This window comes from Limnohabitans sp. Hippo3, assembly GCF_003063665.1.
GTDB lineage: Bacteria > Pseudomonadota > Gammaproteobacteria > Burkholderiales > Burkholderiaceae_C > Limnohabitans_A.
Window position 1 is genome coordinate 1 of sequence record NZ_NESF01000012.1, and the last position, 106047, is coordinate 106047.

The 106047-nt window shown below is 61.0% G+C and carries 97 protein-coding genes; 39 read left to right on the forward strand and 58 right to left on the reverse strand.

Annotated elements, in window-relative coordinates:
• Positions 1 to 259 precede the first annotated feature (259 nt).
• Complete coding sequence (locus B9Z34_RS12110) at positions 260 to 1576, reverse strand: hypothetical protein (RefSeq protein ID WP_233249584.1); 1317 nt, start codon at positions 1574 to 1576, stop codon at positions 260 to 262.
• An 84-nt stretch (positions 1577 to 1660) separates the two neighbouring features.
• On the opposite strand from B9Z34_RS12110, the gene B9Z34_RS12115 reads away from it, so the two are divergent.
• Positions 1661 to 2698: a porin gene (locus tag B9Z34_RS12115; RefSeq protein ID WP_158268728.1), complete on the forward strand. Its 1038-nt coding sequence runs from the start codon at positions 1661 to 1663 to the stop codon at positions 2696 to 2698.
• A gap of 470 nt (positions 2699 to 3168) precedes the next feature.
• Here the strand turns inward: B9Z34_RS12115 and B9Z34_RS12120 are convergent, their stop codons facing one another.
• The 12 genes from B9Z34_RS12120 to B9Z34_RS12175 all read right to left on the reverse strand — a co-directional run bounded on the left by B9Z34_RS12120 (position 3169) and on the right by B9Z34_RS12175 (position 16204).
• Positions 3169 to 4587, reverse strand: coding sequence for a porin (locus tag B9Z34_RS12120; protein ID WP_108428381.1), 1419 nt, complete (start codon positions 4585 to 4587; stop codon positions 3169 to 3171).
• On the reverse strand, positions 4545 to 5252 hold the full coding sequence (locus B9Z34_RS12125; protein WP_108428382.1) for a type II toxin-antitoxin system HipA family toxin: 708 nt from the start codon (positions 5250 to 5252) through the stop codon (positions 4545 to 4547). Before B9Z34_RS12125 ends, B9Z34_RS12120 begins: the two co-directional genes overlap by 43 nt.
• 135 nt (positions 5253 to 5387) lie before the next feature.
• Positions 5388 to 5723 carry a helix-turn-helix transcriptional regulator gene (locus B9Z34_RS12130; RefSeq protein WP_108428383.1) on the reverse strand — a complete coding sequence of 112 codons (336 nt, stop codon included), beginning with the start codon at positions 5721 to 5723 and terminating at the stop codon, positions 5388 to 5390.
• Between the two features lie 57 nt (positions 5724 to 5780).
• Positions 5781 to 6770 carry an ABC transporter ATP-binding protein gene (locus tag B9Z34_RS12135; RefSeq protein WP_108428384.1) on the reverse strand — a complete coding sequence of 330 codons (990 nt, stop codon included), beginning with the start codon at positions 6768 to 6770 and terminating at the stop codon, positions 5781 to 5783.
• Positions 6767 to 7735, reverse strand: a complete 969-nt coding sequence (locus B9Z34_RS12140) for an ABC transporter ATP-binding protein (protein ID WP_108428385.1) — start codon at positions 7733 to 7735, stop codon at positions 6767 to 6769. The genes B9Z34_RS12135 and B9Z34_RS12140 overlap by 4 nt, the downstream gene beginning before the upstream one ends.
• A complete protein-coding gene (locus tag B9Z34_RS12145; RefSeq protein ID WP_108428386.1) occupies positions 7732 to 8640 on the reverse strand; it encodes an ABC transporter permease in 909 nt (302 codons plus the stop codon). Before B9Z34_RS12145 ends, B9Z34_RS12140 begins: the two co-directional genes overlap by 4 nt.
• Before the next feature lie 3 nt (positions 8641 to 8643).
• The gene (locus B9Z34_RS12150; RefSeq protein ID WP_108428387.1) at positions 8644 to 10227 is read right to left on the reverse strand and encodes an ABC transporter substrate-binding protein; all 1584 of its coding nucleotides are present in this window, start codon (positions 10225 to 10227) and stop codon (positions 8644 to 8646) included.
• Between the two features lie 32 nt (positions 10228 to 10259).
• On the reverse strand, positions 10260 to 11507 hold the full coding sequence (locus B9Z34_RS12155) for a M20 aminoacylase family protein (protein ID WP_108428388.1): 1248 nt from the start codon (positions 11505 to 11507) through the stop codon (positions 10260 to 10262).
• Positions 11508 to 11509: 2 nt separating this feature from the next.
• Complete coding sequence (locus B9Z34_RS12160) at positions 11510 to 12490, reverse strand: ABC transporter permease (protein WP_108428389.1); 981 nt, start codon at positions 12488 to 12490, stop codon at positions 11510 to 11512.
• Positions 12490 to 14097 (reverse strand): ABC transporter substrate-binding protein, encoded by a 1608-nt coding sequence (locus B9Z34_RS12165; protein ID WP_108428390.1) that lies wholly within the window; start codon positions 14095 to 14097, stop codon positions 12490 to 12492. Before B9Z34_RS12165 ends, B9Z34_RS12160 begins: the two co-directional genes overlap by 1 nt.
• Positions 14098 to 14238: 141 nt before the next feature.
• A complete protein-coding gene (locus B9Z34_RS12170; protein ID WP_233249589.1) occupies positions 14239 to 14886 on the reverse strand; it encodes a DUF3047 domain-containing protein in 648 nt (215 codons plus the stop codon).
• 196 nt (positions 14887 to 15082) lie between these two features.
• Positions 15083 to 16204, reverse strand: coding sequence for a porin (locus B9Z34_RS12175; protein ID WP_108428392.1), 1122 nt, complete (start codon positions 16202 to 16204; stop codon positions 15083 to 15085).
• A gap of 353 nt (positions 16205 to 16557) precedes the next feature.
• Between B9Z34_RS12175 and coq7 the strand changes: the two genes are divergently transcribed.
• Entirely contained in the window at positions 16558 to 17184 is a 627-nt protein-coding gene (coq7, locus tag B9Z34_RS12180; RefSeq protein WP_108428393.1) for a 2-polyprenyl-3-methyl-6-methoxy-1,4-benzoquinone monooxygenase, read from the forward strand.
• Positions 17185 to 17206: 22 nt separating this feature from the next.
• Here the strand turns inward: coq7 and B9Z34_RS12185 are convergent, their stop codons facing one another.
• Complete coding sequence (locus tag B9Z34_RS12185) at positions 17207 to 18427, reverse strand: ATP-binding protein (protein ID WP_108428394.1); 1221 nt, start codon at positions 18425 to 18427, stop codon at positions 17207 to 17209.
• Between the two features lie 43 nt (positions 18428 to 18470).
• On the reverse strand, positions 18471 to 18923 hold the full coding sequence (locus B9Z34_RS12190) for an OsmC family protein (RefSeq protein ID WP_108428395.1): 453 nt from the start codon (positions 18921 to 18923) through the stop codon (positions 18471 to 18473).
• A gap of 464 nt (positions 18924 to 19387) precedes the next feature.
• Between B9Z34_RS12190 and B9Z34_RS12195 the strand changes: the two genes are divergently transcribed.
• From B9Z34_RS12195 to B9Z34_RS12205, 3 genes are all read left to right on the forward strand, one after another.
• Complete coding sequence (locus B9Z34_RS12195) at positions 19388 to 21979, forward strand: TonB-dependent siderophore receptor (RefSeq protein ID WP_158268729.1); 2592 nt, start codon at positions 19388 to 19390, stop codon at positions 21977 to 21979.
• A 74-nt stretch (positions 21980 to 22053) separates the two neighbouring features.
• Positions 22054 to 23601 (forward strand): threonine ammonia-lyase, biosynthetic, encoded by a 1548-nt coding sequence (gene ilvA / locus B9Z34_RS12200; RefSeq protein WP_108428397.1) that lies wholly within the window; start codon positions 22054 to 22056, stop codon positions 23599 to 23601.
• Positions 23602 to 23617: 16 nt separating this feature from the next.
• Positions 23618 to 24517 (forward strand): 5'-nucleotidase, encoded by a 900-nt coding sequence (locus tag B9Z34_RS12205; protein WP_108428398.1) that lies wholly within the window; start codon positions 23618 to 23620, stop codon positions 24515 to 24517.
• 155 nt (positions 24518 to 24672) lie between these two features.
• Here B9Z34_RS12205 and B9Z34_RS12210 read toward each other — a convergent pair whose 3' ends face one another.
• The 7 genes from B9Z34_RS12210 to pyrC form a co-directional block, all read right to left on the reverse strand.
• Complete coding sequence (locus tag B9Z34_RS12210; RefSeq protein ID WP_233249591.1) at positions 24673 to 25296, reverse strand: DUF3299 domain-containing protein; 624 nt, start codon at positions 25294 to 25296, stop codon at positions 24673 to 24675.
• Between the two features lie 16 nt (positions 25297 to 25312).
• Positions 25313 to 26608: an ABC transporter permease gene (locus B9Z34_RS12215; RefSeq protein ID WP_108428399.1), complete on the reverse strand. Its 1296-nt coding sequence runs from the start codon at positions 26606 to 26608 to the stop codon at positions 25313 to 25315.
• Positions 26605 to 27294, reverse strand: coding sequence for an ATP-binding cassette domain-containing protein (locus tag B9Z34_RS12220; protein WP_108428400.1), 690 nt, complete (start codon positions 27292 to 27294; stop codon positions 26605 to 26607). The genes B9Z34_RS12215 and B9Z34_RS12220 overlap by 4 nt, the downstream gene beginning before the upstream one ends.
• A gap of 36 nt (positions 27295 to 27330) precedes the next feature.
• Positions 27331 to 28281, reverse strand: coding sequence for a DMT family transporter (locus B9Z34_RS12225; protein ID WP_108428401.1), 951 nt, complete (start codon positions 28279 to 28281; stop codon positions 27331 to 27333).
• 166 nt (positions 28282 to 28447) lie between these two features.
• Positions 28448 to 29323, reverse strand: coding sequence for a protease HtpX (gene htpX / locus B9Z34_RS12230; RefSeq protein WP_108428402.1), 876 nt, complete (start codon positions 29321 to 29323; stop codon positions 28448 to 28450).
• 68 nt (positions 29324 to 29391) lie between these two features.
• Complete coding sequence (locus tag B9Z34_RS12235; protein WP_108428468.1) at positions 29392 to 30168, reverse strand: DUF3025 domain-containing protein; 777 nt, start codon at positions 30166 to 30168, stop codon at positions 29392 to 29394.
• Between the two features lie 47 nt (positions 30169 to 30215).
• The gene (gene pyrC, locus B9Z34_RS12240) at positions 30216 to 31253 is read right to left on the reverse strand and encodes a dihydroorotase (RefSeq protein WP_108428403.1); all 1038 of its coding nucleotides are present in this window, start codon (positions 31251 to 31253) and stop codon (positions 30216 to 30218) included.
• 131 nt (positions 31254 to 31384) lie between these two features.
• Between pyrC and B9Z34_RS12245 the strand changes: the two genes are divergently transcribed.
• The 5 genes from B9Z34_RS12245 (at position 31385) to B9Z34_RS12265 (ending at position 36124) form a co-directional block, all read left to right on the forward strand.
• The gene (locus B9Z34_RS12245; RefSeq protein ID WP_369907674.1) at positions 31385 to 32428 is read left to right on the forward strand and encodes an amino acid ABC transporter substrate-binding protein; all 1044 of its coding nucleotides are present in this window, start codon (positions 31385 to 31387) and stop codon (positions 32426 to 32428) included.
• A gap of 82 nt (positions 32429 to 32510) precedes the next feature.
• Positions 32511 to 33707, forward strand: coding sequence for an amino acid ABC transporter permease (locus B9Z34_RS12250; RefSeq protein WP_369907675.1), 1197 nt, complete (start codon positions 32511 to 32513; stop codon positions 33705 to 33707).
• Positions 33707 to 34813, forward strand: a complete 1107-nt coding sequence (locus B9Z34_RS12255) for an amino acid ABC transporter permease (protein ID WP_108428404.1) — start codon at positions 33707 to 33709, stop codon at positions 34811 to 34813. The genes B9Z34_RS12250 and B9Z34_RS12255 overlap by 1 nt, the downstream gene beginning before the upstream one ends.
• Position 34814: 1 nt before the next feature.
• Complete coding sequence (locus B9Z34_RS12260) at positions 34815 to 35555, forward strand: amino acid ABC transporter ATP-binding protein (RefSeq protein WP_108428405.1); 741 nt, start codon at positions 34815 to 34817, stop codon at positions 35553 to 35555.
• 20 nt (positions 35556 to 35575) lie between these two features.
• A complete protein-coding gene (locus tag B9Z34_RS12265; RefSeq protein ID WP_146179659.1) occupies positions 35576 to 36124 on the forward strand; it encodes a dual specificity protein phosphatase family protein in 549 nt (182 codons plus the stop codon).
• 561 nt (positions 36125 to 36685) lie between these two features.
• On the opposite strand, the gene B9Z34_RS12270 is transcribed toward B9Z34_RS12265, so the two are convergent.
• The 6 genes from B9Z34_RS12270 to B9Z34_RS12295 form a co-directional block, all read right to left on the reverse strand.
• Positions 36686 to 37423, reverse strand: a complete 738-nt coding sequence (locus tag B9Z34_RS12270; protein WP_108428471.1) for an amino acid ABC transporter ATP-binding protein — start codon at positions 37421 to 37423, stop codon at positions 36686 to 36688.
• A 27-nt stretch (positions 37424 to 37450) separates the two neighbouring features.
• On the reverse strand, positions 37451 to 38119 hold the full coding sequence (locus B9Z34_RS12275; RefSeq protein WP_108428407.1) for an amino acid ABC transporter permease: 669 nt from the start codon (positions 38117 to 38119) through the stop codon (positions 37451 to 37453).
• A 1-nt stretch (position 38120) separates the two neighbouring features.
• Entirely contained in the window at positions 38121 to 38840 is a 720-nt protein-coding gene (locus tag B9Z34_RS12280; RefSeq protein WP_108428408.1) for an amino acid ABC transporter permease, read from the reverse strand.
• 94 nt (positions 38841 to 38934) lie between these two features.
• Positions 38935 to 39825 (reverse strand): amino acid ABC transporter substrate-binding protein, encoded by an 891-nt coding sequence (locus B9Z34_RS12285; RefSeq protein WP_108428409.1) that lies wholly within the window; start codon positions 39823 to 39825, stop codon positions 38935 to 38937.
• Positions 39826 to 40043: 218 nt separating this feature from the next.
• On the reverse strand, positions 40044 to 40985 hold the full coding sequence (locus B9Z34_RS12290) for a LysR substrate-binding domain-containing protein (protein WP_108428410.1): 942 nt from the start codon (positions 40983 to 40985) through the stop codon (positions 40044 to 40046).
• 16 nt (positions 40986 to 41001) lie between these two features.
• Positions 41002 to 42837 (reverse strand): ABC transporter ATP-binding protein/permease, encoded by a 1836-nt coding sequence (locus tag B9Z34_RS12295; protein ID WP_108428411.1) that lies wholly within the window; start codon positions 42835 to 42837, stop codon positions 41002 to 41004.
• 41 nt (positions 42838 to 42878) lie between these two features.
• On the opposite strand from B9Z34_RS12295, the gene B9Z34_RS12300 reads away from it, so the two are divergent.
• The gene (locus tag B9Z34_RS12300) at positions 42879 to 43289 is read left to right on the forward strand and encodes an acyl-CoA thioesterase (RefSeq protein ID WP_108428412.1); all 411 of its coding nucleotides are present in this window, start codon (positions 42879 to 42881) and stop codon (positions 43287 to 43289) included.
• Positions 43290 to 43304: 15 nt separating this feature from the next.
• On the opposite strand, the gene B9Z34_RS12305 is transcribed toward B9Z34_RS12300, so the two are convergent.
• The 9 genes from B9Z34_RS12305 to B9Z34_RS12345 form a co-directional block, all read right to left on the reverse strand.
• Entirely contained in the window at positions 43305 to 43787 is a 483-nt protein-coding gene (locus B9Z34_RS12305) for a thioesterase family protein (protein WP_108428413.1), read from the reverse strand.
• A gap of 189 nt (positions 43788 to 43976) precedes the next feature.
• Entirely contained in the window at positions 43977 to 44741 is a 765-nt protein-coding gene (locus tag B9Z34_RS12310; RefSeq protein WP_108428414.1) for an enoyl-CoA hydratase, read from the reverse strand.
• A 61-nt stretch (positions 44742 to 44802) separates the two neighbouring features.
• A complete protein-coding gene (locus B9Z34_RS12315) occupies positions 44803 to 45243 on the reverse strand; it encodes a DUF2147 domain-containing protein (protein ID WP_108428415.1) in 441 nt (146 codons plus the stop codon).
• 23 nt (positions 45244 to 45266) lie between these two features.
• Positions 45267 to 47078 carry an acyl-CoA dehydrogenase C-terminal domain-containing protein gene (locus B9Z34_RS12320; RefSeq protein ID WP_108428416.1) on the reverse strand — a complete coding sequence of 604 codons (1812 nt, stop codon included), beginning with the start codon at positions 47076 to 47078 and terminating at the stop codon, positions 45267 to 45269.
• 46 nt (positions 47079 to 47124) lie between these two features.
• Positions 47125 to 47871, reverse strand: a complete 747-nt coding sequence (locus B9Z34_RS12325) for a TetR/AcrR family transcriptional regulator (RefSeq protein ID WP_108428417.1) — start codon at positions 47869 to 47871, stop codon at positions 47125 to 47127.
• 341 nt (positions 47872 to 48212) lie between these two features.
• Positions 48213 to 49076, reverse strand: coding sequence for a fumarylacetoacetate hydrolase family protein (locus B9Z34_RS12330; protein ID WP_108428418.1), 864 nt, complete (start codon positions 49074 to 49076; stop codon positions 48213 to 48215).
• A gap of 25 nt (positions 49077 to 49101) precedes the next feature.
• Positions 49102 to 49860 (reverse strand): SDR family NAD(P)-dependent oxidoreductase, encoded by a 759-nt coding sequence (locus B9Z34_RS12335; protein WP_108428419.1) that lies wholly within the window; start codon positions 49858 to 49860, stop codon positions 49102 to 49104.
• Positions 49861 to 49879: 19 nt separating this feature from the next.
• Positions 49880 to 50629: an SDR family oxidoreductase gene (locus B9Z34_RS12340; RefSeq protein WP_108428420.1), complete on the reverse strand. Its 750-nt coding sequence runs from the start codon at positions 50627 to 50629 to the stop codon at positions 49880 to 49882.
• Complete coding sequence (locus tag B9Z34_RS12345; RefSeq protein WP_108428421.1) at positions 50626 to 51741, reverse strand: mandelate racemase/muconate lactonizing enzyme family protein; 1116 nt, start codon at positions 51739 to 51741, stop codon at positions 50626 to 50628. Before B9Z34_RS12345 ends, B9Z34_RS12340 begins: the two co-directional genes overlap by 4 nt.
• 224 nt (positions 51742 to 51965) lie before the next feature.
• Between B9Z34_RS12345 and B9Z34_RS12350 the strand changes: the two genes are divergently transcribed.
• The 8 genes from B9Z34_RS12350 (at position 51966) to manD (ending at position 61453) form a co-directional block, all read left to right on the forward strand.
• A complete protein-coding gene (locus B9Z34_RS12350) occupies positions 51966 to 52694 on the forward strand; it encodes a FadR/GntR family transcriptional regulator (protein ID WP_108428422.1) in 729 nt (242 codons plus the stop codon).
• Between the two features lie 56 nt (positions 52695 to 52750).
• Positions 52751 to 53740 carry a sialic acid TRAP transporter substrate-binding protein SiaP gene (locus B9Z34_RS12355; protein ID WP_108428423.1) on the forward strand — a complete coding sequence of 330 codons (990 nt, stop codon included), beginning with the start codon at positions 52751 to 52753 and terminating at the stop codon, positions 53738 to 53740.
• An 89-nt stretch (positions 53741 to 53829) separates the two neighbouring features.
• Positions 53830 to 54405: a TRAP transporter small permease gene (locus tag B9Z34_RS12360; protein WP_108428424.1), complete on the forward strand. Its 576-nt coding sequence runs from the start codon at positions 53830 to 53832 to the stop codon at positions 54403 to 54405.
• A 30-nt stretch (positions 54406 to 54435) separates the two neighbouring features.
• Entirely contained in the window at positions 54436 to 55830 is a 1395-nt protein-coding gene (locus tag B9Z34_RS12365) for a TRAP transporter large permease (RefSeq protein ID WP_108428425.1), read from the forward strand.
• 45 nt (positions 55831 to 55875) lie between these two features.
• Positions 55876 to 57405: a UxaA family hydrolase gene (locus tag B9Z34_RS12370; protein ID WP_108428426.1), complete on the forward strand. Its 1530-nt coding sequence runs from the start codon at positions 55876 to 55878 to the stop codon at positions 57403 to 57405.
• Between the two features lie 147 nt (positions 57406 to 57552).
• Positions 57553 to 58617, forward strand: coding sequence for a malate/lactate/ureidoglycolate dehydrogenase (locus B9Z34_RS12375; protein ID WP_108428427.1), 1065 nt, complete (start codon positions 57553 to 57555; stop codon positions 58615 to 58617).
• 139 nt (positions 58618 to 58756) lie between these two features.
• Positions 58757 to 60160 carry a mannitol dehydrogenase family protein gene (locus B9Z34_RS12380; RefSeq protein ID WP_108428428.1) on the forward strand — a complete coding sequence of 468 codons (1404 nt, stop codon included), beginning with the start codon at positions 58757 to 58759 and terminating at the stop codon, positions 60158 to 60160.
• A gap of 81 nt (positions 60161 to 60241) precedes the next feature.
• Positions 60242 to 61453, forward strand: a complete 1212-nt coding sequence (manD, locus tag B9Z34_RS12385) for a D-mannonate dehydratase ManD (protein ID WP_108428472.1) — start codon at positions 60242 to 60244, stop codon at positions 61451 to 61453.
• Positions 61454 to 61736: 283 nt separating this feature from the next.
• Here manD and vapC read toward each other — a convergent pair whose 3' ends face one another.
• Both vapC and vapB read right to left on the reverse strand, forming a co-directional pair.
• A complete protein-coding gene (gene vapC, locus B9Z34_RS12390) occupies positions 61737 to 62147 on the reverse strand; it encodes a tRNA(fMet)-specific endonuclease VapC (RefSeq protein WP_108428429.1) in 411 nt (136 codons plus the stop codon).
• A complete protein-coding gene (gene vapB / locus B9Z34_RS12395) occupies positions 62147 to 62380 on the reverse strand; it encodes a type II toxin-antitoxin system VapB family antitoxin (protein WP_108428430.1) in 234 nt (77 codons plus the stop codon). Before vapB ends, vapC begins: the two co-directional genes overlap by 1 nt.
• Positions 62381 to 62588: 208 nt before the next feature.
• On the opposite strand from vapB, the gene B9Z34_RS12400 reads away from it, so the two are divergent.
• Positions 62589 to 63848, forward strand: a complete 1260-nt coding sequence (locus B9Z34_RS12400; RefSeq protein ID WP_108428431.1) for a D-alanyl-D-alanine carboxypeptidase family protein — start codon at positions 62589 to 62591, stop codon at positions 63846 to 63848.
• 48 nt (positions 63849 to 63896) lie between these two features.
• Here B9Z34_RS12400 and slmA read toward each other — a convergent pair whose 3' ends face one another.
• The 4 genes from slmA to rfbB all read right to left on the reverse strand — a co-directional run bounded on the left by slmA (position 63897) and on the right by rfbB (position 67771).
• Entirely contained in the window at positions 63897 to 64520 is a 624-nt protein-coding gene (slmA, locus tag B9Z34_RS12405) for a nucleoid occlusion factor SlmA (RefSeq protein WP_108428432.1), read from the reverse strand.
• Between the two features lie 52 nt (positions 64521 to 64572).
• Positions 64573 to 65472 carry an acetylglutamate kinase gene (gene argB, locus B9Z34_RS12410; RefSeq protein WP_108428433.1) on the reverse strand — a complete coding sequence of 300 codons (900 nt, stop codon included), beginning with the start codon at positions 65470 to 65472 and terminating at the stop codon, positions 64573 to 64575.
• 66 nt (positions 65473 to 65538) lie between these two features.
• Complete coding sequence (gene rfbD, locus B9Z34_RS12415) at positions 65539 to 66486, reverse strand: dTDP-4-dehydrorhamnose reductase (protein WP_108428434.1); 948 nt, start codon at positions 66484 to 66486, stop codon at positions 65539 to 65541.
• 163 nt (positions 66487 to 66649) lie between these two features.
• Positions 66650 to 67771, reverse strand: a complete 1122-nt coding sequence (rfbB, locus tag B9Z34_RS12420) for a dTDP-glucose 4,6-dehydratase (RefSeq protein WP_108428435.1) — start codon at positions 67769 to 67771, stop codon at positions 66650 to 66652.
• Positions 67772 to 67879: 108 nt separating this feature from the next.
• Between rfbB and B9Z34_RS12425 the strand changes: the two genes are divergently transcribed.
• Complete coding sequence (locus B9Z34_RS12425; protein ID WP_108428436.1) at positions 67880 to 68383, forward strand: phasin family protein; 504 nt, start codon at positions 67880 to 67882, stop codon at positions 68381 to 68383.
• 22 nt (positions 68384 to 68405) lie between these two features.
• Entirely contained in the window at positions 68406 to 69065 is a 660-nt protein-coding gene (locus B9Z34_RS12430) for a TetR/AcrR family transcriptional regulator (RefSeq protein ID WP_108428437.1), read from the forward strand.
• A gap of 259 nt (positions 69066 to 69324) precedes the next feature.
• Here the strand turns inward: B9Z34_RS12430 and B9Z34_RS12435 are convergent, their stop codons facing one another.
• The 7 genes from B9Z34_RS12435 to B9Z34_RS12465 are packed head-to-tail and all read right to left on the reverse strand — an operon-like array spanning position 69325 to position 78195.
• The gene (locus tag B9Z34_RS12435; RefSeq protein WP_108428438.1) at positions 69325 to 70089 is read right to left on the reverse strand and encodes a type III pantothenate kinase; all 765 of its coding nucleotides are present in this window, start codon (positions 70087 to 70089) and stop codon (positions 69325 to 69327) included.
• A gap of 49 nt (positions 70090 to 70138) precedes the next feature.
• The gene (locus B9Z34_RS12440; RefSeq protein ID WP_108428439.1) at positions 70139 to 71566 is read right to left on the reverse strand and encodes an amidase; all 1428 of its coding nucleotides are present in this window, start codon (positions 71564 to 71566) and stop codon (positions 70139 to 70141) included.
• A 54-nt stretch (positions 71567 to 71620) separates the two neighbouring features.
• Positions 71621 to 73120 carry a M81 family metallopeptidase gene (locus tag B9Z34_RS12445; RefSeq protein WP_108428440.1) on the reverse strand — a complete coding sequence of 500 codons (1500 nt, stop codon included), beginning with the start codon at positions 73118 to 73120 and terminating at the stop codon, positions 71621 to 71623.
• A gap of 6 nt (positions 73121 to 73126) precedes the next feature.
• Positions 73127 to 74755: an ABC transporter ATP-binding protein gene (locus tag B9Z34_RS12450; protein WP_108428441.1), complete on the reverse strand. Its 1629-nt coding sequence runs from the start codon at positions 74753 to 74755 to the stop codon at positions 73127 to 73129.
• Complete coding sequence (locus B9Z34_RS12455; RefSeq protein ID WP_108428442.1) at positions 74752 to 75633, reverse strand: ABC transporter permease; 882 nt, start codon at positions 75631 to 75633, stop codon at positions 74752 to 74754. Before B9Z34_RS12455 ends, B9Z34_RS12450 begins: the two co-directional genes overlap by 4 nt.
• Positions 75633 to 76586, reverse strand: a complete 954-nt coding sequence (locus B9Z34_RS12460) for an ABC transporter permease (RefSeq protein ID WP_108428443.1) — start codon at positions 76584 to 76586, stop codon at positions 75633 to 75635. Before B9Z34_RS12460 ends, B9Z34_RS12455 begins: the two co-directional genes overlap by 1 nt.
• A 34-nt stretch (positions 76587 to 76620) precedes the next feature.
• On the reverse strand, positions 76621 to 78195 hold the full coding sequence (locus tag B9Z34_RS12465) for an ABC transporter substrate-binding protein (RefSeq protein WP_108428444.1): 1575 nt from the start codon (positions 78193 to 78195) through the stop codon (positions 76621 to 76623).
• A gap of 66 nt (positions 78196 to 78261) precedes the next feature.
• Between B9Z34_RS12465 and B9Z34_RS12470 the strand changes: the two genes are divergently transcribed.
• The gene (locus B9Z34_RS12470; protein ID WP_369907676.1) at positions 78262 to 79701 is read left to right on the forward strand and encodes an amidase; all 1440 of its coding nucleotides are present in this window, start codon (positions 78262 to 78264) and stop codon (positions 79699 to 79701) included.
• Positions 79702 to 79704: 3 nt separating this feature from the next.
• On the opposite strand, the gene B9Z34_RS12475 is transcribed toward B9Z34_RS12470, so the two are convergent.
• Together B9Z34_RS12475 and B9Z34_RS12480 are read right to left on the reverse strand one after the other, a co-directional pair.
• Entirely contained in the window at positions 79705 to 81024 is a 1320-nt protein-coding gene (locus B9Z34_RS12475) for an acetylornithine deacetylase/succinyl-diaminopimelate desuccinylase family protein (protein WP_108428446.1), read from the reverse strand.
• A 61-nt stretch (positions 81025 to 81085) separates the two neighbouring features.
• A complete protein-coding gene (locus B9Z34_RS12480; RefSeq protein WP_108428447.1) occupies positions 81086 to 81517 on the reverse strand; it encodes a rhodanese-like domain-containing protein in 432 nt (143 codons plus the stop codon).
• 186 nt (positions 81518 to 81703) lie between these two features.
• Here B9Z34_RS12480 and icmF point away from each other — a divergent pair, with 186 nt between their 5' ends.
• Positions 81704 to 84994, forward strand: coding sequence for a fused isobutyryl-CoA mutase/GTPase IcmF (gene icmF / locus B9Z34_RS12485; RefSeq protein ID WP_108428448.1), 3291 nt, complete (start codon positions 81704 to 81706; stop codon positions 84992 to 84994).
• Between the two features lie 3 nt (positions 84995 to 84997).
• Here the strand turns inward: icmF and B9Z34_RS12490 are convergent, their stop codons facing one another.
• Positions 84998 to 85930 carry a 3-keto-5-aminohexanoate cleavage protein gene (locus tag B9Z34_RS12490; RefSeq protein WP_108428449.1) on the reverse strand — a complete coding sequence of 311 codons (933 nt, stop codon included), beginning with the start codon at positions 85928 to 85930 and terminating at the stop codon, positions 84998 to 85000.
• A 208-nt stretch (positions 85931 to 86138) separates the two neighbouring features.
• Here B9Z34_RS12490 and B9Z34_RS12495 point away from each other — a divergent pair, with 208 nt between their 5' ends.
• Together B9Z34_RS12495 and gshB are read left to right on the forward strand one after the other, a co-directional pair.
• Entirely contained in the window at positions 86139 to 87647 is a 1509-nt protein-coding gene (locus B9Z34_RS12495) for an AMP nucleosidase (protein WP_108428450.1), read from the forward strand.
• Between the two features lie 121 nt (positions 87648 to 87768).
• Positions 87769 to 88710, forward strand: a complete 942-nt coding sequence (gshB, locus tag B9Z34_RS12500) for a glutathione synthase (RefSeq protein ID WP_108428473.1) — start codon at positions 87769 to 87771, stop codon at positions 88708 to 88710.
• A 45-nt stretch (positions 88711 to 88755) separates the two neighbouring features.
• Here the strand turns inward: gshB and B9Z34_RS12505 are convergent, their stop codons facing one another.
• From B9Z34_RS12505 to B9Z34_RS12525, 5 genes are all read right to left on the reverse strand, one after another.
• Complete coding sequence (locus tag B9Z34_RS12505) at positions 88756 to 89520, reverse strand: class II glutamine amidotransferase (protein WP_108428451.1); 765 nt, start codon at positions 89518 to 89520, stop codon at positions 88756 to 88758.
• A gap of 3 nt (positions 89521 to 89523) precedes the next feature.
• Positions 89524 to 91041 (reverse strand): MFS transporter, encoded by a 1518-nt coding sequence (locus B9Z34_RS12510; RefSeq protein WP_108428452.1) that lies wholly within the window; start codon positions 91039 to 91041, stop codon positions 89524 to 89526.
• Positions 91038 to 91295 (reverse strand): cysteine-rich CWC family protein, encoded by a 258-nt coding sequence (locus B9Z34_RS12515; RefSeq protein ID WP_108428453.1) that lies wholly within the window; start codon positions 91293 to 91295, stop codon positions 91038 to 91040. Before B9Z34_RS12515 ends, B9Z34_RS12510 begins: the two co-directional genes overlap by 4 nt.
• A gap of 12 nt (positions 91296 to 91307) precedes the next feature.
• Positions 91308 to 91541, reverse strand: a complete 234-nt coding sequence (locus B9Z34_RS12520; RefSeq protein ID WP_108428454.1) for a hypothetical protein — start codon at positions 91539 to 91541, stop codon at positions 91308 to 91310.
• Positions 91542 to 91653: 112 nt separating this feature from the next.
• A complete protein-coding gene (locus B9Z34_RS12525) occupies positions 91654 to 93885 on the reverse strand; it encodes a malate synthase G (protein ID WP_108428455.1) in 2232 nt (743 codons plus the stop codon).
• Positions 93886 to 94059: 174 nt separating this feature from the next.
• Between B9Z34_RS12525 and B9Z34_RS12530 the strand changes: the two genes are divergently transcribed.
• The 13 genes from B9Z34_RS12530 (at position 94060) to B9Z34_RS12585 (ending at position 105855) form a co-directional block, all read left to right on the forward strand.
• A complete protein-coding gene (locus B9Z34_RS12530; RefSeq protein ID WP_108428456.1) occupies positions 94060 to 94983 on the forward strand; it encodes a hydroxymethylglutaryl-CoA lyase in 924 nt (307 codons plus the stop codon).
• Between the two features lie 74 nt (positions 94984 to 95057).
• Entirely contained in the window at positions 95058 to 95984 is a 927-nt protein-coding gene (locus B9Z34_RS12535) for a LysR family transcriptional regulator (RefSeq protein ID WP_108428457.1), read from the forward strand.
• A gap of 68 nt (positions 95985 to 96052) precedes the next feature.
• Positions 96053 to 97726 (forward strand): arginine--tRNA ligase, encoded by a 1674-nt coding sequence (argS, locus tag B9Z34_RS12540; RefSeq protein ID WP_108428458.1) that lies wholly within the window; start codon positions 96053 to 96055, stop codon positions 97724 to 97726.
• An 11-nt stretch (positions 97727 to 97737) separates the two neighbouring features.
• On the forward strand, positions 97738 to 98388 hold the full coding sequence (locus B9Z34_RS12545; RefSeq protein ID WP_108428474.1) for an SPOR domain-containing protein: 651 nt from the start codon (positions 97738 to 97740) through the stop codon (positions 98386 to 98388).
• Between the two features lie 27 nt (positions 98389 to 98415).
• Positions 98416 to 99084, forward strand: a complete 669-nt coding sequence (locus B9Z34_RS12550; RefSeq protein ID WP_108428459.1) for a thiol:disulfide interchange protein DsbA/DsbL — start codon at positions 98416 to 98418, stop codon at positions 99082 to 99084.
• Positions 99085 to 99243: 159 nt separating this feature from the next.
• Positions 99244 to 99873: a lipopolysaccharide transport periplasmic protein LptA gene (gene lptA, locus B9Z34_RS12555; RefSeq protein ID WP_108428460.1), complete on the forward strand. Its 630-nt coding sequence runs from the start codon at positions 99244 to 99246 to the stop codon at positions 99871 to 99873.
• A complete protein-coding gene (lptB, locus tag B9Z34_RS12560) occupies positions 99870 to 100628 on the forward strand; it encodes an LPS export ABC transporter ATP-binding protein (RefSeq protein WP_108428461.1) in 759 nt (252 codons plus the stop codon). Before lptA ends, lptB begins: the two co-directional genes overlap by 4 nt.
• Positions 100629 to 100665: 37 nt before the next feature.
• A complete protein-coding gene (locus tag B9Z34_RS12565; RefSeq protein WP_108428462.1) occupies positions 100666 to 102207 on the forward strand; it encodes an RNA polymerase factor sigma-54 in 1542 nt (513 codons plus the stop codon).
• 10 nt (positions 102208 to 102217) lie between these two features.
• The gene (locus B9Z34_RS12570; RefSeq protein WP_199220121.1) at positions 102218 to 103534 is read left to right on the forward strand and encodes a class I SAM-dependent RNA methyltransferase; all 1317 of its coding nucleotides are present in this window, start codon (positions 102218 to 102220) and stop codon (positions 103532 to 103534) included.
• Complete coding sequence (locus tag B9Z34_RS12575) at positions 103531 to 103953, forward strand: putative toxin-antitoxin system toxin component, PIN family (RefSeq protein WP_108428464.1); 423 nt, start codon at positions 103531 to 103533, stop codon at positions 103951 to 103953. The genes B9Z34_RS12570 and B9Z34_RS12575 overlap by 4 nt, the downstream gene beginning before the upstream one ends.
• A 160-nt stretch (positions 103954 to 104113) precedes the next feature.
• Entirely contained in the window at positions 104114 to 104587 is a 474-nt protein-coding gene (locus tag B9Z34_RS14650; protein ID WP_199220122.1) for an AAA family ATPase, read from the forward strand.
• Positions 104533 to 104946, forward strand: coding sequence for a DUF4143 domain-containing protein (locus B9Z34_RS14655; protein WP_233249596.1), 414 nt, complete (start codon positions 104533 to 104535; stop codon positions 104944 to 104946). Before B9Z34_RS14650 ends, B9Z34_RS14655 begins: the two co-directional genes overlap by 55 nt.
• A gap of 132 nt (positions 104947 to 105078) precedes the next feature.
• A complete protein-coding gene (locus B9Z34_RS12585; protein WP_108428465.1) occupies positions 105079 to 105855 on the forward strand; it encodes a YecA family protein in 777 nt (258 codons plus the stop codon).
• Positions 105856 to 106047 lie beyond the last annotated feature (192 nt).

Genomic DNA, 106047 nt, shown 5'->3' on the forward strand with positions numbered 1-106047 from the left:
AGCTGCCAGTCCTCATCGAGGCGAACAAATTCCGACGGCTGCACCGAGCACTCCATGGCCTTCTCCTTCCATACGCAATGGAGAAGAGCATATCTCAAATTGATATTTTAAGTTAGCGCATATGCGCGCATGCGGGTATCCACGGCCGGCGAAGGCATGGACCCCCGATCGAGTCGGGGGTGACTAGAACAGGGTGACACGAGTCTGTCATACCCGCGAATGCGGGTATCCATCTCAAACGAAGGCACAGCCTCAGCCATCACACCTTCTTCTTAGACGTCCGTCGACTTTGCAGCATGGCCACATTCATTTCGCCATCGAGCGAAGAAGCGTAAAAGCGCTCGACCATCTGGACCGAAGTTCGGGCATTTCGTGCCAAGGTCAACATGTCGATGCCTTGCCCGTACAACAACCTGAACATGATCGATGTATGCCGCAGGCAATACAAGGTTCGAGGTCTGTTCATGCTGTCGGTGAGTGGCAGCCCAGCTTCTCGCATGACCCATTTGAACCAAAAGCCCAAAACAGCCAAGGCATAACTCCTGTCCTTTTCGGCAGGCAAAAATACATAGTCATCCGGCCCGCCATAACCCTCAGCTGTGGTGTGCCTGAGCAGCGATTCGTACACATGAACAGCCGGTTGTAGCGTGACCATGGGTTTGTCATGTTTTTTGGTCTCCGGCAAATTCAAGCGCAAATACACCGCATCACCCCGAACCACCGTCACATGTTTGTGCTTGAGCTGCCTCAAGTCTCCCGGACGAACAAAACTGTTGACCATGAACCGAATTACCCAAAACATGTCCGGTGCCAACAACATGTTTTTAGGCGATACCCAAAACCGATCACGATGGCCGTCCGTTGACTTCAGGGGCGGTGCTATCACGCCATTGCGAGACATCTTCAGCGCAGTGCGAGCCAACTTGGCATACTCACTCACGGTCAACATGGACCGGGGCTGGGTAGACACCTTGACGCGAGGGAATTCGGGCACCTCTTTCAGCAAGCCCTTGCGCACAGCCAGTTTCAACAGTTTTCGAACCAGCACCAGGTACTGAGAAATCGTGGTCGTCGTCAATTGATGCTGCGTCAATCGCGACACAAAGCCTTCTAAGTCCACATGGGTGACTTGCGTCGGCGGTATGTATCGAAAGAACGGCAAGACATGCGCTTCCAGTCGATTTTTCTGAATCCCTACTGAAGCCGAGCTCAACTCCTTGCGGGAAACGCGCTCCCACTCGGCATCCAGCAACTCATCGGCCAAACGCGTGAATTTGTTCTGTTTTTCAAAACTCTTCTGATCGTCTGCCAACTCTCGCCTGGTCAGTCGTGCTTCAACCTCAGCCGCCTGATCCCACTCTGCAGGTCGTGCGCTTTGGACTGTTCTGGAAGCCGGGGAACCCTGACCCGTGCAGATCAAGTCCCAACCTTCTGGCGGAAGAACATAAAAAACGGGCTTGTTATCGTTGAGCACAACCAGTGGCGAGACACCACTTTTTTGAACGCGGTTCAGAGCATCCTCCAGGAAGTCCTGGAAGCTGACAATCTGATTTGAATTTATGTATTGAATGACCATGAATCTACGATATGACAGACTGACAAAAATGTCTGTTCAATAAACTGCTCATAGTCTCATTTCATTCTAGCTTCTCTGGCTACATTGGCAGCCACAACAGGCGCTTTCGCTCAGTCCACCGTGACTTTGTATGGCGTGTTTGACACTGGCTTCCAGTCCAACAAACTGACTGCTGGAGACACCACAGTGAAGCAAACTGCTGGCGTGCAAGGCGGCATGTCTGGCAACCGTATTGGTTTCAAGGGCACTGAAGACTTGGGCGGCGGCTTGAAAGCCAACTTCGTGGTCGAGTTGGGCCTTGACCCAACAGAAGCCAACAGCGCATTTGGCGACAATAACCGTCAATCCTACGTTGGCGTTGAAGGTGCATTCGGTACTTTCAACATGGGTCGTCAGTACTCCCTGCATCACAACAACCAAGCCGCTGGCGACATGTTGGGTAACCTGAATGGCCAAACAGGCTACTTGGGTGCCTTGGACAGCTTGGTTCGCGTGAGCAATTCCTTTATTTACACATCGCCTTCTTTCAGCGGTTTCACTGTTGCTGCTGAAATGGCTCTGGGTGAAACATGGAAAAATGCAGATGCAGCTGAGGGCACAAACAACCCAACTACAGTTGCTGCGAGCAACGAGAAGAAAAACGAAACAACTGGCGTTCGTTTGAACTATGCTAACGGTCCATTGGCTGTTGGTTACGCTTACGAGCAAACAAAGAACGGCACTTTCGCAGCTATCAAACTGCTGGGTGTCACAGCTTCTGACATCCCAGTCAGTGGGCTTGATTACAACAAGCGTAAAGCTAACAACTTGTCTGCCTCCTATGACTTCGGCGTTGCCAAAGTTGGTTTCGTGAACAACAGCACTAAGTACGACACTGTCAAGTGGACCAGCAACACACTATCTGCTGCTGTGCCAATGGGTGCCGCAACCTTGTTCGGTAGCACCAGCGCTGGCAAGATCAAAGAAGATGGCGAGTCTGTGAAAGTCTCCGCTTATCAACTGGGCGCTTCTTACGCTCTGAGCAAGCGCACCAACGTGTATGCTTTCACAGGTCAGCAAAAGTTTAAAGATGTTGAAATCAAGTACACATCCACAACTTTGGGCCTGCGTCACACTTTCTAATTCCCCGCCGGCGCAAGCCAGCTGAGAGTTAAAAGCCTAAAAACCCACCGTGGCAACGCGGTGGGTTTTTTTACGACTGCACGCTGGCGCTGCAGTCAGCAAAAAAGATCATCGTCTCGTTGCTGGATGTTCACCGTTTGGTTTGATTCAAACAGTGGCTGCCACTGCCCAGCAGCCACAGCCTCTGCCATCCTCTGCTGTTGAACTGAACGCCAGACGATGGGCTCAGTCATGGGCTGAACAATTGGGAATGTACCTACTGCTGTATTCTGGGTAAGGTGAGTTGCCTGTACCAACATTCGTGACACTCCACCCTTCATGCCATACCATTCACACGCTTGGCAGTGCGCCTGGCGTTGTATATGACCGAGAGCCTGTGTGTTGCTGGGAAAACCAATAAAAAACCCACCGTGTTGCCACGGTGGGTTTTCTATTCTTCGAAATCTTAACTGGCTTGCGCCAGCGGGGAATTAGAAGGAGTGGGACAGACCGATGTCGTAGCCCGAAGACTTCTTGCTTTGGGTTGTGCTGGAAGCGTTAGACACAGTGGCCAACGCTGCTGTTGCACCGTTCTTAGCTGTCAAGGTCGAGTAAGTTGCATAAAGTTGAGTGCGCTTGCTCAAAGCATAGTTTGCACCCACGGCCAACTGGTTGGCTTTCAAGTCCGCAGCGCCTGCTGTGGTGCTGTTACGGCTACCCCAGTTGTAAGACGCCTTGAGTGTGGTGGCACCCATGGGAACAGCCACGCCCAAGCCTGTGTGCTTGAGCGTTTGTGCCACAACTGCGGTGTCAACAATAGCGCCTGCTGCGTCGTAACCTGTGTTGGTGTAAGCAGCACGCTTTTGTGTACCGTACTGGAACATGGCTTTGGCAACGCCGAAGTCGTAGCTGGCACCAATGTTCATGGCTGTGTAATCACCCATGAAAGGAACGTTGCCGATTTGGGCAGGACCGTTGTTGATACCAACTTCTTGCACCATAATGGCGCGTGCTTCAGCTGTCAACTTGTTGGCATACTTGGTTTTACCAGTGGCAGCAGACAAGCTCAGAGGGCCTTGGTTGTACATCAAGCGGATGCCCATGTACTCGCCGTCGCCTTTTTGTGCATCGCAACCGTTGGCAACAGAGTCAGTAGCGCCGACGGTGTTCACGCCCAAGCAGTTGGTGCGCTGCTCAGAGAAACCGTACATGGCGTTGGCTTGGAAGCCATTCATTGTGGGTGTGAAGTAGTTGATGGCGTTGGAAGAACGCACGCCAGGAGCAGCAGATCCTGGAGGGGCGATGAAAGCGCCCACTGGGTGCATGGTGCCCAGGGAAATGTTGTGCGACTGGCCAACACCGTTGGTGCCAAACGGATCGTAAACGCTCAGGTTCCAGAATGTGGGTGCATAGTCACGGCCCAGACGCACTTCACCGAAACCACCTTCCAAGCCCACAAAGGCTTGACGGCCAAAGGTCAGGCCTTGCAAGCCACCCAAACCAGAAGAACTTGGAGTATTGCCTTGGGTGCGATATGTAGAAGCGTCAACCGTTTGACCAGCTTTCCAGGATCCAGAACCCACGCTCAGGTTCTGACCCATGTTGGTGTTGTTGGCGGTGGTGTTTTGACCAGCGCCAGTGTCATTGTTCATGCCCATTTCCAGCACAAACTTGGCTTTCAAGCCGCCGCCTAGGTCTTCAGTACCGCGGAAACCCAGACGCGAGCTGGCAGCGCCAGAGTTGTCCAAGCGTGTCAACGTGCCGTTGTTGTCGGTCTTGATGGAGTTGATACGGGCATCAACCACACCATAAATTTGAACAGAAGATTGGGCGTAAACGCCGGTGGCTGCCAATGTAGCCAGAGCAATCAGGCTGTACCGGAAGAGCGTACTCTGGCAACTGGTCCGGATTTCCCTAGTGCTTCGCGTTGTCGGATGACGACCTGGTGCATTTTCTGGCGTGTCGCTCGTCGGATATCAAAGGTCTCGACAAGCGTGGACCACTGATCCACCACTTCGAGCATGGCATCCAGTCTTTGAGCTGCCCACCTTGCATCGAGCCCACCTTGCTGTGCCAATTTCGTCAAATGGCTGCGGGTGATGTTCAGCCCTTCTCCGCAAACGTCCATTTGATGCTCCCCGCCGGGACCTTCGCTGTACGTGAGGTCAAAACACGGGGCCAGTTTCCAGTGCCGTTGCGCATCCATGCGGTAGGCCAGGTTTTTGGCATGGTCATCCCGGTTGTGAAACAACACATTGAAGACCGCACGCTCGAACGCTTTTTGCACCTCACGCTCATCGCGCGTGATCATGCGTGTGGCACGCAAGAAAGTGGTGTAGTCCACCGCCGACGGGATTCTGAAGTCAGCGTGCAAAAAACCGGCCAGTGAATGGATCGGAACACGCAAGCCCTGCGCCAGATCGAACCGTTCAATGCCCAGTGCCGCGTGTTGAGGGCTCAAATCGAACACGCGTGTGGTGGGCACATCCAGACCACATGCGCTGGCCAGTTGCGCATAAAACGCTTCGACGGCACACACTTCTTTGTGCTCACCCAGGGCCTGAAATTTGACCAATCAGCCTGAACCTGATGACATGGGTGTCGTGCTGATGCGAGACGTGACCGGATCATAGAACACCAAAACTTTGGGCCTGGCCTCCTGCGAGGTGCCAGTTTTCGCCCCATCCCTCGTAGCGGACTTGGACCTTTTTCATGGCTTGTTCTTCGGAAGGTGGCGCGTGCGAGAGACACGCTGCCGAGCCGGTTTTTGTTGCTGCGCCATGTCCGCAATGGACGCGACAACGGGTTTGAACAAGGGCTGCAATTGTCCCTCTTGACCGAGGCACTGGACCAGTTTGATCCAGGCGATCACCGAAGCTTTGCCCGTGTTTTCGAGCGTGTTGAGTGTGCTGCGAGACACGCCCATGCGCTCAGCCATGTCGGCTTGAGCAATCTCTTTTTGAATCCGCAGGCGTTTTAATCGCTGCGCCAAGGCCAGTGAAATCTCCTCGGCCGAAGAGAAGTTAAAGTCTAAAAATTCGGTCATTATTTGATTTTATTCGAACAATGACGGAAATTTCAATCTTTAAATCACCTTATGAAATCACACCACCGCATGACAAGCGATCTTGATGCCTTTGAAGTCGCGCAAAGCGGGACGTTCGGCGCGGCAGACATCGGTCGCCTGCGGGCAGCGGGGGTGAAAGGTGCAGCCGCTCGGTGGGTTGAGCGGGTTGGGCACTTCGCCTTGTACGGGGGTACGGGCGCGGCCGGTGTCGTGCATCTTGGGAATCGCGTCCAGCAGCATCTTGGTATAGGGGTGCTGCGGGTTGGAGAACAAGGTCTGTTTGTCGGCCAGCTCCACCAGACGCCCCAGATACATCACGCCCACCTGGTCGCTCACATGGCGTACCACGGCGAGGTTGTGGCTGATGAACAGGTAGGTCAGGCCCCGCTCGCGCTGCAGGTCTTTCATGATGTTGAGCACCTGCGCCTGCACGCTCACGTCGAGCGCCGAGGTCGGCTCGTCGCACACCAGAAACTCCGGCGCGGTGGCCAGCGCACGAGCAATCGAGATGCGCTGGCGTTGCCCGCCTGAGAACTGGTGCGGGTACTTGACCATGTCGAGCGGCGACAGACCGACCGATTTGAGCAATTCGGCCACGCGGGCTTTGAGCTCTTCGGCGTCGCTGATCAAGCCATGCTCCTTGAGTGGCTCGCCAATGATGTTGTCCACCGTCCAGCGTGGGTTCAGGCTGGCATAGGGGTCCTGAAAAATCATCTGGATGCGTTGACGCATTTGCCGGGCATCGGACGATTTGAAAGCGGCGTGGGCATCCTGCCCATCAAAGGTCAGGCCGCCGCGTGTGGGCTCATACAAACCCACCAGCAGGCGGGCCACGGTGCTTTTGCCGCAGCCGGACTCGCCCACCAAGGCCAGGGTTTTGCCACGTTCGATCTCAAAGCTCACGCCATCGACGGCATTGAGCATCTGGCGCGGTTTGCGCTCGATCACGCGGTTGAGCCACGGGGCCGAGACATCAAAGGTTTTGGCCAGGTCGTGCGCGACGACCAAAGGCTTTTTATCGCTCATGCCGCGCTCCCATCGTGCAGCCAGCAGGCAGCCTGGTTGGCCCCAGCCTGGACCAATTCGGGTCGGTCTTGGCGGCAGCGGTCAAAGGCTTTGGGGCAGCGCGGGTTGAAGGCGCAGCCTTGCGGGATGGCGTTCAGGCGCGGCATGGCGCCGTCGATCTGGTTCAAACGTTCGCGGTCACTGTCCATGTCGGGGATCGAGGCCATCAGGCCTGCGGTGTAAGGGTGGGCCGGGTGGTTGATGACCTGGTGCACCGGACCGATTTCGGCCACGCGCCCGGCGTAGAGCACGGCCACGCGGTCACAGGTCTCGGCGATCACACCCATGTCGTGGGTGATCAGCATGACGGCAGCGCCCCGGTCCTTGCAGACCTTTTTGAGCAGGCTGATGATCTGCGCCTGGATCGACACATCGAGCGCGGTGGTTGGCTCGTCGGCCACGATGAGTTGCGGCTCGGCAGCCAAGGCCAAGGCGATCACCACGCGCTGGCGCATGCCACCGGAAAACTGGTGCGGGTAGTGGTCGATGCGTTCTTCGGCAGCCGAGATGCCCGTGTCCTTGAGCAACTGGATGGCGCGCTGGCGTGCCTCCTGTGGCGTCACCGGCAGGTGCGCCAGAATGGTTTCGGTCAGCTGCCTGCCGATGGAATACAGCGGGTTGAGCGAGGTCAGCGGGTCCTGAAAAATCGCACCAATTTTGCGGCCCCGAATGTGGCGCATTTGATCGGCATTCAAGTGATCGATGCGCTGACCTTCGAGCAAAATTTGCCCCCCGGCCACGCGGCCAGGCGGCTCCAGCAGGCCAATGATGGCCGCGCCCGTGAGCGACTTGCCTGCGCCCGACTCGCCCACCACGCCCAGAATTTCACCGGGGGCGATGTCGAAAGAAATATCGTCCAGCGCACGCAGCGTGCCGTGGCGGCTGGGGAATTCCACCACCAGGTTTTTGACTTGTAAAAGACTCATCGCAATCTCGGATTCAGCGCGTCGCGCAACCAGTCACCCAACAAGTTGACGGACAAGGCGATCAGCACCAGCATCAGGCCCGGGAAAATCGTGATCCACCATTCGCCCGAGAACAAATAGTCGTTGCCCACACGAATGAGCGTGCCCAGCGAGGGCGAGGTGGGCGGTGCGCCCACACCCAAAAATGACAGTGTGGCTTCGGTGATGATGGCCGTGGCCACCTGGATGGTGGCCAGCACCATGACCGGGCCCATGACATTGGGCAGCACATGCTTGGCCATGATGCGCAAGGGTGCCACACCCGTCACGCGGGCGGCCTGCACATATTCTTTGTTGCGCTCGACCAAAGTGGTGCCACGCACCGTGCGGGCGTATTGCACCCACCCGGTGAGCGAGATCGACAGGATCAACACACCAAAAGCCAGGGACTCGTGCGCATTGGGGAACAGAGCACGCCCCACGCCCGCGATCAACAGCGCCACCAAAATGGCGGGGAAAGACAGCATCACATCGCACAAGCGCATGAGCAAGGCATCAATCCAGCCGCCTTTGAAACCCGCCAGCAAACCCAGGCCTACGCCCACGACCACCGACAAGACCACCGAGGCCAAGCCCACCACCAAAGAGATGCGCGAGCCGTAGATCAGGGCCGACAAAATGTCACGCCCTTGATCGTCAGTGCCCAGCAAAAACTTGGTGCTGCCGCCCTCCATCCAGGCCGGAGGCAAGCGGGCGTCGCTCAGCTCCAGCGTGGCCAGGTCAAACGGGTTGGTCGGTGAGACCCAGCCAGCAAAAATTGAACAAAAAAGACAAACGAAGGCGATGCCAGCCGCCACCATCGCCGTGGGCGATTGGCGGAAGCTGTAACCGACATCGCTGTTCAGCCAGCGTTTCAATGCGTTCATGGATTACTTGATGGTGATGGACTTGAACGGCATGTAGTTGTCGCCACGCTGCACCAGCGTGACTTTTTTGCTGGTGCCCCAGGCCAATGCCTGCTGGTGCAAAGGCAGGTGGCCGATGTCGGCACTGTGCAATTCGAAGACCTCCTTGATCATCGCGTTGCGCTTGGCCTGATCGGTCTCGCTCTGGATCTTGACCGTCAACTCGTCCACCTTGGGGTTGCAGTAAGCGCCCAGGTTGAACTGGCCTGTACCCTTGTCGTCCACGCAGCGCATCAAGGCATTGAGTGCGTTGTGCGCGTCGTAGGTGCTGGGGGTCCAGCCCAGCAGATAGAAGCTGGTGTCGCGGCGCAGAATTTTGGGGAAATAGGTGCCCTTGGTCTCGGCCTTGAGGTTAACCTTGATGTTTACGCGTGCCAGGTTGGCGGCCACGGCTTCGCAAATCTGACCGTCATTCACATAGCGGTCGTTGGGGCAGTTCATGTCCACCGAGAAGCCTGTGGGGTAACCCGCTTCGGCCAGCAACTTCTTGGAGGCCTCAGGGTCAAAAGGCAGGCGCTTGTTCAGGTCGGCGCTGTAGCCGTTGATGCCGGGGCCCACCATCAAGGCGCTGGGGTTGGAGGCGCCACGCATCACGGTGCGCTTGATGCCTTCGATGTCGATGGCCTGGTAGAAGGCCTGGCGCACGCGCTTGTCCTTGAAGGGGTTCTTGCCCTTCACGCTGGAGTACAGCAGTTCGTCACGCTTTTGGTCCATGCCCAAAAAGATGGTGCGCAGCTCGGGGGCCACCAGAGCGCGTGTGTTGGCGCCCGCATTGATGCGCGGCACGTCCTGCACAGGCACTGGTTCCATGATATCGATCTCGCCCGAGAGCAAAGCCGCCACGCGGGTGGGGTCGTTGGCAATCACGGAGAAGATCACCTCGTCCACGTTGCCCTCGATCTTGCCCCAGTAGCTGCCGTTGCGCACAAAGGTGGTGCGCACATTGGGCTGGCGCTCGCGCAAGCGGTAAGGGCCTGTGCCGTTGGCACGGAAAGAGGCTGCGTTTTCAATGCCTTTGCGGCGGTCCACCGGGCGCGTGGCCTGGTTGTCCTCACACCACTTCTTGCTCATGATGTACACGGTCGACAAGACGTTGGGCAAGATGGGGAAAGGGGACTTGGTTTCGATCTCGATGGTGTGGCTGTTGATCTTGCGCACTTCCTTGATGTCGTTGGTGTTGCTGCGCATGTCCGAGCCTTCGCCTGCAGCGCGGTTCAGTGAAAACACCACGTCATCGGCGGTGAATGGCGTGTCGTCATGGAAGCGCACGTTCTTGCGCAGCTCAAAACGCCACACGGTGGGCGATGTCTGCTTCCATGAAGAGGCCAAGCCGGGTTCAAACTTCAGGTCTTTGCTCACGGCCACCAGCGATTCGTAGACGTTGTTGGTCACGCTCAGTTGCAGTGACTCGTTGAGCGAATGCGGGTCCATCGACAAGGCGTCGCCCTGGTTGGCGATGCGCACCGTGGCCGCGTGTGCAGCGCCCAAGGACAAGGTCGAAACGATGGCCGCAGCCACCAGCGAGCGGGAGAGTTTGGAAGTGCGCATGAGAAAACTCCTGAGGTTGAAAGTGAAAACGGTCAAGGTTTGACCGTGGTGCCCAAGGGCAAGGCCTGCTCCACCAAACTGGCGTGCAAGGCCGCGCCCAAAGGCAGGATCTCGTCGTTGAAATCGTAACGGCTGTTGTGCAGCGGATGGGGGCCGGGGCCATGGGGCAGGCCTTGGCCGATGCGGATGTACGCACCGGGTTTGGCCTGCAGCATGAAGGAAAAATCTTCGCCGCCCATGCTGGGCAGCATATTGCGCCAGACCTTGTCTTCGCCCACCAAGCTGGCCGCCACATCGCAGGCAAACTGAGCTTCGGGCACGGTGTTCACCGTGGCGGGGTAGACGCGCTCGTAAGTCAATTCGGCCGATGCACCAAAGCCCTGGGCAATGCCGGTGCACAAAGAACGCAGACGGTCTTCGATCTGGTCTTGCACACCCTCGCTGTAGGTGCGCACAGTGCCCACCAAAGTCACCTCACCCGGGATGACGCTCATCGCACCCGGATGGCCGCCCTGCATCGAGCAAATGCTGACGACTGCTTGGTCAAAGGCCGACAGGTTGCGTGCCACCACGCTTTGCGCGGCGGTGATGATGTGGCCTGCCACCAGCACGGGGTCAACCGCCTGGTGTGGGCGGGCACCGTGGCCGCCTTTGCCGCGAATGTGGATCTCGATCCGGTCCACCGCCGCCTGCATGGGGCCAGGGGTGATGCCGATCACGCCCAAAGGCGTTTCGGGGGAGTTGTGTTGGGCGTAGACCTGCTCGCAAGGAAAGCGCTCGAACAAGCCGTCTTCCATCATGGCGCGGGCACCCGCATAGCCTTCTTCGCCGGGCTGAAAAATCAGCACGGCCGTGCCGTCAAAGCGCCGGGTTTCGGCCAAATAGCGCGCAGCGCCCATCAGCATGGCGGTGTGGCCGTCGTGGCCGCAGCCATGCATGAGACCAGGCTTGGACGATTTCCAGGTGCATTCGTTGAACTCGGTCAGGGGCAACGCATCCATATCGGCCCGCAGGCCAATCATGCGGCCGGGGTTGCTGGCCGAGCGACCTTGGCCGTGCACCAAGGCCACCACGCCGGTTTTGCCAATGCCCGTGTGGATGCTGTCTACACCGCAAACCTTGAGCATCTCGGCCACGCGGGCTGAGGTGTAGACCTCTTCAAAGCCCAGCTCGGGGTTGGCGTGCAGGTCGCGCCTGAAAGCTGTCAACTCCGGGTGGAATTGGGCGATGCGTGCAAACGCCGCGCCTCGCCCCAAGACCGACTGCAAAGAAGCGCCCATGCTCAGTGCCCCCCGGGCTTGCCCACGCGCAGGCGCGGATCGACCACAAAGTAAAGCAAGTCCACGATCAGGTTGATGACCACAAAGATCAAAGCGATCAGGCACAAATAAGCCGCCATGACCGGGATGTCGGCAAACGTGACAGCTTGAATGAACAGCAAGCCCATGCCCGGCCACTGGAACACCGTCTCGGTGATGATGGCAAACGCGATCAAACCGCCCAGCTGCAAACCGGTGATGGTGAGCACGGGTACCAGCGTGTTTTTGAGTGCGTGGCCAAAGTGGATGGCGCGGTTGGACAAGCCACGTGCACGCGCGAACTTGATGTAGTCGGTGCGCAGCACCTCCAGCATCTCGGCCCGCACCAGACGCATGATCAAGGTGAGCTGAAAAATGGCCAATGTGACGGCGGGCAGCGTGATGTGGTGCCAGCCCTTGGCCGTCATCAAACCGCTCGTCCACCAGCCCATTTGCACCACCTCGCCCCGGCCAAAGCTCGGGAACCAGCCCAGCATCACGGCGAACACCAGGATCAACAGAATACCGATGAGGAAGGTGGGCAGCGAGACACCCAGCAACGAGATGGTCATGATGAGCTGGCTGGCCCAGGTGCCCCGGCGCAGAGCGGCGTACACCCCCATGGGGATGCCAATGACCAGCGCCAAAGTGGCGGCCACCAGCGCCAGCTCCAGGGTGGCGGGCAGGCGCTCGGCGATGAGGCGCGAGACCTTGGCCCCCTGACGCAGGCTCAAGCCAAACTCGCCTTGCACCGCATTGGACAAAAAGTGCCAGAACTGCACAAAAAACGGCTGGTCCAGACCCAGATCGGCACGCAACATGTCGATCTGCTCTTTGGTGGCGTCTTGCCCCAACAAGAACACCACCGGATCGCCCACATACTGGAACAACAAAAACGCGATGAAAGCGACCGTGACCATGACGACCACGGCCTGGATCAACCGCTGCAGGATGAAAGCGAGCATCAGTTGACCTTGATCAGCGACCAGTCGAGGCGGTTGTCAGGGCGGTGCACCACTTCCACATTTTTCTTCATGGCCCAAGGGATGACCTGGTTGTGCAGCGGGATGTGCGACACCGTGTCGTTGGACAACTGCAAACCTTCGGTCAGCAGGCGGTTGCGCACAGGCAAGTCGGTCTCGGTCTTCACGCGGTCCACGATGTAGTCCATGCGCGGGTTGCTGTAACGGCCCACGTTGTAATTGCCGTCACCCCCTGTGCCCACGCTGCGAGTGAGCGATTGCAGGCTGTACAGCGCATCAAACGTCGGCACGCCCCAGCCCAGCATGTAAATGCTGGCTTCGTAGCGCTGGATCATGGGGAAATACGTCACCAAAGGCATGGTGCGCAGCTTGGCCTTCACACCCACTTTGGCCCACATGGCCGTGATGGCCTGGCAGATTTCTTCGTCGTTGATGTAGCGGTTGTTGGGGCAGGCAAAGTCCACCTCAAAGCCGTTGGGATAACCGGCCTCGGCCAGCAGCTTCTTTGAGGCGTCTTGCGAATAAGGGAAGCGCGTGTCCACCGCTTGGGTCCAGCCATTGACTTGCGGGGCCACCAGGGCGCCCGTGTTTTGCGACAGGCCGCGCATGGTCACGCGGTGGATGGTATCGATGTCAATGGCCTGGTACAGCGCCTTGCGCACTTTTACATCCTTGAGCGGATTTTTGCCCTTGACGCTGGAGCCAGGCAGCTCATCGCGGTGCTGGTCCATCCCCAGGAAAATGGTGCGGTTTTCAATGCCGTCCACCACCTTCAGGTTGGCGTTGTTGCGCATGCGGCCCAGGTCTTGGGGGCTGGGGTCCAGCACGAAATCGATCTCGCCCGACAACAAGGCGGCCGCACGTGTAGCTTCGTTCTTGATGGGGGTGTAGACGATTTCGGTCACATTGGTGGGCACTTCTGACCAACCCCACCAGTTGGGGTTTTTCACCAGCACCAGCTTTTGGTCGGGCTGCCACTCTTTGACCATGTAGGCGCCGCTGCCCATGGCATTGCGGTGGGCAAAGTTTTCGTCCTTGGTTTTGGCGTCTTTGGGCTCCACTGACTTGTTCTTCTCGGCCCAGGCCTTGCTCATGATGCGCAGCTCGGTCAGCTGGTTCAACAACACCGGGTTGGGGCCGCTCAAAATAATGTCCACGGTGTTGGCGTCGACCTTGACGATGCGGCTGAAACCCTGGGTGTAGACGTTGAAGTTGGAGGTCTTGGCGCGTGCGCGGTCCAGAGAAAACACCACATCGTCAGCGGTCAGTGCGCTGCCATCGCTGAACTTGACGCCTTTGCGCAAGTTAAAACGGTACTGCGTGGCTGACATCTCTTTCCACGAGGTGGCCAGCTTGGGTTCGATTTTGAAGGTTTTGCTGTTGTAGTAGACCAGCGAGTCAAAAATGGCGGCATGCACGCCATTGCCGAGGGCATTGTTTTGTGAATGGATGTCGAGCGTGGGGATGTCGCTAGCGCTGGACCATTTGAAGGGCTTGGCCTGCACGGTAGCAGCGCCCATGAGGCCCGCCAACCCCAATGACAACACCAGCGTGGTCGCGCGGACAGACAAATTGGGAACGTTTTTCATCAAATCACCTCGTTCATGGATTGCGATGTACAGAACTGCATACTATGCAACATTCAGGCCCGAGTCAGGGAGAGGGAATTCCCCCAAATAGCCTGTCGCGCACAGGACTGGTGCACGCATGGGTTCCTTAAGGAAACGACTTTAGTCCAGCCGAATGTCGCCGTACCAGGCCCGGACATGGCCACGGGTGTTGTCCGAGTCGGTCATGATGGCCATGCCCACCAAGGCGCCGGGGGCTTCACCAAATGCCTTTTCAAAATCAGCCCGCACATCGCGTTCGTACTGGCGCCACTGCCGAATGTGGGCAGGTCCAGTCTCCACGACCAGCTTGCGCACACGGTCGGTGCGCGGGTTGACGATGACCGTGTCGACTGGGCGGCGGTTGCACCACACATACATCAAGGTGGCGTAAGGCAAAGGCTCGCCCGTGAGCGCCTCGGTCAGGTCGCTGAGCATCGCGTTTTTGGCTGAAAACCGGCTACGGTCGCCCTCGAACGCCAGAATCAGCCGCACAGGCGCGTCCTCGCTGTCACGCTCGCCCATGTCAGCCTCAGCCAGCAAGTTGTCAATTTGCCAGGCAAATTGCAAGCGGCCCAATTGGTCCGCCGGCACATTCAGCCGCTGGCGCAGCATGCTGGCAGAGGCTTGCGCGTGGGCGCTCAAGGCATCCCGGCGGTCGTGTTTTTCCAGCCTGAAAGCCGTACGCAATTTGCCGGGCAAGGTCACAGCTTCCCATTGCGCTTTGTCTTGTGGGCTGAAATGCAATCCACCAACGGGCTTGGTCAACACAGATGTTTGGGGCGCATTCTCTTGGCGCGTTGCACAAGCATTCAGCCCCAAAACTAAACACAGAGCCCACCCCATTCGGATGCAACTGTTCCAATTATTCATCATCTGCATCTTACGACAAGGCAAGAAAAAACCCACCGTGTTGCCACAGTGGGTTTTATGTTTTAACTCTCAACTGGCTTGCGCCAGCCGGGAATTAGAAGTTGTGCTTCACGCCGATTTCGAAGCCTTTGGAACGCAAGCCAGTGAAATCGCTAGCTGCAGCGGAACCGACGCTCTTGCCAGAGCCTTCTTCGTTCTTCAGTGTCGAGTAAGTTGCGTAGGCAGAAGTGCGCTTGCTCAGGTCATACACTGCACCCAAGGCGAACTGATTTGCCATTTTATCCCCGTCAGCCTTAGCAGTGACGTAAGAAGCCTTCAAAGTCACAGCACCCATAGGGGCAGCAACACCGTAGATCATGGATTTCACGCTTGCGTTGTCAGCAAATGACAGCTTGTCAGTTTTGTAACCTAAGCTCAGCTTAGCAACGCCCAGATCATATGCACCAGCGAGAAAGTTAGTTGTCCACTTTTCAGTATCAGCAGCAGTAGTAGTTGCAACGCCACCTTTGGTAACTTGATTACCGTAAGCAACAGACACAGGGCCGTTAGCGTAAGCCAGTTTTACACTGGTCATGGTACCAGCAGAGCGAGCCTGATATGTGTTTTCGCCACCGAAGCTGTACATCAGACTAGCAGTGAAACCGTTGAATGCTGGTGAGTAGTAAGTCACGCTGTTGTTTGCGCGAACAGCGTTAGGGTCAGCATACACTACACCAGCAGCAACTTTGCTACCGGGAGCTGTAGCAACTGCTTGTGCAGTAGCGAATGAACCTGCTGCAGCGATAACTGTATCAACTGTGAGACCGTTAGCAACGTTGTAGGAGGAACCGACACCGTTGGTGCCGAAGGGGTCAGCGATACCTGCGATCGTGAACAATGGGGTGTAGTCACGGCCGAAGCGCACTTCACCAAAACCGCCCGACAAACCGATGGTGGACTTGCGTGTGAAGTTAAAGCCAGCAGAAGTGCCCACATCAGGAGCCATGCCGCCTTCGAAGTGGAAGCCAGCCTTCAAGCCACCACCCAGATCTTCAGTGCCCATCACACCCAAACGGCTGGAATAGATGCCGTCTTGCGACATGCCGCTGAATTTGTTGTCACCACTGGTGACATTACGGTAACCGAGGTCAGCGCCACCGAACAATGTCACGGTGGATTGTGCGAAAGCAGCGCCTGTGGCAGCAACAGCAGCCAGAGCAATCAGAGTTTTTTTCATTGCAAATTTCTCCAAAGTTTAAAAAAGAGCTTCGAATCCACCAAGTGAAGATCACCTGTCTGAACACTTAGCCAACCTCCAAATTCGGAAGGTTGCACGTATTGCACCAGAGCAAAGCGGCTTTTCCAAGACTTTCAAAGAATAAAGGTCTTTTCCGTTGCATCTCTGCAACAAGCCTGCAAAGGTTGTTTTCAATTGAATCAATTTAACTCTATTTTTATCAATGAATTCAACAACTTCCATGGATTGTCAAAAGCATCAAATCAACAGCTGCACTTTCCCAGCTTCTATAAATGACCCATCAGTCTCCCTTTGCACCCAAGATTTCAACGCTGTTTGATAAGCTACCCTCCATGAACACCGATGCTTTGATCCTGGCTGCTGACAGCGCATTGCGCACCCTGTGGGCCGAGCCCCGTGCCAGCCGCCCCACGCCCTTGGCCCCTGCTGCTGAGCTGGAATTGACCGACGCCGAGCGGCGCGAGGCCGCTGCGCTGATGCGGGTGAACCATGTGGGCGAGGTCTGCGCCCAGGCGCTTTACACAGGGCAGGCATTGGCCAGCCAAGACCCAGCCCTGCGCGCCCAACTGGCCGAGGCCAGCCGTGAAGAGACCGACCACCTGGCCTGGACGCAGCAGCGCCTCAACGATCTGAAAGACCGCCCCTCGCTCTTGAACCCGCTTTGGTACGCGGGGGCCTTTGCCATTGGGTATGCCGCAGGCAAGCTGGGCGGCGACAAGGTGAGCCTGGGCTTTGTGGTCGAGACCGAGCGGCAGGTGGAAGCGCACCTGCAAAGCCACATGGACCGCTTGCCCGCCGCAGACAGCGCCTCTCGCGCCATCGTGGCGCAAATGAAAGCCGATGAAATCGCCCACGCCCAAATGGCCATGAAGGCCGGGGCAGTGGAGCTGCCCGGACCGGTCAAGGCGCTGATGCAGGCTGCCGCCAAGGTGATGACGACGGTGGCGCACCGGGTTTGACGCCACCGGGGGCACGAGCCGCTTACAGATACCCCATGGGAATGGCCGTGACACTGGTTGACAAGGGCACGTCACGCGGTGTGAGGCAGAGCACCGCGCCATGCCCCACGGTTTTGCCCAAGTTCGCTGCGACTGAAAACGCTTTGCTGGCTTGTGTGGAAGGTGTGGCGGTTTTCTTGATTTCAATCGGGTAAATCACATCGTCCGATTCGATGAGCAGGTCAATCTCTTTTTGATCGGTGTCGCGGTAAAAGAACAGGGGTGCTTCTTTGCCGTTGTGCCAGTAGCTCTTGAGGATTTCTGCCACCGCCCAAGTCTCCAGGATGGCCCCAGACATGCTGCCAGCTTCCAGCGACTCGGGTGAACTCCATTTGGTCAAGTAAGCGGCCAAGCCCGTGTCCAGAAAGTACAGCTTGGGCGACTTGATCATGCGCTTGGTCAGGTTGCGGTGATAAGGCTGCAGCAAATAAACCAGGCCCGAAGCTTCCAGCACAGACAACCAGGCCTTGGCGGTTTTGGTGTCAATGTCAACCTCGTTGGCCAGATGGGTGTAGTTGAGCAGCTGTCCCGTTCTGGCTGCCACCACCCCCAGAAAACGGTGAAAACTCAAGGGGTCCGAGACTTTGAGCAGCTCGCGCACATCGCGTTGAACATAGGTTTGCACGTAAGAACGGTAGAACACATCGCGGCTTTGCGCACCTTGCGTTTGCAAGCGAGGGTAAGCGCCCAGCCAGATTTGTGCATACAAACTTTGCAGTGATTGAGGCTGAGCGGTGTTACGAGCCTGCGCGATCCAGTCGGTCGTGGGTAAAAAAGGCCGGGATTGCTGGGCGCGACCTTGTTGCTCGGCCTGGGACAGGCCCAACAAATCGACAATGGCCACACGACCCGCCAGGCTTTCGGTCAGACCCTGCATGAGCTGGAACTTTTGCGAACCTGTGAGCCAGAACTGCCCATTGCGCGGGTCTTTGTCCACGGCCATTTTGATGGCGCTGAACAGTTGGGGCGCGTATTGCACTTCGTCGATCGTGACGGGTGCAGGCCAGGTCTGTAAAAACAGCGCGGGGTCTTGCTGGGCCAGTTGGCGCATGTCCATGTCGTCCAGCGTGACGTAGGCCCTGGCGCCTTCACTGCACATGGCCAGCAAAGTGGTTTTGCCCACTTGGCGGGGCCCTGTGACCATCAAGACCGGGAAGTTCTGGCTGATGTGGTGAATGGCTTGTGCAAGGGTTCGATCCAGCATGGTTTTCCGAATTTATGGAAAGCAATTCCATTTTTTCGGAATTTTACGCCACTTCAAGCACCTCAAAACTGGTCGTGATTTCGGCCGTTTTGCCCAGCATGATGCTGGCCGAGCAGTATTTGTCGTGGCTCATGGCAATGGCCCGCTCGACCGCACTGTCTGGCACACCCTTGGCCGTGACGGCGAAGTGCATATTGATCTTGGTGAAGACTTTGGGGTCCACCTCGGCGCGTTCGCTGCTGATCTTGACGCTGCAGCCGCGCACATCGTGCCGACCGCGCTTGAGGATGAGCACCACGTCATAGGCCGTGCAGCCACCGGTGCCAGCCAAAAGCAGCTCCATGGGGCGGGGCGCGAGGTTCTGGCCGCCGTTTTCTGGCTTGGCGGCGTCGGGTGCACCGTCCATGTTGACAATGTGGCCCGAACCGGTTTCGGCCACAAAGCCCATGCCCGAGCGGGTACCGGCAGCGCCGGTCCAGGTGACTGTGCATTCCATTTTGATGTCCTTGTTGAGTGGCCAGCCTTACGCCAGCAAATGGGTTGTGCGTATGTTACCCAAGCGCACTTGGCTCTTGGTCATACCGGCTTTGTCTTGGGCATACCAACGATGTTCTTTGTCATACCCGCACAGGCGGGTATTCACCATAGACGAAGGCATGGCCCCCCGATCAGGTCGGGGGTGACAAGTATTTGTCATACCCGCGCAGGCGGGTATCCATTGCACGACATATATTTTTTGCATTTTGAGACACCCAACTTGCTGCAACGCAGCAAAAATACCCGTACAATAACGAACAGGCGTGCTTTTTTGCATGCACCCTTTGTCTCCTCCACCCTCTGAAAAGGTGGATTTGCCCCGATTCGCAAGGATCGGGGCATTTTTTTCGCCCAACGAAAAATGAACTATTTAATACTAAAAATGGTTTAATCTGTTGTTGGGACAAAAGGGGAGATATGCACATGGCCCACTTACTCGAAATAAGTCCAACAACGTGCGAATGGATTCATGGGGGCATCGCAAAGCGGGCAGTCCTCATCGCGTTAGGTCTTGAATTGACCAGTTTGACAGCGATGGCCCAATATCAAGTCACGATCTTGGACCAAGCTCCAGAATACCGCCAATTTGGAAGGATAGAGATCACTGGGTCGAGCGTGATCAATCCACGTAGCCGCGAGGCAATGCCTGTACGCGTCATTGACCGCAAGGAAATCGAACGCATGGGCGTTCAGTCGGTACCCGAGTTGATCCAGGGCCTGTCCTCAATGCATTCATACACCGAGTCAGGTGGAACCAACATTTCGGGCTTGGGCGGCTATCGGTCGGCAGCGATTCATGGCTATGAAGCAGGGACATTGGTTTTGATCAACGGCCGCAGAGCTCCTTCTTTTGCCAAACAGCGCCCACAAGTCGACCGTTCAGCTGTTGATTTGTCAATGGTTCCCTTGCGTGCCATCGAACGCGTTGAAATCCTGACCGACGGTGCATCATCTATCTATGGCAGTGACGCCATTGCCGGTGTTGTGAACCTGATCACACGACAGCAAGCCCCTGGCATCAGCATAAGTGCCGAAAAGCTTTCCACCCAGGGAACAGGCGATGGGCACAGCGCAGGCATCAGCCTGGGCAAAGGCAAATTGGATGTGGATGGTTATGCCTTTTCAATGCATCTGGAAATGCTAAAGCGTGACCCAGTGCGCATGCGTGACCGCAGCTACACAGACCTCCGCACACGACCTTATGGACAAGATGCGCAAGGCAATCCTTTGTATTTTGTCCCGCAAAACATGTTTCCACATAACGCGCCTGCACAGCTGCTCAATCAAAGTACAAACCCAACTTTATGCCCTTCGGGTTACGACTACAGTGTGACCCGCAGAGGGTCAACTTGGCCAACGCCTTACCAATGCCAAACAAGCCAACTGCGCGACACATACCTTTATCCGGGCTACGAAAACTCCACCTTGTGGCTCGCATTTGAAAAGCAAATTGATAGCACATTGGCTGTGTTCTCCGAGATCGGTTATCAGCAACAATTCAGCGACTATCGTCGCATCGTCAACGGCCGCGCTACCAATGGCAACATTCTTTATGATGCAGAAGACTTCAACCCGGGGTTTGCCAAAGAAAAACAAAACAACCACAGGGTCGTGATCGGTGTTCGCGGTGAATGGAATAACTGGCATTACACCGCCAGCCACACCCGTGCCGAAAATCACTTTGAAACCGTCAACCGAGGCGGATTCATCAATGCGACCAACTGGGGAACGATCCTGAATTCCGCAGAGCGTCAGCAAGACCCTAGCACTTACTCCGAGGCCACATGGGCCAAGATCAGAGCCAGGTTTGCCGATCCCATCACGGCACAAGAATACCGAACGCGCTTGCAAGACACGCAATTGCAAGCTTCACGTACTGTGGGTGAAACCGCTTGGGGAGACATCAAACTCGGGACGGTGCTGTTTCACACCCAATCACAATTGATCAATGAATTGGCCGCGAACCGCGAGGACTACCCTTTCACGCGAAACAACAACGGAGCAGGTCTGGAATTGCAAATACCTGTGTACGACCGGCTGGAGTTTGTATCGAGCTTACGCGCCGAGCGGTACAGCGACTTTGGGAAAGTCCTGACTGGCAAGCTGGGGGCCAAACTGGAAGTGGCCAACAACACCCATCTGCGCATGAGTACAGGCACAGGCTTTCGCGCGCCGACCTTGGCACAAACCAACGCGCGCAATTACAGCCGCTTCGCTGTTGCAGGCACAACCGACAGTTACTCTGTGGGAAACCCCGACCTGGAACCCGAAAAATCCAAGCAATGGAGTTTGGGCGTGCTTTCTCAGCCGATGCCTCAATTGAATCTAGGTCTGGACTATTGGGCAGTGGATGTGCGCGACGTTTTTGGTACATGGACAGCCGAACAAATATTGAATGACCCAGCGCTCAAAGCGATTTATTACACAAGCAACTACAACAACACAGGCAGAGCCCGCTACACATTCAAGCCGCTGAATCAAGGCGTGATGACCAAATCCGGCATTGACTACCAAATACGTTACCGCTGGCCCATCAGTCTCGGACGAATTTGGGCGGGAGTAGAGGGCACTTACAACCTGAAATCCAAACGCAGCAATTACCCTGGGCAAGAACCTATTTCCAATCTGGCCAAATACGACACCTCTACGGACACTGTGACGCCTCGCCATATCTTGCGGTTAACGACGGCTCTCGAATCTCGGAATTTCAGTGTTACTGCTCACGTCAATTACCACTCTGGCAATGATGAAACCCTTCCGGCACTGATCGATTCGCAGGGCTACTTCGTGGGTGACCAATTCACGCACCGCGTACCGGACCATTGGACACTCGATGTTTCGGGGGTATACAAGTTCACGCCAAACTTTAGCGTTCGGATGCATGTTGCCAATTTAACCAACCGCACCCCTCCGGTTCGTTACAACAGCCCCTACCTGGGATCGACCCTCTCCGACACACGTTATGACAACTACTACGGTCGTACGATACGGATAGCCATGGACATCAAGTTCTGAAACGCTGGCAATGTCAGGGACGCTATGATTAAACGATTGCCCTATTTTTATCCGGGCAAGTGACAGATGCAGACATGACCACCTCCAAACTCCACCCCGCCGACTACCTGATCAAAATCCTGAACGCCAAGGTCTATGACGTGGCCACCGAATCGGCGCTGGAGCCTGCCAAAAACCTGTCGCGCCGTCTGGGCAATCAGGTGCTGCTCAAGCGCGAAGACCAGCAGCCCGTGCACAGCTTCAAGTTGCGCGGGGCCTACAACAAGATGGCGCACCTGAGCCCTGAGCAGCTCAAAAAGGGCGTGATCTGCGCCTCGGCTGGCAACCACGCGCAAGGCGTTGCTCTCAGCGCCAGCCGCCTGGGCACCCGCGCCGTGATCGTCATGCCCACCACCACACCGCAAGTCAAGATCGATGCGGTCAAAGGCCTGGGTGGCGAAGTGGTGTTGTTTGGCGACAGCTATTCCGACGCGTACAACCACTCGGTGGCGCTGGAGAAAAAACAGGGCCTGACCTTTGTGCACCCGTTTGACGACCCGGACGTGATCGCGGGCCAAGGCACGATCGCCATGGAAATGCTGCGCCAGCACCAAGGGCCGCTGGATGCGGTGTTTGTGGCCATTGGCGGCGGCGGCCTCATCAGCGGCGTGGCCAACTACATCAAGGCGGTGCGCCCCGGCGTCAAAGTCATTGGCGTGCAGATGAACGACTCGGACGCCATGATCCAGTCGGTGAACGCCAAACAGCGCGTGACGCTGCCCGATGTGGGCCTGTTCTCGGACGGCACAGCCGTGAAGCTGGTGGGCGAAGAGACCTTCCGCGTGGCCAGCAACTTGGTGGACGACTACATGACGGTGGACACCGACGCCGTATGCGCGGCCATCAAGGACATTTTTGTGGACACGCGCTCGATCGTGGAGCCCGCTGGCGCATTGGCGGTGGCCGCCATCAAGCAGTATGTGGCCGCGTACAAATGCAAGGGCCAGACCTTTGCGGCCATCTTGTGTGGCGCGAACATGAACTTTGACCGCCTGCGCTTTGTGGCCGAACGCGCCGACGTGGGCGAAGAAAAGGAAGCCCTGTTTGCGGTGACCATTCCCGAAGAGCGCGGCAGCTTCAAACGTTTTCTGGAGCTGATCGGCAGCTTGCCGGGTGGCCCGCGCAATGTGACCGAATTTAACTACCGCATGAGCGACTCGGACAAAGCCCATGTGTTTTTGGGTTTGAGCACCCACGGCAAGGGAGAAAGCGCCAAGATCGCGGCCAAATTCAACAAGCAGCAGTTCAAGGCGATTGACCTGACACACGACGAGCTGGCCAAAGAACACATCCGCCACATGGTGGGCGGGCATTCGGCGCTGTCCCAAGACGAGCGCCTGCTGCGCTTTGAGTTCCCCGAACGACCCGGTGCCTTGCTCAAATTCTTGAGCCTGATGCGCCCAGGCTGGAACATCAGCCTCTTCCATTACCGCAACCAGGGCGCGGACTATGGTCGCATTTTGGTGGGCATCCAAGTACCGCCCAAGGACGGCAAGGCGTTTGACAAGTTTTTGCAGGCGCTGGGGTATCCGTATGCGGAAGAGACGGACAACCCGGTGTATCGTCTGTTTCTTCGCAGCTAAATTTCATACGCTGAATATGCCCGCATCCCTGGAAGGCCAACTCGTCGTCGCGATCTCGTCGCGTGCCTTGTTCGACTTCGAAGAAGAAAACCAGGTCTTCGAGCAAGGCGACGACCGGGCTTATATGCAGCTGCAGCTGGGGCGGCTGGAAGAGCCTGCCAAGCCGGGCGTGGCGTTTTCTTTGGTGCGTAAGCTTCTGGCGTTCAACGATGCCGATGCACAGCGGGTTGAAGTCGTCATCCTGTCGCGCAACGACCCGGTCTCGGGCATGCGGGTGTTCCGCTCGGCGCAGCATTACGGCCTGCCGATCCAGCGCGGCAGCTTCACACGGGGCCAGCCGCCATGGCGCTACCTCAAACCGCTGAACGCCAACCTGTTTTTGTCGGCCCATTTGTCCGATGTGCGAGCAGCCTTGGATGCGGGTGTGCCTGCCGCACAGGTGTACCCGCATTCGGCGCTGGCCTCTGAGGCAAACCCGCACGAAGTGCGCATCGCTTTTGACGGCGATGCGGTGCTGTTCTCTGACGAGGCCGAGCGGGTGTTTCAGGCCGAGGGCCTGTCAGCCTTTCAGGCCCACGAACGAGACAAGGCCGGGCAGCCTTTGTTGGCTGGCCCGTTCAAACCCCTGTTGGCCGCCTTGCACCGCTTGCAGCAAGAGGGCACGCCCGCCATGCGGATTCGCACCGCACTCGTCACAGCCCGCAGCGCCCCGGCGCACGAACGCGCCATCCGCACACTGATGGACTGGAACATCGAGGTGGACGAAGCCATGTTTCTGGGCGGCTTGCCCAAGGGTGAGTTTTTGCGCGAGTTCGAGCCGGACTTTTTCTTTGACGACCAGACCGGTCACATCGAATCGGCTGCGCGGCATGTGCCATCGGGGCATGTGGCTTCCGGGATATCGAACTCGGATTGAAACGCGTTGCACACATTCGCGATTTGAAGCCATTCGCGAGCGGGGGCTCGCTCCCACACAGCAGTCCTCTGAATAAGAAACCAGGTGCTGCTCCCTGTGGGAGGCTGCCCCTGTGGGAGGCTGCCCCTGCGGCCGAATGCCCGCAAGAACCCCTCTCACTTTTTCTCTGCGAACGGGGTCACTTGCTTGGCGTCGATGCGGTAACTGGACACGCCCATGTGCGAGTCGGTTTTGGTGGCGCTCAAGGGGCCGGTGACCCACAGGGTATCCATGAGTCGAAAGCGTTTGGTGGGTTTGTCCAGCACCACATGCACGATCTGGTTGGCGGGCGGTGGCGGCGAATGCACGCAAGCGCCAAAGTAAGGCACCAGCAAAAACTCCTTGGTACCTTCAGGCAAATCCTCCAGCGGCACCATGTAGCCCGGCAAACGTACACTCTGCCCCAGGATCAGCGGGTTGATGGGGGCGTTGTCCCACATCTTGCGCATCTTCTTCAACGCCTCTTCGGCCTTGGGATCGTTGTCTTTCAGGCCATCGAGGTTCAGCGCCTTGAGGTCTTTGTACGGATCCCAGCCCGCTGGGATCAGTTGCTCCCAGCCAATGGTGCGTGTGGGGCCGGGCACACTGGCACCGGGCGGCGGGGCCTCGCCAGACAAAGCCGGTTGGACCTGCGGCACGGTCTCGCGCACCGTGTCACGCACGCTTTGCGCCACGGCCTGGCCCGTGAGCCAAAGCGCCCAAGCACACAGCCCTGCCTTCATCATGGTGTTGCGGTTCATCCCTGGTCCTTTGTATTCATACGCGCGGCGACAAGCCGTCGGCCAAGGATAAACGGTAAGCCCGCCAAGCTGGCCCTAAACTGGCCAGCAAACCAGCCAGAAAGACCGCGCCCGCCAAAGCCAGTTGTGTCGGCAAAGGCACGGCCATTTGCAAACGAATGCCCAGCGACTGCTGCAGCCAAGGCGTGGCCAGCGCCATGCCCGCCTGGGCCAGCAGCACGCCCAACACGACTCCGGCGCAGGTGACCCACACGCCTTCGAGCGTGAGCAGGCCCAGCACATGGCGCGGCCCGGCACCCACAGCCCGCAGCACCGCCAGTTCACGGCGGCGCTCATTCAGACCCGCGAGCACCACCGCCATCAGCGAAACCACGCTCACCAAAGCGACCAGGGCCGAAACGGCCAGCAAAGCGTTCTCGCCCACACCCAACACCGACCACAGCTCACCCAGCGCCACGCCGGGCATCACGCCCATCAAAGCCTCGGCCTCGTAATGGTTGACAAAGCGCTGCACATTGAACACCGCCGCCCGGCTTTTCAGACCCACCAAGGCGGCCGTAACTTCTTCGGGCTCCAGGTTGAATTTGCGTGCCTGGTCGGCCGGGATCTGCCCACCCGGCATGGGGGTGCCGGCCACCCAGTCCAGATGCAAGGCTTGCAGGGCCTGCAGGCTCACATGCACCGTGCGGTCGACCGGGGTGCCCGTGGGCGCCAGAATGCCAACGACTTTGAAAGGCTTGTCGGCATGCTCGTCTGCTTCCTCGACTTCGTGGTCATGGTCATGGTCGTGCATCCCATGGCCCAGCGTGATGCGTTGGCCCAGGCCGTAGCCCATTTTGTGCGCCACCTCGGCACCGATCACCGCTTCGTACAAACCATCCAGATTGCCCGCAAACACTGCCCCTTGCTGCAAAGCCAGCGGCTGCTTGTCGCCATAGGCAAAGTGCTGAAAGTAAGCGGGCGTGGTGCCCAGCACCGGAAAACCCCGGTGCGAGTCACCCAGGCTCAAGGGCACGACCCAGGACACCGAACGGTGGTTCGACAAGGCCTGCACGCTGTCCATGGACATGCTTTGCGGCACGCTGCCGATGTGGAACACCGAAAACAGCATCAGCTGCACCGGGCTGCTGCGGGCGCCCACAATCAGGTCGACGCCACTGACCGATTGCGAAAAACTGTGGCGAATGTCGTGGCGCAAACGCTCCAGCGTCCACAGCAAGGCGGTGGCCAGCGCCAGCGACACCACCACCCACGCCAGCGTGCTGCGCCGGTTCCAGGCACTGCGCCGCGCGATGCCAAGCAGGCTGTTCATGCGGGTACCTCGGCTTGCTGCAGGTCGGGCAAGGACCACTGCACATCAAAGCGCAGCGCCTGCTGCTCGTCATGGCTCACGCACACCAGGGTGCTGCCCGCGTCGCGTGCGGCCTGCAGCAACAAGTCCATGAAGCCTTGGCGCAAGGCAGCATCCAGCGCCGAAGTCGGCTCGTCGACCAAGATCAATTCGGGTTGCCCGATCAGGGCGCGGGCAGCAGCCACGCGCTGCTGCTGGCCCACCGACAAGGCATCGGCGCGGCGCGTCCACAAGCCCTCGGGCAAACCCATGCGCCCAAGCCAGCTTTGGGCCACCGCTTCGGCTCCGCCAGCCGCTTGGCAACGCGAGCGCCGCAGGGGCGAAAAGCGGCAAGGCAAGGTCACATTGTCCAGCACACTCAGGTAGGGCAGCAGATTGAACTGCTGAAAGATCAGGCCCACATGGTTCGCCCGAAAGGCGTCGCGTTGCCCTGGCTTCAAAGCCGCCCAGTCCTGCCCCAGCAGGCGCACACGGCCAGATTGCGGCAACAGCACACCCGCCAACAGGCCCAGCAAGGTGCTTTTGCCGCAGCCGCTGGGACCATGCAAGAAAACGGTTTGGCCTGGCGGCACATGCAAACGGCCCAAAGCCAATGTGTCAGCGCCCGCCCGGGTCCAAGCGAAGCGCAAGGGCTCGATGTCGATCACGAAGCTCTCCCTGAGTTGACGCGGCAATATACCCCGTCAATCGGGCACGACCAGCTTTCTCCGTCCTTCTCTGCGGGCAATCCAGACGGTTGCCCACAAAATGACAAACGCACCCAGCCAAGTCGATTGACTGGGCACATCGCCAAACACCAGCCAGCCCAACAAGGACGCCCAAACCAGGTCCAGAAAGCGCAGCGATTGGGTGGCCGAAATGTCGGCCAGGGCAAAGGCCCGCGTCAGGCAATAGTGGGCCAAGGTGCCCAGCACACCCGTGGCGGCAAAACCCAGCCACTGCATGGGCGTAGGCATTTGCCAATGCGGCAAGGCCATGGGCAGGCTGAGCACCGACACCGTCAGGGCTTGCCACAGCACAATGACACCGGGTTTTTCGTAACGGGTCAGCGCTTTGGTGATGAGAAAGGACGCCGCGAAAACGGGGGACGAAGCCAGCATGACCAGATTGAACCAGCCGCCCTCGCCCGACATTTTGGGCAAAACCACCACCAGAACGCCTGCAAAACCAATGATGGCGGCGATCCAGCGGTCTTTGCGCATGGGCTCGCCCAAAAACCAGGCCGCACCGATCATGATGAAAATCGGCCCGGTGAACCCAATGGCGGTCATGTCGGCCAGCGGGATTTTGGGCAAGGCGGTGAACCACAGGATCAGGCCCAGGGTGTGTACCCCACCGCGCCAGAATTGACCCACCATATTGACCGGCATGTAGGCACGCCAGCCGTCGCGCCAGACCCAGGGCAGGATGAAGATCAAGCCAAAAAGATAGCGCAGGAACTGGGACTGGTAAACGTCCAGATGCAAGGTCAGTTCGCGGGCGATGGTGTTGAGCAAGGAAAACAGCATCCCGCCCACAACCATCCAGACCATGCCCCGCACGGCCACAGGCCAGCCTGCAAACGAGCGCCGACTGCGATGGCGGGCGAGCAACCATTGACGCGGGGGAGAGAAAAAGGTTTTGCGCGGCTTCATGCGCAAACACCCAGGCAAAAATGAATCACCCCATCATCTTAAGGCGACTCCGCGAGAGCTCAGGTCACCTCGGTTACGCCCACATTCGCGAGCAGGGGCCCGCTCCCACAGGGGGCTTGGTTTGCTCGGTTTTTGTGGGAGGCCGCCCCTGCGGCCGAATGGCTGATTAACCGGCGCTGTTTTGCAAGGCAGCAATGCGCTGCTCAATGGGCGGGTGGGTGCTGAACAGCTGGCCGATGCCACCGGCAATGCCCATGGCGGCCATGCTCTTGGGCAACTCGGCCGTGTGCACACCGCCCAGGCGGGCCAGGGCGTTGATCATCGGCTGCTTACGGCCCATCAGCTTGGCTGCACCGGCGTCGGCGCGGAACTCGCGCTGGCGGCTGAACCAGGCCACGATCATGGCGGCGGCAAAGCCCAAGACGATGTCCATCACGATGGTGGTGACGTAGTAACCAATGCCGGGGCCGGAATTTTCGCTGTCCCCCTTGCGCAAGAAGCTGTCCACCGCGTAACCCACCACACGGGAGATGAACACCACAAAGGTGTTCATCACGCCCTGGATCAGCGTCATGGTGACCATGTCGCCATTGGCGATGTGCGCCACTTCGTGGCCAATGACGGCCTCGATCTCTTCGTGCGTCATGTTCTGCAGCAAACCGGTGGACACGGCCACCAAGGCCGAGTCGCGGAAAGCGCCCGTCGCAAAGGCGTTAGGGTCACCTTCAAAGATGCCCACTTCAGGCATGCCGATGCCGGATTTGTCAGCGAACTTGCGCACGGTGTCCACAATCCAGGCTTCGTCGGCATTGGCCGGTTGGTTGATCACCCTCACGCCCGATGTCCACTTGGCCATGGGCTTGCTGATGAGCAAGGAAATGATGGCACCGCCAAAGCCCATGATCAACGCAAAACCGAGCAAGGCGCCCAGGTTCAGGCCATTGGCTGTGAGGAAGCGGTTGACGCCCAACAAATTGGCGACGATGCCCAGCACGACCACCACGGCCAAGTTGGTCAAGACAAACAAGAAAATACGTTTCATGACAGGTTTCACTTTCACCCGAAGACGCGGGCACGTTGGGTCGAATATTAGGGTGTCAGTCTGCAAAATCAAGCCGGTGGCGTGATTTCCGCATTGGCGTACGGTTTTTCAGCCAAGTGCCGTCGCCTGCGGGGGCGGAAGACGCTGGCATCGGCGTAAAAAGCCGGGTCTTCGTTGGCGGGCCACCAGCCCGGCACACCCAGCAGCGGCAAGGGACTGAAAGGTTTGCGGGCCAGTTTTTCAGGCGTGAGGTCTTGCGCCAGCCAGGCATCGATGTCCGCCGCCGCCACGCCTAGCGGCACACGCCATAGGTGCACGGTGATCGACTTGTAGGGCTGCACCGCTTTTTCGAGCGCGGCGTGGCCAAAGGTCCAAAGCCGTGTGTGCGCCCACTCGCTGCGCAAAACCACCAGGGCATCGCGCCAACGGTGCTCGGTCAAGGCGGCCCACAAGGCATCGGAAGGCTGAATCAGCAAGGCGTTTTCATCGAACACGGTGGCGGCATCGCGCACCGGGCCGCGCACCTGTCCGACGCCCGCGCGGGCGATTTCCTGGGCTTGCAGCTGGTTCAGGCGTTTTTTGGCCAGCGGGAAGTGCATCCAGCACAGGGCGTTGAAGAAATCGTGCAAGCCCTCGCGGGTGGGCACTTGGCCGGTGGCAAAAATGAAATCTTCGTAAGCCTGGCCTTCCGGCAAGTCGGCTTGCGGCACAAAGCGCACCGGGGCACGGCCCGCCGCGTTCAAGGCCTCGGGCTGGGGCGAACCTGCCGCCACTTGCCGTGCGATGGGCTCACCCACCGCCCGCCAGTCGGCCAGCCAGGGGGCGTACCAATCGATGTCGGACACGCCCAAGTTGGAGGCCGGATCGCAGCGGTGCCAGGCCCGGTTGGGGCTCAGCCCGCCACCAGACGCCACGGCAGGCTTTCTCCGGAGCGCAGAGGCTTGAGTTCAGCCTCGCCAAAGGCAAAGCTTTCAGCGGGCGTCCAGCTCTCGCGGCGCAGGGTGATGGTGCCGGTGTTGCGTGGCAGGCCGTAAAAATCGGCCCCAAAGAAACTGGCAAAGCCTTCGAGCTTGTCCAGGGCGCCCGCATGCTCAAAGGCTTCGGCGTACATCTCGATGGCCGCGTGCGCGGTGTAGCAACCGGCACAGCCCGTGGCGTGCTCTTTGAGGTGCACTGGGTGCGGGGCACTGTCGGTGCCCAAAAAGAAACGGTTGTTGCCACTGGTGGCGGCCTGCACCAGCGCTACCCGGTGCGTCTCGCGCTTGAGCACCGGCAAGCAGTAATAGTGGGGGCGAATGCCGCCCGTGAAGATGGCGTTGCGGTTGTACAGCAGGTGGTGCGCGGTGATGGTTGCGCCCAGGTTGGCATCGCCCGCGGCCACGTACTGCGCAGCTTCTTTCGTGGTGATGTGTTCCATCACGATTTTGAGACCCGGGAAATCGCGGCGCAACGGGATGAGGTGCTGCTCGATGAACACGGCTTCGCGGTCGAACAGGTCGATGTCGGACGAGGTGACCTCGCCGTGCACCAACAGCAGCACGCCTTCGCGCTGCATGGCTTCGAGCACGGGGTAGATCTTGCGCAGGTCGGTCACACCCGCGTCGCTGTTGGTGGTGGCCCCTGCCGGGTAGAGCTTGCAGGCCACCACGCCAGCGGCCTTGGCGCGGGCAATTTCGGCTGGGGCCAGGTTGTCCGTCAGGTACAGCGTCATGAGCGGCTCAAAGGCCATGCCCGCAGGCACGGCGGCCAGGATGCGCTGCTTGTAGGCCAGCGCCTGCTCGGCCGTGGTCACGGGCGGCTTGAGGTTGGGCATGATGATGGCGCGACCGAATTGGGCGGCGGTGTGCGGCACCACCACGTTCAGGGCGGCACCGTCGCGCACATGCAGGTGCCAGTCGTCGGGGCGGGTGAGGGTGAGTTCTTGTGTCATGCCCGTATTGTCCCAAATCGGCCAAAGCCCCCAAAATCCGCGCCCCGCAGGCTGCCGCTCGGTGATAACCCGGGGTAAATGGGCGTTTTTTTCATGCAAGAATGAATTTTTAAATTCGATGAGGTTAATCCATGAAATTTGTCCAAAACCTGATTCAACGCCCTTTGCTGGCCGCATCCATGTTCGCTTTGCTGGGCGCCGTCGCCACACCGGCCATGGCGGGCAAAACCCTGGATGCCATCAAGTCGCGCGGCGCCCTGAACTGCGGCGTGAACCCCAGCCTGCCCGGCTTTGCCGCTGCGGACAGCCAAGGCAACTGGACCGGTCTGGACGTGGACGTGTGCAAGGCCGTGGCCGCCACTGTGCTGGGCGATGCCAACAAGGTCAAATGGACCCCCCTGAACGCCACGCAGCGTTTTGCCGTGCTGCAAGCCGGTGAAATCGACATCCTGTCGCGCAACACCACCTGGACCCTGAACCGCGACGCCTCGCTGGGCCTGCACTTCACCGGCACCACCTACTACGACGGCCAAGGCTTCATGGTGACCAAAAAGTCCAAGATCACCAGCGCCAAGCAGCTCAAGGGCGCTACCGTGTGTGTGCAGTCGGGCACCACCACCGAGAAGAACCTGAACGACTACTCCAAGGTCAACAAGCTGGGCATCAAACCCGTGGTGTTTGACACCCAGGAAGCCACCAACAAGGCCTACTTTGCAGGCCGCTGCCAGGCTTACACCACCGACGCATCGGGCCTGGCCTCGGTGCGCAACAAGGAAGCCACCAACCCCGATGACCACGTCATCCTGCCTGACCTGATCTCCAAAGAACCTCTGGGCCCGAGCGTGCGCCGGGGTGACGACGAGTTCTTCGCCATCGTCAAATGGGTGGTCTTTGCCCTGATCGAGGCCGAAGAGTACGGCATCACCCAAGCCAACGTCGACCAGATGAAGAGCAGCGCCGACCCCGTCGTGCAGCGCATTTTGGGCACCTCGGAAGACACCGGCAAGCTGCTGGGCCTGGACAAGGAATGGGCCTACCGAGCCATCAAGGCCGTGGGCAACTACGGTGAAATGTTCGAGCGCAATGTGGGTCCCAAGTCCACCCTCAAACTGCCACGCGGCCTGAACAACCAGTGGAACAAAGGCGGCCTGATGTACGCACCACCCGTGCGCTGATCGACCCCCTGGTGTTTTCTGATCCAGACAAACACTGACCCCAAGAAAGGACATCGGCCCGCCTCGTGCGGGCCGATGCACGATGATGATTCCACCCGCACCACCCCTTCCTCCCCGCGCCCGCGCCTGGTCCTGGCGCAGCCAGTCCTTTCGCGGTCTGGTCTACCAGATCCTGACCATCTTGCTGCTCGTGCTGGCCGTCAGTTACCTGATGTCCAACACCTTTGCCAACATGCGCACGCGCGGCATCCAGAGCGGCTTCGATTTCTTTTTGCAACCCGCAGGTTTTGCCATTGGCGAGAGCCTGTTCGAGTTCGACTCGGCCCAAGGCTACTGGGTCGCTTACCTGGTGGGTCTGTCCAACACATTGCGCGTGGCGCTGGTGGGCATCGTGCTGGCCACGCTGCTGGGCACACTGATCGGCATTGGCCGCTTGTCGAACAACCTGCTGGTGCGCGGCCTGTGCGCGGTGCACGTCGAGGTCACGCGCAACGTGCCCTTGCTGCTGCAGCTGTTCATGTGGTACTTCGCCATGACCGAACTGCTACCCACCATCGAAGCGCCGCTCAAACCACTGGCGGGCGTGTTCCTCAGCAAAAACGGTTTGCAATACCCGCTGCCCGAATGGTCGGCGGGCCACTGGGGCACGGTGGTCGGTTTGCTGGCCGGTGTGCTGGCCTGGCGATTCTGGGCACGCCGAGCCCTGCGCCAATTTGAAGCCACCGGGCAATACCACCCGGCCCGCACCCACTTCACGGGTCTGCTGATTTTGCTGGCCGTCACGGCCGTGGGCTGGCTGGCCGGGGGCGCCCCGGGCGAGCTCAGCATTCCTGAAGCCACCGAGATCAACGTGATCGGCGGCGGCTCGGTCACCCCCGAATACCTGACCTTGCTGATCGGCCTGACGGTCTACACCTCGGGCTACATCGCCGAGGTGGTGCGCTCGGGCATCCAGTCGGTCGCCTATGGCCAGCACGAAGCGGCTGTGGCGCTGGGCCTGCCCCGTGCGGCCGAATTGCGCCTGGTGCAACTGCCCCAGGCGCTGCGGGTGATCGTGCCGCCACTCACCAGCCAGTACCTGAACCTGACCAAAAACTCTTCGCTCGCCGTGGCCGTGGGTTACCCCGACCTGGTCTCGATCGGCTCCACCGCACTCAACCAGACGGGCCGCGCCATCGAGTGCATTGCCGTGGTGATGCTGTGCTACCTGAGCCTGAGTTTGCTGACCTCGGCACTCATGAACCTCTACAACCGCCGCGTGCAGATCAAGGACCGCTGATGAACCACGCTGTCTTTACCCCCATTGCGCCACGCCAGCCACCCGCCAACCAGGTGGGCCTGCTGCCCTGGTTGCGCAGCCGTTTCTTTGACGGTTGGGCCAACAGCCTGCTGACCCTGCTGGTGCTGGCCCTGCTGGCCTGGGTCTTGCCGCCCCTGCTGAACTGGACCGTGTTCAACGCCGTGGTGCAGCCCGACAACGCTGCCTGCCGCGCTGCCGAAGGCGTGGGCGCCTGCTGGGGCGTGGTGGCCGAAAAAGGCCGCCTCATCCTCTTTGGCCGCTACCCCTACGACGAGCAATGGCGCCCGCTGATCGCGTCCAGCTTGCTGGTGACGCTGCTGGTGCTCAGCTGCCTGCGCAGCTTCTGGCGTCCGGCCCTGGTGCTGGCCTGGGTGGCTGTGTATGCCGTGTTCTACCTGCTCATGAAGGGCGGCGTGGCCGGCCTCACACTTGTGGACACCGAGCGCTGGGGCGGCCTGCCCCTGACCTTGCTGCTGTCCAGCGTGAGCCTGGTGGTGGCGTTTCCGCTGGCGATTTTGTTGGCCCTGGGCCGGCAGTCCAAGCTGCCGGCCATCCGCACGCTGTGCGTGATTTTCATCGAGTTCGTGCGCGGCGTGCCGCTGATTTCGGTGCTGTTCATGGCCTCGTTCATCCTGCCGCTTTTCATGCCGCAGGGCACCAAGATCGATGTGCTGGTGCGGGTGCTGATTGGCATGACCTTGTTCACCGCCGCCTATCTGGCCGAGGTGATTCGCGGCGGTCTGCAGGCCGTGCCCAAAGGCCAGATCGAAGCGGCGCACTCGCTGGGTCTGGGCTACTGGCAGATCCAGCGCAAGATCGTGCTGCCCCAAGCGTTGCGCCTGGTGGTGCCATCCATCGTCAACACCTTCATTGGTGCCTTCAAGGACACCTCGCTGGTGACCATCGTGAGCCTGTACGACCTCACGGGCGCGGTGCAGCTGGCACTGGGCGATGCCGACTGGCGCAAGTTCTTCATCGAAGGGCAGCTGTTCGTGGCGGCCATTTATTTCATCGCCTGTTTTGCCATGTCGCGCTACAGCCAGTGGCTCGAAGGCCACCTCAACACCGGAACCCGGAGACAGTAACGTGAGCACCCCCATCATCGAATTTTCCAAAGTCAACAAGTGGTACGGCGACTTCCATGTGCTGCGTGACATCGACCTGTCGGTGGCGCGTGGCGAGCGCATCGTGGTCTGCGGACCTTCTGGCTCGGGCAAGTCCACCCTGATCCGCTGCATCAACCGCCTCGAAGAGCACCAGACCGGCCACCTCACGGTGGACGGTGTCGAGCTGACCGACGACGTGAAGTCCATCGAGTCGGCCCGCCGCCAGGTCGGCATGGTGTTCCAGCAGTTCAACCTGTTCCCGCACCTCACGGTGCTGGAAAACCTGACGCTGGCGCCCATGTGGGTGGGCAAGGTGCCTAAGGCCGAAGCCGAGGAACGCGCCATGCAGCAGCTCAAGCGCGTGCGCATCGCCGAGCAGGCGCAAAAGTACCCGTTGCAGTTGTCCGGCGGCCAGCAGCAACGTGTGGCGATTGCCCGCGCCCTGTGCCTGACGCCCAAGATCATGCTGTTTGACGAGCCGACTTCGGCGCTCGACCCCGAGATGGTGGGCGAGGTGCTCAACGTGATGGTGGAGATGGCCGATCAGGGCATCACCATGATCTGCGTGACGCACGAGATGGGCTTTGCCCGTCAGGTGGCCGACCGCGTGATCTTCATGGACCAGGGCCAGATCGTCGAGCAAAACACGGCCGCCGCGTTCTTTGACAACCCGCAAAACGAACGCACGCAAGACTTCCTGTCCAAGATCCTGGCGCATTGATCCCGCAAACGCCTGCGCCCGTGTTCGACATCGCCCAAGAAAGCCGTGGCGATGCTGCGGCACGGCCCTTTGGCAACAGCTATTGGCTGTGGACGGGCCGGGTGCTGGCGGGCGAACACCCGGGGCTGGTCGGTGTGGAGGCCCTGCCCGAACGTTTAGCCGCATTGGCCGATATGGGCATCACCCACTTTGTGGACCTGACTTCAACTGACGACCCGGTGCCGGTGTACCAACCCGTTCCCGGTCGGCAAGGTATTGGCCGACGAATCAACCACCCCATCACCGATTTCGGTGTGCCCAGCGAACAAGGCATGCAGGCCATTTTGCGCGACATGCAAGCCGCCTTGGACCAAGGCGGCAAGGTTTACCTGCACTGCCGCGCCGGCATCGGCCGCACCGGCACGGTGGCCGCCACCTGGCTCGTGAGCCAAGGCCTGCCACCGCAGCAGGCGCTGGACTTGCTGGCCCGTAAATGGCAAGCCGTCGATAAACACGTGCAGGAGCCGCACAGCCCTGAAACCGAAGCGCAACGCGAGTTCGTGCGGCGTTGGTCGTCTTTACGCATTTGAAAGTTCGTACTCAAGGCGAAAGGGGCCAGGGCTGGTGATTTGACAGTGAACGTTGAGTTCAGTGGTGGCCAGAGGCGGGGCCACGGGCCGGGGCTCACACTCGCAAGCTCGCAATATCGCCCCAACCCGTGGCCCCGCCTCTGGCGCAAGCGTCTTCGGTGAACTTGCAAGAAGAATGCAAAAAAACCTTTGAGCGCGCCTGAACTCCGGCCCGTTGGAATGCGTGAGGGCGAGCGAAGCAATGCCCCGTAGTGACTTCTCGCCGTTATGAGCCGGCGAGTAGCGCAGGCCTGAACGGATCAGGGGCGACGTGTGTTTGAGCGAAGCGAGTTTGCGGCGCACCCCGTTCAGGCCGAGCAACGCAGCGTGCCTGGAGCGCCAGCGGAGTGACGGCGAATCCGGCTCGCCTTTATTTGCTTACTTTCTTTGGCGAAGCAAAGAAAGTGAGTGCGCTGCCGGGCGCAATCCCGGCCAACGCACTCTAAAAAACACCAACCGACACAACTAAATCTTTAGAAATGGACACCCGAACAAGCCGGGTGTGACGAGCGGTTGAGTCTCTCAGTGCTGCAGAATCTTGTTCAAAAAGTCCTTGGTGCGCGGCTGGCGATTCTCGGGGTGGTTGAAGAACTCGTCCTTCGAGCAGTCTTCCAGAATGCGGCCACCCACGTCGATGAAGATCACGCGGTTGGCGACTTTGCGGGCGAAACCCATTTCGTGGGTGACCACCATCATGGTCATGCCCTCGTTGGCCAGTTGCACCATCACGTCCAGCACTTCGCCCACCATCTCGGGATCGAGCGCCGAAGTCGGCTCGTCAAACAGCATCACGATCGGGTCCATCGACAAGGCGCGGGCAATCGCCACGCGCTGCTGCTGACCACCTGACAACTGCCCAGGGAACTTGTCCTTGTGCGCCAGCAAGCCCACGCGGTCCAGCATCTTCAGGCCTCGCTCCCGGGCTTCCTCCTCGGATCGCCCCAGCACCTTGACCTGGGCAATCGTCAGGTTCTCGGTCACCGACAGGTGCGGGAAGAGTTCAAAACTCTGGAACACCATGCCCACGCGGGAGCGCAGCTTGGGCAGATCGGTGCCCGCGTCCATCAGCGACACGCCATCCACATGGATGCTGCCTTTCTGCACGGGTTCGAGGCCGTTGACGGTTTTGATGAGGGTGGACTTGCCCGAGCCCGAAGGGCCGCAGACCACCACCACATCGCCCCTGTTGATGCTCACTGAGCAGTCGTTGAGCACCTGCACCGGGCCGTACCACTTGGACACATTTTTGATTTCAATCATTTTCATTCCCCAAATTCAGCACGTGCATCAGCGCACGATGGCGATCCTGGCCTGCAGGCGCTTGACGCTCCAGGACAGTGCAAAACAGATCACAAAATAAACGACAGCCGCCAGGATGTAGGCCTCTTCCGAGCGGCCATAAATCTTGCCGGCATTGGTGAAGCCCTTGAGCAAGTCGTAAGCGCCAATCGCATAAACGAGCGAAGTGTCCTGGAACAAGATGATGGTCTGCGTCAGCAGCACCGGCAGCATGTTGCGAAAGGCCTGCGGCAAAATCACCAGACGCATGTTCTGGCCATAGGTCATGCCCAGAGCCTGCCCGGCAAATACCTGACCGCGCGGGATCGACTGGATACCCGCCCGCATGATCTCGCTGAAGTAAGCCGCCTCAAAAGCCACAAAGGTGATGATGGCCGACCACTCGGCCCCAATGGGTCGCCCGATCACAAAGGGCATGAGCAAATAGAACCACAGGATCACCATGACCAGCGGCACCGAGCGCATGCCGTTGACGTAGATGGTGGCAGGCAAGGCCAGAATTTTCGAGCCAGACAAACGCATCAAGGCCAGCAAGGTGCCAAAGATCACGCCGCCAATGGTGGCGGTGATGGTCAGTTGCACGCTGAAGAGCAATCCGCCCAGCACGAACTTGCGCAGGACTTCCAGATCGAAATAGGAAAAATCGAGTCCCAACATGTCAGTGCCCTCCCGTTCCGGCCGAAACGATGAAGCCTGGCACGCGCATTTTCTTTTCGATGACCGCAAACACGCGGTTCACGGCAAACGCCGACAAGGCATACAAAGCCGTGACGGCCAGGTACACCTCGATGCCGCGCGAGGTTTCCTCCTGCGCCTGCATCGCAAACATCGTCAGCTCGGCAATCGACACGGCAAAGGCCACAGAAGAGTTTTTCAGCAGGTTCATCGACTCGCTGGTCAGCGGCGGCAAGATGATGCGAAACGCCATGGGCAAAATCACATACCGGTAAGACTGCGCGGTGGTGAAGCCCATGGCCATGGCCGCATAGCGCTGCCCCTTGGGCAAGGCCTGGATACCCGCACGAAACTGCTCGGCAATCCGTGCCGAGGTAAAAAAGCCCAAGCCAAACACGACCAGCAAAAAGCCAGGCACCTGTTGAAAAGCCGGGAACACTTTGGGCACCACAAAGTACCACAAGAAAATTTGCACCAGCAGCGGAATGTTGCGAAACAGCTCCACCCAGGCGTTGGCCAAGGCCGCGACCGCCGGGCGTCCGGGCAGCGTGCGCAAGGTGCCCACCACCGCGCCCACCAGCATCGCCACCACCCACGAACTGGCCGCCACCATCAGCGTCCAGCGCCAGGCTTCCAGCATCCACTCCAGGTAGGTGCGGCCACTGCCGTCATCGCTTAAAAAAACCTGCCAATCCCACGTCATAGTTTCATTCCTGCAAAGAGGGGAATTTCAACACCCAAAAAAAGAAACCCCGCCCAAGTTATCCCCGGCGGGGTTTGCTCAGCGCCTTGAAAAATTACTTCTTGGCGTAGTCTTCAGCAGGCTTGTCGTTCAGGTTGGCCCATGCGGCCTTGGTGCTGTCGCTCAAAGCCAGACCAATCTTGACGTTCTTGGGTGGGATGGGCTGCAGGAACCACTTGTCCCACAACTTGTTCATCTCGCCGCTCTTGACCAGATCACGCACGGTGTCATCGGCCAACTTCTTGAAGGCGGGATCGTCTTTGCGGATCATGATGGCGATGGGCTCCACTGCCAGCACTTCACCCACGATGCGGAAATCGGCTGGGTTTTTGGCGTTGGCGATGTTGCCTGCCAAGATCGAGCCGTCCATCACGAACGCGTCGGCACGGCCGGAATCCAGCAGCAAGAAGCTGTCAGCGTGGTCCTTGCCAAACACTTCGTTGAAGTTCACGCCGTTGGCACGCTCGTGCTTGCGCAGCAGTTGCACCGAAGTTGTGCCTGTGGTCGTAGCCACATTCTTGTCTTTGAGTTGGGTAATCGAAGTGATGCCCGAAGCGACCTTGGTGGCAATTCGCACTTCTTCCACATAAGTGGTCACTACAAAAGCTACGTCTTTTTGACGTGCAGCGTTGTTGGTGGTCGAGCCGCACTCAATGTCCACGGTGCCGTTTTGCACCAAAGGAATGCGGTTTTGCGAGGTCACGGACTGGAACTTGACTTCGACTTTCTTGCCGACGGCTTTTTCCAGATTGCCAATGATGCGCTGGCAGATTTCATAGTGGAAACCGGCGTACTTGCCATCACCCAAGGTGTACGACAGTGCGCCCGACGAATCGCGCACACCCATGGTGATCGTGCCCGAGTTTTTGACTTTGGCGATGGTGTCGGCTTGCGCGGCCACACAGGCCAAAGCGGCGATCGCCGCAGCGAACAATTGTTTTTTCATTCATTTCTCCAAAAAATCGCCAAAAAGGCGAACGTTAAACCGTGCCGAACTTGGGCACGGATGCACCATCATGACACGGCGACAGACCATACAGAGCAGCAGCACAAAACATGCCTGTCACAGACAAGTCGTCACTATAGTGATTCGGAATGTATCCAGTCATCAGGGTGTACCCGCAAGATTAATGCAAAAAACGCATAACGGGATGCCAGAAGCCATCAACCACATGACGGCAACTGGTTTTCTTGCGTCAAATGCTGCCAAAGCTCGTGGGCCGGCTGCTGGGGACTGGTTTTGGGTCCTGGTTTGGCCCGGTAAGCCCGGACCTCCATGGTCAGGGACAAACTTTGCCCGCCCGGCAAATGGGCCTCCACCAGAGCGCCGTTTTGCACCTCCTTGCGCACGGCACTTTCGGGCAAAAACGCGATGCCATGGCCCTGCAAAGCCATGACTTTCAGGCCTTCTGCCATGTCGGTTTCGTACACCCGGTCCAGGTGAATCGGTGTGCCCGATTGCTTGAGTATCCAATCCGTCACACTGCCCAGATAAGCCCCGGGTGCATACCCCAGATAAGGCAAAGGCCGAGTGGGCGTCCCCGGCAGACTGCCCAGCTGGGCCCCTTCGGTTGGGGCTTTGACATAAGGGGCGATGGACTCGGCGCCCAACACCACCATGTCGTAACGCTCGGCATCGAGTTGCAAAGGTTGTGAAGGATGGTGGTACACGATCAGCAAATCGCAACCACCTTCGGCCAAACGCATGGCCGCGTCGTGCACGTTCAAGGCAATCAGACGGCTCTTGATCGGACCAAAGCTCTCGCGCAAACCCGCCACCCAAGACGGGAAAAAAGTGAACGCCAGGGTGTGCGGCACCGCAAACTCGATGAAGTCCTGCCCGGCCGAGTTATGCCCACGCAGCATGGCCCGGGTGTTTTGCAGGGATTGCAGCAGCTCCAGCGCCTGCGCATAAAGGGTCTCGCCCGCGGGCGTGAGTTTGGTGGGGTAGGAGCTGCGGTCCACCAGATCGGCCCCGGCCCAGGCCTCCAGCGACTGGATGCGCCGCGAAAACGCGGGCTGCGTGACATGCCGCAACTGGGCCGATCGGCTGAAACTGCGGGTTTCAGCCAAACTCACAAAGTCTTCAAGCCATTTGGTTTCCATCGCTGAAACACCCCTATCAATCTGCCGACTGCTGCAAGGCCCACATGCTGGCGTAGCGACCTTGTTGCGTCAACAACTGGGCATGGTTGCCACGCTCAATGATCTGCCCGGCCTCCATCACCAAAATCTCGTGCGCATCGACCACCGTCGACAAGCGGTGCGCGATCACCAAGGTCGTTTTGTTTTGCGCCACGCTGGCCAGCTCGGCCTGGATGGCGCGTTCGTTGGCCGAGTCCAGCGCCGACGTGGCTTCGTCAAACACCAGAATCGGCGGGTTCTTGAGCAAGGTGCGGGCAATCGCCACGCGCTGCTTTTCGCCCCCTGAAAGCTTCAGGCCCCGCTCGCCCACCGAAGTCTGGTAACCCTTGGGCGTAGAAGCAATGAAATCGTGGATGCGGGCCGAACGCGCCGCGCCCTCGATTTCGGCCTGGCTGGCCCCGGGGCGGCCATAGGCGATGTTGTAGGCCACCGTATCGTTGAACAGCACCGTGTCTTGCGGCACGATGCCCAGCGCCTGGCGCACACTGGCTTGCGTGACCTGCCGGATGTCCTGCCCTGCAATGCGAATGAAACCTTGCTGCACGTCATAGAAGCGGAACATCAAACGCGCCAGCGTGGACTTGCCCGAGCCCGAAGGGCCGACCACAGCGACCGTTTTACCGGCGGGGATCGTGAAGCTGATGTCTTTCAGGATCGGGCGGTCGCTCTCGTAGGCGAACGACACGCGGTCAAACACCACATCGGGCGCACCCTGCAAGGCCAGCGCAGGTGCGCCGGGCACATCGGCCACTTCGCGCTCGCGGTCCATCAGCACAAACATCTTGTCCAGATCGGTCAAGCTTTGCTTGATCTCGCGGTAAAGCACACCCAAAAAGTTGAGCGGAATGTAGAGCTGGATCATGAAGGCGTTGATCATGACCAGATCCCCCAAGGTCATGCGCCCGGCCACCACCCCCTCGGTGGCTCGCCAGAGCATGGCCACCAGGGCTGCGGCGATGATGAGCTGCTGCCCGGTGTTGAGCACCGATAAGGTGGTCTGGGCCTTGAGCCGCGCCAGGCGCAGGCGCTCCAGACTTTCGTCGTAGCGGCCAGCTTCGAAACGCTCGTTGCCAAAGTACTTGACGGTCTCGTAATTCAACAACGAATCGATGGCGCGGGTGTGCGCGGCCGAGTCGAACTCGTTGGCCTGCTTGCGAAACTGCGTGCGCCATTCGGTCACACGGACGGTGAAAAAGATGTACAAGGCCAAGGCCAGCAGCGTGATGCCCGCGAACCAGGCGTCAAACTTGACCGCCAGAATCGTCAGCACCAGCCCCACTTCGATCAACGTGGGGATGATGCTGTAGAGCGAATACGAAATCAGCGACTCGATGCCGCGCACGCCGCGTTCGATGTCGCGCGTCATGCCACCGGTTTGCCGTGCCAAATGAAAGCGCAGGCTCAGGGCATGCAGGTGCTCGAAGGTTTGCAAAGCAATGCTGCGTGATGCCCCTTGTGTGGCTTTGGCAAACACCAGCTCGCGCAATTCGGTGAATGCCGACGTCAGCAAACGCAAAGCACCATAACCCACCAGCAGCGCTACCGGCACCACCAACACCGCTTGCGGGTTGCCGGGCTTGAGGCTCATGGCGTCGACCAGCTCCTTGAGCAGCAAAGGCACGCTCACGTTGGCCAGCTTGGCCGCCACCATCAAGCTCAGGGCGATGACCACACGCCATTTGTATTGCCACAAATAAGGCAGGAGGCGCGACAGGGTCTTCCAATCGCCACCCGCTGGCGGCTGAGTCGCCTGGCCGGCAGGATTGGGAGAATGAGGAGAAGCAGAGGCGGCAGTTTCGCCGTGGTGGCGCATAAGGGACAATCCGGTTTTGATGTTAACCACCAATTGTGCCCATGTCTGACGCCCCACATACGAACACCGTGGCTTTGCCCACCGACCAGGAGCTGGTGCTCAAGGTCATCCCCATGCCCGCCGACTGCAATGCCAGTGGCGACATCTTCGGCGGCTGGGTCATGGCCCAGGTGGACTTGGCGGGTGCGGTGTTGCCTGCCCGGCGCGTGCGCGGTCGTATGGTGACCGTGGCAGTGAACGAGTTCATCTTCAAGCAGGCCGTCAAGGTGGGCGACATCCTGTCGTTTTTCTCGCGCATCGTGCGCGTGGGCCGCACCTCGGTCACCGTGAAAGTCGAGGTCTTTGCCGAACGCTTTCAGCTGCAGGGCCAGTACATCAAGGTCACCGAAGCGAACCTGACCTATGTGGCCGTGGACGACCAGGGCAAGCCCCGGCCCGTACCGGCCGAGTGATGGGGATGCTGGCGATCAGGACACGATGTAAGCTGCTGCGCCCGTGGACATCAAGGTGCCATCGGGCCCGCAAAACTCCATGCGGGACGACCCGACCCGCGAGCCCACGCGCAGGGCGTTGGCAGTGATGGTGAAGTGCTCGCCGATGCCGGGGCGCAAATAATCCACCCGCAAATCGATGGTGCCCAGCTTGGCAAAGCGCTCCAGGCGTTTGGCGGGCGGCTCGTCCATGTGCTTGGCCGCCAGCGCTGCCATCACGGCTGCGCTGCCGATGGCGTCCAGCACCGCGCTGATGACGCCGCCATGGATGCGGTTGTAGGCAAAGTGCCCCACCAATTCGGGCCGCATGTCGATGCGGGCCTCTACGCCCTCGGGCGTGACCTTGACGAGCTTCAAGCCCAAGGTTTGGTTGAAGACGATTTTTTCTTCGTAGATCTGGCGAAAACCCTCAATGTATTCGGGTTCCAGAACAACGGGGGAGGTTGTGCGATGGGGCATGTGGTGATTTTATCGATGCCCACATCAGCGACGACGGGCTGTATTTGCAGGTCGGGGGCTTCAGCCCCGACATGGGCCTAAGCCGAAGCCACACATGTCGGACCTGAAGGTGCCGACCTACGGAGAGATGCATGTCGGTGATTGAGAACCCCGACACTTGCATGCAAGCCGCCCATTGAAAATCAGGTCTTACAGCTTCGAAAAGTTGGGCTTTCGTTTTTCCATGAAAGCACCAAAGGCCTCTTTGGCGGCCGGTTCGCGCAGCATGCGGCCAAAACTTTGGCCTTCTTCGTCCATCTTTTGCAGCACTTCTTGCTGGCTGCCGCCCTTCATCAAGCGCTTGGTGGCGATCAGGGATGACAAGGGCTTGGCGGCGAGCTTGCGGGCTTGCGCCTGCGCGTAGCCATTGACCTCGGTGGGCGGCACGACGCGGTTGACCAGGCCGACTTCTTGCGCCGCTTCGGCAAAAAACGGCTCGCCCATCAACAGGGCTTCGGCGGCGCGGTGGTAGCCGAACATGCGGGGCACCAGCAGGCTGGACGCTGCCTCTGGGCACAGGCCCAGGTTCACGAAAGGCATGGAAAAAGCCGCGTTGTCACCGGCATAGACCAGGTCGCAATGGAACAGCATGGTGGTGCCAATGCCCACCGCAGGGCCGGCCACGGCGGCGAGCAGCGGTTTTTCGAAGGTGGCAATGCCGCGCAAAAAACGGAACACGGGCGACTCTTGCGTGGTCGGCGGCTGGTTCAGAAAGTCGCCAATGTCGTTGCCCGCGCTGAAGATGCTCTCATGCCCCTGGAACACGACCACCCGCACGGCGGTGTCGGCAGCAGCCTGGGCCAAGGCATCGGCCATGGCGGCGTACATGGCTGCGGTGATGGAGTTCTTTTTGTCCAGGCGGTTGAAGGTGATGGTCATCACCCCCGCGTCGGTGTGGTTCAGGATGTCAGACATGGTGCTTGCCTCAAAAATGGAAAGGCCGCCCCATGGGGCGGCTGTTTGGAATGTGAAAGGGTCAGGGGGCCTTGACCCACAACTGGTTACGCCAGAAGGGGCCCAGAAAACCGCGCACTTGCAGTTTCGCGCCCCCCTCGACCGGCGTCAGTCGCACGCGGTACAGCTTGCCCTCTTCCGGGTCGAGGATCTCACCGCCGTCCCAGTAGTCGTTACCGGCAGACTTTTTGACACCCCGGATGATTTCCATGCCCAAAATGGTCTGGTCTTTGCGGTCGTCCTTGCACAGGCCGCACTTGGCCGCTGGGTCGGCGTCCTTGCGCAGGATCTGGCTGACCTTGCCGCGCAGCAAGCCGCCCGCGTCTTCGATGGTGACCACGCTCTTGGTTTCACCGGTCTTGTCGTCAATCGTGTGCCAACGGCCCACCGGGCTGTTGGCCTGGGCTGCCACAGCCATACAGCCTAGGACGACCAGGGCGCTTGTGCGGAAAATGTTGTTCATGGTTCAACTCCTGAAGTTTCCGATCATGCCAGCGCAGCGTCGGTGTCCATCAGCACATCGCTGCCCGCACGGATGCGGCGCATCAAGGTGGCGGTTTCGGGCATCAGGCGGGTGAAGTAAAAACGCGCCGTCTGCAGCTTGGCCTGGTAGAACGGGTCGGGACGCTGTGCTTCTTCCTCGGCCTCGGCCAGCCTGGCCAGGGCGATCTGCGCCGAGCGGGCCCAGAAGTAGCCCAGCACCAGGTGGCCCACCACGCGCAGATAATCCACCGCGGCCGCGCCCACTTCGTCGGCGTTGCTCATGGCTTTCATGCCCACTTCGCCCGTGAGTTGCGTGAGTTTTTGGCCCAAGTCGGCCAAGGGCTTGATGAATTCGCCCATGGCTTCGTTGGCCATTTCGGCTTTGACCAATTGCTCGACCAGTTTGCCGAACTTCTTGAGCGTGGCACCCTGGTTGCCCAGCACTTTGCGGCCCAGCAAGTCGAGCGACTGGATGGTGTTGGTGCCTTCGTAGATCATGTTGATGCGGGCGTCGCGCACAAACTGCTCCATGCCCCACTCTTTGATGTAGCCGTGGCCGCCAAACACCTGCTGGCAGGCTGAAGTGGCTTCCCAGGCGTTGTCGGTGGTGAAGGCTTTCACGATGGGCGTGAGCAGGGCCACGACTTCGGCGGCTTCGGCACGCACGGCTTCGTCGGGATGGTTGAGCTCTTTGTCGAGGAGCAAGGCGCAGTAGCAAGCGAGCGCACGGCCACCTTCGGCATAGGCCTTGGCGGTCATCAGCATGCGGCGCACATCGGGGTGCACGATGATCGGATCGGCCGGTTTGCCGGGGGCCTTGACGCCGGTGAGCGAGCGCATTTGTACGCGGTCTTTGGCGTAGGCCAGGGCGTTTTGGTAAGCCACTTCGGTCAGGCCCAGCGACTGGTTGCCCACGCCCAGGCGGGCAGCGTTCATCATCACGAACATCGCGGCCAAACCCTTGTTGGGCTGCCCCACCAGGGTGCCCACCGCTTCGTCGAGCACCATCTGGCAGGTGGCGTTGCCGTGGATGCCCATCTTGTGTTCCAGGCCACCGCAGTAAATGCCATTGCGCTCGCCCATTCTGCCGTCGGCGGCCACCTTGAACTTGGGCACGATGAACAGGCTGATGCCTTTGCTGCCGGGAGGCGCATCGGGCAAACGGGCCAGCACCAGATGCACGATGTTGGGGGCCAGGTCGTGCTCGCCTGCGCTGATGAAAATCTTCTGGCCGCTGAGCTTGTAAGTGCCGTCGGCCTGCGGCTCGGCCTTGGTGCGCAGCATGCCCAAGTCGGTGCCGCAATGCGGCTCGGTCAGGCACATGGTGCCGGTCCACTCGCCACTGGTCAGCTTGGGCAGGTACAGCGCTTTTTGCTCGGGCGTGCCGTGCGCGTGCAGGCACTCGTAGGCACCATGGCTCAAGCCCGGGTACATGGTCCAAGCCTGGTTGGCCGAGTTGAGCATTTCGTAAAAGCACTGGTTAACCACAAAGGGCAGACCCTGACCACCGAACTCGGGGTCGCAGCTGAGCGATGGCCAGCCACCGGCCACGTACTGCTCATAAGCTGCCTTGAACCCATCGGGGGCTTTGACTTCGTGCGTGTCGCGGTTGAGCTGGCAGCCCTGGGTGTCGCCCGAGATGTTCAAAGGAAAGACCACTTCGGATGCGAACTTGCCGCCTTCTTCGAGCACAGCGTTGATGGTGTCCGCATCGGTCTCGGCATGCTTGGGCAAGGCCTTGAGTTCTGCACTCACATTGAGCAACTCGTGCAAGACAAACTGCATGTCGCGAAGGGGGGGGTTGTAGACGGGCATCGGAGGACTCCTTGAATCGGTGTGTCAGTGAAGATCTTGGGGGAAATCAATCGTTCGCCGGCTTGCGGCGGGCTTTGGGCACGGCCACCAGCTTGGGCGACTTGGCCGCGCTGGCTGGCGCGGACTCGGGGGGTGTGCCTGGCCCTGCATAGCGGGCCAGAATGTGCTGAAAGCCTTGGCGGGCGCGGTCGGCTGCGTTCGGGTTGCGCAAAAAGCGGGCCTCGTAATGCAGCGCCAGAATCAGGCCATGGATTTCAAAAGCGATCTGGTGCGCGTCGGACGCACGGCTGAGTTGGCCCTCTTCCTGAGCCAGTTCAACGGCGCGGCGCAAGGCAGTTTGCCAAGTGGCCACCGAAGACGCCAGTGCATCGCGCACGGGACCGGTGCGGTCGTCAAATTCCACCGCACCGCTGATGTAGATGCAACCCGAATCGATCTCGGCCGAGGTCTGCACCATCCAGTTGTCAAACAGCGCCTGCAGACGTGGCACGCCACGGGGTTTTTGCATGGCCGCGTAAAACACCTCGGCCTCAAAACGGTCGTGGTATTCGCGGATGACAGAAATTTGCAGCTCTTCTCGCGAGCCGAAGTGGGCAAACACGCCCGACTTGCTCATGCCAGTGACTTCGGCCACTGCGCCAATCGACAAGCCCTCCAGACCAATCTGCGAGGCCAGGCCCAGGGCGGCGTCGATGATCACGGCCTTGGTTTGCTGGCCTTTGATGAGCACCCGCCGACCGGCTTCAGGCGCGGGCAATCTTTCGACTTTGGAGGGTTTTTTGGATTCGGTCATGGTGCACAAAAAAGAACGATCGTTCTATTTTGCACGAAAATCAACCGAAAACACAAACCACCCCGCCGATCAAGGGTAAATCAGGAGCTGCGGCCCGGTGCAAGCGCCGAAGTCCTAGACCCCCGATCAAGTCGAGGGTGACGAGGTTTTTGTCATACCCGGCTTGACCGGGTATCCATCGGCACCGAAGGCATAGACCCCCGATCAGGTCGGGGGTGACGAGGTTTTGTCATACCCGGCTTGACCGGGTATCCATGGTCAACGAAGACATGGACCCCCGATCAAGTCGGGGGTGACGAGTTCATGCGAGTCGCGGGTGACTCACCGGCGTCTCAGAAGCATCAAGCCTTGAAAGCCACAACCTTCTGGGTTTGCTCGCCCAGGCCTTCGATGCCCAGGTGCATCACGTCGCCGCGCTTCAAGAACACAGGCGCAGGCTTGCCGTCCTTCTTGACGCCCATGCCCACGCCGGGTGGTGTGCCTGTGGTGATGATGTCGCCCGGCTCCAGCGTCATGAACTGGCTCACGTAGCTGACCAGCTTGGCCACGCCAAAGATCATGGTCTTGGTGTTGCCAGTCTGGTAACGCACGCCGTTCACGTCGAGCCACATGCTAAGCGCCTGGGGGTTGGGCACTTCGTCGCGGGTGACCAGCCAGGGGCCCACGGGGCCGAAAGTGTCGCAGCCCTTGCCCTTGTCCCAGGTGGCGCCGCGCTCGAGCTGGTATTCACGCTCGCTCACGTCGTTGACCACGCAGTAACCGGCCACATGGTTGAGCGCATCCTTTTGCGACACATAGCGGGCACGGGTGCCGATGACGATGCCCAGTTCAACCTCCCAGTCGGTCTTCTTGGAGCCTTTGGGCAGCATGACATCGTCGTTCGCGCCCTGAATGCAGGAGATGGCCTTGGTGAACACAATGGGTTCGGCCGGGATGGGCATGTTCGACTCGGCAGCGTGGTCGGCGTAGTTCAGGCCAATGGCGATGAACTTGCTGGTGTAGGAGATGGGGGTGCCAAAGCGTTTTTTGCCACGCACCAAGGGGAGCTTGTCGGTTTTGACCTTGGCCAGTTTGGCCAGTGCCTTGTCATTCAGCACATCGGGCGAGATGTCTTTGACCACGCCGCTCAGGTCGCGCAAGCGGCCCTCGGCGTCGATCAGACCTGGTTTTTCTTTGCCGGGTTGGCCATAGCGAACGAGTTTCATAGTTGCCTTTCAGTTTTCAAAAAAATTAATACGTGGAGCGGCCACCGGACAGGTCAAAGACCGCGCCGGTGGAGAAGGAACAGTCTTCGGTGCTCAGCCAGGTCACCATGGCGGCGACTTCTTCGGGCTCGCCAAAGCGGGCCATCGGAATCTTGGAGAGCATGAACTGGATGTGCTCGGGCGTCATTTGATCAAAGATCGCCGTCTTCACAGCCGCCGGGGTGACACAGTTCACGCGCACGCCCGTGTCGGCCAGTTCCTTGCCCAACGATTTGGTCAGGCCAATGACCGCCGCCTTGCTCGCACTGTAAGCGCTGGCGTTGGGGTTGCCGTCCTTGCCCGCCACCGAGGCGATGTTGACGATGCGGCCGTAGTTGCGCGCCTTCATGTGGGCGCTGAGTTCGCGGCAGCAATGGAACAGGCCATGCACGTTCACATCGAACACCTGCTTCCACGCGTCCACCGGGTAGTCCCACACCTTGACATTGGGCCCCGTGATGCCCGCGCTGTTGACCAGCACGTCCACACCGGCCAAGGCCGTGGTTTGCGCGGTGGCATTCACCACCGAGGCGTGGTCGGCCACGTCCGCCTGCACCGTGTTGACCACGGCACCCAACTGCCCTTGGCGCAGCTGCTCAGCGGCTTTGGCCATGCCAGCTGCATCGCGGTCCCAGATGGTGACGCGTGCACCCGAAGCGAGCATGCGCTGCGCAATGGCAAAACCCAAACCGGTAGCACCACCGGTGATGACCGCGTGACGGCCTTTCATGTCGAGCAAGTTCATGTGTGTCTTTCTGAAAAAATCAAATGGTCATGCCGCCGTCGACCATGTAGGCATTGCCTGTGGCGAAGATGGACTCGTCGGAAGCCAGGAAAGTGACGATGGGTGCGATCTCGTGCGCCTGCGCCAGTCGCCCCATGGGTTGGCGGTTGATGAAATCCTGACGCGCTTGCACCGGATCGGCGTAGCTGTTGATGCGGTCCTGCAGCGAAGGCGTGTCCACGGTGCCGGGGCAAATGCAGTTGCAGCGGATGCCCTGGCGCACGTAGTCGGCCGCCACGCTCTTGGTCAGGCCAATCACGGCTGCTTTGCTGGCGCCATAAACGAAGCGGTTGGGCAAACCACGGACACTGGAGCAGACGCTGGCCATGTTGATGATGCTGCCGCCATGGCCGTCTTTCTGAAACTGCGCCACCATTTTGGGGATAGCCGCCTGAATCATCCAGAACTGCGAACGCACGTTCAGGTTGAAGGCAAATTCCCAGTCCTCGTCGGTGGCCAACTCGATGTTGCCGTTGTGCACAAAGCCTGCGCAGTTGAAGAGGATGTCAATGCGGTCCATGCTCGCCACCTGAGCGGTGATGGCTTTTTTGTCGAGCACATTCAACACCGCCGTGTGCACGTTGGCCACTCCTTGGTAGGCCTTGAGCAGCTCGGGATTCACATCGGTGGCGTACACCGTTGCGCCCTCGGCAGCCATGGCCAATGCGGCGGCCTGGCCAATGCCTTGCCCAGCGGCAGTGATCAGTGCGATTTTTCCTTTGAGTCTCATGGTGCTTGAATCTCCAGATGGGTGGTTTGTCTTGCTGTGATGGCGGTCCAGTCCCAGGCGATGCCCAGACCGGGTGTGTCGGGTGGCAAGGCAAAGCCGCCTTGCACCTGCATGCGCGAGGTGGTGATGTCGTCGAGTTGCGGGATGTATTCGACCCAGGTCGCGTTGGGCACAGCCGCGCACAGGCTCACATGCAACTCCATCAAGAAGTGCGGGCACACCGCCACGTCAAACGCCTCGGCCAGGTGCGCGGTCTTGATCCAGGGGGTGATGCCGCCGATGCGTGCCACATCGGGCTGCACGATCGAGCAGGCGCCTTGCTCCAGGTATTCACGGAACTGCATCGGGTGGTACATCGACTCACCGACTGCCACAGGAATGGGGGTGTGCTCGCGCAACTGCCGATGCCCCGAAACGTCTTCGGCAGGCAAGGGCTCTTCCATCCACGCCAAGCCTAGCCCATCGAAGGCCCGCGCACGGCGCACGGCCTCGGCACGGTTGAAGCCCTGGTTCGCATCGGTCATCAACTCAAAGCCCGGCCCCACCGCATCGCGCACGGCAGACAGACGCGCCACGTCTTCGCTGACATGCGGGCGACCGATCTTGATCTTGGCGCCTTTGAAGCCTTGGGCTTGCGCCTCGAGGGTTTGGTCCACCAGCGCCTCAGGCGATAAATGCAACCAGCCGCCTTCGGTGGTGTAGAGTGGCACACGCGCTTGCGCTCCGCCCAGCAACTGCCACAGCGGCAAGCCCTGACTTTGCGCACGCCAGTCCCACAAGGCCGTGTCGACACAGGCCAGCGCCAAGCTGGTCATGGCCCCCACCGCAGTGGCGTGGGTGTGGAAAAACAAATCTTTCCAGATCGCTTCGACCATCACCGGATCACGCCCGATCAGGCGCGGAACCAAATGGTCCTTGAGCAAAGCAATGACCGACGATCCCCCAGTGCCAATCGTGTAGGCATAACCCGTGGCCGAGATGCCGTCGCTGCAGTGCAGCGTGAGCAAGAGGGTCTCTTGCGTCACGAAGGACTGGATGGCGTCGGTGCGCAACACCTTGGGCGGCAGGTTGACTTGCCGAAGGCTCACGCGGTCAATGGTGACAAGGGGCATCTGGGACAGCTTGAGAAGGGGTGTTGATCAGTTGAAGTGGACAGGTCAGGCCTGCGGCAAAGGTCTCAATGAGCGCCAGCATGCGACAGACGCGGCCTGTCACAGGTCGTTTCTGCGACACGCCCCATGCGGGTTTGTGCGGAGTTGCAATGGCTTTTGAACATGTGATGATTCTGCAACTGGTCTGACCACTTGTCCAATTCACGTTATCCCTGATTCGCGCCATGCCCCTTCAAACCGTTGAACCCCAACGCCTTTACCGACAGATTGCCGAGCAACTGCGGCAACTGATGGCTTCGGGCGAGTTTGCGCTGGGTTCACGCTTACCCGCCGAGCGCGATCTGGCGGTGCAACTCGGTGTGAGCCGTCCCTCGGTGCGCGAGGCCCTGATTGCACTGGAGGTGGAAGGCATGATCGAGGTGCGCACCGGCTCCGGCATCTATGTGCGGCAACACTCGACCGCCAAACCGATCGCGGCCCCGGCCGAACTGGACGACAACACCCCCGCCAACTGGGGGCCACTGGAAGTCATGAGCGCCCGCATTCTGGTGGAGGCCGAAGTGGCAGCGCTGGCCGCAACCCATGCCAAAAAAGCCGACCTCAAAGCCATCAAAAACGGGCTGCAACAAATGAGGCTCGAAGCCGCGCGGGATGAAGTTCCGCGTCAGGGCGATGAAGCGTTTCACGAAGCCATTGCCCAAGCCTGCGGCAACAGCGTGCTACTGGACACGGTACAGCGCTACTGGATGGCCCGCAACGGCCCCTTGTTTGAGCGGCTGGGGGATTATTTTGAACACCCCGCCTCATGGCAAACCGCCATTGCAGAACACCAGGAAGTGATGCACGCTATCGAAGCGCGAGACAGCAGTGCAGCCCGCAAAGCCATGCAAAAACACCTGAAGCTAGCCCACAAAAGATACAGCGCGAGCTGGCGCCGCGCACCCGCCCGCTAGGGTGATTTTCTGTTCCCGCGTCAGCAACTTTTTCCAAACCCAACGAGGAGACAACGATGAGCAAACGATTCGCACTGAAGACCCTGGCCGCATTGGGCGTGATGGCCATGGGCACCTTGCTGATGAGCACAGGTGCGCAAGCCCAGCAAAAACTCAAGTGGGCCCACGTCTACGAGACATCAGAGCCCTACCACACCGAGTCGGTGTGGGCGGCTGAAGAAATCAAAAAGCGCAGCAATGGCAAGTTTGATATCCAGGTCTTCCCCGCCTCCACACTGGGCAAGGAAACCGACATCAACCAGGGCCTGACGCTGGGCACGGTGGACATGATCATCAGTGGACCTTCATTCGCTGCACGGACCTACCCCCGCTTTGGCATCGCCTACTACCCCTTCATCTTCCGCGATGGGGACCACCTGATCGCCTACTCCAAGAGCCCGGTGTTCCAGGAAATGGTCAACGAATTCCGCGCCAAGACCGGCATTCAGGTCACGGCCTACACCTACTACGGCGCACGCCACACGACAGCCCAAAAGCCTTTCACCAACTGCGCTGGCATGAAGGGCATCAAAATCCGCGTGCCCGATGTGCCAGCTTACCGCGCCACGCCTGAGGCCTGCGGCGCCAACCCCACACCCATTGCTTTTGCCGAGGTCTATCTGGCCCTGCAAAACGGCACCGTGGAAGCCCAAGAAAACCCTTTGACCACCATCGAAGCCAAAAAGTTCTTTGAAGTGCAAAAGGCCATCATGCTCACCGGCCACATCGTGGATGGTTTGACCACCCAAATCGCACCGCATCTGTGGAACAAGCTCAGCGACGCCGAGAAGAAGATGTTCACCGATGTGACCCAAGAAGCCGCCGTGCGTGCCACCGCCAAGATCAAGGCGCGTGAGGCCGAATTGGTGGACGAGTTCAAGAAAAAAGGCCTGCAAATCGTGCAGGTGGACCGCAAGTCTTTCCAGGACGCTGTCCTGAAAAACAAGCCCCTGACTTCGATGGGCTTTACACAGTCTGACTTCGACAAGATTCAGGCCGCCAAGTAAGTCGTTCTGTCTGAACACCGCAGACCGGGCGCATCGCGCTGGGTCTGCGGCTGTCGGCTGACCGCTGTCATCGATTTGAAAGACACCCCATGAGCAACCTCCCAGACCTCGACGCCATGCCCAAAGTCATGGGCGACGATGGCCAATTTCACGCCACCGATGAGGATGTCGATTTGTCAGGCACCCCCATCGAAGCCTGGTTTGCCCTGGCCTTCTTCTGGTTGTTGGGATTGACGGTTTTTTACCAATTTTTCACACGTTATGCCTTGAACAACTCGGCATCCTGGACTGAAGAAATTGCACGTTATCTGTTGATCGCCACCGTCTTCACGGGCGCCACGATCGGTGTGGCCAAAAACAACCACATCCAGGTGGACTTCTTTTACCGCTTCATGCCCGACTGGCTGGGTCGCGCCATGGGCCTGGTGGTCGATGCCATGCGCATCGCCTTCTTTGCCGCCGCCACCTTTCTCACGGGCCAGATGATGGAAAAACTGGGCAGCTACAAGATGACCATCATCGACTTGCCCATGAACCTGGTCTACGGCGTGGTCATGGCTGGTTTTGCCGCCATGTGCCTGCGCGCTGTGTGGGTAGCCCGCGTGCATTGGCAAAGGGGTTACACCGTGCTGCAACGCCCCGAATCTGAAATGACCGACCGCTGAACAGGCCCCTGGCCTCTTGAAAGTTCACCCATGCTGAAAATTCTTTTCCTGTTCCTCATGAGTGGCGGCATCCCGGTGGCCATTGCCATGGCTGGGGCTTCGCTGATTTACCTGCTGTTTGCACAAAGCTCCCCACCCTTTGTGGTGATCCACCGCATGGTCTCGGGCATCGACAGCTTTCCGCTGCTGGCTGTTCCCTTCTTCATTCTGGCCGGCAACCTGATGAACAACGCGGGCATCACCAACCGCATATACAACTATGCGCTGGCCCTGGTGGGCTGGCTCAAGGGCGGTCTGGGTCATGTCAACGTGGTGGGCTCGGTCGTTTTCGCGGGCATGAGCGGCACCGCCATTGCCGATGCGGCAGGCTTGGGCACCATCGAAATCAAAGCCATGAAAGACCATGGCTACAGCACGGAGTTTGCAGTGGGCGTCACCGCGGCTTCGGCCACGCTCGGCCCCATCATTCCACCCAGTCTGCCCTTTGTGATCTACGGCATGATGGCCAACGTATCGGTGGGCGCCTTGTTCCTCGCAGGCATCCTGCCCGGCATCCTGATGGGGTTGCTCATGATGCTGACGGTAGCCTACTTTGCACACAAAAATGGCTGGGGTGCTGACGTCAAATTCGAATGGCCCAAAGTCATCAAGGCTCTGGCTGAAACCGCTGTGGTGGTGGGCTGGCCGCTGGCCATCTGGTGGCTGGTCACCGTCATGGGCACACCGCCGCAAGTCACCGTGCTGGTGGCCTTGGTCGTTTTGTTTGCCGCTGACAAGTTTTTCAACTTTCAGGCCGTGTTGCCCATCATGACCCCCGTGATCCTGATCGGTGGCATGACCACCGGCGTGTTTACCCCCACCGAGGGCGCGATTGCCGCATGCGTCTGGGCCATTGCGCTGGGTTTTTTCTGGTACCGCACGCTCAACTTCAAGATGTTCGTGAAGATCTGCCTGGATACGGTAGAGACCACCGCCACCGTGCTGTTCATCGTGGCTGCAGCCAGTATTTTTGGCTGGATGCTCACCGCCACAGGTGTGACGACAGCCATCTCCAGCTGGGTGCTGGGCTTCACACAAGAGCCTTGGGTGTTCCTGCTGTTGGCCAATGCCTTGATGCTGTTTGTCGGCTGCTTCCTGGAGCCCACTGCTGCCATCACCATCCTGGTGCCGATCCTAGTGCCAATTTGCCAGCAACTGGGCATTGACCTGGTGCATTTCGGTCTGGTCATGGTGCTCAACCTGATGATCGGTCTGCTGCACCCGCCCATGGGCATGGTGCTCTTTGTGCTCGCCCGTGTGGCCAAGCTCAGTGTTGAGCGCACCACCATGGCCATTCTGCCTTGGCTCTTCCCGCTGCTGGGCAGCCTGGTCGTGATCACTTATGTGCCCAGCCTGGTGCTGTGGTTGCCTAAACAGTTTTATTAACCTGGCGGAACAGATCTTCGGCTCCGTCCCCAACCGATTCAAACCATGTCCAATCTCTTCATCCGTTTGCACCCTGCCGATGACGTGGTCATCGCGCGCAGCCAACTCATGAGCGGTAGCACCGTCGAGGGCGTGCCTGTGCGCGGCCTGATCCCGCCAGGCCACAAGGTGGCCACCCGCGCCATCGCCGTGGGCGAGCCGGTACGTCGCTACAACCAGATCATTGGCTTTGCGCACCAGCTCATCGCGCCGGGCGAGCATGTGCACACACACAACCTGAACATGGGCCCGGAAAAAGGCAACTTCGAGCGCGACTACGCCATTGGCCAAGACGTGAAACCCGAGCCCGCCCGTAAACAGGCCACCTTCATGGGCTACAAACGCTCGGACGGTCGTGTGGCCACGCGCAACTACATCGGCGTGCTCTCCAGCGTGAACTGCTCGGCCACCGCCGCACGCGCCATTGCCGACCATTTCTCCAAACGCAACAACCCGGCTGCACTCGCCAAGTTTCCGAATGTAGACGGCGTGGTCGCCTTGACGCACGGCACGGGCTGCGGCATGGACACCGAGGGCTTGGGCATCCAGCTGCTCGAACGCACACTGGCCGGCTATGCCACCCACGCCAACTTCTGGGGCGTGGTGGTGGTCGGTCTGGGCTGCGAAGCCAACCAACTCAACACCTGGCTGGCGCACAGCAGCCTGCGCGAGGGCGACACGCTCAAGGTTTTCAACATCCAGGACACAGGCGGCACACGCCTGACGGTGGAAAAAGGCATCCAGCTGATTGAAGAGATGCTGCCCCGCGCCAACGCCATCAGCCGCGAGCCTTGCAGCGCCGAGCACATCACCGTGGGCCTGCAGTGCGGCGGCTCGGACGGCTATTCGGGCATCAGCGCAAACCCTGCGCTGGGCGTGGCGGTCGACTTGCTGGTGCAGCATGGCGGCACCGCGATCCTGAGCGAAACGCCCGAGATTTACGGCGCAGAGCACTTGCTCACGCGCCGTGCGGTCAAGCCCGAGGTGGCGCACAAACTGATCGAGCGCATCAAATGGTGGGAAAACTACACCGCCATCAATGGCGGCGAGATGAACAACAACCCCTCGCCCGGCAACAAGGCGGGCGGCCTGACCACCATCCTCGAAAAATCCCTCGGCGCAGTGGCCAAGGGCGGCACCAGCAACCTGCAGGCGGTCTACGAATACGCCGAACCAGTGACTACCAAAGGCTTTGTCTACATGGACACCCCCGGCTACGACCCGGTGAGCGCCACGGGCCAGGTGGCGGGCGGGGCGAACCTGATTTGCTTCACCACAGGACGCGGCAGCGCCTACGGCTGCGCACCTTCGCCCAGCCTCAAGTTCTCGACCAACACCGCCCTGTGGAAAAAACAGGAAGAGGACATGGACCTGAACTGCGGTGAGATCGTGGACGGCGGTGTGAGCATCGCTGAAATGGGGCAACGCATCTTCGAGATGATGTTGGCTGCCGCCTCAGGCGAGCCCACCAAGAGCGAGCGCCACGGCTACGGCCAAAACGAGTTTGTGCCTTGGCAAGTGGGCGCGGTGATGTGAGTGAACCCCTTGTGATCCCTGACTCCCATTTCTCATCCCGAACTCGATCCGGGATCCATGTGGACCAACAACATGACCCCTGCCAAAGATGGACCCCGGGTCAAGCCCGGGGTGACAAAAATCAAACAATGACCGATAAGGACCATCATGAGTCAACGCATCCAAGCCGCAGCGCTGCGCACCAAAGTCGCCCACATCATTGAACAAGCGGGCAGCGCCCCGGCTGAAGCCGCGCAGGTGGCCGACAACCTGGTCATGGCCAACCTGAGCGGGCACGACTCGCACGGCGTGGGCATGGTGCCGCGTTATGTGGATGCGGTGCTCGAAGGTGGCCTGAGCCCCAACACGGGCGTCAAGGTCTTGCTCGACACCGGCCCCTTGCTCAACCTGGACGGCCAACGCGGCTACGGCCAGATCACCGGCGTGCAAGCCATGCACATGGGCATTGAACGCGCCAAACAGTATGGCGTGTGCACCGTGGCCCTGAGCCGCTCGCACCACCTGGGTCGCATCGGCCACTTCGCTGAAATGGCCGTGGCGCAAGGTCTGGTGTCGGTGCATTTTGTCAACGTGCTCTCGCGCCCTGTGGTGGCACCCTTTGGCGGTGGCGACGGGCGCTTTGGCACCAACCCCTGCTGCATCGGCGTGCCCATGGGCAACCGCGCCCCCTTTGTGCTGGACTTTGCCACCAGCCGCGTGGCCCAAGGCAAGATGCGCGTGGCGCACAACAAGGGCGAACAGGTGCCACCGGGTTACCTGATCGACGAAAACGGCCACCCCACCACCAACCCCGGCGTGGTGGTGGTGCCGCAGTCCAACGGCTTGTTTGGCGCGCTCATGACCTTTGGCGACCACAAAGGCTTTGGCATGGCCGTGGCCTGCGAATTGTTGGGCGGCGCACTCACAGGCAGCGGCACCTGGCACCGCGAAGCCGACCACCAACGCGCCGTGCTCAACGGCATGCTGACCCTGTTGATCGACCCGGTTCGTCTGGGTACACAAAGCATGTTTGAACAAGAAGCACTGGCCTTTGCCGACTGGCTGCACCAGAGCCCCGATGCGCCGGGCAGTGACGGCGTCAAGATGGCGGGTGAACCTGAACGCACCGCCCGCGCCGAGCGCGAAAAATCCGGCATATGGATCGACGACACCACCTGGGCCGAGATCGAAGCATCCGAGAAAAAACTCCAAACGTCACCCCGGACCCCATGAATATCACCCCGGACTTGATCCGGGGTCCATGCCTTCCGCAATCATGGATGCCGGATCAAGTCCGGCATGACAACTCAAATTCATCCGCCTCACCACCACGCATCGCTGTCAAGCCCCAATCACCCACTCGGTTGACCCCATGAAACTGTCCGCCTCCACGCTCACGGCATTGCCCGCCTCTATTCAAACCCCGGCGTACAAGCGCAAAGCCCATGCCCCGGGCGTGGTGCATCTGGGCCTGGGTGCTTTTCACCGCGCCCACCAGGCCATGGTGTTTGACCGGTTGCTGACCGCTGGCGACACACGCTGGGGTATCCACGGCGTGGGCATGACGCGGCCTGATCTGGTGGACCAGTTGCGCGCACAAGACGGCTTGTACGCCGTGCGCGTGGCCGATGGTCAGGGCGTGACATGGCAAGTGCCCGGCGCACTGTGGCGCATGAGTGTGGCGACCACCGAGCGCGATGCCGTGGTGCAAGCCATCGCTGCGGCCACCACACGCTGGGTCACTCTCACCGTCACCGAAAAAGGCTACACCCCGGCCTTGGGTCAACTGTTGCTGGACGGTTTGCGCCTGCGCCAGCAGGCTGGCTTGCCCGGCATCACCATCGCCTCGTGCGACAACCTGCAAGGCAATGGCCACAAGCTGCAGGCGCTGGTCAAAACCGCCGGCACAACACACGACGGTGAACTGCTGCGCTGGCTCGATGCGCAATGCGCTTTTCCGTGCAGCATGGTCGACCGCATCGTGCCCGCCGCCACGCCCGAAGTGATGGCCGCTGCACAAAAGGCACTGAGCGTGCAAGACCAATGCGCCCTGAGCACCGAAGGCTTTTGGGAATGGGTCATCGAGGACTGCTTCGCCGATCCGACAGACGCTGCCTTGCTGCAATCTTCGGGCGTGCGCGTGACGAGTGATGTACACAGCTACGAAGAAGCCAAGCTGCGCATGCTCAATGGCAGCCATACGGCCATGGCGCTCATGGGTGCGGTCACGGGCAGGCCTTACATTGCGAGCTGTATCGGTGTGCCCCACATCCGTACCTTTGTTCACCAGCTGATGAGTCGCGAAGTTGCGCCACACCTGAGTCGCACGGATTGGGCCGAGTACCGCGACGCACTGATCGCACGTTTTGGCAACCCGTATCTGAAGCACAGCGTGCACCAGATCGCCACCGACAGCTCGCAAAAAATCCCGCAGCGTTGGCCGCCCTCGGTGCTGGGGCAGATCGCCCAAGGTGCTTCGTTTGAGCACCATGCGCTGGGCGCAGCCGTATTCGTGCGCTACACCCTGGGCGTGGACGAAAACGGTCAGGCCTACGCCCTGAACGACCCGCAAGCCGACAGCCTGATGGCCCTGGGCGCCGCACAACGCACCGAGCCCGACGCCTGCGTGCGCGCCCTACTGGCTCGCGAAGACCTGTGGGGCACAACCTTGCCGCAAAACGCGACGTGGATCGCCCGTGTGACGCACTGGCACCAGCAGGTTCTGCAGCACGGTGTGGACGCTGCGTTCCAACAACTGCTGGCCACAAACACATGACAACCCGTTGCGGCATCCGCGTAGGACGGCACCTTCAGGTCCGACATGTTTCCCCACCCACCACCGATCAAGGTCTGCACCATGAAAATCACCGCCGCCCGCGTCATCGTCTGCAGCCCTGGCCGCAACTTCGTCACCCTCAAGATCGAGACGGATCAAGGCGTCACTGGCATCGGCGACGCCACACTCAACGGCCGCGAGCTGGCCGTGGTCAGCTACCTCGAAGACCATGTCATCCCCTGCCTGATCGGGCGCGACCCGCAGCAGATCGAAGACATCTGGCAATACCTCTACAAAGGCGCCTACTGGCGGCGCGGCCCGGTGACCATGAGCGCGATCGCCGCCGTGGACACCGCGCTGTGGGACATCAAGGCCAAGATGGCCAACATGCCGCTGTACCAACTGCTGGGCGGACGCAGCCGCACCGGGGTGATGGTCTACGGCCATGCCAATGGGCGTGACACCGCCGAAACGGTCGATGAAGTCTTGCGTCACAAGGAAGAAGGCTACTTGGCCATCCGTGCCCAAAGCGGCGTGCCTGGCCTGAACAAGGTCTATGGGGTCAGTGGCGCTAACCGCATGTACGAACCCGCCGACGGCAATCTGCCCAGCGAACACGACTGGAGCACTGAGAGGTATTTGCGCCACACGCCCGGCCTGTTTGAAGCCGTGCGCGAAGCCGTCGGCCCCGACATCCATTTGCTGCACGACGTGCACCACCGCCTGACGCCCATTGAGGCTGGCCAGCTGGGCAAGGCGCTGGAACCCGTGCGCATGTTCTGGATGGAAGACCCGACCCCGGCTGAAAACCAAGACGCGTTTCAGTGGATACGCCACCACACCACCACGCCGATTGCGGTGGGCGAGATTTTCAACAGCATCTGGGATTGCAAGACGCTGATCGAGAAACAGCTGATCGACTACATCCGCACCACCGTGGTCCACGCGGGCGGCATCACACACCTGCGGCGCATTGCCGACTTGGCGAGCCTGTATCAGGTGCGCACCGGCTGCCACGGCGCAACCGACCTGTCGCCCGTGTGCATGGGCGCCGCCCTGCACTTTGACACCTGGGTGCCCAACTTTGGCGTGCAGGAGTACATGCCGCACAGCGAGGAAATGCTCTCGGTCTTCCCGCACGACTGGCGCTTTGAGCGCGGCATGATGTATTGCGGCGAGTCCCCCGGCCACGGCGTGGACATCGACGAGCAGCTGGCTGCCAAGTACCCGTACCAAAGGGCTTATTTGCCGGTGAACCGGCTGCAACACGATGGGACGCTGTGGAATTGGTGAAAGGGCTGACCTTAGGAGGCTCCTCTGCAGCCAAAAGCGGCCGGAAAATTTCTCTGACTGACTGCTGTGGGCTGTTGACCGACCACTGGATGCAACGTACAGCGAAACCCCGATGATTGAATGGACAAAACTCCAACCTCCAACTAGGGAAGTCCGAGTTCAGCCTCACTATCGGCGTGGTGCTCACGTCAAAGGTCAGCTGCTGGCCCACCCCAGCCATGGAGGGAAACTTGGCGTGACAGTTGGCACACTTTTATGTGACTGATTCACGACAACTTGTCAATCACTGCGCTGTGTGGACCCAGTTCTCTGCTTCCAGCGCAGGCACCCGTGCGAACTCCGCCATGTTGTTCGTCACCAGCACCAAGCCTTCACTGCGGGCGTGCGCTGCAATGTGCATGTCGTTCACACCGATAGGCTGACCGAGTTTTTCCAAGGCGGCGCGAATGGCGCCGTAATGCTGCGCGGCCTTGGGGCCATAGGGCAATACTTCCAGGCGACTGCAAAAGTCTTCGATGGCGGCCAGGTTCTCGCTCACGCGACTGCTTTTCTCCGCACCGTGCAAAAGCTCTGAGAGGGTAATCGAGGACATGGCCATGCGGCTGGCATTGGCATTGAAAGTGGCAAGCACCTCGACAGGTCGTCGCTTCAACACGTAGATGACGATGTTGGTGTCCAGCAGATAACGCAGCATCAGAGCGTCTCCCGCTCGGTCTGGTTCTGGGTGGCGCGCTCGGGCAGGAAGTCGTCGCTCACTGTGGGGCCACCCAGAAAAAAGCTGTCCCAAGTTTGGCCCAGAGGGGCGATGATGCGCTCGTTGCCTTTGGCGCGTATCTCGACCTTTTGGACACCATCGGGTAGACGCACGTCCAAAGGCAGACGAACGGCCTGGGTACGGTTATTGACGAAAACAGTGCCGATGGCCATGATGCCTCCCAAAGAAAAGTATATAGCAATTGTATACAGCATCTCCGCAGTGGTCAATTTGGTGTTTTACAAACATATCGATTCCGCCACCGCACACGCTTTGCGAGCTCCATCGCAGGGTTAAAGCTCCCGTACAAGACGAAGCTGGCTGAGGCCATAAATACCCTGACGCGAATCCGCGACAATTGAGGCTCTAACGACGAACACCATGCACTCCAAGAATTTCTCTCTCCTCTCTGTTGCCCTGGCCATTGCCGTGGGCGCCCTGGTCCCTGGCTCTGGGGCTTTAGCCGCCAAACACAACAAAACCAAAGCCACGGCTTCCAAGCCCGCTGCCTCCAAAAAAGTGGCCGTGGCCGCCAATGCACTGCCCCCGCTGGCAGCACAGGTCGCGTTGGCGGCCAACCCGCCTGCCCTGCCCGCCAAGGCCTGGCTGCTGATGGACTATGACTCCGGAGAAGTGCTCGCCTCGGCCAACGCCGACGAGCCGCTGCCGCCCGCATCGCTGACCAAGATGATGACCAGCTACATCGTCGAGCAGGCGCTGCGCTCGGGCAAGCTCAAGCCCACCGACCTGGTCACCGTGAGCGAAAACGCCTGGTGTCGCGGCACCAGCGCCGAATCGTGCATGTACCTGCCGCTGAATAGCCAGGCGACGGTGATCGACATCTTGCGCGGCATCATCATCCAGTCGGGCAACGACGCGTCCAAAGCGATTGCCGAGCACATGGCCGGCTCCGAGGCGGGTTTTGCCAAATTGATGAACGCCGAAGCCCAGCGCCTGGGCATGACGCATACGACCTTCATGAACCCCACAGGCTTGCCCGATCCCGCGCACAAATCGTCTGCGCGAGATCTGGCCATCCTGGCGCGGGCCATCATCAAGGACGGTGCCGAGTACTACCCGCTCTACGCCGAGCGCGAGTTCAAATACAACGGCATCAAGCAAGGCAACCGCAACGCCCTGCTTTACACCGACCCCTCGGTGGACGGCCTCAAAACCGGCCACACCCAAGAGGCTGGCTTCTGCCTGGTGACTTCGGCCAAGCGCAATGACATGCGCCTGATCTCGGTCATCCTCAACACCCACAGCGCCCAGGCGCGGGCAGACCAATCCCGCACCCTGCTGGGCTGGGGCTTTGGCAGCTTCGAGAAAGCCACACCGATTGCAGCCAACGCGGTGGTCGGCACAGCCAAGGTCAGCTTCGGCAAGGCCGACACCGTGGCCGCTGGTCTGGGCACACCCTGGATGCTGACCGTGCCGCGTGGTACGCAGGTGCAGACCGCCGTGCAGCTCAACCCCGGTCTGGAAGCCCCCGTGGCCAAGGGCGCGGTGATCGGCAAGGTGGTGGCCACTGCCAATGGCAAGCCGGTGGGCGAGGCCCCGCTGGTGGCGCAAGCCGATGTGGAGCGCTCGGGTCTGCTGCTGCGCGGCTGGCAACACCTGCTCAAGCTGATCGGGCAATAAAGCGCGAAGGGCGCAGAGCCGGGGGCTCTGCCCGCCTTAAGCCCTCGCTTAAAGCATGCGGGCCAAAGCCGCTTGCAAATGCTCAGATGGCAATCGCTTGAAGCCGGAGCGGGCAAAGCGCTGCAAGCGGCCTTGCATGAAGGCCACCAACAAGGAGGCGGCCACTTGTGCGTCCGCGGTGGGGGTGACCGAGTCGTTGGCTTTGAGGGATTGACGCAGCTGCGCCTCCACCTTGTCAAACAGCAAATTGATGCGCTCTTGCAGGCGTTCATGCTCCAGCACCAGCGCGTCGCCAATCATCACGCGGCTCATGCCCGGGTTTTTCTCGGCGAACTGCAGCAGCAAGGCCACGATCCGACCCGCTTGCACGGGGCCTGCGGGTTCACGGTCTGTCACTTGCCGGATCAGGCCGATCACGGACTGGTCGACAAAATCAATCAGTCCTTCAAACATCTGCGCCTTGCTGGCAAAGTGGCGGTACAAAGCCGCTTCGCTCACGCCAATCTTGGCAGCCAGACTGGCCGTGGTCACGCGCTCGGCACCAGGCTGCTCCAGCATGGCGGCCAGGGTTTGCAGAATCTGCAAACGCCGCTCGCCCGGACGCGGGCGTTTGCGTGCAGGCGCCGTTTCATCGTCTGTAAAGCGTTCGCTGGCTGTTTCTGAGTCTGACATGTCTCCCCCTCACTCTTTCTGATTCGCCTGCTCGTGCAGCAACGCGAAGACCTCAGCGGCTCTTGATCATGGTGCCAAAGGCTTGCTCGGACAGCACTTCGAGCAGCATCGCATGAGGCACGCGGCCATCGATGATGTGCACCGCGTTCACACCGCTCTTGGCGGCATCCAGGGCCCCTGCGATTTTGGGGATCATGCCGCCACTGATGGTGCCGTCGGCACACAGCTCGTCGATGCGGGCGGGTGTCAACTCGGTCAGCAACTGACCTTGCTTGTCGAGCACGCCACGGATGTTCGTGAGCATGAGCAGCTTTTCGGCTTGCAGCACGGTGGCCAGTTTTGCAGCCACCACGTCAGCGTTGATGTTGTAGCTTTCGTTGTTGACGCCAAAGCCGATGGGGCTGACCACGGGAATGAAGGCGTCGTCTTGCAGGCAGGTCAGGATCGAGGGGTCGATGCTTTCGATCTCGCCCACTTGGCCCACATCGTGTTCTTTGCTCGGGTCCTGGCTGTCCACCAGGCGCAGTTTTTTGGCCCGGATCAGGCCACCGTCACGGCCCGTCAGGCCCACGGCCTTGCCGCCTGCGCGGTTGATCATGCCCACGATGTCTTGCTGCACTTCGCCGCCCAGCACCCACTCGACCACTTCCATGGTCTCGGCATCGGTCACGCGCATGCCCTGAATGAATTCGCCGGTTTTGCCCAGGCGCTTCAAAGCCGTTTCAATTTGCGGGCCACCGCCGTGCACCACCACCGGGTTCATGCCCACCAGCTTGAGCAGCACCACGTCTTCGGCAAAGGCTTGCTGCAAGGCCGGGTCGGTCATGGCGTTGCCGCCGTACTTGATGACCAGAGTCTTGCCATGGAACCTGCGGATGTAGGGCATGGCCTGCGCCAGGATCTGGGCCTGGTCATGCGGGGCAACGTTGGGGGCAGCAGTGTTGTCGGTCATGGTGCGTCGCGAAGTTTCAAAAAAGATTCAAAAGTCCAGGGGATTGTGCCGCAAGCCCATGGCAGTTCAGAGGATCTCGGCCAACATGCGGTTGACGCCTTGCTGCCACGGCGGCAGCACCAGCCCAAAGGCTTCTTGCAGCTTGTGGGTGTTCAGCCGAGAGTTCAACGGGCGCTGGGCGGGCGTTGGGAAGGCGGTGGTAGGTACTGGCGCGATCTCGCTCACTTTCAGGCCCGGCTCGGGCTGGATTTGACGGGCTTGTGCAATCACATGGCTGGCGTAGCCGTGCCACGTGGTCTCGCCTGCAGCCACCAAGTGGTAGATGCCGCCCAGCCCTGTCTTTTGCCCGGCGCTGCGGATGGCATGCGCCGTCACGTCGGCGATGAGATCGGCTCCTGTCGGGGCACCGTGCTGGTCGTTGATGACGGTCAGGCGTTCGCGCTCTGCAGCGAGCCGCAGCATGGTCTTGGCAAAGTTGCCACCCCGCGCCGCATACACCCAACTGGTGCGAAAAACCAGGTGTTTGCAACCACTGGCAATAATGGCCTGCTCACCTTCGAGTTTGGACTGCCCGTACACACTGAGCGGCCCCGTGGCGTCGCCCTCTCGCCATGGCTGGTCGCCGTGACCATTGAACACGTAGTCGGTCGAGTAATGCACCAACCATGCACCTATCTCGGCGGCGGCCTGTGCCAGCGCTGCGGGTGCGGTGGTGTTCAGACACCGGGCCAATTCAGGCTCGGATTCGGCTTTGTCCACCGCCGTGTGGGCGGCGGCATTGACGATCACATCGGGACGCCAGTCCCGCACCGTTTGCGCCAAACGCTCAGGCTGGCTCAGGTCGCCACAGAACTCGGTGCTGTGCCGGTCAAGGGCCAGCACCTGGCCCAGAGGTGCCAAGCTGCGCTGCAGCTCCCAACCGACTTGACCGTTTTTGCCTAACAACAAGATTTTCAAAATGTGTTCCTGTTCATGTTGTGCCGCCTGCTTGTCACCCCAGACCTGATCGGGCATCTCTCTTCTCTGTCATGCCTGACTTGATCGGGCATCCAAGGTTCTGAAGTCATGGATACCCGCATGCGCGGGTATGACAAAGGAGTATGCGGGTATGACAAAGGTGTATGCGGGTATGACACTTCTCCTTCGTCATCCCCGACTTGATCGGGGATCCATGTCTTCATGCGTATTGTTTGTTCACCCACTCGCGGTAAGCGCCGCTTTGCACGTGCGCCACCCATTCGGGGTTGGCCAGGTACCACTCGACGGTTTTGCGGATGCCGGTTTCAAAGGTCTCGGCGGGCTTCCAGCCCAGCTCGGCCTCGAGCTTGCGGGCGTCGATGGCGTAACGGCGGTCGTGGCCCGGGCGGTCTGTGACATAGGTGATCTGGCTGGCATAGCTGGAGCCATCGGCTTTGGGGCGCATTTCGTCGAGCAGTTTGCAAACGGTCTGCACGATCTCGATGTTGGGCTTTTCGTTCCAACCGCCCACGTTATAGGTCTCACCCAAGCGCCCGGCTTCGAGCACGCGGCGAATCGCGCTGCAGTGGTCTTTGACGTACAGCCAGTCGCGAATCTGCATGCCGTCGCCATACACCGGCAAGGGCTTGCCCGCCAGCGCATTGACGATCATCAGCGGGATGAGTTTTTCGGGAAAGTGGTAGGGCCCGTAGTTGTTGGAGCAGTTGGTGGTGAGCACCGGCAGGCCATAGGTGTGGTGCCAGGCGCGGACCAAATGATCGGATGCGGCCTTGCTCGCGCTGTAAGGGCTGTTGGGTTCGTAGCGGTGGGTTTCGGCAAAGGCCGGGTCGCCCTTGGCCAGCGAGCCATACACCTCGTCAGTCGACACGTGCAAAAACCGGAAAGCCGTTTGTGTCAGCTCTTGGTCATCCAAGAGCTTCATGCCCTTGTCATCCCCGCGAACGCGGGGATCCATCTCCGCTTTGGGCAAGGCCTGCCAATACCCCCGCACCGCCTCCAGCAAACGGAACGTGCCCACGATGTTGGTTTCAATGAACTCGCCCGGGCCGTGGATCGAGCGGTCCACATGGCTTTCAGCAGCAAAGTTGACCACGGCGCGGGGCTGGTGCTCGGCCAACAAACGGCTGACCAAAGCGCTGTCGCCGATGTCGCCTTGCACCAGCTGGTGGCGCGCATCGCCTTGCAGGCTGGCCAAGGTCTCGGGGTTACCCGCGTAGGTGAGCTTGTCGAGATTGATGATGGGCTCGTCGCTGGCGGCCAGCCAGTCGAGCACGAAATTGGCACCAATGAAGCCGGCACCGCCAGTGACGAGAAGGGTCATGAGTGGGATCGAGAATGGGGCCACGGGGTGCGGCACCTCTGTTTCGGGATTTTAGAAGCATTACCCCCACGCACAGGTTAAAGTGGCATCTTGTTCAGGAAGTTCAACATGGCCTCATCAGACAACTCCAAACGCAACAAATCCAGTCCGAAGACGACGCCGGTCAGCCCGGTCCTGCCCGCGCAGCAGGTGTGGCTGGCGGGTCTGGGGGCGATGGCCAAGGCTCAGGAACAAGGCAGCAAAGCCATTGAGGCCTTGGTGAACGATGGCTTGGCCTTTCAGCGCAAAAGCCAGGCCGAAGCCCAGCAACGCTTGCAAGAGGCCACCGAACGCTTGAGTCACATGGCCAGTGATTTTGGTCAACAAGCCACAGGCCGGGTCGACAAACTGGAGCACTTGTTTGAAGACCGCGTGGCCAAAGCCCTGCACCGCCTGGGTATGCCCACTCTGCTGGACATTCAGATGCTGAACGATCGGGTGGCGCAGCTGGAGGCGCAGGTGTCTGCGTTGCGCGGGACCAGCGCCAAAAAGGCGACGCCAGCCCCCAGCAAAACGGCCAAGGCCCAACCCAAAACTGCGAGCACCGCCCGGTCGGCCAAAAAATCCAGCTGATTGATCAAGGTCGCCTTCAGACATGGCCAAAAAAGCCCCCCGCCGAACAGCCGAGCGCATTGCCGACGTGACGCTGGAGCTGTTCAACCGCTTTGGTGAGCCCAACGTCTCGACCACGTTGATCTCTGCCGAGCTGGGCATCAGTCCGGGCAACCTCTATTACCACTTCCCATCCAAAGACGCCTTGGTCAATCGCCTCTTTGACCAATACGAGACCGCCATGCTGGGGCTGCTGGACGCCGCCCCCGATGTACGGGACATCGAAGACACCTGGTTTTTCCTGCATTCGCTATTTGAGCAGGTGTGGAGCCACCGCTTTTTGTACCGGGACCTGAACAACCTGCTCTCCGGCAACCGGCATCTGGAGACGCACTTTCATGCGGTGCTGGAACGCCAAACCCACGCGTTCAGGTTGATGCTGGAGTCACTGGCCGCCGCAGGTCTGATGCGCATCGGGCCGGACAGCATTGAAACGCTGTCAGCCAGCATGTCGGTCATGGTGACCTACTGGCTCAGCTATGAATACGTCCGCAACCCCCGCCAAGCCTTGGAGCCCGCCAGCGCGGGGCTGGCCCTGACACGGGGTGCCCAGCATGTGCTGGCCTTGCTGACCCCGTACATGGCCAGCCAGGACTTGCAAGACCACCTGCAAAGCTTGACGGCTGCATACAGCGCCAGTTGATGGCTTTTTGGGGAGCAGGCCTCGCCGAGCGTGTTGAATCTGAGCGAGGTCCGTGCCTTCGGCTGGGATGGATAGCCACATGCGCGGGCATGACAAAGATGGGCTCGGGCATGAAGCTTCACCTTTGTCGTCCCCGACTCGATCGGGGATCCATGCCTTTTGCCTTCGACTGCCATGGATATCCGCATGCGCGGGTATGACAAATACCGGGGCTGTGGACACGCCCATTTCTGAGCGCTCCCCCCACCGATCAGAACTTTCAGCTGAAACGCTGAGCGGCCAGGGCCAGCAGGCCGTCAAAAATCAGGTTGTCCACCAGCTCAAACTGCACAGACATGCTGGGGGCCATTTTCCAGCCCGCGCCGCCGGTCATGATGCACATGGGCTCTTCGCCCGTGCGCTCGCGCAGGTGCTGAACCATGCGTTCACAAGCCCCCGCAATGGCGTAGGTGCCGCCACTGGTCAGCGCGTCGCTGGTGTTGGTGGGGAAAGGTGTGACTTCTCCAGTGGGCACATGCAAGCCCGCTGTACCCGACTCGAGCGCACGCAGCATGATGCCGTGACCGGGCAAGATCAGCCCACCCAAAAACCGGCCTTCGGCATCGATGGCCTCGACCGTCACGGCCGTGCCCACCATGACCACCACCAAAGGGCGGGACGGGCCAGCGGCCAGCATGCGGTGACGCGCCCCGATCATGGCGACCCAACGATCCGAACCCAAGCGCGAAGGGTGGTCATAGCCATTGATCAGGCCCGCCTCTTGGGCGCTGGGCACCACCCACTGGGGGGTGAAATCCCAAATCTCCATTTGCTCCTGCACGCGGCGCTTGATGGCGTCGCCCGCCACCACACAGCCCAGCATCTGGTCCGGCTTGGGCAGATCGGCCCAAGAGCCTTCTGACAAGCGGTCGATGTTTTCCAAAAATTCGGCGCCATGCGCCAGCAGTTGCCCCTGAGGGCTCGGTTGGTCGTACAGCGCCCATTTCAGACGCGTATTGCCCACATCGATGGCTAAAAATGTCATCCGGCGATGATAATGACTTTCAAAACCCGCAAACGCCTATCGGCATGCGTCATTTCAGGCCCGTTTCAATACTGGGACGCACCACCGGCTGTACCGATTCATAAGCCCGCGCGGCGCGCAGCACCAGCGCATCGCCAAACATGGGCCCCACGATCTGCACGCCCATGGGCAGGCCCGCCCGGGTCACGCCACAGGGCACGGTGATGGCCGGTTGCTGCGTCAGGTTGAAGGGGTAGCTGAACGGCGTCCAGCCCAACATGCTGTGCGGGTCCATGGGGACCGTCCCCGAGGGCCTTGCCTCAAAAGCCGGAATCGACACCGAAGGTGTCACCAGCAGGTCGTAGCGCTGCATGAACTGGCGCATGTGCGAGCCCAGCACGCCCCGGCGTTGGTTCAACTGCTGGATCTGCTGCGCATTGAGCTGTGCGCCCAATTGCGCTTCAGCGCGGAAGTCCGGGTCGGCCAGGGCCTGCTGCGCTGCCGTGAGGCCGGACCAGACGGTGTAGGCGCCAAGGAACCACAGGCCGGTGGTGATTTCAAGCGGATCGTCAAAGCCAGGGTCCACCTGCTCCACGTGAGCCCCCAGGTCCTGGAGCTTTTTCACGGCCTGATCCACGGCTGCGGCAATCTCGGGGTGGACATTGTGGGCGTAACCGAGCGTCGGCGAATACGCGATGCGCAGGCCGCGAATGCCGTCTTCCAGCCCCACGGTGTAGTCGGTCGCCTCGGGCGGCAGCGAAGTCCAGTCTCGGGCGTCGGGCTTTTTGAGGACGTTCATCATCATGGCGGCATCGCGCACGCTCAGGGTGTGCGGCCCCAGATGCGCCACCGAACCAAAAGGCGACAGCGGGTAAGCCGGCACGCGGCCAAAGCTGGGTTTCAAACCCACGTTGCCACAAAACGCGGCCGGAATGCGCACGCTGCCCGCACCGTCGGTGCCCACCGCCAAAGGACCCAGGCCCGCAGCCACAGCCGCCGCCGCACCGCCTGATGAGCCGCCGGGTGTGTGGTTCAAATTCCAGGGGTTGCGGGTGATGCCCGTGGCGGGCGAGTTGGTTTCGCCCTTGCAACCAAACTCGGGCGTGGTGGTCTTGCCCAGCAACACCGCACCTGCTTCACGCAGGCGTGCTGTGGCCGGCGCGTCCACCTCCCAAGGCTGCTGGGGGTCGATGGTGCGGCTGCCGCGCAGCGTGGGCCAGCCTTGCGTGAGGATCAGGTCCTTGATGCTGGTGGGCACCCCGTCGAGTTCACCCACCGGAGCGCCTGTGCTGCGGTGCGCTTGCCAGCGCGCTTCACTGGCACGGGCGCTGGCCAATGCGCTTTTGGCATCGACCAGACAAAAGGCGTTGATCTGCGGGTTGAGGCGGTCCATGCGCGAGAGCACCGCCTGCGTGGCCTCCACCGGGCTGGCCTGACCACTGCGGTACAAAGCCATCAATTCATGCGCGGTGCATTGGGTCAGGTCGGTGGTGCTCATGCAAGTCTCCAATCGTTGAGAGTCAGGTCACACCCAGCCCATCAAGGCCGAGTTTCAGGGTCTGGTGCGGGTTTGGGGGCTGAGCTTTTTCCAGGGCAAATCGCCCGGGTCGGCGGCCATAGGGCCCGCCGCCTTGGCCACCAACACCCGGCTGGCGATGGGTGTGAAATCGGCGCGGAAATGGTTGGAGCTTTTGACCACCAGCAACTTCATTTGCTCGGGCTGAATGCCCACAGCACGGAACAGTTCGCGGTCGAGCATCTGCATCTTGCCGCTGGCCACGGCCACCAGCACGCCGTCGATTTCAAGGCAGGCGCTGGGACCGATATGGGCTTTCATGCCGGTCATCATCGGGCCTTTGAGCTCGCACTCGTCCCCGCCCAATGCACGCACCACAAAGCGCCCTTGCACAGGCGGGTCACTGGGCGCACCGGTGAAGGTGGGCACGGCCTTGCCCAAGGCCAACTCCAGCACCGCCCCCACGCCAGCGGCGTGCGCCTGGCGCGCCGCAGAGGGGTCGTACAGCATGCCCAGCGCCACTTGCCCAGGCCAGCGTTGACCGGCCCCCTGCTGCAGCAAGGCGTGCAGCATGCCCGTGGTGTTGCTGTCGCCGCCTGCGCCCGGGTTGTCTTGCGTGTCGGCCATGACCACGGGCGGGCCCGAGACCTCGGCGGTGGCCAAAGCTTGCGCCACCGCTTCGCGGGCGGGCAAGACATCGGGACGCCATTGGCCAGGTTCGGCCACAAGCGCAAACAAGCGCTGCACCACCGCATCGGCTTGCGGGCCGTGGCCCCACACCACAGGGCCGCACTCGTCAAAGTCAGAGGCGGGGAAGCCCATGCAAAAACTGAGCATGCAGCCGGTCTGCGCCTCCAGCGCGATCATTTCGTCATAGAGGTCTTTTGCCGGGGCCATCCAGGTGCTTTGCGCGTTGAGGGGAATCAAAAAGGGCAACCGCCGCGCTTGCATGGGCCGCTTGGCGCCTGCGCGCAGGTGTTCACGCAGCAGCAGGGCGGCCCGCTCACCGGTCTCGGCCATGTCGATGTGCGGGTAAGTGCGGTAAGCCACCAGACCGTCGGCCAGGCGCAGCATGCGTTCGGTCACATTGGCGTGCAGGTCCAGGCTGCCCACAATGGGCACGCGGGGTCCCACCACGGCACGGATGCGAGCAATCAACTCACCCTCGCTGTCGTCGGCGTTTTCGGCCACAGCAGCACCGTGCAAATCGAGGTAAACACCATCGAGGCCCTGCACCATGGCTGTACGCACATCTTCGACAATGGCGCCGCAGATGCGCTCAAAAGCGTCGCGTGTGACATAGGACGAGGGCGTGGCCCCGGCCCAGGCCGACGGGACGATCTGCCAGCCTTCGCGTCGGGCCGCGTCAATGAACCCACCCGCCGGGATGTTCACGCCAGTCATGGCATCGACCATGGCCTGTCCGCGCACAAAGGCCGGAAAGGCCTCACCGGTCTGAAAAGCGGCCCAATCGGCCAGGCTGGGGGCAAAGGTGTTGGTTTCGTGCTGGTAGCCAGCGATCAGGATGCGGGTCATGCCGTGTCAATCAGGGTGTTCGGTCGGCGGCAAGGCCGCAGGAGCGGCCTCCAAAAGCCGCCGTGTGTAGTCTTGCTTCGGGTTGGCGTACAGGTCGGTGGTGCGGCCTTGCTCCACGATGCGGCCTTGGTGCATCACGATCACGCGGTCGCACAGCTGGGCGGCCACGCGCAGGTCGTGCGTGATGAACAGCAGCCCCAGGCCCAGGCGCGACTGCGCTTCGCGCAGCAGGTTCAGGATCTGGGCCTGCACACTCACATCGAGCGCGCTCACGGCCTCGTCTGCCACCAGCACCTGCGGGCGACAGGCCAGCGCACGGGCAATCGCCAGGCGTTGACGCTGACCGCCGCTGAACTGGCTGGGGTAGCGCTTCAGGGCCTCCACCGGCAAACGCACCTGCGCCATCAATTCGACCGCCAAGGCTTCGGCCTGTTCACGCGACTGGCCAAAGTTCATCGCGCCTTCGACCATGGACTGGCCCACGGTGCGGCGCGGGTTCAGCGAGCGGTTCGGGTCCTGAAAGACCACCTGCACACGGTGGCGCAGTGGCCGCAACTGGCCCTCGGGCATGCGGGCTACGTTTTCGGCACCCCACAAAATTTGGCCTTCGGTGGGGTCGATCAGGCGGATCAGGCAACGCGCAAAAGTCGACTTACCCGAACCCGACTCGCCCACGATGCCCACTGTTTCACCGGCACGCACGGCAACGGCGGCATCCATGAGGGCGGCTGTGGGGCGGCTGCGGCCCAGCCAGTCGTGGCTGATGTAGGTCTTGCCCACGCTCTGACCCGACAGCAGCGCAGGGCCTTGGGGCTCGGGCTTGGCGGGCGGCGGCGTCATGCCCGGCACGGCGGCCAGCAGCTGGCGCGTGTAGTCGGCGCGGGGACGGCGCAGCACCTGTTCGCAGTCGCCGCTCTCCACCGCCTGACCCTGGTTCATCACCAGCACCTGGTCGGCGATTTCGGCCACCACGCCCATGTCGTGGGTGATGAACAGCACCGCACTGCCCTGCTCGCGCTGCAAGTCGGCGATCAATCGCAAAATCTCTTTTTGCGTGGTCACATCGAGCGCGGTGGTCGGCTCGTCGCAAATCAAAAGCGCAGGCTTCAAGATCACGGCCATTGCGATCACAATGCGCTGACGCTGCCCACCGCTGAGTTGGTGCGGGTAGCTGCGCAGCATGCGCGCCGGGTCGGGCAGCTTGACCCGCTCGAACACCCGCAAAATTTCAGCACGGCGCTGCTCGGCGGGCCAATCGGTGTGGGTGGACAGCAACTCGTCGACCTGGTCACCGCAGCTCATGACCGGGTTCAAGGCCGTCATGGGCTCCTGGAACACCATGCCCATGGCTTTGCCACGCAACTGGCGCAGCCGCAACTTGGACGCCTGCAGCAAGGACTCACCTTGCAGGACGATGTCACCCGCCACGGGCTGCAGCTCTTTGGGCAGCAAGCCCATCACGGTGGTGGCCATGACCGACTTGCCCGAGCCGGACTCGCCGACCACGCACAGGGTCTGGCCCGGCAGGATGTCCAGCGACACTTCGGTAATGGCATGCGCCCGGTCACCACCGGCAGGCAAAGCGACCGAGAGGCCACGAATCGACAGGACAGCTTCAGAAGCGGTGTGCGTCATGCGCCGCTCCGTTTCGCGAATTTGGGGTCCAGCACATCGCGCAGGCCATCTCCCAGCAGGTTGATGGCCAGCACCGTGGGCACCAGAAACAGCGCGGGGAACAGCACATTGCCCGGGTACTGGGTGAACTGCACCCGCCCCTCAGCCATGATGTTGCCCCAGGTCGGGATGTCGGCCGGCAGGCCCAGGCCCAGGAAGCTCAAGATGGCTTCGGTCAGCACGGCACTCGCCGCGATGAAGGTGCCCTGCACGATCAGCGGCGCCATCGCGTTGGGCAGGATGTGGCGCAACAAAATGACCGGCGTGGGTGTGGCCAGGGCCTTGGCGGCCTCCACAAAAGGTTCCTCGCGCAAGGTCAGCACGAGCGAGCGCACCAGGCGCGTGACGCGCGGGATCTCGGGGATGGCGATCGCCACCACCACGGTCCACAGCTGCGCACCCAGTGCCGCCACCAGCGCAATCGCCAGCAAGATGGCGGGGATGGCCATCAAACCGTCCATAAAGCGCATCAGCACCATGTCGAGGGCACGGAAGTACCCCGCCAGCATGCCCAAAGCACCGCCCACCAGCAGCGCCACCACGGCGGTGAACAGGCCCACCAGCAAGGACACACGGGTGCCATAGAGCACACGGCTGTAGATGTCACGGCCAAAGTTGTCACTGCCCATCCAGAAGGTGTGGGCCACACTGGTGCCGTCCAGCAAGCCAAACTGCCCCACCACGCCAGCCTGGGTGTTGATGTTGGCCGAGTCCATGGCCGCCGGGTCCACCGTGCCCAGCCAGGGGGCAGTCAAGGCGATCAGGATCAAAAGACCCAGCACCCCCAAGCCCAAACGGACGGTGGTGTGCGCCAGAAGTTTTCGGAAGAGGGTGTTCATCAGTAACGAATCCGGGGGTCCAGCCACAGGTAGCTCAGGTCCACCAACAGGTTGATCAACACGTACAGCACGCTGAAAAACAGCACCACACCCTGGATGACCGGAAAGTCGCGGTTGAGCACCGCGTCCACCGTGAGCGAGCCCAAACCGGGAATGGCATAAACCGTCTCGGTCACCACCACACCACCAATCAAGAGCGCGATGCCAATGCCGATCACCGTGACGATGGGCACCGCGGCATTGGCCAGCGCATGGCGCAGCAACACCACCTGCTCGGTCACGCCTTTGGCGCGGGCGGTGCGGATGTAGTCCTCGGTCAGCGCCTCGGACACGCTGGCGCGGGTGACCCGTGCGATCAACGCCACATAAATGGTGGCCAACGACAGCCAAGGCAGAACCAGCTGGTAAGCCCAGGCGCCCACACCTTGCGAAAACTCGCCAAACAAGCGGCGGTAACCCTGCACGGGTAGCCACTGCAACTGGATGGCAAAGATGTAGATCAGCACGTAACCGATCACGAACACCGGCACCGAAAACCCCGCTACCGCAAAGCCTGACAACAAACGGTCCAGCCAACCGCCCATGCGCCAGGCGGCCAGCGTGCCCAGCGGCACCGCCACCAGGACGGCCAGCACCATGGTGCCTGCCGCCAGGGACAGCGTGGGCTCGATGCGCTGGGCAATCAGCTCGGTCACCGGTTTGCCCAAGTAGAAGGAGTAACCCAAGTCACCCTGCAGCACCCCCATCAACCAGATGCCGAATTGCGCGAACAGCGGCTTGGTCAGGCCCAGCTGTTCGCGAATGCGGTCAATGTCTTCGTTGGTGGCGTTGTTGCCCGCGATCACAGCGGCCGGGTCCCCCGGCGTGAGCCGAAGGATCAGGAACACGATGACCGCCACCGTGAACAACACGGGGATCAGCGCCAGCAGGCGCTGCAGCAGGAATTTCAGCATAAAACTTCAGCTGTTCCAGGGTGCGAGAAGACGGTCAGTTCTTCTTGATGTTCCAGTACACCTGCGCACCACCGGGCACCAGGCCCGAGATGTTCTTGCGCAGGGCAGCAGGGTTGAAGTACTGGCCCAGCGGCACGTGGGTGGCGGTTTCCATGGCGCGCAACTGGATCTGCTCGGCGATCGCTTTCTTTTGTGCGTCGGTGGTCGACTGGGCGAACTTGACCTTCAGGTCTTCGATCTGCTTGTCGTCTTGCCAGCCGAACCAGCCCTTGTCACCGGCCGCGTTCATCATGGCCATGGTCAGCGGGTTCAGGATGTCGCCCGCTGTCCAGGCGGTCATGAACGCGTTCCAGCCGCCCTGTGCGGGTGCGTCTTTCTTGGCGCGGCGTGCCACCAGGGTGGCCCAGTCCATTTGCTGCATGTCGACCTTGAAGCCCGCAGCTTCAAGTTGTTGCTTGGCCACCAGGGGCAGCTTGGCAATGGCGGCCAGATCAGTCGGACGCATCAGCACCACGGGCGTGCCGTCGTAGCCGGCATCCTTGAGCATTTGAGCCGCTTTCTTGGGATCGGCCATGCCGGTGTAGATGCCGGTCTTGTCGCTGGCAAACGGTGTGCCGCAGGGATACATGCTCTTGCAGAAGGTGTACATGCCCGGTGCACCGACCTGTGTTTTGAGGTGCGCTTCCTGCCCCAGCGCCACCATGGCGGCCTGACGGATCTTCACGTTATTGAAAGGTGCATGCAGGTGGTTAAAGCGCAGGATGAACTGCAGACCTGCGGGCTGGGCGTCCACGATCTGGATGTCTTTTTGGGCCTTCAGGGAGGCGTATTGCTCAAAAGTGGGCTGCTCGACGATGTCGACCTCACCCGCCACCAAGGCATTGAACTGGGTTTGTGGGTCGCGGATGATGACCCACTCCACGCGGTCCACATGCACCTGCTTGCCGCCGGTCGTGCCATCAGGCGCTTCGCTGCGGGGCTTGTATTTGTCATTTTTGACATAGACCAGGCGCTCGCCGGGCTTGTATTCAGCAGGCACAAACTTGTAGGGGCCCGAGCCGATGTGTTCCTTGATTTGCTCGCTGCCGGGCGTGGCGGCAATGCGTGCGGGCATGATGAAGAGCACATTGGACGAGGGCTTGCCCAGCGCTTCGAGCATCACGCCAAAAGGCTGCTTGAGCTTGATGACAAAGGTCTTGGCGTCGGGCGTGGCGTAGCTGTCCACGCTCTTGGCCAGCACACCGCCAAAGCTGTCGCGGCTGGTCCAGCGCTTGATGGAAGCGACCACGTCTTCACTGGTCACCGCCTTGCCGTCGTGAAACTCCAAACCGTCACGCAGCGTGAAAGTCCAGGTCAGGTTGTCCTTGCTGACGTTCCACTTGTCCACCATCTGGGGCTTGGGCTTGCCGGCCAGATCGGTGCCGAACAAGGTGTCGTAGATCATGTAGCCGTGGTTGCGCGTGACAAAGGCGGTGGACCAGATGGGGTCGAGGATGGTCACGTTGGAATGCGGCACCACGCGCAGGGTCTTGCCCTGGGCTTGGGCCACGAAAGGGGTCAACAAGGCGGCCGCCAATGTGGCCACTGCAAAAAGGGAACGACGTTTCATGGGTTACTCCAGTCAAGACGGGGACATTGAACAACGGTCCGAAACACTATAAAACGAAACATGACCATTTCTTATCAGGACATTACCCAATGGGGTGCACTTGACTTGTCCCGTGCGGTACACAGCAGACAAGTTTCTTGCCGTGAGGTGATGCAAGCGACCCTGTCGCAGGTCGACCGCCTCAACCCACAAAGCAACGCCATCGTGAGCCGTGTGGACAGTGACGCCCTGCTGGCTCAAGCCGATGCGCGCGATGCGCAACTGGCCCGTGGAGAGTCGATGGGCTGGCTGCACGGCATACCGCAAGCCATCAAGGATTTGGCCAATGTGCAAGGTCTGCGCACCACCTTGGGCAGCCCCTTGATGAAAGACTTTGTGGCCAGCGAAGACGGCCTGATAGCGCAGCGCATGAAAGCGGCAGGCGCCATCGTCATCGGGAAGACCAACACACCTGAGTTGGGTTTGGGCTCGCACACCTTCAACGAAGTGTTTGGTGCCACACGAAACGCCTGGGACCCGAGCAAGTCGGCAGGCGGCAGCAGCGGCGGCGCGGGCGTGGCGCTGGCCCAGCGCATGCTGAGCGTGGCCGATGGCTCGGACTTCATGGGCAGCCTGCGCAATCCGGCGGGCTGGAACCATGTGTTTGGCATGCGCCCCTCTCAAGGCCGCGTGCCCATGTGGCCTGCGCAGGACGTGTTCATTGCCCAATTGGGCACCGAAGGCCCCATGGGTCGCCATGTGCGCGATGTGGCCATGTTGCTGTCCACGCAAGCCGGTTCGGCCCCATCCTGCCCCTTGAGCCTGAGCGATGACCCAGCCCTGTTCGCAGGCGCGCTGGACAGCGACCCGCAAGGCCAACGCATCGGCTGGCTGGGCGATTTGCAGGGCTACCTGCCCATGGAAGAAGGCATTGTGGCGCTGTGCGAATCGGCGCTGAAAAGTTTTTCCGGCATGGGCTGCCGCGTGGATGAAGCCCGACTGGGCATGCCACCTGAGCAGATCTGGCAAGCCTGGCTGGTCTGGCGTCAGGCCTTGGTGGGGCCGCGTGTGGCGCCTTTCCTGGTCAACCCGGCCAACCGTGCCCACATCAAGCCCGAGGCACTGTGGGAGCATGACCAGTCCCTCACCTTGACGGGCGCCCAGCTGATGTCCGCCAGTGCCAGCCGGACACGCTTTTACCAAAACATGCTGGCTTTGTTTGAAAAGTTCGATGTGCTGGCCATTCCGGTGGCGCAGGTCTGGCCGTTTGATGTGCATGCGCGCTGGCCGCAGAGCGTGGCAGGTCGCAGCATGGACACCTACCACCGCTGGATGGAGGTGGTGATTTACGCCACCTTTGCAGGCCTGCCCTCGATCAGCGTGCCTGCCGGTTTTGGCGAGAACGGCTTGCCTATGGGTCTGGCTTTGATCGGCAAGCCGCAAGGGGATCTGGCGCTCTTGAAATTGGCACACGCCTACGAGATGGCGAATCTGGACATGATCAGCCAGAAGCCGCCGGGCGTTTGAAAATCAAGCTGCCATGCGCGTCCAGCCCGTGAGGTCCAGAGACGCCAGCGCCATGATCTTGGCGGAATCGACCAGCTCCTGGATGCCCACGTACTCATCGGGCTGGTGCGCCAAATCCAGAATGCCCGGGCCATAAGCGATGCAGTCTTGCAACTTGCCCGTGCGCACGATGTGCTTTTGGTCGTAGGTGCCAGGGCTGGCGATGTAGCTCGGGGCTCGCCCCAGCACCCGGGCAATGGCCCGCGCCGTGGCATCCACCACGGGCGCATCTTTGGGCGTGGCGGTGGGCACAAAACTCATGATGTCGCGGATGCCGTAGTCAAAACCCGGCCGGGTGCGCTTGAGCTCGTCGAGCATGTCGATGATTTCCTGCTTGACGGCTTCGAGGTTTTCTTCGGCGATGAAACGGCGGTCCAGCACCGTGCGGCAGCTATGGGCCACCACTGGCGCGGGCGTTTGCGCCGTGGGCCAGCCGCGCTCGTCGTTGGCATAAACCTGCTCCACCTGGCCGCCGTGGATGCTGTTGATGTTGAGCGTGCTCACGCGTGCGCCGGGTGGCTCCACGGGCTCGGCCGTTTTGCGGCCTTGCAGGCGCGGCTGCAGCTGCGTCTCCAGCAAATGGATGAAGGCGCTCATGTGGTTGATGGCGCTGTCCCCCAAAAACGGCATGGAGCCGTGCGCGATGCGCCCCCGGGTTTCCACCTCGCCCCACCACACGCCCCGGTGCCCCAAGCAAATGCGGTCCACGCCTAAAGGCTCGGGGATGATCACATGGTGCACACGGGGTTTGCTGAAGTAACCGCGCTCGGCCAGATAGCCCACACCCGCAAAACCGCCAGACTCTTCGTCCACCGTGCCGCTGATTTCCAGAGCGCCCGGAATCGGCAAGCCCGACTCGATCAGGGCTTCGCAGGCGATGATGCTGGACGCCAGGCCGCCCTTCATGTCACAGGTGCCCCGGCCGTACACACGCCCATGGGCCACCTGGCCACCGAAAGGCTCGTAAGTCCAGCCCGAACCCGCCTCAACCACATCGATGTGGCTGTTGAAGTGCACGCACTCGCCCGGGGCCTGCCCTTGCCAACGCGCCACCACATTGGTGCGCGGGTGGCTGTCGCTGTCACCGGGTGCGCCAATGGCCCGCACGTACTCGACCGCAAAGCCTTTTTTGGCCAGACGTTCGCCGATGAAATGGGCACACGCCTCGTAAGCATCACCCGGCGGGTTGATGGTGGGGATGCGCACCAACTCTTGCGTGAGGGCCGTGACCTCGTCCCGCTTGGCCTCGATGCGCTCGAGCAGCTTTTGAACAGAAGAATTCATGGCTTCAGTCTATCGCCCGCCAACTGGGGGACGAAGTCACGCAGGGTACAGGGGCCCGTCTTCAGCTTTGCTGCCAAGGCAGGCCGCGAAACCGCCAGCCGCCCTTTTGACCCCGGTGCGCTTGCTCGTCGGGGTCGCCCTCAAAGCCTTCGAGGATGTTGTAGGCCTGCAGGCCCAGTTCGGTGGCGCGCTGGGCGGCGGCGATCGATCGCACACCGCTGCGGCACAACAACACCAGCTTTTTACCACCCGCGCCCAATGCCTGCACACCCGCGTCAAAACCGGGGTTCATCGCCATGCCGGGCCACTGCTTCCAGGCCAGGGCATGGGCGCCGGGCACAAAGCCCACCCAGGCGCGCTCGGCGTCGGTGCGCACATCGACCATCACCGCCTCGCCCGACTGGACCCAGGCCCAGGCCAACTCCGGCGAAATGTCGCCGGCATATCCGTTGGCAGCTTGTACATTGGGGATAGGGGTGGGTTGTGTGCTCATGTCAAGGCTCCTGTGGGCTGGGAAGCAGGAATGGGAAATCGGGTCTGAATCATAGCTTTTTGCATTTAGGCACGGCCCGGCCCCACTGTCAGTGACAGGACAGGCTGCAGCGGCTAAGATGCGGGTTTTGGTTGACGTTTACGTCAACGTCAAAGCCATCCAGATCGCCCGCCAACGGAGACCCCCATGACCGACCTGTCCGCCGAATTCAAAGCCCTGGCCGAGTACCGCCCCACAAACAAGGTGCGTTTTGTCACCGCCGCCAGCCTGTTTGACGGCCACGACGCCGCCATCAACATCATGCGCCGCATCCTGCAAAGCATGGGCGCCGAAGTCATCCACCTGGGCCACAACCGCTCGGTCGACGAAGTGGTGACCGCCGCGCTGCAGGAAGACGCCCAGGGCATCGCCATCAGCTCTTACCAGGGCGGGCACAACGAATACTTCAGCTACATGGTCGATTTGCTCAAGGCCCGGGGCGGCGAGCACATCAAGGTGTTTGGCGGCGGCGGCGGCGTGATCGTGCCTGCCGAGATCCGCGCCCTGGCCGAGAAAGGCGTGCGCATTTTCAGCCCCGAAGACGGCCAAAAAATGGGCCTGGCCGGGATGATCGGCGAGATGGTCATGCGCTGCGACCAGGACGTGAGCCCGCTGGCCCCCAAAACCGTGGACGCCATTCAGGGCCACGGCGAGATGAACTGGCGTGCCCTGGCACAGCTGATCACCGCTTTGGAGAACGACAAAGCCGATGCGGGCGTGGTGAAAGCCGTGCGCGAGCAGGCCGCCAGCAAAAAAGTGCCCGTGTTGGGCATCACCGGCACGGGCGGTGCGGGCAAGTCGTCGCTCACCGACGAGCTGATCCGCCGCCTGCGCCTGGACCAGGACGACGCGCTGCGCGTGGCCGTGATCTCCATCGACCCCTCGCGCCGCAAGAGCGGTGGTGCGCTGCTGGGTGACCGCATCCGCATGAACGCCATTTCGCCATGGTCCAACGGTTCGCGCGTCTTCATGCGCTCGCTGGCCACGCGTGACTTTGGCTCTGAAATTTCGGCCGCCCTGCCCGATGTGGTGGCGGCCTGCAAGGTGGCGGGTTTTGACCTGATCGTGGTGGAGACCTCGGGCATTGGCCAAGGCGATGCCGCCATCGTGCCGCATGTCGATGTGCCCATGTACGTGATGACGCCCGAGTTTGGCGCCGCCAGCCAGCTCGAAAAAATCGACATGCTGGACTTTGCCGAGTTTGTGGCCATCAACAAGTTCGACCGCAAAGGCGCGAGTGACGCCCTGCGCGATGTGGCCAAGCAGGTGCAGCGCAACAAGGAAGCCTGGACCGTGCCGACCGAGCAAATGCCGGTGTTTGGCACCATGGCCGCCCGCTTCAACGACGATGGCGTGACTGCTTTGTACCAAGCGCTGAAATCCCGCTTGGCCGAACTGGGCATGAAGACCACCGAAGGCCGCCTGCCCGTGGTGAATGTGCGCTACAGCACCCACCAAAACCCGGTGGTGCCGTCTTCCCGCACCCGCTATCTGGCCGAGATCAGCGACACCGTACGCGGCTACAAGAAACGCGCCATTGACCAGGCCCGCCTGGCCCGCGAGATCCAGCAACTGCGCGCAGCCGCCCGCATGCTCGAAGTGGGCAAATCCGGTCGCGCCAAGGCTGCCGAAGCCGCTATTGACCTGGCCGTGCAGCGCGAACAGACCCAGGACCCCACCGCCCGCAAACTGCTGGCCCAGTGGCCCGACATGCAAAAAGCCTACGCGGGCGATGAGTATGTGGTGAAGATCCGCGACAAGGAAATCCGCACCGCGCTGACCACCAAATCGCTGAGCGGCACCACGATCCGCAAGGTCGCGCTGCCCAAATACGAAGACGATGGCGAAGTGCTCAAGTGGCTGATGCTGGACAACGTGCCCGGCAGCTACCCCTATACCTCGGGCACCTTTGCCTTCAAGCGAGAGGGCGAAGACCCAACCCGCATGTTCGCGGGCGAAGGCGACCCCTTCCGCACCAACCGCCGCTTCAAGCTGGTGAGCGAAGGCATGCCCGCCAAGCGCCTGTCCACCGCCTTCGACTCGGTCACGCTGTACGGCAACGACCCGGACCTGCGCCCGGACATCTACGGCAAGATCGGCAACTCGGGCGTGAACGTGGCCACGCTCGACGACATGAAGGTGCTGTACTCGGGCTTTGACCTGTGCAACCCGACAACGTCTGTGTCGATGACCATCAACGGCCCTGCGCCCTCGATCCTGGCCATGTTCATGAACACGGCCATCGACCAGAACATCGACAAGTTCAAAGCCGACAACGGCCGCGAGCCGACCGAAACCGAGACCGCCAAGATCAAGGAATGGGTGCTGGCCAATGTGCGCGGTACCGTGCAGGCCGACATCCTGAAAGAAGACCAGGGCCAGAACACCTGCATCTTCTCGACCGAGTTCTCGCTCAAAGTGATGGGCGACATCGCTCAGTACTTTGTGCACCACGACGTGCGCAACTTTTACAGCGTTTCGATCAGTGGCTACCACATCGCCGAAGCCGGGGCCAACCCGATCAGCCAGCTGGCCTTCACGCTGAGTAACGGTTTCACCTTCGTGGAAGCGTACCTGGCGCGTGGCATGCACATCGACGACTTTGCGCCGAACCTGAGCTTCTTCTTCAGCAACGGCATGGACCCGGAATACACGGTGCTGGGCCGCGTGGCACGCCGCATCTGGGCTGTGGCCATGAAAGAAAAATACGGTGCGAACGAACGCAGCCAAAAGCTCAAGTACCACATCCAGACTTCGGGCCGCTCACTGCACGCGCAGGAGATCCAGTTCAACGACATCCGCACCACGCTGCAGGCGCTGATCGCGATCTACGACAACTGCAACAGCCTGCACACCAACGCGTTTGACGAGGCCATCACCACGCCCACCGAAGACTCGGTGCGCCGCGCCATGGCGATCCAGCTCATCATCAACCGCGAATGGGGCCTGGCCAAGAACGAGAACCCGAACCAAGGCGCCTTCATCATCGACGAACTCACCGAGCTGGTCGAAGAAGCGGTGCTGGCCGAGTTTGAAAAGATCGCCGAGCGCGGCGGTGTGCTGGGCGCGATGGAAACCGGCTACCAGCGCGGCAAGATCCAAGACGAGTCCATGCACTACGAGATGCTCAAGCACACGGGCGAGCTGCCCATCATCGGCGTCAACACCTTCCGCAACCCCAAGGGCGACGAAGTGCTGGAGAGCCTGGAGCTGGCCCGCTCGACCGAAGAAGAAAAGCAGTCACAACTCAAGCGCCTGCAAGACTTCCACACCCGCCACGCCGACAAGGCCCCTGCCATGCTCAAGCGCTTGCAGCAAGCCGTGATCGACAACGGCAATGTGTTCGAGGTGCTGATGGACGCGGTGCGGGTCTGCTCGCTCGGCCAGATCACCAACGCGCTGTTCGAGGTGGGTGGTCAGTACCGTCGCAATATGTGAACCTCAGAAGTTCACCTGATCCCCGCCCTTGAGTGCCAGCATGCTGCGGGCCTCGTCGGGCGTGGCGATCTCCAGGTTCAGGGCTTCGAGCACGGTGCGGATGCGCTGGACCTGCTGAGCACTGGACTCGGCCAATTTCCCTGGGCCAATCCACAGCGAGTCCTCCAGGCCCACGCGCACGTTCGAGCCCATGGCCGCACCGATGCTGGCCAGCGGAATCTGGCCTTTGCCTGCCCCCAAAATCGACCACTGGTAATCGTTGCCAAACAAGCGGTCGGCCGTGCGGCGCATGTGCATCAGGTCTTCGGGGTGCGGGCCGATGCCGCCCAAAATGCCGAACACCGATTGCACAAACAAAGGCCCCTTCACCAAGCCCCGGTCACGGAAGTGCGCCAGGTTGTACAGGTGGCTGATGTCGTAGCACTCGAATTCAAAACGGGTGCCGTTTTCGGTGCCCAAGCGCAAGATGGTTTCGATGTCCTTGTAAGTGTTCTTGAACACCAGATCACGGCTTTTTTCCAGGTGCTCGCGTTCCCACTCGTGCTCAAACGTCTTGAACCGGTCCAGCATGGGGAACAAGCCGAAATTCATCGACCCCATGTTGAGCGACGCCACCTCGGGCTTGAAAGTCAGGGCCGGCTGCATGCGCTCATGCACCGTCATGTGGGGGCTACCCCCTGTGGTCAGGTTGATCACGGCATTGGTGTGGGCCTTGATCTTTTTCAAGAAGGGCACAAAAAACGCCGGGTCTTGTGTGGGGCGGCCGTCTTTCGGATCGCGGGCGTGCAGGTGCAAGATCGCTGCGCCCGCCTCGGCGGCGGCAATGGCCGCGTCGGCAATTTCCTCAGCAGTGACCGGCAAATGCGGCGACATGCTGGGCGTGTGGATGGCCCCGGTGGGGGCGCAGGTGATGATGACTTTGCGTGCTTGGCTCATGAACCGTCTCCTGATAGTGGCTGGCCAGCATGGGCTGACCAGGGTTGCGCGACAGCATGCCCGACCTGTCGGGCTCTTGGGGTCACCAAGGCAACACTGCGCACCGAAGGGCGCAGCCAAAGGGTGGTGCCACACACCGGTCATGGTCCTGCATCAAAATCAAGCGTCACCGAGCCACTAAACTCGAAGAACCTGTCCAGGAACCCCCATGCAGCACCTGCCGCCATTCATCGCCCCCTCCGAGCACCACGATGCCGACAGCGCCTTGGCGCAAATCCAGCACATTTACCAGCACAGCGTGAACCACCTGCGCCAGGCCATGCGCGAGTTTGTGGCGGGTGCGGACATGACGGACACCCGGGTGCGGGCTTTTTACCCCTTTGTGCGGGTGCAGATCAGCAGTGCCAACCGCAAACCAGAGGGGTTGAACAGCCGCCTGAGCTACGGCTTTGTGGCCGAGCCTGGCCGGTTTGAGACCACGCTCACCCGGCCCGACCTGTTTGCCTTCTACATCCGCCAGCAACTGAGTTTGCTGCTGCAAAACCACGGCGTGAGCTTGCAGGTGGGCACCAGCAACCAGCCCATCCCCATCCACTTTTCCTTGGCCGAAGACGCGCACATGGAAGGCAGCCTGAGCCCCGAGCGTCAGGCCCTGATGCGCGAGGTGTTTGACCTGCCGGACCTGAACGCCATGGACGACGGCATTGCCAATGGCACGCACGAGCCGGCACCCTCCGAGGCCCGGCCGCTGTCGCTGTTCACCGCGCCGCGCATCGACTATTCACTGCAGCGCCTGCGCCACTACACCGGCACCTCGCCGCACTGGTTTCAGAACTATGTGCTGTTCACCAACTACCAGTTCTACATCGACGAGTTCATCGCGCTGGGCCGGGCCGAAATGCGCAAACCTGACAGCGAATACATCGCCTTTGTCGAACCCGGCAACATGGTCACCCGCCGCGTGGGCCTGCCCCCCGAAGACGTGGACGCCCTGGGCCAGATGCCACCTCGCCTGCCGCAAATGCCCGGCTACCACCTGGTGCGCGAGGGCCACAGCGGCATCACCATGGTCAACATCGGCGTCGGGCCCGCCAACGCCAAAACCATCACCGATCACATCGCCGTGCTGCGCCCACACGCTTGGCTGATGCTGGGCCACTGCGCGGGCCTGCGCACCACCCAGCAACTGGGCGACTACGTGCTGGCCCACGCCTATGTGCGCGAAGACCATGTACTCGATGAAGAGCTGCCGCTGTGGGTGCCGATCCCGGCGCTGGCCGAAGTGCAGGTGGCGCTCGAGCGTGCTGTGTCCGAAGTCACCGGCAGCCAAGGCCCCGAGCTCAAACGCCTGATGCGCACCGGCACCGTGGCCAGCACCGACAACCGCAACTGGGAGCTGCTGCCCACCCACAACGTGGCCAGTACGCCGCAGCGGCGCTTCAGCCAAAGCCGCGCCGTGGCACTCGACATGGAAAGCGCCACGATTGCAGCCAACGGTTTTCGCTTCCGGGTGCCCTATGGCACTTTGTTGTGCGTGAGCGACAAGCCGCTGCACGGCGAGATCAAGCTGCCCGGCATGGCCAACCACTTTTACCGTGAGCGGGTCAACCAGCACCTGCAAATCGGCATCCGCGCCGTGACGCTGCTGCGCGACGCAGGCCCTGCGCAACTGCACAGCCGCAAACTGCGCAGCTTTGCCGAAGTGGCGTTCCAGTAACTGCCGTCAACCATGTGCCCCCCGTAGGTCGGTGGCTTTAGCCCCGACAGGCGTTCGCGATCCATCATGTCGGGGCTAAAGCCACCGACCTGAGAAACGATACCCTTCTAGAATGAACCTCATGCACATCCTTTTCATTGCCGACCCCCTCGAGTCCTTCAAGATTTACAAGGACACCACGTTTTCGATGATGCGCGAAGCGCAAAAACGCGGCCACCAGGTCGTGGCCTGCCAGATGACCGATGTGCGCTGGCAACAAGGCGAAGCCGTGTCTGCCCAAGTGCGCGACATCACGCTCACCGGGCAAGCAGACACCTGGTTCACCCAAACCGGCACGCGCCGCGCCAACTTGAAAGACTTTGACGCCGTCATCATGCGCACCGACCCGCCGTTTGACAGCGAATACTTTTACGCCACCCACCTGCTGAGCCAGGCCGAGCGCGAAGGCGCCAAGGTGTTCAACAGCCCGGCAGCCCTGCGCAACCACCCCGAGAAACTGTCCATTCTGGAGTTTCCGCAGTTCATCGCACCCACGCTGGTCACCCGCAGCGAAGCCGACATCCGAGCTTTCCACGCCGAGCACGGCACCATCATCCTGAAGCCGCTGGACGGCATGGGGGGCACGGGCATCTTCAAGGTGGGTGCCGACGGTCTGAACCTGGGCGCGATCATCGAAACCCTGAACCGGGACGGTGCGCAGACCGTGATGGTGCAAAAGTTTTTACCCGGCATCGCGCAAGGCGACAAGCGTGTGCTCTTGATCGGCGGCAAGCCCGTGCCGTTTTGTCTGGCGCGCATTCCGCAAGGCGGTGAAGTGCGCGGCAACCTGGCCGCAGGTGGCAAAGGCGTGGCACAACCGATTTCGGCGCGTGACCGCGAAATTGCCGAAACGCTGGGCCCGATCCTGATGGCGCGCGGCCTGATGCTGGTGGGTCTGGACATCATTGGCGAGAGCCTCACCGAGATCAACGTGACCAGCCCCACCTGCTTTCAGGAAATCACCGACCAGATGGACTGCGACGTGGCAGCGCTGTTTTGGGACGCGGTGGAAGCGGCGCTCTGAGCGCCGAGCCCCGCTCAAACCGACTGTCGAACCTGAGGGTCCGACCTAGCCTTTCAGATCGCCGTCCTCAAAGGTGTACAAGCGCCCTGGCTCAAAGGCCACCCAGGCCTCGTCGGTGGTCAAAGGCGCGGTCACCACCACCGCCACCCGGTCGGTCTCGCGGGTGTGCTCGGCAAAGTTCACGCTCAAGTCTTCGTCGCTCAAGGTCGCACGGTTGAAGGGGTGTCTGCGCAGCACGTAATGCAAATGCGTGCTGGCATGCGCCCACAGCGCCTGCCCGTTGGACAACAAGAAGTTGAAGGTGCCAAAGCGGGCGATCTGCGGCACCAGCTCGCGCAAGGTCAGCGACATTTCCTGAACGCTCGGCACACTGGCGTGTGACTTGGCCAACTCTTGCATCAGCCAGCAAAACGCCCGCTCGCTGTCGGTCTGCCCCACGGGCTTGAAGCTGCCGTGCAGGCGCGGTGCGTAGTCCACCAGATTGCCGTTGTGCGCAAACACCCAGTAGCGGCCCCACAGCTCGCGCACAAAAGGGTGGCAGTTCTCCAGACTCACCACGCCTTGCGTGGCCTTGCGGATGTGGGCGATGACGTTCTGGCTCTGGATCGGGTAACGCCGAATCAGATCGGCAATCGGCGATGTGCTGGCGCTTTGGTGGTCCACAAAGTGGCGCACACCCAGCCCCTCAAAAAAGGCGATGCCCCAGCCATCGCCATGGTGGTCGGTGAGGCCGCCGCGCTGGGCAAAGCCACTGAAGCTGAAGGTCACATCGGTGGGGGTGTTGCAGTTCATGCCGAGCAGTTGGCACATGGTTCACTCCTTGTGGGGCGCAGCACCCGCGTCGCCCATTTTCCAGGCCGCCAGGAGGGCCAGCGCCGTGATCACGGCCAAAAACACAAAAGTTTCGTTGAACGCCCGCAAACCCACGCCACGGCTCAACGGTGACGATGCAGCCTGGGCGGCCAGGCGCCACTCCAGCACGATGGCGCAAATGCTCACGCCCGCCGCGCCGCCCAACATGCGCACAAAACCGATCACGCTGGACGCCTGCGGGATCAGGTCCTTGGGCAAGCCCCGCAAAGCGCCCAGATTGAGCGAAGGCAGGATGAAGCCCAGACCAATGCGCCCCAGAATCACCAAAATCCAGAGCAAGGCCAGGCCTGCCGCAGGGTGCACCAGCGGCATGAGCGCAAACGACAGCGCCAGCATGGCCAGACCCCAGCTCACCCAATAGGCGGGCGGGAACCGATTGGACAAACGCCCCACCACCGCGATGGTCACGGCCAGCAAAATACCCGCTGGCAACAAAGCCGCGCCAATGTAGGACGGCGACAGGCCCAGCCCCATCTGCATGTAGACCGGCAACAAATAAGTGGAGCCAAACAGCGCGATGCCGTAGGTGAAAGACACCAGCGACCCCATGGCGAAATTGCGGTGGCCAAACACACGCAGGTTCATGAGCGGCCCCCGCGTAGGCTGCCTCGAAGCGCTGCGGCTTGCGTGGCGACGGGCGCGCCGACCCGGCTGCAGCAAATGGCGTTGCCAAGCCACAAACACCGCCATGCCCACACCCGCCAGCGCCAGCAGCACCACCGCCACCGTGTCGTCATCGCCGCGCAACTGCACCAGACCGTTGAGCAGCATCAAGGTGGAAGCGCTGGCCAGCGCCAGCCCGATCCAGTCCAGGCCCGGGCTGCCCGCATCGGCCTGCACGCCGCCCGGGGCCGTGGTGGGCACATAACGGCGCGACAGCCACAGCGCCACCATGGCCAGCGGCACCACCATGAAAAAGATCGAACGCCAGCCGAACACATCGACCAGCACACCGCCGATGCTGGGGCCAATGGCCGGGGCCAGCACCACACCCATGCCAAACAGCCCGCTGGCACGGCCCTGCTCTTCGGGCGCAAAGGCGCGCAAGATGATGATCGCGGGAATGGGCTGCACCACGCCTGCGGCCAGGCCCTCGGCCACGCGGGCGGCCATGACCAGCGGGAAATCGTTGGCGAAGCCGCCCACCACGCCGCCGCCCAGCAGCAGCCACATGCACACCTCGTACACCCGGCGGTAGCCATAGCGCGACAACAACCAGGGCGTGGTCAGCATGGACACCGTCATCGCCACCATGAAACCCGAGGTGACCCACTGCACGCGGCTTTGACCCAGGGTGAAGTGCTGGCTCATGTCGGGAATGGCCACGTTCATGATGGTCGACGACATCACCGCCGCCATGGAACCCAGCATGACCGACATCAACAAAAGCCAACGGTGGCGCTCGCCGTAGCGCGCTTTCAGCGCCTGCAGGCTGTGGGGGCCTTGGGCCAGGCTCATGCGCCCTCGCCTTGGTTTTGGCCTTGGTTTTGGCCTTGTGATGGCGGCGTAGACGCCGCGACACAGGCCGCGCAAATGCAGGCTTTGTTGCGGGCCGCTTCAGGGACTTGTTTCAGCAAATCGGCACTGAACTCAACGCGCGTGCACCAGCACGGCCCGGGCGCTGCGGCTCCGGTGTTGGGCGCGGCCATGGCGCAGGCATTGGACTGCCCGCACAAAGGGCAGCGGCATGGGTCAAGGGCAGACTGCGGCATGGCGGTGAAATCTCAGTTGTTGCCCTCGCGGCGACGCTGCGCGTCACGCCACAGGCGAATGGCCAGCACCACCATGGGCGCGTTGTGCAGGAAAAAATCAAAGATGTCGATGGGCTTGCTCAAACTGCCCTCGGTGAGCATGCGCCACTTTTCCACCAGGTGCGGCTCGGGCACAAAAGGGGCACCCGCCAAATAAACGGCAATGGCCACCAGCCACCACTTCGGAATCCGGTCAATCCAGCGCATTGCGCCCTCCTGAAAACCCCTATTTTCAGGGATGACCGGTGCAGCAACGCATGACCCACAGCAAAACGGCTCCCGAAGGAGCCGTTTTTTCAAGTACCAGACCTGCCCGAAATCAGGCCGCCTTGACCTTCAGGCGCCAGGCGTGCAGCAGGGGCTCGGTGTAACCGCTAGGTTGCGCCTTGCCTTTGAAGACCAGGTCGCAAGCAGCTTTGTAAGCGGCCGACTTGGCGAAGTTGCCGGCCATGGGCTGGTAAGCCCCGTCGCCCGCGTTTTGCGCGTCCACCACAGCGGCCATGCGCTCCATGGTTTGCTTGACCTGCTTTTCGGTGACCACGCCGTGGTGCAGCCAGTTGGCCATATGCTGGCTGGAAATGCGCAGCGTGGCGCGGTCTTCCATCAGGCCCACACCGTTGATGTCAGGCACCTTGGAGCAGCCCACGCCCTGGTCGACCCAGCGCACCACATAACCCAGGATGCCCTGGGCGTTATTGTCGAGTTCTTTTTGCTTGTCTTCCTCAGACCAGTTGGCGGCGTCTTTGGCGACCACAGGGAACTGCAGCAAGGCGTTGAGCGTGTCTTCGCGCAGTTGTTTCGGGTCTTGCTTGGCCACCGCCTTTTCCATCTGCTTTTGCAGGGCAGGCACATCCACCTGGTGGTAGTGCATGGCGTGCAGCGTGGCGGCGGTGGGGCTGGGCACCCAGGCGGTGTTGGCACCGGCCATGGGGTGACCAATCTTGGCCTTAAGCATGTCGGCCATCAGGTCGGGCATGGCCCACATGCCTTTGCCGATCTGGGCGCGACCACGCAGGCCGCAGGCCAGGCCCACGTTGACGTTGTTCTTCTCGTAGGCCGCCAGCCAAGTGCTGTTCTTGATGTCGCCCTTGCGCATGACGGGGCCAGCCAGCATGCAGGTGTGCATCTCGTCGCCCGTGCGGTCCAGGAAGCCGGTGTTGATGAAGGCCACGCGGCTCTTGGCTGCGGCGATGCAGGCCTTGAGGTTGGCGCTGGTACGGCGCTCTTCGTCCATGATGCCCAGCTTGACGGTGGAGGGCTTCATGCCGATGACTTTTTCGACACGGCCAAACAGCTCGTCGGCAAAGGCCACTTCGGCCGGGCCGTGCATCTTGGGCTTGACGATGTAGACGCTGCCGGTGCGGCTGTTGCGCAGCGGGTGCGAAGACTTTTTCTGCAAGTCCACCAGGGCGCAGGTCACGGTGATCATCGCGTCCATGATGCCCTCGGGGATCTCTTTCATGCTGCCATCGGCGGCTTTGTAGAGGATGGCGGGGTTGGTCATCAGGTGACCGACGTTGCGCACAAACATGAGCGAGCGGCCGTGCAATTTGACCGTGCCCTTGCCTGTGGGTTTGGTGTACTCGCGGTCACCGTTCATGGTGCGGGTGAAGGTCTTGCCGCCCTTTTGCACTTCTTCGCTCAAGGTGCCTTGCAAAATGCCCAGCCAGTTGCTGTAGGCCAGCACTTTGTCTTCGGCGTCCACCGCGGCCACCGAGTCTTCCAGATCCAGGATGGTGGACAAGGCGCTTTCAGCGATCAGGTCGGACACGCCAGCCGGGTCGGTCTTGCCGATGGGGGTGTTCTTGTTGATCTGCAGGTCCAGGTGCAGGCCGTTGTGCACGAACAGCACCGAGGCGGGGGCCTTGGCATTACCGGTGTAGCCCACGAACTGCTTGGCGTCTGCCAGGGTCGTGCTCTTGCCATTGGCCAGGGTCACCACCAACTTGCCTGCCTTGACGGCATAGCCCTTGCTGCCCACGTGCGAGCCGGTCTTCAGTGGTGCCGTGCGGTCGAGCACATGGCGGCAGTAGTCGATGACTTTGGCGCCACGCTTGGGGTTGTAGCCCGAGCCTTTTTCGCAGCCATCGGCTTCGCTGATCGCGTCGGTGCCGTACAGCGCGTCGTACAAGCTGCCCCAACGGGCGTTGGCGGCGTTCAGGGCGTAACGGGCGTTCAAAATCGGCACGACCAGCTGCGGACCGGCCAGCTTGGCCAGCTCGGCGTCCACGTTGGCGGTGGTGGCCTGCGCATTCTTGGGCTCGGGCACCAGGTAGCCGATCTGGCTCAGGTATTTGCGGTAGGCCTTCATGGCCTTGCCCTCAAGCACGGGGCCGGGGTTGGCGATGTGCCATTCGTCCATGGCGGTCTGGATGCGGTCACGCTCGGCCAGCAGGGCGATGTTTTTCGGGGCCAGGTCGGTCACGATGTCGTTGAAGCCCTTCCAGAACTTGTCTTGGTCCACGCCAGTGGCGGGCAGCATCTGGTCGTTGATGAAACTCAGCAAGGGATTGGCCACTTGCAGGTTGTGGATCGCGGTGCGTGCAGTCATGGAAGCCTCGAAAGGATGTTGAAAAACGGAAGGAATGTCGCTCAGGGCATGGTCACCACAGAGCCTCGATCTGACGTGAAAGGACTTTATTCTAAGTTTGTATGCAGATAAACCCGTTCAAATGCCATAAACCCATGACTTTTCTGCACAAATCCGCTGTTGTCTAATCCTGTCATGACCCGCATTGACCCTCCAGCCGTCCTGATCAGCGAAGTCGGCCCGCGCGATGGCCTGCAATCGGTGACAGCTACCATGCCCACAGCCGACAAGCTGCGCTGGATCGACGCGCTCGCAGCCGCAGGCCTGCGCGAGATCGAAGTGGCCTCGTTTGTGCCCGCCCAACTCTTGCCCCAAATGGCCGATGCCGCGCAGGTGGTGCAGCATGCCCTGCGCCACTCGGGTGTGCGTGTGATGGCGCTGGTGCCCAATCTGCGCGGCGCACAGGCCGCACTGCAAGCGGGCGCGCAAAAGCTCACCCTGCCCGTGTCGGCCAGCCCCGCGCATTCCCTGGCCAATGTGCGCAAGACGCCCGAAGCCATGGTCGACGAGGTGCGGGCCGTCTTGCGCCTGCGCGACGAGATCGCGCCCGGCGTGCCGGTGGAAGTGGGCATGTCCACCGCCTTTGGCTGCACGCTGCAAGGCGCGGTGCCCGAGGACGATGTGCTGCGCCTGGCAGCGCAACTGGCGCAAGCAGGGGTGAACGAGATCGGCCTGTCGGACACCACCGGCATGGGCAACCCGGCCCAGGTGAGCCGGCTGTTCAAGCGCATGTTTCAGGAAATCGGCCCACTCACAGGCGCGGCCCACATGCACAACACCCGGGGCCTGGGCTTGGCCAATTGCCTGGCCGCTTACGAGGCGGGCGTGCGCACCTTCGACAGTTCTCTGGGCGGTTTGGGTGGCTGCCCTTATGCCCCAGGTGCTTCGGGCAATGTGGTGACGGAAGATCTGGTCTTCATGTTCGAGGCCATGGGCGTGTCGACCGGCATCGACCTGAACCGGCTCATGGCCGCACGCGCGCCTTTGAGAGCCGGGCTGCCCGGCGAGCCGCTGTATGGCATGACGCCCGAGGCGGGCTTGCCCAAGGGCTGGGTTTGATACAAGCATCCTCGCGCATCAATCACCCATCGCGACGGCGACATTGCAACCTTGAACCCGCATAATCGGGTCGCATGGACAAGCTCAAAGCCTTCGAAACTTTTGTCTCGGTTGCCACCAAGGGCAGCCTGACCGCCGCAGCCCGAGCCGAGGGCGTGGCTCCGGCCATCATCGGCCGCAGGCTCGATGCGCTAGAGGAAAGCCTGGGCGTGAAGCTGCTGGTGCGCACCACCCGGCGCATCACCCTGACCCACGAAGGCAGCGCTTTTCTGGAAGATTGCCAGCGCCTGCTCTCGGATGTGGCCAATGCCGAAGCCAGTGTGTCGGCGGGCGGCGTCAAGGCGAGCGGCCATTTGCGCATCACCGCCCCGGCCGGGTTTGGCCGCCGCCATGTGGCCCCGCTGGTGCCGCGCTTTCGCGAACTGCACCCCGATGTGACGATTTCGCTCAACCTGAGCGACCGGGTGGTGGACCTGGCGGCCGAGGGCTTTGACTGCGCCGTGCGCGTAGGCGACCTGCCCGACAGTTCGCTGGTCAGTGTGCGCATGGCCGACAACCGCCGCCTGTGCGTGGCCACCCCGGCTTATCTGGCGCGGCGCGGCACGCCACAACAACCCTCTGATTTGCTGCAGCACGACTGCCTGACCCTGTCGAGCGATGCCTCGCAAACCCGGGGCTGGGCTTTTCGCAACCCCGCAGACGGTGGCCAGGACGTGGTGCACCTGCGCCCGGGCGGGCCGCTCGACTGCTCGGACGGTCAAGTGCTGCACGACTGGTGCCTGGCAGGTTATGGCATCGCCTGGCGCAGCACCTGGGAGGTGGAGGGCGAAATCCGCTCGGGCCAATTGGTGGCGGTGCTGGAAGAGTTTGCGGCACCCCCCAACGGGATTTTTGTGGTTTTCCCTCAGCGCAAGCACCTGCCGCTGCGCGTGCGCTTGTGGATCGACCACCTCAAACACCACTACGCCCAGCCCGGTTACTGGCAAACGGCCCATCACTGAGCCCGAAAGCCACGGCAACCTGCCCTAAAGCCCAGCGCCTTGGGGCCCAAGCCGTAAAATCGCGCCCTATGCTTTCTGCCAAACAACATTTGCTCACGGCCCTGGCCGCCGAGCTTGAAAAACTCCAAACCGGCGCGGGTGCGCGTGCGGCCTTCGAATCGCCCAAAGTGGCCGCCCATGGCGACCTGGCCTGCACCGCTGCGATGCAGCTGGCCAAAGCCCTCAAGCAAAACCCCCGGCAGTTGTCCGAAACCCTGCGCAGCGCCTTGCTGGCCACCCCCGCTTTCGAGCGCTGGGTCGACGCCGTCGAGATCGCCGGGCCCGGCTTCATCAACATCCGTCTGAAAGACGCGGCCAAACAGGCCGTGGTGCACGAAGTGCTGCAAGCGGCCGAATGCTTTGGCGATCAGCCTGCCCAACCCAACAAAGTGCTGGTCGAGTTCGTCTCGGCCAACCCCACAGGCCCCTTGCATGTGGGCCACGGCCGCCAAGCGGCCTTGGGCGACGCGATTTGCAATTTGTTGGCCACCCAAGGCCAGCAGGTCTACCGCGAGTTCTATTACAACGACGCGGGTGTGCAGATCAGCACGCTGGCCAACTCCACCCAGCTGCGGGCCAAGGGTTTCAAACCGGGCGACGCCGAGTGGCCCGAGGCCGCTTACAACGGCGATTACATCCAGGACATCGCCAACGACTTCATGGCTAAAAAGACCGTCAAGTCGGATGACCGCGAATTCACCGGCAGCGGCGATGTGAATGACCTGGACGGCATGCGCCTGTTTGCCGTGGCCTATTTGCGGCGCGAGCAAGACCTGGACCTCAAGGCCTTTGACGTCCAGTTCGACAACTATTACCTGGAGTCGAGCCTCTACACCAGCGGCAAGGTGGATGCGGCCGTGCAAAAGCTGCGCGAAGCGGGCAAGACCTACGAACACGACGGCGCCTTGTGGCTCAAGTCCACCGATTACGGTGACGACAAAGACCGCGTCATGCGCAAGGGCGACGGCAGCTACACCTACTTTGTGCCTGATGTGGCCTACCACATCACCAAGTGGGAGCGCGGCTTCACCCGTGTGGTGAACATTCAGGGCACCGACCACCACGGCACCATTGCCCGTGTGCGTGCAGGCCTGCAGGCCGCAGGCGTGGGCATCCCCGAGGGCTACCCCGACTACGTGCTGCACACCATGGTGCGCGTCATGCGCGGCGGCGAAGAGGTCAAGATCTCCAAGCGTGCAGGCAGCTACGTCACGCTGCGCGATTTGATCGAGTGGACCAGCAAGGACGCGGTGCGCTTTTTCCTGCTCTCGCGCAAGCCCGACACCGAATACATCTTCGACATCGACCTGGCGCTGGCCCAGAACAACGACAACCCGGTGTACTACGTGCAGTACGCGCATGCGCGCATCTGCTCGGTGTTGGCCGCCTGGGGTGGCGATGTGGCCAGCTTGGCCAAAGCCGACCTGTCGCCGCTGCAAAGCCCGCAGGCCCACGCGCTGATGCTGGCCCTGGCCAAGTACCCCGAGATGCTGACGTCTGCGGCCAACGACTTCGCGCCGCACGACGTGACCTTCTATTTACGCGACCTGGCCTCGCTGTACCACAGCTACTACGACGCCGAACGCATTCTGGTGGACGACGACGCGGTCAAACAAGCGCGTCTGGCCCTGGTGGCCGCCACCGCGCAGGTGCTGCGCAATGGCCTGAAAGTGCTGGGCGTGTCGGCCCCGCAAAAAATGTGATGGGACGGATCATGCAACTCCACAGCCAACGCGGCGGTACTTTTCTGGGCTTCATCATCGGCCTGGTGCTGGGTCTCGCCGTGGCTTTGGCCGTGGCCATTTATGTGACCAAAGTGCCCACGCCGTTTTCCAACAAAAACCAGACCCGCAGCACCGACCAGGACGTGCAGGAAACCGAGAAGAACAAGGACTGGAACCCGAACAGCGTGTTCCAGCCCAAGCCACCCGCCGATGCCCCTGCCGCACCCAGTGCACCTGCGGCTGACGCGACCACCGACAAATCCGCTTCGGGCACCACGGGCAAAAGCGCTGCAGAAGCACCCAAAGCCGAACCACGCCCAGCCGTCACCGCCGATCCGCTGGGCGATTTGGCCAAGTCCAAATCCGGTTTGAGCACCCCTGCGACGCCCGCCAATGCGGCCGACCCCTTTGACTACGTGATCCAGGTGGGGGCCTACCGAACCAGCAGCGATGCCGACGCCCAAAAAGCCAAGCTGGCCTTAATGGGTCTGGACGCCAAGGTTTCTGAGCGGGATCAAGCCGGACGCACGGTGTATCGCGTACGCTTGGGGCCCTTTGCAGACAAAGCCGCCGCCGAACGCATCCGCGCCCGCCTGGAAGGCAGCGGCATTGAAAACACCCTGGTCCGGGTTCAGCGCTGAACCCGCCCCCTTATTTGGAGCATGTCCATGAAACGCCGTCTCTTCTCTTCCGCCTTGCTGAGCGCCAGCGCCTGGCTGAGCGCACCTGTGGCCTGGGCTCAGGCCGCCCTGTTCAAATCCGGCAAGGACTTTCTGACGCTGGACCGTGCCGTCGCCACCGAAGCCGGCGCGGGCAAGATCGAGGTCATCGAGTTCTTCTGGTACAGCTGCCCGCACTGCAACGCCTTTGAGCCCAGCTTTGCCCAATGGGTGAAAAACGCCCCGAAAGACGTGGTGGTGCGCCGCATCCCCGTGTCCTTCCGTGATGACTTTGCCCCCCAGCAGCGCCTGTTTTTCACGATCGAGGCCATGAACCTGATGGAAACGCTCCACCCCAAGGTGTTTGCTGCGATCCATGTGGAAAAGCTGATGCTCAACACCGACGCCAGCGTGCTGGCCTGGGCCGAGAAACAAGGCGTGGACAAAGCCAAGTTCAACGACATCTACAAATCCTTTGGCGTGGCCACCAAACTCAAGCGGGCGGTGCAGCTGCAAAACGAATACAAGGTCGAAGGCGTGCCTTCGCTGGGCGTGGCAGGCCGTTACTACATCGATGGCACCCTGGCGGGCAGCATGGACCGCGCCCTGAAAGTCGCGGAATCCCTGATTGCCCAGTCGCGCACCAGCCCGGCCAGCGCCCCGACCGCGAAAAAATAAAACCCTGCGGGCAGCCCCGAGGGGGTGGTGGCCCATCGCAGAGCCCGCCCGGCCCAGGCCAGTGCGGGTTTTTTTACGCCACAGGCATGCCTGCGCCGCCGATACAGCCTGGCTTGCGCCTACAATCAAAATTCGTCACCAGCAAGATTCATGCCCTCAATGAAAATCCTCCGCACCATCGGCCTCCTTGCCTCAGGGCTGGGTTTGTTCGGCATGCCCGCCTGGGCCGAAAAGGCCGACCGCGACAAACCCATGCTGATCGAGGCGGATGCCATGCGCCACGACGAGAACAAATTGCTCACCATCTTCACAGGCCAGGTGGTGGCCTTCAAAGGCACGATGGTGTTGCGTGGTGCCCGCATGGAGGTGCAACAAGACAAGGAAGGTCAACAAATCGCCCACGTTTGGGCCGCCCCGAATGAGCGGGTGTTTTTTCGCCAAAAGCGCGAAGGCGTGGACGAATTCACCGAGGGTGAAGGCGAAATGGCCATCTACGACAGCAAGGCCGACGTGGTCACTTTGATCCAGCGGGCCGAAGTGCGCATCTTGCGTGGCACGGTGTTGGCCGATCAGATCAACGGCCAGAAAATCGTGTTCAACAACACCACCGAAGTGATGACGGTGGACCGCCCCGCTGCAGGCACCAAAGCCACCGACCCGCGCGACCAACGCGTGCGTGCGGTGCTGACCCCCCGTAAAACCAATCCGGCCACCACGCCACCTGCGCCCAGCCCGGCCATTCCGGCCCTGCGGGTCAGCCCCGGCACAGCTGAAAGCAGCAAGCCATGAGCGAAGCTGTGCTCACCAGCCGACTGGAAGCCCACCACCTGCAAAAAGCCTATGGCAGCCGCAAGGTGGTGCATGACGTGTCGGTGCAAGTGGACAAAGGCGAAGTTGTCGGTCTGCTGGGCCCCAACGGCGCGGGCAAAACCACCTCGTTTTACATGATCGTGGGCCTGGTGCGGGCCGATGGTGGGCAGATCCTGATCGACGGCGAAGACGTCACCCGCATGCCCATCCACAAGCGCTCGCGCATGGGCTTGTCGTATTTGCCGCAAGAGGCGTCCATCTTCCGCAAGTTGACGGTGGCCGAGAATGTGCGCGCCATCTTGGAGCTGCAAACCAATGCACAAGGTCGGGGCTTGTCGTCTACCGACATCGAAAAACGCCTGACCGAATTGCTGAACGATTTGCGGGTGGACCACCTGCGCGACTCGCGTGCAGTGGCGCTGTCGGGTGGTGAGCGCCGCCGGGTGGAGATTGCCCGCGCCCTGGCCACCGACCCGCGCTTCATTTTGCTGGACGAGCCTTTTGCCGGCATCGACCCGATCGCGGTGATCGAGATCCAGCGCATCATTGCCTTCCTCAAGCAGCGTGGCATCGGTGTGCTCATCACCGACCACAACGTGCGCGAGACGCTGGGCATTTGCGACCACGCTTACATCATCAGCGAAGGCCGTGTGCTGGCCGAAGGCACGCCCGACGAGATCGTGACCAACGCCGATGTGCGCCGGGTGTACCTGGGCGAACACTTCAGGATGTGATGCACACCCAGCCCGTTCTCAATTTGAAAGCACAGCCATGAAGCCCGGCCTGTCGCTTCGCATGTCCCAGCACCTGGCGCTCACGCCCCAGTTGCAACAATCGATTCGCCTGCTGCAGCTGTCCACCCTGGAGCTGTCACAAGAGGTCGATCAGATGCTGAACGACAACCCCTTTCTGGAACGCGGCGAAGAAGAAGCGACTGCCGAGGCCTTTGGCCTGGACCAGGCCGACACCCATGTCAGTTTGGGCGACCGGGTCAGCGAAAGCGCCAGCACAACGAGCAGCAGCGACGACAGCGCCAGCGAAACCCGCGACGAAGCCGTGACCGATGTGGCCGAAAGCTGGGACGGCGACGGCAGCGTGGACATGCGACCCGACGACAGCGAATGGGGTGGCGACGCCGCACCGCGCCAAAACAACGGCGAAGAAACCGCCGACGCCATCGACCTGGCCCGCAGCAGCGGCTCGCTGACCGACTTTTTGCACCGTCAGGCGCTGTCGCTGCGCCTGTCCGAAGTGGACCGTGCCGCGCTGCGCTTTCTGATCGAATCGCTCAACGACGACGGCTACCTGACCGACACCCTGCCCGAACTGGCGGCCAGCTTGGCAGGCACAGACGACTACGAACAGATCGACGAACTGGTGCACCGTTTCACCGTGGCGCTGGGCTTGCTGCAATCGCTCGAACCCGTTGGCGTGGGCGCACGCGACTTGGCCGAGTGCCTGCGCATCCAGATCAAGGCCTGGCTGCAAGACGACCCTCAAGATGAAGCGGCCCAAGCGGCGCTGGCCATCTGCGCCCAACCTCTGGAAATGCTGGCCAAGCGCGACTTCAAACGGCTGGCGGTGGCCTGTGGCCTGAGCGAAGCCGTGGTCAAGTCGGCCATCACCTTCATCGCCCGGCTTGAGCCCAAACCCGGCCGCCCCTTTGTGCAGGCCGAGCAAAACATCATCATCCCCGACGTGCTGGTGGTGAACACCAGCAAGACGGCCACGCCCAAATTCCACATCCAGCTCAACCCCGACGTGATGCCCAAGCTGCGCGTGCACGACATCTATGCCAACGCCCTGCGCGGCGGCAAAGGCGACAACCATACGGGCCTGCAGCAGCGCCTGCAAGAAGCGCGCTGGTTCATCAAGAACATCCAGCAGCGCTTTGACACCATCTTGCGCGTGTCCACCGCCATCGTGGAGCGGCAGAAAAACTTCCTCACACACGGCGAGCTGGCCATGCGCCCGCTGGTGCTGCGCGAGATCGCCGACGAGCTGGGCATGCACGAGTCCACCATCAGCCGCGTGACCACGGCCAAATACATGGCCACGCCGCAAGGCACGTTTGAGCTGAAGTATTTCTTCGGCTCGGGCCTGGGCACCGACAGCGGCAGCGCCGCGTCCAGCACCGCCGTGCGGGCGCTGATCAAGCAGTTTGTCGCCGCTGAAAAACCCACCAAGCCGCTGTCGGACAACCAGATTTCCGAGATGCTGAAAGAGCAAGGCATCGACTGCGCCCGCCGCACGGTGGCCAAGTACCGCGAAGCCCTGAAGATCGCGCCCGCCAACCTGCGCAAAACCCTTTGAGAGTATTTGAGTGAATTCATTGAATCTGTTCATGCCTTGCGCCGCGGGCGTTGAGGGCTTTTTGGCCGACGAGGTGCACGCCATCACGGGCCTGACGGGCCACGACCTGCTCACGGGCCGTGGCGGCGTGATGGCCCGCGCGTCCTGGCGCGACGCCATGCGCATCAACCTGCACAGCCGTCTGACCCAGCGCGTGCTGGTACAGCTGTCGGTCACCGACTACCGCAACGAAAACGACCTGTACAACGCCGCCAGCGAAGTCGCCTGGGAAATCTGGTTCACGCCCAAGCAAACCTTCAAGATCGACATCACCGCGCAGCACAGCCCGCTCAACAGCCTGAACTTTGCCGCGCTCAAAATCAAGGACGCGGTGGCCGACCGTTTTCGCGCCAAACGCGGCGAGCGCCCCAGCGTCGACACCAGCTGGCCCGACGTGCGCATCTACGCGCACCTGACGCCCGAAACGGCCACGCTCTACATCGACACCTCGGGCGAGCCACTGTTCAAGCGCGGTTGGCGCACCGACAAGGGCGACGCGCCTTTGAAGGAAACCCTGGCCGCCGCCATGATCGCGGCCAGCGGCTGGGACGCCACCGTGCCCCTGTACGACCCCTGCTGCGGCAGCGGCACCATCCCGATTGAAGCTGCGCAAATCGCCTGCGGCATCGCGCCCGGTTTGCAGCGCCGCTTTGGTTTCGAGAAATTGCTGCCCTTCCAGAACCACGTCTGGCAAGGCCTGATCGAAGAAGCCCGCGACCACGAACACGAGCCCACCGCCCCCATCTTTGGCAGCGATGTGGCCTTCCGCATGGTTGACTTTGCCGAGCGCAACGCAGAACGCGCAGGCGTGTCAGGTGTGATCGAGTTCCGGGGCGGGGATGCGCTGCAACGCATGCCACCCAGCGAGACGCCCGGCGTCATGCTGCTCAACCCGCCTTATGGCGAGCGCATTGCCGCAGCGGGTGTGGCCGGGCGCGGGCGCGACAGCTTCCAGCCGGGCGCACTGGCCGATGCGCGTTCAAGCACCCGAGCCGCCGCCCCCAGCCACCACCGCGAAACCGCCCAGACCGACGACGGCAGCGACTTTTTTGCCCAACTGGCCAGCCACTGGAAGAAAAACTACAGCGGCTGGAGCGCCTGGATGCTCACGCCCGACCTGAAGCTGCCCAGCAAAATGCGCCTCAAAGAATCGCGCCGCGTGCCCATGTGGAACGGCCCCATCGAATGCCGATTGTTCCGCTTTGACATGATCAAGGGCAGCTTGAAGCGCACACCAACCGACGCCTCTGCCGACAAAACAGGGGATGCCGGAACGCCTGCCCCATGAGTGTGAGCACCCCGGTGCGCCGCGTGCTGGACACCAACATCGTGCTCGACCTGTGGGTGTTTGAAGAACCCCAAGCCGAAGCCTTGCGCAACAGCTTAGAGAGCGGCAGCACGCAATGGCTGGCCACCGCCGCCATGCGCGAAGAGCTGGCCCGTGTGCTGGCCTACCCACAAATCGCCAAACGCCTGACGCACCGCCAACTGCCCGCCAGCGCCGTGCTAGGCCACTTTGACCGCTGGGCCCAACTGCAGCCCGACGCGCCCAAAGCCCCCTACGCCTGCAAAGACGCCGACGACCAAAAATTCATCGACCTGGCCGTGGTCCACGCCGCCGCCCTGCACAGCAAAGACGCGCAGGTGGTCTGCATGAAAAAGCGCCTGGAGCGCTGCGGCGTGGAACTGAACCCCAAGGCGCCCTGAAACCGCCGCTGGCTCCCTTGCGGGAGGCCGTCCCTGCATCACATCGTCTCCCCGAAAACCGCCATTCGTCTCAAGAAAACCCCACATAAATCCAAAATTTACGGCGCTTTATTCCCAAATTTACGCCAGAATTTTCCTGAATTTACGCTGGCATTCAGGCATGACCAATCCTGAAATGTTCCCGCGACTCATCGCGCCGCATCTCCTTGAAGCCATGAGCGACACGCCAGTGGTTCTTTTGGCTGGTCCACGGCAAGCCGGCCAGACGACACTGATCAAGCAAATCGCTGGCCACAGCGGCGAATTCCGTTATCTGACCCTGGATGACGCGCTCACCCTGTTGTCGGCCCAAGAAGATCCGGTGGGCATGATCCGCAGATTGGACCGTGCGGTCATCGACGAGATTCAGCGCGCCCCAGGTTTGTTGCTGGCGATCAAGAGTGCAACTACTCTCAACTCGGCAGCCAAGTGGGCATCGACAACAAGACAGCCGCCAAGTATCTCGGCATCTTTGAGCAAATGTATTAGCTCCAACGCGTGGACGTTTGGGCACGCAATCGCCTCAAGCGCATGGTCAAAATGCCCAAACTTCAATTCATCGATGCAGGTCTGCTGGCCACCCTCTTGGATTTGACCGCTGAAGCAACCCAAAAAGACAAAACACGCTTTGGCCATGTGCTGGAAACGTTTGTCTATTCCGAATTGCTCAAGCATGCCAGCACCGCCGAGGGCGATTACCAACTGCTTTACTACCGGGATCCCGACCAAGTGGAAGTCGATGTGGTGGTTGAAAACGCCGCAGGCCAGGTGGTCGGGGTTGAAGTCAAGTCATCGGCCACCGTCAAAGAAAGCGACCTGCGCGGACTGCGAAAGCTCGCCGGACTGGCAGGGGCTGATTTCAAAATGGGCGTGTTGCTTTATGACGGGGATGAAACCCTGCCGTTGGGCAACAACATCTGGGCGGCCCCGTTGTCGACACTTTGGGGCAAGTGATATGTCGCAGCCACCCGTGGCGAACCCATCGCGCGCAGGGGCGCGCTCCCACTGGGTAGACAGGCACTGTGTGGGCTGAGGCATGCGGTCCAACGCCCTCCTTACAATCCTCGCATTCAACAGGAACACCCCATGAACACGACCGCTGGCTTGGAAGCCGAAGACTTTGACACCCTGGACAACATCCTGGACGACCTGCGCGAGCGCTTTGAAGAAACGCCGCAGTGGGAATTTTGTGAGGGCTTCATGGCGGCGCTGGTGTGCTGCCGCCGCGCCATTCCCGACAGCGAGTGGCTGCCCATGCTGCTGGGCATTGATCCGGACGAGCCCGAAGGCGGCAGCTTTGCCGACGACGCCCAGCGCCAGCAGTTCATGGCCTTGTGGCAGCGCCGTTTTGACGAGATCAAGCTCGCGCTGGACACCCCGGTGGAAGCACTGGACGACGACAAGGCCTATGCGCCGGAGGTGATGGATGTGCGCGGTGCGATCGCCTCGCTGCCACCGGAGGAGCGCGAAGAAATCGAAGACAGCGAGATCCCGTCGTTTGCGCAGGTGTGGGCCTTGGGCTTCATGTTCGCGGTGGAAAACTGGCCCGACGAGTGGGCCACACCCAAGGACAAGGACGCCGCCAAGTGGCACGACCTGTCGCTCGAAGCCATCGTGGCGCTGACCGAAGACGACGACGCGGTGCCGACGCTGTCGGCCTTGTCGGAAGACGGGCCACCCAGCGTGAGCGAAGAGCGCCTGAACGCTTATGGCGAGGCGCTGTGGGCGGTGTACGACCTGCGCGAAATCTGGCGCAACATCGGGCCCCGGGTGGCGCAAGTCATCAAGGAAGCCACGCCTGGGCGCAACGATGCGTGCAGCTGCGGCAGCGGGAAAAAATACAAGAAGTGCTGCGGGGCCTGAAGCTCCGCGAAGATGGATCCCGGATCAAGTCCGGGATTACCCATCACTGCGTAATACCCGCGAAGGCGCATATGCGCTAACTTAATATCTTACGCAACGTTGCCCTCTGTGAGCGGCGTTTTCGGCTCGGTTCAGCCAAACGGTAGCGTAGGTCCTGCCATCGCCTGATCGCATCGGTCACCCGAAGATTAG

Excerpts from the sequence above, each read along its gene's own strand:
- B9Z34_RS12445 (WP_108428440.1), bottom strand. The coding sequence starts at position 73,120 with ATGACCCGCATCCTGATCGCTGGCTACCAGCACGAAACCAACACCTTT.
- argS (WP_108428458.1), top strand. The coding sequence starts at position 96,053 with ATGCTTTCTGCCAAACAACATTTGCTCACGGCCCTGGCCGCCGAGCTT.
- lptB (WP_108428461.1), top strand. The coding sequence starts at position 99,870 with ATGAGCGAAGCTGTGCTCACCAGCCGACTGGAAGCCCACCACCTGCAA.
- B9Z34_RS12270 (WP_108428471.1), bottom strand. The coding sequence starts at position 37,423 with ATGATTGAAATCAAAAATGTGTCCAAGTGGTACGGCCCGGTGCAGGTG.
- B9Z34_RS12255 (WP_108428404.1), top strand. The coding sequence starts at position 33,707 with ATGAACCACGCTGTCTTTACCCCCATTGCGCCACGCCAGCCACCCGCC.
- B9Z34_RS12250 (WP_369907675.1), top strand. The coding sequence starts at position 32,511 with ATGATGATTCCACCCGCACCACCCCTTCCTCCCCGCGCCCGCGCCTGG.
- B9Z34_RS12510 (WP_108428452.1), bottom strand. The coding sequence starts at position 91,041 with ATGAGCCTGGCCCAAGGCCCCCACAGCCTGCAGGCGCTGAAAGCGCGC.
- B9Z34_RS12175 (WP_108428392.1), bottom strand. The coding sequence starts at position 16,204 with ATGAAAAAAACTCTGATTGCTCTGGCTGCTGTTGCTGCCACAGGCGCT.
- B9Z34_RS12145 (WP_108428386.1), bottom strand. The coding sequence starts at position 8,640 with ATGAACGCATTGAAACGCTGGCTGAACAGCGATGTCGGTTACAGCTTC.
- B9Z34_RS12440 (WP_108428439.1), bottom strand. The coding sequence starts at position 71,566 with ATGAGCACCACCGACCTGACCCAATGCACCGCGCATGAATTGATGGCT.
- B9Z34_RS12545 (WP_108428474.1), top strand. The coding sequence starts at position 97,738 with ATGCAACTCCACAGCCAACGCGGCGGTACTTTTCTGGGCTTCATCATC.
- B9Z34_RS12140 (WP_108428385.1), bottom strand. The coding sequence starts at position 7,735 with ATGAGTCTTTTACAAGTCAAAAACCTGGTGGTGGAATTCCCCAGCCGC.
- B9Z34_RS12495 (WP_108428450.1), top strand. The coding sequence starts at position 86,139 with ATGCAGCACCTGCCGCCATTCATCGCCCCCTCCGAGCACCACGATGCC.
- B9Z34_RS12110 (WP_233249584.1), bottom strand. The coding sequence starts at position 1,576 with ATGGTCATTCAATACATAAATTCAAATCAGATTGTCAGCTTCCAGGAC.
- B9Z34_RS12330 (WP_108428418.1), bottom strand. The coding sequence starts at position 49,076 with ATGAAACTCGTTCGCTATGGCCAACCCGGCAAAGAAAAACCAGGTCTG.
- B9Z34_RS12190 (WP_108428395.1), bottom strand. The coding sequence starts at position 18,923 with ATGGAATGCACAGTCACCTGGACCGGCGCTGCCGGTACCCGCTCGGGC.
- B9Z34_RS12295 (WP_108428411.1), bottom strand. The coding sequence starts at position 42,837 with ATGCGCCACCACGGCGAAACTGCCGCCTCTGCTTCTCCTCATTCTCCC.
- B9Z34_RS12275 (WP_108428407.1), bottom strand. The coding sequence starts at position 38,119 with ATGTTGGGACTCGATTTTTCCTATTTCGATCTGGAAGTCCTGCGCAAG.
- B9Z34_RS12245 (WP_369907674.1), top strand. The coding sequence starts at position 31,385 with ATGAAATTTGTCCAAAACCTGATTCAACGCCCTTTGCTGGCCGCATCC.
- B9Z34_RS12350 (WP_108428422.1), top strand. The coding sequence starts at position 51,966 with ATGCCCCTTCAAACCGTTGAACCCCAACGCCTTTACCGACAGATTGCC.
- B9Z34_RS12335 (WP_108428419.1), bottom strand. The coding sequence starts at position 49,860 with ATGAACTTGCTCGACATGAAAGGCCGTCACGCGGTCATCACCGGTGGT.
- B9Z34_RS12535 (WP_108428457.1), top strand. The coding sequence starts at position 95,058 with ATGGACAAGCTCAAAGCCTTCGAAACTTTTGTCTCGGTTGCCACCAAG.
- B9Z34_RS12305 (WP_108428413.1), bottom strand. The coding sequence starts at position 43,787 with ATGCCCCATCGCACAACCTCCCCCGTTGTTCTGGAACCCGAATACATT.
- B9Z34_RS12460 (WP_108428443.1), bottom strand. The coding sequence starts at position 76,586 with ATGCTGAAATTCCTGCTGCAGCGCCTGCTGGCGCTGATCCCCGTGTTG.
- B9Z34_RS12130 (WP_108428383.1), bottom strand. The coding sequence starts at position 5,723 with ATGACCGAATTTTTAGACTTTAACTTCTCTTCGGCCGAGGAGATTTCA.
- B9Z34_RS12480 (WP_108428447.1), bottom strand. The coding sequence starts at position 81,517 with ATGAGCACACAACCCACCCCTATCCCCAATGTACAAGCTGCCAACGGA.
- B9Z34_RS12160 (WP_108428389.1), bottom strand. The coding sequence starts at position 12,490 with ATGCTCGCTTTCATCCTGCAGCGGTTGATCCAGGCCGTGGTCGTCATG.
- B9Z34_RS12150 (WP_108428387.1), bottom strand. The coding sequence starts at position 10,227 with ATGCGCACTTCCAAACTCTCCCGCTCGCTGGTGGCTGCGGCCATCGTT.
- B9Z34_RS12430 (WP_108428437.1), top strand. The coding sequence starts at position 68,406 with ATGGCCAAAAAAGCCCCCCGCCGAACAGCCGAGCGCATTGCCGACGTG.
- B9Z34_RS12320 (WP_108428416.1), bottom strand. The coding sequence starts at position 47,078 with ATGCCCGTCTACAACCCCCCCCTTCGCGACATGCAGTTTGTCTTGCAC.
- B9Z34_RS12520 (WP_108428454.1), bottom strand. The coding sequence starts at position 91,541 with ATGCGCTGGATTGACCGGATTCCGAAGTGGTGGCTGGTGGCCATTGCC.
- coq7 (WP_108428393.1), top strand. The coding sequence starts at position 16,558 with ATGAACACCGATGCTTTGATCCTGGCTGCTGACAGCGCATTGCGCACC.
- B9Z34_RS12375 (WP_108428427.1), top strand. The coding sequence starts at position 57,553 with ATGAGTCAACGCATCCAAGCCGCAGCGCTGCGCACCAAAGTCGCCCAC.
- B9Z34_RS12195 (WP_158268729.1), top strand. The coding sequence starts at position 19,388 with ATGGCCCACTTACTCGAAATAAGTCCAACAACGTGCGAATGGATTCAT.
- lptA (WP_108428460.1), top strand. The coding sequence starts at position 99,244 with ATGAAAATCCTCCGCACCATCGGCCTCCTTGCCTCAGGGCTGGGTTTG.
- argB (WP_108428433.1), bottom strand. The coding sequence starts at position 65,472 with ATGACCGACAACACTGCTGCCCCCAACGTTGCCCCGCATGACCAGGCC.
- B9Z34_RS12310 (WP_108428414.1), bottom strand. The coding sequence starts at position 44,741 with ATGTCTGACATCCTGAACCACACCGACGCGGGGGTGATGACCATCACC.
- vapC (WP_108428429.1), bottom strand. The coding sequence starts at position 62,147 with ATGCTGCGTTATCTGCTGGACACCAACATCGTCATCTACGTGTTGAAG.
- rfbD (WP_108428434.1), bottom strand. The coding sequence starts at position 66,486 with ATGCCCGATCAGGTCTGGGGTGACAAGCAGGCGGCACAACATGAACAG.
- B9Z34_RS12400 (WP_108428431.1), top strand. The coding sequence starts at position 62,589 with ATGCACTCCAAGAATTTCTCTCTCCTCTCTGTTGCCCTGGCCATTGCC.
- B9Z34_RS12340 (WP_108428420.1), bottom strand. The coding sequence starts at position 50,629 with ATGAGACTCAAAGGAAAAATCGCACTGATCACTGCCGCTGGGCAAGGC.
- B9Z34_RS12300 (WP_108428412.1), top strand. The coding sequence starts at position 42,879 with ATGTCTGACGCCCCACATACGAACACCGTGGCTTTGCCCACCGACCAG.
- B9Z34_RS12465 (WP_108428444.1), bottom strand. The coding sequence starts at position 78,195 with ATGAAACGTCGTTCCCTTTTTGCAGTGGCCACATTGGCGGCCGCCTTG.
- ilvA (WP_108428397.1), top strand. The coding sequence starts at position 22,054 with ATGACCACCTCCAAACTCCACCCCGCCGACTACCTGATCAAAATCCTG.
- B9Z34_RS12290 (WP_108428410.1), bottom strand. The coding sequence starts at position 40,985 with ATGGAAACCAAATGGCTTGAAGACTTTGTGAGTTTGGCTGAAACCCGC.
- B9Z34_RS12550 (WP_108428459.1), top strand. The coding sequence starts at position 98,416 with ATGAAACGCCGTCTCTTCTCTTCCGCCTTGCTGAGCGCCAGCGCCTGG.
- manD (WP_108428472.1), top strand. The coding sequence starts at position 60,242 with ATGAAAATCACCGCCGCCCGCGTCATCGTCTGCAGCCCTGGCCGCAAC.
- B9Z34_RS12215 (WP_108428399.1), bottom strand. The coding sequence starts at position 26,608 with ATGAACAGCCTGCTTGGCATCGCGCGGCGCAGTGCCTGGAACCGGCGC.
- B9Z34_RS12370 (WP_108428426.1), top strand. The coding sequence starts at position 55,876 with ATGTCCAATCTCTTCATCCGTTTGCACCCTGCCGATGACGTGGTCATC.
- B9Z34_RS12315 (WP_108428415.1), bottom strand. The coding sequence starts at position 45,243 with ATGAACAACATTTTCCGCACAAGCGCCCTGGTCGTCCTAGGCTGTATG.
- B9Z34_RS12450 (WP_108428441.1), bottom strand. The coding sequence starts at position 74,755 with ATGACGCACACCGCTTCTGAAGCTGTCCTGTCGATTCGTGGCCTCTCG.
- icmF (WP_108428448.1), top strand. The coding sequence starts at position 81,704 with ATGACCGACCTGTCCGCCGAATTCAAAGCCCTGGCCGAGTACCGCCCC.
- pyrC (WP_108428403.1), bottom strand. The coding sequence starts at position 31,253 with ATGACACAAGAACTCACCCTCACCCGCCCCGACGACTGGCACCTGCAT.
- B9Z34_RS12565 (WP_108428462.1), top strand. The coding sequence starts at position 100,666 with ATGAAGCCCGGCCTGTCGCTTCGCATGTCCCAGCACCTGGCGCTCACG.
- B9Z34_RS12515 (WP_108428453.1), bottom strand. The coding sequence starts at position 91,295 with ATGCCGCAGTCTGCCCTTGACCCATGCCGCTGCCCTTTGTGCGGGCAG.
- rfbB (WP_108428435.1), bottom strand. The coding sequence starts at position 67,771 with ATGACCCTTCTCGTCACTGGCGGTGCCGGCTTCATTGGTGCCAATTTC.
- B9Z34_RS12285 (WP_108428409.1), bottom strand. The coding sequence starts at position 39,825 with ATGAAAAAACAATTGTTCGCTGCGGCGATCGCCGCTTTGGCCTGTGTG.
- B9Z34_RS12185 (WP_108428394.1), bottom strand. The coding sequence starts at position 18,427 with ATGCTGGATCGAACCCTTGCACAAGCCATTCACCACATCAGCCAGAAC.
- B9Z34_RS12345 (WP_108428421.1), bottom strand. The coding sequence starts at position 51,741 with ATGCCCCTTGTCACCATTGACCGCGTGAGCCTTCGGCAAGTCAACCTG.
- B9Z34_RS12155 (WP_108428388.1), bottom strand. The coding sequence starts at position 11,507 with ATGGGCGCTTCTTTGCAGTCGGTCTTGGGGCGAGGCGCGGCGTTTGCA.
- B9Z34_RS14655 (WP_233249596.1), top strand. The coding sequence starts at position 104,533 with ATGCCCAAACTTCAATTCATCGATGCAGGTCTGCTGGCCACCCTCTTG.
- B9Z34_RS12490 (WP_108428449.1), bottom strand. The coding sequence starts at position 85,930 with ATGAGCCAAGCACGCAAAGTCATCATCACCTGCGCCCCCACCGGGGCC.
- B9Z34_RS12135 (WP_108428384.1), bottom strand. The coding sequence starts at position 6,770 with ATGAGCGATAAAAAGCCTTTGGTCGTCGCGCACGACCTGGCCAAAACC.
- B9Z34_RS12360 (WP_108428424.1), top strand. The coding sequence starts at position 53,830 with ATGAGCAACCTCCCAGACCTCGACGCCATGCCCAAAGTCATGGGCGAC.
- B9Z34_RS12280 (WP_108428408.1), bottom strand. The coding sequence starts at position 38,840 with ATGACGTGGGATTGGCAGGTTTTTTTAAGCGATGACGGCAGTGGCCGC.
- gshB (WP_108428473.1), top strand. The coding sequence starts at position 87,769 with ATGCACATCCTTTTCATTGCCGACCCCCTCGAGTCCTTCAAGATTTAC.
- B9Z34_RS12530 (WP_108428456.1), top strand. The coding sequence starts at position 94,060 with ATGACCCGCATTGACCCTCCAGCCGTCCTGATCAGCGAAGTCGGCCCG.
- B9Z34_RS12165 (WP_108428390.1), bottom strand. The coding sequence starts at position 14,097 with ATGAAAAACGTTCCCAATTTGTCTGTCCGCGCGACCACGCTGGTGTTG.
- B9Z34_RS12210 (WP_233249591.1), bottom strand. The coding sequence starts at position 25,296 with ATGAACCGCAACACCATGATGAAGGCAGGGCTGTGTGCTTGGGCGCTT.
- B9Z34_RS12365 (WP_108428425.1), top strand. The coding sequence starts at position 54,436 with ATGCTGAAAATTCTTTTCCTGTTCCTCATGAGTGGCGGCATCCCGGTG.
- B9Z34_RS12205 (WP_108428398.1), top strand. The coding sequence starts at position 23,618 with ATGCCCGCATCCCTGGAAGGCCAACTCGTCGTCGCGATCTCGTCGCGT.
- B9Z34_RS12475 (WP_108428446.1), bottom strand. The coding sequence starts at position 81,024 with ATGAATTCTTCTGTTCAAAAGCTGCTCGAGCGCATCGAGGCCAAGCGG.
- vapB (WP_108428430.1), bottom strand. The coding sequence starts at position 62,380 with ATGGCCATCGGCACTGTTTTCGTCAATAACCGTACCCAGGCCGTTCGT.
- slmA (WP_108428432.1), bottom strand. The coding sequence starts at position 64,520 with ATGTCAGACTCAGAAACAGCCAGCGAACGCTTTACAGACGATGAAACG.
- B9Z34_RS12425 (WP_108428436.1), top strand. The coding sequence starts at position 67,880 with ATGGCCTCATCAGACAACTCCAAACGCAACAAATCCAGTCCGAAGACG.
- B9Z34_RS12525 (WP_108428455.1), bottom strand. The coding sequence starts at position 93,885 with ATGACTGCACGCACCGCGATCCACAACCTGCAAGTGGCCAATCCCTTG.
- B9Z34_RS12505 (WP_108428451.1), bottom strand. The coding sequence starts at position 89,520 with ATGTGCCAACTGCTCGGCATGAACTGCAACACCCCCACCGATGTGACC.
- B9Z34_RS14650 (WP_199220122.1), top strand. The coding sequence starts at position 104,114 with ATGACCAATCCTGAAATGTTCCCGCGACTCATCGCGCCGCATCTCCTT.
- B9Z34_RS12380 (WP_108428428.1), top strand. The coding sequence starts at position 58,757 with ATGAAACTGTCCGCCTCCACGCTCACGGCATTGCCCGCCTCTATTCAA.
- B9Z34_RS12355 (WP_108428423.1), top strand. The coding sequence starts at position 52,751 with ATGAGCAAACGATTCGCACTGAAGACCCTGGCCGCATTGGGCGTGATG.
- B9Z34_RS12585 (WP_108428465.1), top strand. The coding sequence starts at position 105,079 with ATGAACACGACCGCTGGCTTGGAAGCCGAAGACTTTGACACCCTGGAC.
- B9Z34_RS12435 (WP_108428438.1), bottom strand. The coding sequence starts at position 70,089 with ATGACATTTTTAGCCATCGATGTGGGCAATACGCGTCTGAAATGGGCG.
- htpX (WP_108428402.1), bottom strand. The coding sequence starts at position 29,323 with ATGAAACGTATTTTCTTGTTTGTCTTGACCAACTTGGCCGTGGTGGTC.
- B9Z34_RS12225 (WP_108428401.1), bottom strand. The coding sequence starts at position 28,281 with ATGAAGCCGCGCAAAACCTTTTTCTCTCCCCCGCGTCAATGGTTGCTC.
- B9Z34_RS12325 (WP_108428417.1), bottom strand. The coding sequence starts at position 47,871 with ATGACCGAATCCAAAAAACCCTCCAAAGTCGAAAGATTGCCCGCGCCT.
- B9Z34_RS12455 (WP_108428442.1), bottom strand. The coding sequence starts at position 75,633 with ATGAACACCCTCTTCCGAAAACTTCTGGCGCACACCACCGTCCGTTTG.
- B9Z34_RS12575 (WP_108428464.1), top strand. The coding sequence starts at position 103,531 with ATGAGTGTGAGCACCCCGGTGCGCCGCGTGCTGGACACCAACATCGTG.